Origin of the sequence: Streptomyces xylophagus (assembly GCF_000716435.1) — a bacterium.
Classification (GTDB): Bacteria; Actinomycetota; Actinomycetes; order Streptomycetales; family Streptomycetaceae; genus Streptomyces; species Streptomyces xylophagus.
The window spans coordinates 1-115343 of the sequence record NZ_JNWO01000031.1 but is presented as its reverse complement, the minus strand read 5'-3'; the positions used below and the strand labels follow the sequence as shown (position 1 = coordinate 115343).

Sequence of the window (115343 nt, the reverse complement as noted above, 5' to 3'; positions counted from 1 at the left end):
CACCCCATCCAGGGCACGTTCAACGGCTGGCTGGGCCGCGCCCACTGCACCGACACCGCCCACTCGTACGGCCCGACGCCGCCCCCGACCGACACCCTCTGCGGCCCCTACGGCCCCCGCACCCCCGTCGTGTCCACCGCGACCGCCCTCATCTGCGCCGGCCTCGCCGCGGCCACCGGCCCCCGCCCCGAACTCGTCGTCTGGCTGCTCGCCGCCCCCGTCGCCGTCCTGCTCGCGTTGGTCGACCACCGCGTCCACCGCCTCCCCGACGTCCTCACCCTCCCCCTCGCCGCGGCCACCCTCGCCCTCCTCGGCATCGCGGCCGTGCTCCCCGCCGACGCCGGTTCCTGGCCCACCGCCCTGCTCGGCGGACTCGCGCTCGGCGCCACGTACTTGGTGCTGTACCTCATCAACCCGGCCGGCATGGGCTTCGGCGACGTGAAACTCGCCCTCGGCCTCGGCACCGCCCTCGGCTGGTACGGCTGGCCGGTGCTCGTCACGGGTGCCTTCGCGGGGGTGCTGTACGGCGCGGTGTACGGCCTCGGCATGGTCGCCCTGCGCCGGGCCGGCCGTAAGACGGCGATCCCGCTGGGGCCGTTCATGCTCGGGGGCGCGTTCACGGGTCTGCTGCTGGGTGCGTTCGCGGTGGCGTGAGACGGTGGTGAACCCGGAACCGGTGACGAACCAGGTGGTGCACCCGTGCGGAAGATCAGCCTGATGATGTCCGTATCCCTCGACGGCTATATGGAGGGCCCCGACCGGGACATCGGCTGGCACCTGGTCGACGAAGAACTCCACCAGCACATGAACGACACCCTCAGACCCCTGGGCGCCTTCGTCGACGGCCGTGTCACCCACGAACTGATGGCCGCCTACTGGCCCACCGCCGACGCGGACCCGGACACCCCCGCGGTCGTCGCCGAGTGGAACACGACCATCGTGAGCGAGGTCGTCCCCGAGGAAGTACGGGCCCTCAAGGAACAGCCCGGCGGCGACCTCGGCCTCGGCGGCGCCGACCTCGCCGCCACCTTCCTCCGGCTCGACCTCGTCGACGAGATCAAGGTGTACGTCCACCCCGTCCTCATCGGCCGCGGCAAGCGCATGTTCCCCGAGGCCGACACCCACACCGCACTCCGCCTCACCGAAACCCGCACCTTCGGCAACGGAGTCGTCCTCCTGCGCTACGAGCGGGCGCGCCCCGACCTCGCCGACGCGTAAAGCTGTTGTCCGCCCCGCCCCCGCCAGGTAGGAAGAACCCATGACTGGACTCGGCGCTGTGTTCCGGCCCCAACTTCCCCCCGAGCGACTGCGAGCCGTGGTCCGACTCGCCGATGCCACCGGGCTCGAAGAGCTCTGGCTCTGGGAGGACTGCTTCCGGGAAGGCGGGATCTCGGCCGCCGCGGCCGCCCTCGCGTGGAGCGAGCGGGTGCGGGTCGGGGTGGGACTGCTGCCGGTCCCGCTGCGGAATGTCGCCATCACGGCCATGGAGGCCGCCACCCTGCACCGGCTGTTCCCGGGGCGCGCGATCCTCGGCGTCGGCCACGGCGTACAGGACTGGATGGGACAGGTCGGGGCGCGTGCCGAATCCCCGGTGACGCTGCTGCGCGAGCATCTCGACGCGCTGCGCGCCCTGTTGCGCGGGGAGCGGCTCACGACCGACGGACGCTACGTCACGCTCGACGACGTCGGCCTCGACTGGCCGCCGGAGGGTCCCGTCGAGATCCTCGCCGGCGCCACCGGCCCCCGCACCCTCCGCCTCTCCGGCGCGGCCGCCGACGGCACGATCCTCACCTCGAGCACCACGCCGGACGGTGTCCGCCGGGCCCGTCAACTCATCGACGAGGGGCGGGAGTCGGCCGGCCGCACCGAGCCGCACAAGGTGGTCGTCTATCTCCTCACCGCCACCGGACCCGACGCCGCCGCCCGACTGCGCGCCGAACTCGCCGACGAGGGCCTGGAGTCGGTCCCCGACCTCGGGGTCGCCGGCGACGCGGGTGCCGTGGCAAAAGCCGTCCAGCGGCTCGCGGAGGCCGGCGCCGACACGGTCGTCCTCCAGCCCACCGGCGACGAACCCGACCCGGAGGGCTTCGTACGCTTCGCGGCGGAGGAGGTCAGGGCACTCGTGCCGTGACTCCGGTCAGGCGTCCGACGGCCGGTGATCGCCGGCCGCCCCGTCGACGAGTTCCCGCACGATGTCCATGTGCCCCGCGTGTCTCGCCGTCTCCTCGATCAGATCGACCAGCACCCAGCGCAGCGACACGGAGTGCTCGCGCCACGGCGGTCGGCCGACCGCGTCCAGCGGCAGCTCCGTGATCGTGCGGTCGGCGGCGGCGCGCGCACGGCCGTAGAAGGCGACGATCTGTTCCGTCGTCTCGTCCGGGGCCGCGGCCATGTCCTCGCCCTTGTACGCGTCGAACCACAGCGGCTCCACCTCGCGGCCGTAACTCTCCACGAAATAGCCGTACTCCACCGACGCCAGATGCTTCACCAGCCCGAGCAGACTCGTGCCCGAGGGGGTCATCGGGCGTCTGGCCTGCTCCTCGTCCAGGCCGTCGAGCTTCCACAGCACCGCGTCCCGGACCCGGTCAAGGCTCGCGTGCAGCGTCGCCTTCTCGTCGCCGTGGTACGGCAGGCCCGTGCCGGTGTTGTCCGCATTGACTCCGTTGTCGTCCCCGTCGTTCGCCATGCTTCGAAAAGTAGCAGCGCCCACTGACAACGCCCTGCGACCATCGCCCCATGGACAACAGCAGGAGCTTCGAGGACCTCGTCGCCGAAGGCCTCGCCGTCCCCACCGAGGGCTGGGACTTCTCCTGGTTCGAGGGTCGGGCCACCGAGGCACGCCCTTCGTGGGGGTACGCGCGCACCGCCGGGGACCGTCTCACCTGGGCGAACACCGTCCTGGACGTCCAGACCGGCGGAGGCGAGGTCTTCGACTTCGCCCTGAGCCGGGCCGCCGCTCAGCCACCGATGCTCGCCGCCGCCACCGAGGGCTGGCCGCCGAACGTCGCCAAGGCCACCGCCCTGCTCCGCTCGCGCGGTGTCGTGGTGGTCGCCGCGGCCGAGGACGCCCCGCTGCCCTTCGCCGACGCCGCCTTCGACCTCGTCCTGAGCCGCCATCCGGTCCGCTCCAACTGGCCCGAGATCGCCCGCGTCCTGCGCCCGGGCGGCACCTACTTCGCCCAACACGTGGGCCCCCGCAGCGCCGTCGAACTCGTCGAGCACTTCCTCGGCCCCCAGCCGGAAGGGGTGAGCGGCGCCCGAGACCCCGAGCGCGAGCGGGCCGAGGCCGAGGCCGCCGGCCTGGAGATCGTCAACCTGCCCGCCGAGCGGCTGCGCATGGAGTTCTACGACATCGCGGCCGTCGTCCACTTCCTCCGCAAGGTGATCTGGATGGTCCCCGACTTCACGGTCGAGGCCTACGAGCCCCAACTCCGCGCCCTGCACGAGCAGATCGAGGCCACGGGCCCGTTCGTGACCCACAGCACCCGCCACCTCTTCGACGCCCGCAAGCCGCACGCGAGACGCGCGTGATCGTCGTACCGTCCAGGGCGTCGGCGACCGGGGGGTGCCTCTCTCGGCCGGTGTGTCCTGGAACTGTCGTTCGATGCGGAGGGCGGTCACCGCACGTCCTCCATACGTACACACGGTTTCCACATCGTTATCGAGATCGACTCGCCTCCCGGCCACCACCTCACGTAAGTTCAGACCAAGGTAATTCGCGTGAGCAAAGCTGCGCGGTTGGCACCGCGCGGTGGAGGGGGCTGCGCGGTGCCCCTGCCCGTCAAGCGGACGTTCGCTGACGGCGTCACCCGTGAGAGCGACACGCCGGAGGGTGGCGGAAAACCTCCACGTTCTCCTTGGAATCCACTGTGAACCGGCCATGATCAGGGCCGGAATCGGGACTTCCGCACCCCTCGACGCGTCGTCGGCCGACTTCGGAGAGTAGTTGTGGGGCGCCGATGCACGCAGCATCACTTACGAAGGGTTATGGTGGAAACCCCCCCTCGGGCCGGTCCGTATCCCCCCCACGGACCGGCCCGATTTTTTTGTGCCGTGCGGTGACGCCCCCCGCACCTGCCGAGGACGCCCCGGGCCCGACCTTCGTGCCGAACCGGGATGAGCCCAGACACCCCTTGGGGGAGCCGGGTCCCGGCGGGGGTAGGCTTCGCAGCCGGGGACTGCCATCCACGGAGGGGCTGACAACACGTGAACCTGCGCGACACCCTGCGCCGCCTGCTGGTCAGGTTCTACGTACGCAGGGTGGGAGGCCATCTCGACCACACCCAGGTGCCCAAGCACATCGGCGTCATCATGGACGGCAACCGGCGCTGGGCGAAGGCGGCGGGCTCCACCACCGTCCAGGGACACCAGGCCGGCGGCGACAAGATCGAGGAGTTTCTCGGCTGGTGCAGCGAGACGGACGTCGAGGTCGTCACCCTGTGGCTGCTGTCGACGGACAACTTCGACCGCCCCGCGGAAGAACTCGGCCCGCTGCTCGGCATCATCGAGAACGTCGTCAGCTCCCTCGCCGCGGACGGCCGTTGGCGCGTGCACCACGTCGGCACCCTCGACCTGCTGCCCTCGGGGATGCAGTCCGTCCTCAAGGAGGCCGAGGAGTCCACCGCGCACGTCGACGGGATACTCGTCAACGTCGCCATCGGCTACGGCGGCCGCCAGGAGATCGCCGACGCGGTCCGCTCGATGATCCTGGACGCCGCAGACCGGGGCACCTCGATGGAGGAGCTCGCCGAGCACGTGGACGTCGACCTCATCGGCAAGCACCTCTACACCGGCGACCAGCCCGACCCCGATCTGGTGATCCGTACCAGCGGCGAGCAGCGGCTGTCCGGCTTCATGCTCTGGCAGACGGCCCACTCCGAGTACTACTTCTGCGAAGTCTTCTGGCCGGCCTTCCGCAAGGTGGACTTCCTGCGCGCGATGCGTGACTACGCCGCGCGACACCGGCGTTACGGCGGATGACGGACAAGGCGCCCCGAGTACCCCGTTTGGTGCACAAGTAACAAGGAGTTCACCAGGGCGTCGTCATATGCCGTGGCATGGCGGCGCATGTTCGAGGGCATAAGCCAAGCAGGTCGACGCCCGAACCACGGGTGTCGTATCTCAGCGGACGGCACGGGGCCGTCCGCCCGGGAGGCCCTTTGCACCAGTTCGACCGTGCGGTCAGTACGGGCGAGACGGAGGGCCGGTCCCCGGCCCGCGCATCGCGGCCTGGACCGGTCCAGCTCCTCTCCGTCGCTCCCCGACCTCTTCCGAGGGGGTACGTCCTTCCGTGGTGACCAGCACAAAGCGCCGTCTGCCTGACCGGCGCACTTATGTCATCGACACCAGCGTTCTGCTGGCCGACCCGAACGCACTGAACCGCTTCGAGGAGCACGAAGTCGTGCTGCCGATCGTCGTGGTCACAGAGCTGGAGGCCAAGCGGCACCATCCCGAACTCGGCTACTTCGCCCGGCAGGCACTGCGCCTGCTGGACGAGTTCCGGGTCCGGCACGGTCGCCTCGACGCCCCCATCCCGATCGGGGAACTCGGCGGCACCGTCAGGGTCGAGCTCAACCACTCGGACCCCAGCGTGCTGCCCAGCGGCTACCGCCTGGGGGACAACGACTCCCGCATCCTCGCGGTCGCCCGCAACCTGCAGGCCGAGGGGTACGACGTCACCGTCGTGTCGAAGGACCTTCCGCTCAGGATCAAGGCGTCGTCCGTCGGACTCCTCGCCGAGGAGTACCGCGCGGAACTCGCCATCACGGGCTCCTCCGGCTGGACCGGAATGTCCGAACTGACCCTGCCCGGCGAACAGGTGGACATCCTCTTCGAGGAGGGCCACGTCTACGTTCCGGAAGCCGCCGACTTCCCCGTCCACACCGGTCTCACCATCCAGTCCGAGCGCGGCAAGGCGCTCGGCCGGGTCACGGCGGACGGCAACGTCCGTCTCGTCCGCGGCGACCGGGAGGCGTTCGGCATCAAGGGCCGCAGCGCGGAGCAGCGCATCGCGCTGGATCTGCTGCTCGACCCGGACATCGGGATCCTGTCCATGGGCGGCCGGGCCGGCACCGGCAAGTCCGCGCTCGCGCTCTGCGCGGGCCTGGAGGCCGTACTGGAGCGCGGCCAGCACAAGAAGGTGATGGTCTTCCGGCCGCTGTACGCGGTGGGCGGACAGGAGTTGGGCTATCTGCCCGGCTCCGAGGCCGACAAGATGGGCCCCTGGGCCCAGGCGGTCTTCGACACGCTGTCCGCGGTCACCAGCCGCGAGGTCATCGAGGAGGTCACCGCCCGCGGGATGCTCGAGGTCCTGCCCCTCACCCACATCCGCGGCCGCTCGCTGCACGACGCGTTCGTGATCGTGGACGAGGCACAGTCCCTGGAGCGGAACGTCCTGCTGACCGTCCTGTCCCGCATCGGCGCCAATTCACGGGTGGTCCTCACCCATGACGTGGCCCAGCGGGACAACCTGAGGGTCGGTCGCTACGACGGTGTCGTCGCCGTGGTGGAAAAGCTGAAGGGCCACCCGCTCTTCGCACATGTGACCCTGACGAGGTCCGAGAGGTCCCAGATCGCGGCGCTTGTGACCGAAATGCTGGAGGACGGGCAAATCTGAGGTAATTCAGGCCGGATTCAGGCCAGTTGGCGCCGTTCCGCGAAGCCGATGAGCTTAGCGGGGCGGCGCTTTGGCGTCCTGCTGTTTCTCCAAATCCCCTGAGGCAAACGGGATGTGAGCTTTCACACGCAACTCAGAATTGCCACCCGGCGTCCGGTTACGGCAGAGTCTCACTCCTGTCAGGCCCCGCATACGACACACGTGTACCCCCAGCGGTACGCACCACATGAGCAACACCACCAACTCCACAGCGAAGTCGTATGCCGCCCGCTCTCCACGCGGCGCTCCCCACGCGGGAGTTGCCCATCGGGCCCGTGCCTCCCGTGACCCCGTAGTTGGGAGGCCAGCGTTCAGGGGCACGATTGCGTCCGCCAGGGTCACCGAAGCGGACGATGCTGGAAGGAAACCGTGTGAGCCGGATTTCGGTCCGGGGATTCGCAGTGGCCTCGGCCACCGCGGTCACCGCCGTCGGAAGCGTCGTAGGCGTTGCCTCGGGCAGCGTCGCACAGGCGCAGAACAATGACGCCGAGACGACGGCAGCCGACACCACGCTCCTGGCGGACATCCCCACGGGCCAGCAGGCCCAGGTCCAGACCGCCTCCTTGACGCAGCAGGCCGACGCCCAGGCGATCCAGGCCGACGCGAGCGCCAAGAAGGACGCCGAGGAGTCGGCCCGCCTGGCCGCCGCCAAGACAGCGGTCGCCAAGAAGGCCGCCGCCGAGAAGGCGGAGAAGCTGGCCAAGGAGAAGGCAGAGGCGAAGAAGGCGGCCGCCAACGCGAGCAGCTCTTCGTCGAGCTTCCCCGTCCAGAGCTCCTACACGATCGCGCAGATCCAGTCGATGGCCGCCTCCATGGTGCCCAGCGGCCAGTTCCAGTGCTTCAGCAACATCGTGGACCACGAGTCCAGCTGGAACTACCGCGCGGTCAACGCCTCGTCCGGCGCCTACGGTCTCTTCCAGGCACTGCCCGGCTCCAAGATGTCGTCCGTCGGTTCCGACTGGCAGACGAACCCGGCCACACAGATCAAGTGGGGCCTCCAGTACATGAACGGCCGCTACGGCAGCCCGTGCGAGGCCTGGACGTTCTGGCAGGCCAACCACTACTACTAGGCCCGCCCCGCGCGCCGACCGCTCAACCTTCCGAAGCCCCTCCCCGTCCTAGGGGGAGGGGCTTCGGCCATGTACGGTCGGACACGCAACGGGCTCCAGGGGGAGGAGTGGTGGGGACCAACGGGGGGAGAGGGCGGATCATGTCGCGAGTGCCAGGGTGGCTCGGCCGGCTCGGTAACGGGCTGAGCGAGATGGGGGACCGCTTGGACGAGCGGCGTGCCGAGGTGGAGAAGGAACACGCGGAGGCCGAGCCGGAGCCGGAACCCCAGCAGCCGCCCGAGGCCCCCCACTTCACGGAACCCGTACCCGTCACCATCGCCCGTGACCGCCCCGACCCCGCGCTCGCGGTGCCGTGGGGTGTGCGGGTGGCCGCCGAGGCGGGCTGGCGGCTGCTGATCCTGGCCGGCACGGTCTGGGTGCTGATGCGGGTCATCGGCGCCGTCCAACTGGTCGTCCTCGCCTTCGTCGCCGCCCTGCTCATCACGGCCCTGCTCCAGCCGACGGTGGCCCGCCTGGTCCGCTACGGCTTTCCGCGCGGGGTGGCCACGGCGCTCACCGCGATCCTCGGCTTCGTCGTGATGGGGCTGATCGGCTGGTTCGTGACCTGGCAGGTCATGGCGAACATCGACAACCTCTCCGACCAGGTCCAGAACGGCGTCGACGACCTGCGCAACTGGCTGCTCAAGGGCCCGTTCCACGTCACCGAGAAGCAGATCAACCAGATCGCGAAGAACCTCCGCGAGGCCATCGGCGCCAACACCGACCAGATCACGTCGTTCGGCCTGGAGGGCGTCCAAGTCATCGTCGAGGCCCTGACCGGCATCCTGCTGACGGCCTTCTCGACCCTGTTCCTGCTCTACGACGGCCCGCGCATCTGGCAGTGGGCGCTGAAGCTGGTGCCCGCGGCGGCCCGGCCGGCGATGGCGGGCGCGGGCCCGCGCGCCTGGCGCACGCTGACGGCCTACGTCCGCGGCACGGTGATAGTGGCGTTCATCGACGCGGTCTGCATCGGCATCGGCATCTACTTCCTCGGCGTGCCGATGGCCGTGCCGCTCGCCGTCTTCATCTTCCTGTTCTCGTTCATCCCGCTGGTGGGCGCGGTGGCGTCCGGCGCCCTGGCGGTCGTCGTCGCACTCGTCACCCAGGGCGTCGTCACGGCCCTGTTCACTCTGGGCGTCGTCCTTGCGGTCCAGCAGATCGAGGGCCACATCCTCCAGCCGTTCATCCTGGGCCGCGCGGTCCGCGTCCACCCTCTCGCGGTGGTCCTCTCGGTCGCGGCGGGCGGGATGGTCGCGGGGATCGGCGGGGCGGTGGTGGCGGTGCCGCTGGTTGCCGTACTGAACTCGGTGGTGAGCTACTTGAAGTCGTACGCCCAGGAACCGCCCCCGATCCAGTCGCCGAAGCCGAGGGGGGCGACGGCGGTGTCATCGACGCCGGTTGATTCCTCGCCGTCGGACCAGGCACCGTAAACGACGTTTCCCGCCCACCCACCCGTTTACTGCCCGTTGAAAGGTGAACCTCTCAACTGACGGTGAACGGGTGGGCGGGTGGGAAACGGGGGTCTGGGGGCGAAGCCCCCAGCAGCCGGACAGACAGCCGAAGTCACACAGCAGCCAGAACCGCCTCCGCCTCCAACACAACCCCCACCGCCTCCACCACAGCCGCGATCTTGAACGCCTCCTGGATCACCTCGCGCTCGACCCCCGCCTTGCGCAGCACCTGCTCATGCGAGTCGAGACACATCCCGCACCCGTTGATCGCGGACACGGCGAACGACCACAGCTCGAAGTCGACCTTGTCGACCCCGGGGTTGCCGATGACGTTCATCCGCAACCCCGCCCGCAGGGTGCCGTACTCGTGGTCGGACAACAGGTGCCGCGTCCGATAGAAGACGTTGTTCATCGCCATGATCGCGGCGGCGGACTTGGCGGCGGTGTACGCCTCCGGCGACAGGTTGGCCTCGGCGTCGGGCGCCAACTCCCGCAGTACGAGCGGCGATCGGGAGGCGATCGCGGTGGCGAGGACCGTACCCCACAGCTGCTGCGCGGGCAGGTCGGAGTTCCCGATGACCGAACCCAGGTTGAGCTTCAGGTCCTTGGCGTAGTCCGGTATGGCGGACTACAACGCGTCCAGCGACATGTCAGCTCACTTCCCGGCGAGCAGCGCGCCCGCGTCCAGCGTCTCGTCGCCCTTGGTCCAGTTGCACGGGCAGAGTTCGTCGGTCTGGAGCGCGTCGAGGACCCGGAGGACCTCCTTCGGGTTACGACCGACCGAGCCCGCGGTCACCATGGAGAACTGGATCTCGTTGTTCTGGTCCACGATGAACACCGCACGCTTGGCGAAGCCGTCCTCGCCCTCGATGCCGAGGTCGCGCATCAGCTCGTGCCGGGAGTCGGCCAGCATCGGGAACGGCAGATCGCGCAGGTCGTCGTGGTCCTTGCGCCAGGCGTGGTGGACGAACTCGGAGTCGCCGGAGAAGCCGAGGACCTGGGCGTCACGGTCGGCGAACTCGTCGTTCAGCTTCCCGAAGGCGGCGATCTCGGTGGGGCACACGAAGGTGAAGTCCTTGGGCCACGCGAAGACGACCTTCCACTTGCCCTCGTAGGTCTTGTGGTCGATCCGCTCGAACTCCTTGCCCTTCTCCAGCGAGACACAGGCAGTCAGATCGAACGACGGGAACTTGTCACCGACAGTGAGCACGAGCTCTCCTTGCAGCGGAGAAGCACCCAAGCGGAATGGGCGCTTCCCGTGGATTGGTCGGCCCCGATCCTGGCACAACGTGCATTGATTGCGGAAATAGCTACACTGGGGCGTGTTGATCGGAGGCGGTTATCAGTGACCGTTAGTAATACGAGTAAGAGACGCCAGCCCAGCCTGGCCCAGCTGCGCGCCTTCTCCGCGGTCGCCGAGCACCTCCACTTCCGGGACGCGGCGGCCGCGATCGGTATGAGCCAGCCCGCGCTCTCCGGCGCCGTCGCCGCGCTGGAGGAGACCCTCGGCGTCACCCTCCTGGAGCGCACCACCCGCAAGGTGCTGCTCTCGCCCGCCGGCGAGCGGCTCGCCGTACGGGCGCGAGCCGTGCTGGAGGAGGTCGGGGCGCTGATGGCGGAGGCGGAGGCCGTGCGGGCGCCGTTCACCGGGGCGCTGCGCCTCGGGGTCATCCCGACCGTCGCGCCGTATCTGCTGCCGACCGTGCTGCGGCTGGTGCACGACCGGTACCCGGACCTCGATCTCCAGGTGCACGAGGAACAGACCGCGAACCTGCTGGAAGGGCTGACCACCGGACGGCTCGACCTCCTGCTGCTGGCCGTACCCCTCGGGATGCCCGGAGTGGTCGAACTCCCGCTGTTCGACGAGGACTTCGTGCTCGTCACGCCCCTCGGACACCCCCTCGGCGGCCGGTCCGGCATCCCGCGCGAGGCGCTGCGCGAGCTGAACCTGCTGCTCCTCGACGAGGGGCACTGTCTGCGCGACCAGGCGCTCGACATCTGCCGGGAGGCGGGGCGGGAGGACGCGCCCGTCACCACCACCGCGGCCGGACTGGCCACGCTGGTGCAGCTCGTCGCCGGCGGGCTCGGGGTCACCCTGCTGCCGCGCACCGCCGTACGGGTCGAGACGACCCGCAGCGACCGACTCCTCACCGGGTACTTCACCGAGCCCGCCCCGACCCGTCGGATCGCCCTCGCGATGCGCACCGGAGCGGCCCGCCGCGCCGAGTACCAGGAGCTGGCCGCCGCCCTGCGCGAGGCCCTGCGGCCGTTGCCGGTACGGGTGCTGGGCACCGGCAACTGACCCGCCCCCGTTCGGTCAAATGAGCACCGGACAAAGGAAATCGAACGGCGGGAATTCTCAACTTCCGTCACCCGCAGGCAGGTAGGAAGAACTCGTCCGGAATATGCGCCCGGACTGATACACCTTCACCCCTCAGCGCTACACGTCAGTTGCGTGTACGAAAAGCCTAGGGGAGTGATGTCGGGCATTCGGGATTCCCTCGGCCGGGTCGGTCACGACCTGCTCGCGGCGGCTCTTTCGGCCTGTGGGCGCGAGGAGTTCACCGGGGGACTGCGGGTGTCCGGCAGACCCGGCGGGATCTTCCATCTGCGCGGCGGGCTCGTTGTCGCCGTGGAGAGCCCGGGCGCTCCCGGCCCGGAGGCGCTGCTGCTGCGCTCGGGCCGGATCGGCGGTGAGCAATGGGCCGATCTGGTACGGGAGTCGGGCGGCTCGCGCTGGCCGCTGGCCGGGCTGATCGCCCACGGGTACGCGGGCGCCGCCCAGTTGCGGATCGTGTGCGTGCTGGCCCTCCACGACGCGGCCTTCGCGGTCGTCGCCGGAGACGTCGACGACTGCGAACGCGCCCCGGACGCCCAGCCGTTGGCCCCGGTCGGCCTCGGCGAGATCCCGGCCCGGCTGCTCCAGGACGCGACCCGGAAACTCGCCGCGATCACCGCGCTGCCGTATCCCGTACGCCCCGACCGGGAACGCCCCAGACCCCCGGCATACGTCCTCGACGAGGCCGGACTCGGCATGCTGCAAAGGGAGTTGCTCGCCCATGTCGACGGCCGCCGTACCGCCCGCGATCTCGCCTTCCGTACCGGGCGTGGGGTCTACACCGTCACCGCCGAGGTCGCGCGGATGCTCGCCGAGGGGCTGCTGGAGTGCGCGGACACGCCCGTGCCGATCGCGGTGCGGGTGCCGCCCGAGGCGCCTGTCGTACGCCGTCGTGAACCGGCGCCCGCGCCACCGCAGTTCACCGCGCCCACCGCCCTGCCCCGGCGAAATCCGGGTGCCAGCGGCATCACCGAATCTCTCGTCCCCGAAAAGAGCGGGGCGGGTTGGAAAGGGTTCTTCCGCCTGCGGAACGGAACCTCGAAATGACCCTGATGGACAAATGCGATCAGTTTTAGGGGAGTTGAGTAAGTGGATCACAAAGCCCTGACATTGGAAATGCGCACCTTGCGGGAACAGGTGACCGGAATCACCGACACCGCGCTGACGGCGGCCGACGGACTGCTCATCGCGGCCGACACCGCCGACTCGATCGACCCGGAGGCCCTCGCCGCGCTCGCCGCGGCCGGCCTGGGCCTGGCCCGGCGCACCGCCGAGGCCACCGACCGCGGCACGCTGCGCCAGACGGTGACGTACGGCAGTCACGGCTGCGCCGCGACCTACGCCGTCGGCGACACCGCCCTGATGGTGGTGCTCGGCGACGAGGGGATGGACGTGGACCGGCTGCACCTCGCGGCCCGGCCGACGCTCGACCGCATCGAGTCGATCCTCACTGAGAAGGCATCAGAAGGAGTGTGAAGGGATGGCGACAAAACGTATGACCCCAGGATTCTCCGACCAGGTGATGGGCCTGGTCAAAACCCTCCGCACGGACGCTCCCGACTGTGTGGCCTCGGGCGTGGTCGACATGTCCACCGGCATGCTCCTGTCGTACGAGACCATCGACAACCACCCGCCAGAGGTCCTCGACCTGCTGGCGGGTGCGACCCTCGACCTGTTCCAGGGCCGTACGGTCGTGATGATCGAGGACGTCTTCAAGGAGCGTCGCGGGATCACCAGTGACCACCACTTCTTCCAGGAGATCCTCGTCAACAGCGAGAACCTCACCCACCTGTTCGTGCGGATGACCGAGCAACAGGACGTCGTCGCCGTGGTCGTCTGCCGCAAGTCGGTGAACGTGGGCATGCTCTTCGCCCAAGTCCGGCGCGTGGTGCGGGAGTACGGGCTCTGACGCCGGGCGGGCGGACGGGCTGCGGACGGGGCGGGGAAAGGCCCTACTCCGTGCGCAGCCCGTCCGGCCGCATCATCCGCAGGAGCGGCGGCAGGCTCAGCAGGGTCACCGCCAGGACGATTCCCGCGCCGATGCCGGACATCGCCAGCACGCTCGACCAGTCGATGCGCACCGAGGTGGCGGTCATCTTCAGCAGCACCGCGCCCAGTGTCATCCCCACCACCGTGGCCAGAGCCAGGCCGAGGCCGATCGGGATCGCCGTCTGCCACAGCACCGACAGGCTCAGCGTGCGCCGCCGGGTGCCGAAGGCGACCAGCGCCGACAGCAGCTTCTTGCGCTCCCGCAACTGCTCCAGCTGCGACACCAGCAGGCTCGCCCCGATGAGGAGCAGCACACAGGTGGCGCCGACGAACAGCCCGGTGCGGATCGACTTGAACTGCAGCGACTGCCGGGTGGACGCGAGCATGAACACGTCCGCCAGCGGGTTCATCCGCGCGGCGGTGTTGCGCACGTAGTCGCTCGCGTCCGCCACCGACGGGTCGAGCGAGACGAACACGTGCTGGTCCAGGACGCGCATCGCGTTCGCGGGCATCGCGCCCGACGTGATCATCAGACCGTCGCGGGCGTAACCGGTCGGGTCCTCGCGCGGCTGTGCCGTCTTCACACCCGCGGGCACTTTCCAGGGCGTCGGGTGCGAGACGCTCGACGTCCCGTCCCACGCCGGGTCGAAGTACACCGTGTTGCCGGCCGTGGCCATCTTCTTCGTCGCGGCGTCGTAGTTGCCGCCGGCGATCCGGAAGATGTCACCGTCCCGGCAGGACGGCAGGCTCGCCACCTCGCGCAGTTCGGCGCAGCTGCCGACGGAGATCTCCAGCTCGTTGTCCGGGTTCTTCGCCCGCTCGCCGACCGAGGTCTGTGAGATGGCCGACGTACGGCGCACACCCTCGGTCCGCGCGAGTCGCCGCCCGACCTCGGCGAGCGGAGTGCCGCTGCCGACGGAGACCTCCATCTGGGCCCGGTTCACGTCGTTGCCGGTCTCCTTGGTGTAGTCGCCCTCGACGCCGGCGAACAGCATCTGCAGCGCGATCGCACCGGCCACCGCGACCGCGATGCCGTTGACCATGCGGGCGGCCGTACCACTGCTCAACTGCAGCCTGCGGACGGCGAGTTGCCAGGACACCGAGCCGGAGTTCAGCCGCGCCACGGTGGCCTCGACGACCCACGGCAGCAGGGCGGTGATGCCGACGAGCAGCAGGACCGTGCCGCCGATCACCAGGTACTGGTTGAAGTTCCCGCCGTTGTTGCCCTGCCCGATCATCGGGTAGAGCATCGCGAGGCCGGCCAGCGGCATCAGCAGCCGCCACCACAGGCGGCGCCGCGGCGGCTTCGCCTTGCGGACCACGCCGAGCGGTTCGATGACGACCCCGCGCAGCGCGAGCAGCGTCACCAGCACGGCCGCGGCCGGTACGGCGACGGCGACGAGGAGGGCGAGCGCGGGCGACGGGTTGAGGTCGCTGGAGAACACGCTGATGTCCCGCACGTCCAGACGGGTCGCCAACTGCCGCCCGATCAGGAAGAACCCGGTGCCGAAGACGAGCCCGAGGAGCGCCCCCGCGAGCGCCTCGCCGCCCGCGATCCGGCGCGCCATCCGCCCGTCCGCCCCGACCAGCCGCAGTGCCGCCAGCCGCCGGTCCCGGCGTTCGCCGCCGAAGCGCACGGCCGCCGCGATGAACACGCCGACCGGCAGCAGCAGCACGACGAACACGATCAGGATCAGCAGCAGCAGGATCGGGTCGAGCTTGTCCGGCTGGGAGTTGGGGGAGGGCCCGAAGTAGTTGATGCGTTCGACGTTGCTGCCGGACTGGAGCTGCTTGAGATCTTTTCCGCCCGCGTAGTAGGCGAGCTCGGCGGGCCCGATGAGCCCGGTCTGCGCGATCGTGCCGGTGACCCGGTAGGGCAGGCGCTCACGCAACAGCTTCCCGGAGTCGGACGTGAGGAGCTTCTTCAGCGCGGGGGAGACGACCATCTCGCCCAGCGCGGGGAACTTCGCGACCCCCGGTGGCAGCGGCGCCTTGGTGCCCTCGGGCTCCAGGAGCCGGCCGCGCACGTCCTTGGCGCGGAACGTGGTGTCCGAGTCGGCGATGACGAGGGTGTTGTCCGCCTTCGCCAACTGCTTCCCGCTGTAGGTGAAGTCCTGCCGGGCGTCGGCGCGGTCGCTGCGCTGCGACAGCGCGCTCGGCAGTGCCGTGGTGAGCAGCAGCAGCGCCACCCCGAGCCCGACACCGACGGCCGTCAGCCCGGCCCGGACCCAGCCCTCACGCCCGCCGCCGAACGCGAACCGCACCCCCATGGCCAAATCCCTGGCCCACTGACGCACGTTCATACGACGCGCTCCATGTCCTTGGACTTGCCGTCCCGTACGACGATCTCGCGGTCCGAGTACGCGGCCACCCGCGCCTCGTGCGTGACCAGCACGACGGCGGCGTTCGTCGACCGGGCCGCCTCGGTCAGCAGCTCCATCACGCGCTCGCCGTTGAGCGAGTCCAGCGCGCCGGTCGGCTCGTCGGCGAACAGCACCCGCGGATTCGTGACCAGCGAGCGGGCGACGGCGACGCGCTGCCCCTGACCGCCGGAGACCTCGCCGGGCCGCTTCTTGGCGAGGTCGTCGACCTCCAGCCGCTGCATCCAGGTGAGCGCGGCCCGCTCGGCCTCCTTGCGGTGCGTGCCGTTCAGCCGCAGCGGCAGCGCCACGTTCTCCACGCAGGTCAGTTCGGGCACCAACTGCCCGAACTGGAACACGAACCCGAACTCCGAGCGGCGGAGCGCACTGCGCTGCGCGTCGCTCATCGTCGCCATCTCCTGCCCGTTGTACGTGATCGAACCCGAGTCGGGCGGCACGATCCCGGCGAGACAGTGCAGCAGCGTCGACTTCCCGGACCCGGAGGGCCCCATCACGGCGACGACCTCACCGGGATGGATGGAGAACTCCGCGCCGTCCAGCGCGGTGGTCGGCCCGTAGGCCTTGCGCAGCTCATGGGCTGCGAGCAGGGAACCAGCGGGATGCGTCGTCACTTGGCCACCACCTCGGCGAGTTTGTCGAGGCGCGCGGCGGTGAGCTCCAGCCACCGCAGGTCGGCCTCCAGATGGAAGAGGGCGTGATCGCAGATGAGTTGGTCCGCGAGATCGCCCTTGCGCTTGCGGTCGGTCAGGATGCGCATGCTGCGCAGATGCTCGGAGCGCTGCACATCGAGGATCTCGGCCGCGTTCCGGTGGGTGAGCAGCGCGAGGACGACCTTGGTGTAGAGGGTCGACTGCAGATACGGCTCGGGCTTCTCCGGCGTCGCGAGCCACTTCTGTACGTCGGTGATCCCGGCGTCGGTGATGGCGTACCGCTTGCGCTCGGGACCGCCGCCCGCCTCTATCCCGTCGACCTCGACGAGACCGTTCTTCAGCAGGCGGGACATCGTCGAGTAGACCTGGCCGTAGTGCAGCGGCCGGTCGTGACCGAACTTCTCGTCGAAGGCCCGCTTCAGGTCGTAACCGTGACGCGGGCCGGACTCCAGGAGCCCCAGGAGGGTGTGACCGATGGACATGCGGAGCACTGTACACACGGGGTATACCTGGTGTGTATACGCACGGTGTGTAGATCATGGCGGGGGGTGTGGACGCGCAGGTGGGGGCCGATTGTCACGGTTCTGTCACTGGGGTGGCGCGGGCGGTCGGCCCCTCCTCGGCAGCGGCCCGGCCTCACCGGGAAGCCGTCCTGCCTCCGCCAACGCCCGCCGCAACAGAAACTCGATCTGCGCGTTCGCGGACCGCAGGTCGTCCCCGGCCCACCGCGCGATCGCCTCGTACACGGACGGGTCCAACCGCAGCAGCACCTGCTTGCGCTGCTGCGGCTGACGCTGAGGGGTCGAACCCCCGGAGGGAACCGTCACTGGTACAGGGTCCCCGTGTTCAGGACGGGCTGCGGCGCCCGGTCCCCGCAGAGCACCACCAGCAGGTTGGACACCATCGCCGCCTTCCGTTCGTTGTCCAGCTCCACGATGTCCTGCTCGGTGATCCGGGCCAGCGCAGCCTCGACCATGCCCACCGCGCCGTCCACGATCTGCCGCCGGGCCGCGACGACCGCCCCGGCCTGCTGCCGCTGGAGCATCGCCGAGGCGATCTCGGGCGCGTACGCGAGATGCGTGAAGCGGGACTCGATGATCTGCACGCCGGCCGCCTCGACGCGGGCGCTCAGTTCGAGGACGAGCTTCTCGGTGATCTCCTCGGCGTTGCCGCGCAGCGAGAGCCCGCCCTCGTCGTGGGCGTCGTAGGGGTACTCGATGGCGATGTGCCGTACGGCCGCCTCGGTCTGGATGGCGACGAAGTCGCTGTAGTCGTCCACCTCGAAGGTGGCCTGCGCGGTGTCGCGGACCTTCCACACCATGACCGCGGCCAGCTCGATCGGGTTGCCGTACGCGTCGTTGACCTTGAGGACCGCGGTCTCGTGGTTGCGGACGCGGGTCGAGATCTTCGTACGAGAGGTGAAGGGGTTCACCCAGCGCAGCCCGTCCTGCCGGATCGTCCCCCGGTACCGCCCGAAGAGCTGCACGACTCGCGCCTCGCCCGGCGCCACCGTGTTCAGCCCGCGCATCGCGATGAACGCGGCGAGGAGGACGAGGACGCCGCCGATGATCAGCGCGGCCTTGGCGCCCGACGCGTCGACCGCACCGGCCGCGACCAGCAGCGCGGCGGACACGAGCAGCCCGGCCAGGCCGAGGACGAGCGCGAGCGCGCCGCCGATGCTGTGCGCGGCGAACTCGCGCACGCGCGGAGCGGGCATGTCGGGGACGTCTGCGGGTACTTCGGTGGTCATGATGCTCCCCCATATCGTGGTTCTAGCAATCTGATATCAGATTACCCCTCCACGGCAACCCTCAACCCCTCTCGTACGTCGGTTCCATAAGGACGGGTGCTGATTGTCACGTCCGTAATGGACCGGATCGACGGCCCTTTGTCACAACTCCTGGTGTTAGCTTTCTGAGCTGACTTGACGGGCGAACCTGTGTGACACCAGAACACAAGAGAGCGAAGCGGAGCGGAACGGACTCATGGGACGAGCGGAAGAGAGACGAGCGCGCCAACGCGGTGGCCACCGCGCGGCGCCCAAGACCCGCCGCTCGTCGGGGGCGGACACCAACGACGCCACGGGCGGCAGGAGCGGCGGCAAGGACGCCAAGGGCGGCAAGAGCTTCATACGCAGGCTCTTCACCTGGAAGAAGATCCTCGGCGCGTTCCTCGGGTTCTGCCTGCTCGGGATCGGCGCGTTCATCGTGCTCTACATGATGATCAGCATCCCCGCGGGCAACGCCGACGCGAAGCTCCAGAGCAACGTCTACAAGTACAGCGACGGCTCGATCATGATCCGCAAGGGCAAGGTCAACCGCGAGAACGTGGACCTCTCGCAGGTGCCCAAGCCCGTCCAGGAGACGTTCGTCGCCGCCGAGAACAAGACGTTCTACCAGGACGCCGGCGTCGACCTCAAGGGCACCGCGCGCGGTCTGCTCAACACGCTGTCCGGCAAGGGCGCGCAGGGCGGCTCGACGATCACCCAGCAGTACGTCAAGAACTACTACCTGACGCAGGATCAGACCGTCACGCGCAAGCTGAAGGAAATGGTCATCTCGCTGAAGCTGGACCGCGAGAAGTCCAAGGACTACATCCTCGCCGGGTACATCAACACCAGTTACTACGGCCGTGGTGCCTACGGCATCCAGGCCGCCGCGCAGGCCTACTACCGGGTCGACGCCAAGGACCTCTCGGTCGAGCAGGGCGCCTATCTCGCCGCACTCCTCCAGGCGCCGAACCAGTACGACTGGGCGATAGCCACCGATACCGGCAAGAAGCTGGTGCAGGCGCGCTGGAACTACGTCCTGGACAACATGGTCGAGCAGGATTGGCTGAGCTCCACCAAGCGCGAAGCCATGAAGTTCCCGGTCCCCAAGGCGCCCAAGGCCGAGGCCGGCATGGAGGGCCAGATCGGCTACATGGTGACCGAGGCCGACGCGGCGCTGGAGCAGCAGCTGATCTCCAGCGGTCAGGCCGCCAATGCCAAGGACGCCGAGACGCTGGTCAGCGCGGGCGGCTGGACGATCACGCTCAACATCGACAAGAAGAAACAGGCTCAGCTGGAGGAGTCGGTCAAGTCTCAGCTGACCCGCAAGCTCGACGCCAAGAAGCGCAAGGTCGACGGGAACGTCCAGCCCGGCGCGGTGTCCGTGAACCCCAAAACAGGCGCGGTCGTGGCGATGTACGGCGGCGTGGGCTACACCGAGCACTACCGGAACAACGCGACCCGCACCGACTACCAGCCGGCTTCCACCTTCAAGCCGGTGATCCTGGCCGCGGCCCTGGCCGACGAGGCCAAGACGCAGTCCGGCAAGCAGATCACGACGGACACGCTTTACGACGGCACCAGCAAGCGCCCGGTCGTGGGCAGCGACATCGCGTTCGCGCCGGAGAACGAGGACGACCAGAACTACGGCAAGGTCACCGTCCAGACGGCGATGAACAAGTCGATCAACTCGGTCTTCGCGCAGCTCGGTGTCGACGTCGGCATGGACAAGGTCATGAAGACCGCGGGCGTACGGCGAAGACGTCCGTGCGGGACAACGCCAAGCGCGACGGGCAGCAGGTCGCGGGCAAGACGGGTACGTCCGACAACAACAAGTCGGCCTGGTTCACGGGGTACACGCCCGACCTGGTCACCTCGGTGGGCCTGTTCGGCGAGGACGCCAAGACCCACGCCCAGGTCCCGCTGACCGGGGCGACCGGTCTGATCACCACCGGTGGCGGCCGTATCAACGGTGGTGGCTACCCGGCGCAGATCTGGGCGACGTACATGTTCGGAGTAACCAAGGCGAACAGCAAGTTCGACCTGAACACTGACCAGGGCGCGGCCGTCGAGCCGACGTACACGCCCACGCCGACCGTGACGCCGTCGGCGACACCGTCCGAGACGCCGACGACCAAGTCGCCGTCGCCGACCCCGACGACGGAGTCACCCACCCCGACCCCGACGCCTACGCCGACCCCGACACCCACCGACACGCCGACGACCACTCCGCCGACGACACCGGGTGACGACAACACGGACCAACCGTTCGACCAGTAGCCAGGTCACACGCGGAGAGGGCGCCCGGCACATCGCCGGGCGCCCATCACATGTGCTCAGAAGTTCTGGATGGCGCCGACGACGCCTCAGGTGGTGTAGACGTCCTTTGTTTCGATGGTGCTCCAGAGGAGTCCGCCGGTGGCGGTGCCTTCCCAATCGCCCTCCATGGCCCCGACCGAGAAATATGTGTGTTCAGGGAGGTTGAGGTTCACGTAGCGTGTGGTCCCCTTGCCATCTCTGTTCCAGTAGAAGTACTGGCTGCCGAGCTGGTACGTGCCGACGGCCGAGTGCCCGTTGGCTATTTCGTCGGTGATGTACATGTCGTCGCCGTACGCTACCCACCTCACGAAGGCGCCAAGGCCGTCGCTGTAGACCACTGCGTCCTCAGCGGTGGCGGTCGTAGTCGTGCCCGCCGCTACCGCAACTGCGATCGCGCCGATGAAGGCAATACGCGACATTGATTTCATGAAGGATCCCCATCTTGTCTCTGTTGAATAACAGCTCGTACGATACCGGATCGACGAATGCGGAGTAATGATTTCCGCCTGATTATCTGTTTGCTCTTTTTGTTTCATGGCATTGCGCTGAACCTTCTGGTTATTTAGGATGACAGCACTAAATGACTCCCTCCTCGGCGAAGGCTGACATGAAGAGACCACATTACGCGATCCCTGTCGCCCTCATTGTTGCGTTTTCTGCTTTGATTGTCGCCTGTGAGCGGAACGGCGTCGCTGAGCCGAATGTTGCTGACAGTAGTGCAAGCGGTAATCTGGGAGTGCGGACAGAACCTGCAGGGGAAAAATTGTTGACCGCGATGAAGGGCGTTGCTGATGCTGGTAAAGGGTTCACCCTGAAGGATGCTACGGGTCTCCGTAGATATGTCTATTACGGTCAGGTCGACGCATATATCGCATGCTTCCGGAAGGAGGTGCCCAAACTTCAAGCCGTAGAGATTTACGCGGTACCGAAGGCGGAGGAGTGCCCGAAGAGGCTAGGTATGAAAGTGCACGCTTCAAAGCTCTCGAACCTCGTTGGCCGAAAAGTCGATGCATCTCTATTGGCTGTACTTATGGCTGGATACTATCCGGATCGCGTGAAGGTGTTCAAGGTCGACGACCCTGATTCGCAAGTCGCGACCCCCAAGGCGTTGGCGAACTGGCAGGTATGTTTCCAGGAGCCCAGAGCCGGGACGGAATATGTGGCGTCAACAAAAGTGCGGCTGGACGTTGCCAAAAAGTGTTCGTGATCACTTTGGCTTGAGGTTTCGCTCCGAGCTTCGCCTTGGCTGCTGCGGCGGGGTCTGTGAATCGCTTCGGTGTCCGCCTGCGTTCAGTCAGGCCGCCGAATCACGCTGGCGGTGCTCAAGTGCTTTGGCGGCCTCGCGTCGCCGGGGCGAGAGCACATCAACCGGACTGCCGGCGCCCATGCCTGGTGTGTCCTTCCAACGGCTGAGCTTCCTCGTCGTAGTGGCCAGCCGTTCGCTGTCCGGGCTGACGGCAATGTAGAAGAGCGACTCATCGGGCCGCCGATCGTCGCCTCCCCAACGGATCGTGCCGTCGAGCTCCGCGAGGATATCGCGGAGCACGACAAGTTGCTGTGGAAAGAAGCCGCCCCTCACACCCGGCGGATAGTGGTCGGGGCGGATACGTACAGCGGTGCCAGACGCCTGATTTCCCTCCGCCAGCCCCTTGCGTACCTTTCCCGGACTAACCCAGCCCACCACATCGCCCTTGCGTAGCTGATCGATCTCGTAGTGGAACCGCTGGACTACGTGGATCAGCAGCGACTCGACGTCGCCGATCCGCACGGCGACGCCTTCAAGGGGGGTGCCAGGAACAGGACGTGTCGAGATGGTGCCGCCGCCGTCAACGACCTTTTCCATCTCCCAACCGTTCGAGCTCGGCTTGCCGGTGAAAACTTGCGCCTGGTTGTCCCGGTAGCGCTTGAGTGCCTTGCGGATGTCCTCGCCCCGGGGGGTTTTGTCTGCCGAACTGTCGGCGGCGTAAGCCGGCGACGTGAGCAGCGTGGAGCCTGGGAGGGAGGCCAGCAACGATGCACCTATGAGCGCACTCGAATGAGTGAGCAGCTTGCGGCGGGACATATTAAACGCACTCATGCGCGCTCCTCCTGTTGTGGATCTGCCTGTTCAGGGCTGGAATTTCTTCGTTGCAGGTTGAGTCGCGGCGCATTGGCTGCTGCGCCGGTTATCAGAGTTACGGCGAAGAATCCTGCTATGGCAGGGTTCACGTAACCGGGGACTGCTGCAGAGTAGCTATTTCCGACAGCGGTGCGGCAGACGAAACGGAGCGGGAAATAGCTCGCTTCGTATGCTTGAACTTCGGCTGCTCTGTCCTTCCCTCCTGCTTTCAGGCATGCTGTGCGCATTCCTGGGTCCTCCATGAAAATGATATGGAGAGCCCCCCACACGTACGTGCAGAGGGTTGCGCAGGCGCACAGAACAGCCGCAGTTTTGAAGGCTCCCTGCCTGTTCTTGAAGAGGTGGCCGTGGCGTGCGATGGAGGAAAACAGATATCCGACGAGACTGAATACGACGATGGTCGCGATCAGGATGATGAAGAGCAGGATGATGGAGTTAATTCCATCCGGCGAATCGGAGGCTTGTGTCCGAGTAGCGATCATCTGAACATCCGGTTGTACTTCTCGAAGATGTAATAGAGCGGCATACGCTTTGTTGCATCGGTGAAGGCGGGTTCCGCCGGGCCTTGATAGCGGCGCAGCACCTCGTAAATTTCTAGTTCCGTGTAGTCCAGTGTGGGGCGGCGGATGGGAACTTCCTCGTCACCGCCAGGCTTGCCGTCTGCGCCCCAGATGTGGGCGTGGCCGACGCTGGTGAGGGCAAAATCGTTGTCTGTTCGGATCTTGTCCCATACAGAGAATACGTCCGAGTCGTTGTTCGGGTCCTTTGTTGTTCCCGTGACCAGCCCAGTATTTATGGAGTTGTTCCAAACGAGGATTCCAGTAAGGCCAAACATCTGGGCCACACCAGTGCTGCTGTCACGGAGCGCCGCCACTCCGGGCAGATCCTTGGCCCAGTCGGGGATATATCCGTTGTGGTAGAGCCAAACTCCGGCGTCCTTGACGAGGTCTTCGTTCCCATAGTGCCGGAACTCCCAGAACGCCGTGGTCTGGATGAGCGCCTTGCGCATGCTGTATGCCCGTGCAGTGTTGGTTACGGCGACGTCTTCAGCGATGATGGTCTCTAGGCACTGGGTGGTTGTGTAGATCCGGCCGTCGTCTTCCGGGAAGCCGATGGACTCCATGTACGACTGGACATCGGCGAGGAGTTGGGGCCAGTAGGAGGTGTCGAACAGGATGTCCTGTGCCTGTTTCGCTCCCGGATTGAATGATGCCTGCCCTTTGTCCCGTCCCGACGCGATGTCAATGTCGACTTCGATAGCGCCGTCTCCCGAGCCGAGGGCGCGAGTTACGATTTGGTCGTAAGCCCAGTCCGTAGGCAGCGGGTAACCGAAGTTTCCGGAGAAGCCGGACGACATGTCGGAGACGAATGACGCAGTTGAATACCCAGCCTCCGCGACTCTTGTGCAGACGTTGCGCGGCCCGTAGACGCCAATGCCAAATTCGTTGCCGTGAGTGGATATGGCATCTCTAATGCCTTGGAAGTGTGGCAGGACGTTGGAAGTGACGTCCGCGTCTAGGGCGTCGAAGTCGACCGCGAAGAAGATTCTTGTGCCGGCCTTAAACCCGTAATCGAGCGCTGCATTTATCGCGGCCTTTCCGTCCGATTGCCCAGCAGAGTAGGTGAAGCCCGAAGCATCCCGGCCGTAGGTCTGGTAGATCGGGAAGCAACGCAGACCATTGTCGGCGATCGTCTGGAGTTCTCCGGGCTGGATTGCCTTCTCGGGCAGAGAGGTGGTGCTGGGGTTGGTGAGGTAACGGCCGACGTAGGTGACACCCGCAGCCTTCAGCGCCTGGGCTCGCGATGCGGTGATCTTCGTAACGCCGTCGCAAGCCGCGCCGCTCCGGGTCTGGTCTCCATAGGAGACGAGCAAGGAGGCCCAGGTCGAGAAGTCGCCCGTGCTAGTGACAGGCAGGGCGGCGAATGTCTGGAAATCTGCGGTAGCCGAGGCCAGCGAGGCGGAGAAGCTGCTGGTGAACGAGACGGGGCGCTGGTTGAGTACCATGGCTGCGGAGAATAGCTGTACCCATACTCCTGAGGAACCTGTGGACACTGTATGCGCTTTCAGCCCTGACTGGGTTCCGGGCCCGAAGACGCCGTTTGCAACCCCGTCCGCCATGCCAAGGCTGTATTGGATCGCGAACAGCATGGACTTGGCGACGTCACGGGAGTGGTGACCGTCGCAAGGGATGATGAAGTAGTCCTGACGGCTGGTGAACTGCCCGTTCAGCCATTGTTGGATGGTGCGGATCGTGTCGGAGCCGTTGTTGACCGTAACGTAGGCGTCCATGTTCAGCAGTCCCTTGAACACCTTCGGAGTAAGGGAGCTGCCTGGGTACACCGCGCTGACACCCATATTCGCCTTTAGACTACTGACGGCCGTCTCGACCCGCGAGTTGTACGTTCCATCAATTTCTCCACCGTCATACCCCTTGCAGTACAGGCCGGACTGGATGATCCGGCAGAAGTTGGGGGACGGTATCGTAGAAGCGTTCAGGCTGGGGTACTTCGACTGCAGGACACTTAGGGTCGTGGGGCCGAAGCTGTTCGACAATGCGGTGATGCCCAGCTCGTACTGAAGAGCCCGGGTGAGCGCGTACATAGTGTTCCAGCCGGTCTGACCGTCCTCTTCCACGGTCATGCCGATTATATTGCCGTAGGTCTCATTCACGAATTTCTGGGCGCGCAGCACCATTTCGTCTGCCATTATTTCCTCTCATTGGGAATGGGGGCGGTCGGGGCGCAGGACCCCGTTCGCGAAAAGTCAGCACTGCGGCGCAGATTGACCACGGCTCGTCCGTCAAGCCGAGCAGAGGATGGCGCCCCTGCTCTCTGGAAGGCCTCAGTGGCAGGCGGGGGTGACGAACATGGGGGCATTACGGGTGTTTGGTCGCTGGGGCCTGGAGAGCGATCAATCAGCCCGAGTGCGCGCCCGCCCTTCTGATCTCGTGAGGAATTGGACTGAGATATGCCGGTTCCAACAATGTGGCGCCTGCCCCTGCAGACGCGTTTAGAAGTCTGCTGGTAGCCCCGCGGTATCGATATCGGGCTGCAACGTTTCAGCGTTGCAGGCGCCTCGCTCCCACCCTTGGGGCAGGGAAACTGACTAGGAGACTGGACGGACTGCTCGGGTGAATCCAGGAAACACTCGCAGAATGCACAACACAGCCGCGAACACCTCGAGCGATGATGCCGACCTGCATGACTTCCCCCTCCGCTGGGCGATCAATGCCCGTATCCGCGAGGAAGATCCAGGTTCGAGACCCCTGGACTGCGTAGATCCCCCCACGCCTCACGGTTAACTGGAGCTTAGGTCAGCCTCACTGATTGTGTGAACGATTCCAGGCCGCACGGTTGCAAACGTGAGAGGCTGCCGCTACTGAGGGTTCCCTTATGTGTCTGCCTTGATTACTCCTGCACCATTTCTCCGGTGTGTCTTTTCTGTGCAGTTCTTCGGAGCCGAGGTGATGATTCTCGGTCATGCACCCGCATGCCCGTATTTGGGGCCGCGCATTTCGGAAGGGGCAGTGTCGAGGTGGGAAGGCCCTGTGAGTGAGCAAGGTGACGAGCGTGGGAGGGTGTCCTGTCGTCGATGTTGGACTTGCGGTTTTCGGCCAAGCTGTATGTCACTTGCGGTCAAAGGTTTGCGTTGCCTCGTGAGCGTTGAGTAGCTATTCCAGTCATGTGACCTTGGCCACATGGTCGACGGGAGGCGGCTTCCGGTGGAAATTCGCACTAAGCGTTGGACCAGTTCGGGACCAGTGAGCGTTTTCAGCTCCGCCACCGATCGGGTGACGCCGGCGGGGTGCGCAACGCACGAGGCTCCCATGCCGTTGGGGGAGGTGTTCGAAGTCTCAACCCACAGGCACAGGAGCCGCGTTGGTTCCGTATTCTGCCGCACTCGACCTGCCTCATGCCCTGGTCGAGTGGGTCACGATGCTCATCGTCACCCGCGAGGGTGACCGACGGTGCAAACTCCCGCCGCACCAGCGTGCGCTGGTCGGCCTGGTGTACCTGCGCAAGCACGACACCCTCACCCAGCTCGCTGCCGGTTTCGGCATCTCCGTCGGCACCGCCCACGCCTACACGGCAGCTGTCATCACCCTGCTCGCCGACCGTGCACCCGGGCTCCTGCGGAGCCTGCGCGAAGCCGACCCTGACTACGTCCTGCTGGACGGCACCCTCGCGGAGTGCGACCGGGTCGGCGACAGCCGGGCCGACTTCTCCCAAAAACACCGACGCCACGGCGTGAACGTGCAGGTGGTGACCGATCCAGCCGGACGACTGCTGTGGAGCTCACCCGCACTGCCCGGCCGCGCGCACGACCTCACAGCGGCCCGCACCCACCGGATCATCCGAATCTGTGAACGCCAGGGCATCCCCATCCTCGCCGACCGCGCCTTCATCGGAGCCGGCCCATGGGTGACAACACCACGCAGACGCCCACCAGGCCGCGGCCTCACACCAACCCAGCAAACCGTCAACCGCGCGCTGTCGGCAGCACGCGCGCCGGTCGAGCGCGGCGTCGCACGGCTCAAGTCGTGGCGAATCTTCCGCAAGGCCCGGTGCAGCCCGAACCGAATGTCGTCAATCGCAGCCGCCATCCTCACCCTGGAGCGGCAACGCTGAAAACGCTCAGTGATCGTGAGCTTTTCGTTCCGGAGCGTCAACGTCGGTGGGTACGGCGAAGACGTCCGTGCGGGACAACGCCAAGCGCGACGGGCAGCAGGTCGCGGGCAAGACGGGTACGTCCGACAACAACAAGTCGGCCTGGTTCACCGGCTACACGCCCGACCTGGTCACCTCGGTGGGCCTGTTCGGCGAGGGGGCGGTCGGGACCAAACAGGCGAGCCAGCAGGTGACGCTGACCGGCGCCACCGGTCTCATCGCGTACCCCGGCCGTATCAACGGTGGTGGCTACCCGGCGCAGATCTGGGCGACGTACATGTTCGGGGTGACCAAGGCGAACAGCAAGTTCGACCTGGAGACCGACCAGGGCGCGGCGGTCGAGCCGGACTTCACGCCGACCCCGAGCGCGACCGTGTCGGCGACGCCGTCTCCGACGCCGACGAAGAGTCCGTCGCCGACCCCGACGACGGAGTCACCCACGCCGACCCCGACTCCCACGCCGACCCCGACACCGACCCCGACGCCGACGACCAGTCCGCCGGCGACACCGACCGACGGCAACACCGACGAACCGCTCGACCAGTTCGGCCAGTAGTCGGGTCACACGGCAGAAAGGGCGCCCGGCACAGAGCCGGGCGCTCTTTCGCGTACCGCTGCTACGCGAAGTTCGCGGCGATCCGGTCGCCGAGTTCCTTGTCCACGTGTCGCCAGTACCGCAGGGCGCGGTCGAGGACCGAGCGGGACACGTCGGCCTTCAGGTGGCCGGTGATGTTCGAGACGAGACGGTCGCGGGCCGCGTCGTCGAGGACCTCGCGGACCATCGTGCCGGCCTGGCCGAAGTCGTCGTCCTCGCGGTGCAACTTCGTTGCCTCGCGGACCAGTTCACCGGCAGTCTGCCAGCTCGCCGGATCACCGAACTGCGCGTAGTCGGCCGCCGGTCCGCCGTAGGAGTTCGGGGCGTACGGTCGTGCCGCGTTGGACGCCTCGTACCGCATCGGGCCGTCCTTGGCGTACGAGTTGACCTGCGAGTGCGGCCGATTGGGCGGCAGCTGGGCGTAGTTGGGGCCGATCCGGTACCGGTGGGTGTCCGGGTAGGAGAACAGCCGGCCCAGGAGCATCTTGTCCGGCGAGGGGCCGATGCCCGGGACCAGGTTCGAGGGCTCGAAGGCGGCCTGCTCGATGTGGACGAAGTAGTCGTCCGGGTTCCGGTTCAGGGTCATGCGGCCGACGTCGATCAGCGGGTAGTCCCCGTGCGGCCAGACCTTCGTCAGGTCGAAGGGGTTGAAGCGGTAGTCCGCCGCGTCCTCGAACGGCATGATCTGGACCTTGAGACTCCAGCTCGGCGCGTTCCCGGTATCGATCGACTCGTGCAGGTCACGGCGGTGCTTGTCGCCGTCGGAACCGGCGAGTTCGTCGGCCTCGGCCTGGGTGAGGTACTCGACGCCCTGGTCGGTCTTGAAGTGGTACTTCACCCAGAACCGCTCACCGGCGCCGTTGATCCACATGTAGGTGTGGGAGCTGTAGCCGTTCATGTGGCGGTACGTCTTGGGGATGCCCCGGTCGCCCATCAGCCAGGTCACCTGGTGTGCCGACTCGGGGGAGAGGGTCCAGAAGTCCCACTGCATGTCGTTGCTGCGCAGCCCGGTCGCCGGGTGGCGCTTCTGCGAGCGGATGAAGTCCTGGAACTTGATGGTGTCCCGGACGAAGAAGACTGGGGTGTTGTTGCCCACCATGTCGTAATTGCCGTGCTCGGTATAGAACTTGAGGGCGAAGCCGCGGGGGTCGCGCCAGGTGTCGGGCGAGCCCTGCTCACCGGCCACGGTGGAGAACCGCGCCAGCATCTCGGTGCGTTTGCCCGGCTGGAAGAGGTCTGCCCGGGTGAACTGGCTGACGTCGTTGGTGACTTCGAAGAAGCCGTACGCGCCGCTGCCCTTGGCGTGCACCACCCGCTCGGGGACCCGTTCCCGGTTGAACTGGGCCATCTTCTCGATGAGGTAGTGGTCCTGGAGCAGGATCGGTCCGTCGGCTCCGACGGTGAGCGAGTGTTCGTCGCTCTCCACCGGAATGCCGACGTTGTTCGTGGTGTACGGAGTGTGCTGGGGTGCCTGCGTCACGAGCGTCCTCCTGTTCGGAAGAAAGTAGGTCGCTTTCGCTTCGCGTACCCCAGCAGTCAACTCCGACGCCGGTACGTCGGCAACTTTTGGACGGGGTCTAATTCCGGTTCAGTTCGAACCAGACCACCTTCCCGGTGCTGAGCCGGGTGGCTCCCCACCGACGGGCCAGTTTGTTGACCAGGTAGAGCCCGCGCCCGCCCTCGTCCGTGGCCCGCGCCTGCCGCAGCCGCGGCAGCTGGGGCACGTCGTCGCCGACCTCACAGCGCAGCACGTCGGTACGCAGCAGCCGCAGCGTGACCGGCCGGGAGGCGTACCGCACGGCATTCGTCACGACCTCGCTGACCAGCAGCTCGACCGAGTCGGTCATGTCCTCCATGCCCCAGCGCGACAGCGCGCGCCGGGCCAGCCGGCGGGCCTGGCCGGGGGCCGAGTCCTCCGGATCGAGGAACCAGTACGCCACGTCGCTCGGCGCGATCCCGTCGAAGCGGGCGGCGAGCAGCGCGATGTCGTCGTCCCGGTCACCCGGGCCGAGCATGTCGAGCACCTCGTCGCACAGGGCCTCGAGGGGCGGCGGATGATCGGGTCCGGTGAGCTGCGCGACCGCGGCGAGCTTCTCGCGCAGCTGCTCTATCCCGGTCCACACGTCACGAAGCCGCGACTCGACCAGCCCGTCCGTGTACAGGAGCAACGTCGCTCCGGCCGGCGCGTCCAGCTCTACGGCCTCGAAGTCCACCCCGCCGACACCGATCGGGGCGCCGGGCGGCACCCGCAGGACCTCGGCCCGGCCGCCCAGATGCAGCAGCACCGGCGGCGGGTGTCCCGCGTTGGCGATGGTGATGCGGTGCGCGACCGGGTCGTAGACCGCGTACAGGCAGGTCGCCATGCGGTCGGTGCCCAGCCGCTGGGCCTGTTCGTCGAGGTGGTGCAGGACCTCCTGCGGGGGCAGGTCGAGACCGGCCAACGTCTGTGCGGTGGTGCGGAGTTGGCCCATGATCGCGGCTGAGGTCATGGAGTGGCCCATGACGTCGCCGACGACCAGGGCGACCCGGCTGCCGGGCAGCGGGATCGCGTCGTACCAGTCGCCGCCGACGCGTGCCGTCTCGGCGGCGGGCAGATACCGGGACGCCAGCCGCACGCCGGTGGGGCGGGGGAGGGTCTCGGGGAGCATGGTGCGCTGCAGCTCGTCGGCGATGTACGCCTCACGGCCGTAGAGCACCGCCTTGTCGATGCCCAGCGCGCTGTGCGTGGCGAGTTGGGCGGCGACCAGGAGGTCGTCGGCCTCGAACGCCATGCGCTCGGGGCGGCGCAGGAAGAGCGCGGCGCCGATCACCCGGCGCCGGCCGCGCAGCGGGGCGAGGATCGCGCGCTGGCCCGCGGGGACGATCAACTCACCGCCCTCGCCGAGCAGTTCGGGCAGCGCGGCACGGGCGGCGGGAGAGTCGGCGAATACGGGACGTACGCCCCGAAGCACCTCGTTCAACGCACCGCCGGGCCGCACCTCGCACAGTTCGGCGGTGACCGCCGACAGCTCGGAGGGCTGCTCCGGCTGTATCGCGGGCATGAAGCCGTTCTCCGTGTCCCGCTCCTCCGGGATCCGGTCGGTACGGCGCAGCCGCAGCACGACGGGCCCGGTGGGCCGCTCGTCGCCCACGGGGAGCGGGTCGCGCAGATAGACCAGGATCGCGTCCGAGAAGGTCGGCACGGTCGCCCGGCACAGCCCCATCACGATCTCGTCCAGGTCGATGCCGCGCGCGATCCGCCGGGTCGCGGCGCCCACGAAGCGCAGCCGGTCCCCGTCCCTGCGCATCGGCATGGGACCGCCCGGAGGCAGCCCCTGTCCCGTACGGCGCTCCTTGGCGGCGGCGTCGGAGACCTCGCCGCCGCCCGGCTGGGCCGGGATGCCGTCGGGCGCGGGGCGCGGGCGGTGGGCGTCGGGTTCGGCGGCCGAGGGCTGGGAGTGCTCGGAGCCACCTGCGGTGTCGGGCTTCACAGGGGTACCTGCCGGGTCCTTCCCCTTGGCGCGGGACGTGCTCGTACCCGGCGCCGAGGACGGCTCACCGGTGCGTGCCTGGGCCGGTAAGGCCGGGGCACCGGACGGCCTGGGCGGCGGCTCCGAGGTACGCAGAAGCGCCCCACGGGGGTCCGTGGGGTCGGCGCCGCTGGGGCGCTCGAAAGAGGTGGGGTGCTCCGTCACGCGTGTCGAATCCGTCCGTCCGGGACCGCACGCCGCGCGTGCAGTTCGTCCCGCCGAAATGCCGATACCCGGAATACGTGCCCCAGGAACGGAATTCCCGCGTGGTCAGAGGCTGTTCCTGTGCCACCGGTGGACCGGCGGCCCGAACCGCTGTTGCCCTGATACCCCTCGCTCACGTCCTGCCGCCCCTCGGTGACGTCTGGTCAGTCCCGGTACATGCCCCGGGAGTTGTGCGGTGCCCTTGCGGAGGACGATCCTACGGTTGCGCACCGGGGGCGCATCAAGGGTCTCATGTGGACATGTGCGCGGGGGTGCGGTCCCAGTCCTCCGGAAGTGAAGGTACAGCCCAGGACGGATCCGGGCGCCAGTGCTGCCAACCATCCGAGAACGGCGGACCCCACGCGCGGATCGTCTCCACCGCAGACCAGCCCGCTTTCCGTACCCGCTCGGCGAGTTGGGGATCCATCAGTCCGTCCCGCTGGGCCTGCGCGAACTCGTCCTCGTCACGCCACTGCCAACTCCGGTCCGGATCAACGGTGATGTCCAGGAAGTGATCCTCGGAGTCGACACCGCCCTCCCAACGGGCCAGTGGTTCCTCAAGGTTCACGTACCAGTTCTTGAACTGCCATCCGGGTTCCCAGAAAAGCCACACCGACCACGGCTCACCGGGCCGCGCCAGCTTCAGCACACCCGTCCCGAACCAGCGGTCCAACTGCACCGTACGCGGCTTGGTGTACCGCGTCTCCAACGGCTCCACGTGCACCGACGTGCCGTCCGCGAGCACCGGCTTCACACACTCGGTGCCGGGCGCCATCCAGACGGCGAGCAGCTCCTCGTCGTCCCGCACTACCGTGACGGGGCGGGCGATGTGGAAGCGCTCGCCGGCGTTCTCCCGGTAGCGCCACAGGATCTGACTCCCGGGCGCCCAGAAGGCCGTAGACGTACCCGCTTCCACCGCTCGCACCGCTCCACCGTCTGCCATGAACAGATATTAGGTGCCCCGGGCATACGACGCTGCGGCGCGCGTCACGGTTCACGCCAGGGCGACAATTGGTTACGGACGCGTCATCCGCAGGACATCGAGGGCCTCGTCGAGCTGCGTCTCGGTCAGGTCACCGCGCTCCACATAGCCGTTCTCCAGCACGACTTGGCGGATCGTCTTCCGTTCCGCAAGTGCCTTCTTGGCCACCTTGGCGGCCTCCTCGTACCCGATGTACTTGTTCAGCGGGGTGACGACGGACGGCGACGACTCGGCGTACTCCCGCGCACGCTCCCGGTGCGCGACGATCCCGTCCACGGTCCGGTCGGCCAGCAGCCGCGACACATTGGCGAGCAGCCGAATCGACTCGAGAACGTTCTTGGCGATCACCGGCAGCATCACATTGAGCTCGAAGTTGCCGGCGGCCCCGGCGGTGGCGACGGTCGCGTCATTGCCCACGACCTGCGCGGCGACCATGAGCACGGCCTCCGGAATGACCGGATTGACCTTGCCGGGCATGATCGACGACCCCGGCTGCAGATCCGGCAGCGAGATCTCGGACAGCCCGGTGCGCGGCCCCGACGCCATCCACCGCAGATCGTTCGCGATCTTCGTCAGCCCTACGGCGATGGTCCGCAGCTGCCCGCTGGTCTCGACGATCCCGTCCCGCGCACCCTGCGCCTCGAAGTGGTCCCGCGCCTCGGTCAACGGCAGCCCGGTGACCAGGGCGACCTCCGCGATCACGGCGGCGGAGAACCCGGGCGGGGTGTTGATCCCGGTCCCGACGGCGGTCCCGCCGAGAGGCAGCTCCGCGAGCCGGGGCAGCGAGGCCTGCAGCCGCTCGACGCCGTAGCGCACCTGGGCCGCGTACCCGCCGAACTCCTGCCCCAGCGTCACCGGAGTGGCGTCCATCAGGTGGGTCCGCCCGGACTTCACCACATCGGCGAACTCGACGGACTTGCGCGACAGCGCGCCCGCGAGATGCTCCAGCGCGGGGATGAGGTCGTGGATGACGGCACCGGTGGCCGCGATGTGGATGGAGGAGGGGAAGACGTCGTTGGACGACTGCGAAGCGTTGACATGATCATTGGGATGCACATCCCGCCCGAGCCGCTCGGTCGCGAGGGTCGCGATCACCTCGTTGGCGTTCATGTTCGACGAGGTGCCGGACCCCGTCTGGAACACGTCGATCGGGAAGTGCTCGTCCCACGCCCCGCCGGCCACCTCACGGGCCGCCTCCTGGATCGCCTCCGCGATGTCCTTGTCCAGCACGCCCAGTTCGGCGTTCACCTTGGCGGCGGCACCCTTGATCCGGGCCAGCGCCTCGATGTGGGCGCGCTCGATGCGCTGCCCGGAGATCGGGAAGTTCTCCACGGCTCGCTGGGTCTGGGCGCGCCACTTGGCGTCCGCGGGGACCTGTACCTCGCCCATGGAGTCGTGCTCGATGCGGTAGTCGCTCATACCTGTATATCGACCGGGAGGGCGGGGATGTTCCGGGTCAGCGGTCCGAGGCGGTGCAGACGGGCTTTCCGGCCACCTCCGCGCACGCCTGTGCCCCGCGCGGGTCGCTGGTGGCCAGCATCGGGCTGCTGTAGCCGTCCGAGCGGTCGCCCGGGTACTCGGCGGACAGCTCGTCCCGCCCCGACCTGATCGAGATCTCCCGCGCGCCGCCGACCCGGGTGCGCACCTCCGACCAGACGGTCGCGCAGGACGGCGAGTACCGGAGCCGTACGACCTGGGCGGCCCGCGCTACGACGCTCTCCGTACGGGCGTCCCGTGCGCAGGTCCCGGCGGACGGCAGCTCGCCCTGACAGCCACTGTCACGGCAGGAGGCCGCTGCGAGCCGCTCCGCCCCGGCATCGTGGTCGAGGACATCGGCGGCGCCGGCGGTCACCGCGACGGTGGTGGCCATCGCGGCGAGGGCAACGAGGGCGCGGGCGGGGGCACGCGGCCGACGCGGGCGTACGGGCGGGGAGGGGAGCTGTGGTGGAGGGGCGGGCGCGGACTGCTCCTGAACGGCCGCGTCCCACAGGGAGAGCAGCGCCTCGGGATGGGTGTGCGCGAGCCGGGCGAGCGCCTCCACGGCCGCCCGGGGCGGGAGTTGGTCGCCGTTGAGATACCGGTGCCAGGTCGACTTGCTGAACGGGGTGACGGCGGCCAGCGCGGCCAGGCTCAGCCCGGTCTGCCGCTTGAGAAGGCGGAGCCGTTCCGTAAGGAGCCGCTGCCTCTCGACCATCACATGGCTTTCCATGCTGCTCCCTGCTCCCTCGCCGTACCGGGGTGACCGCGGTGATCTGTTCCCGGGGGCGGTGCCGGGCCACACCCGGACAGCCGGAATATGAAGGGGTGTTGACCTGGCACCACCCGACGGGACGCACGGGACCGTCCCGTCGGGCAGTGCCGTTGCTCAGCCGAGGGTCAGCACCAGCGGACGGCGCTGTGGTTGCGGACGTAGTGGGCGGAGACGTAGCCCTCGTGGTGCGGGAGCTTGTACCACCGGTGGTTGCCGAAGACGCTGGAACCGCGCGTCTTGCAGACGATGGGCAGCGTCCGCCCGACAGGGCGCGTGCCGACGATCCGGTAGCCGGTGCCGGGTCCGGAGCGGACGTTCAGGCGGGTGTAGTGGTGGGTCGTGACGCGGCCCCAGGTGGGCGCGGCGAGGTGGTGCCGGGTGTGGTGCGGCGGGTGCGCGGCCGGGGCGGCGGTGGCGGCGACGGCTGTCACGGGGAAGACGGCGACGGCTGCGAGCGCGGCCACGAGACCGTTGCGCAGAGTACGTCGGATCATGGGGGGTTCCTCCGAGTCGACCGAGGACCACGGGCTGTGATCCAGTCAGCACGGAGCTTTTCCGGCAAAGCGGACGAAGATGCCGTCCCGGATGTCCCTGGGATGAAGTGGGACGGAGGTAAGGATCTTGTGCGTCCCGGGATGCCACCCGGCCAACGCAGGCCAGCTGTATTCAGCCCGTCCGGCGTTTGAGGACGAGGCCCCTTCAGGGCCGATGGGGGTCTGGGGGCGGAGCCCCCGGGCGGGGCCGAAGGGGCGGCAGCCCCTGGGGATGGGACGGGTAGGGGCGGCGGGGGCGAAAGAAATCCCCGCCGCCCACCCGCACTACGCCAGCCCAGGCCCCCGCACCGGAATCGTCGTGAACGTAGGCGCCGGCGCCGGATCCTGGAAGAAGTCGTTGCCCTTGTCGTCGACGACGACGAACGCGGGGAAGTCCTCGACCTCGATCTTCCACACCGCCTCCATGCCGAGCTCCTCGTACTCGACGACCTCGACCTTCTTGATGCAGTCCTGGGCGAGCCGGGCCGCAGGCCCACCGATAGACCCGAGGTAGAAGCCGCCGTGCGCGTCACACGCGTCGGTGACCTGTTTGCTCCGATTCCCCTTGGCGAGCATCACCTTGGACCCACCCGCCGCCTGGAACTGCTCGACATACGAGTCCATGCGACCGGCGGTCGTAGGCCCGAAGGACCCGGACGCGTACCCCTCGGGGGTCTTCGCGGGCCCCGCGTAGTACACCGGGTGGTCCTTCAGGTACTGCGGCATCTCCTCGCCCGCGTCGAGCCGCTCCTTGATCTTGGCGTGCGCGATGTCACGCGCCACGACGAGCGGCCCGGAGAGCGAAAGCCGGGTCTTGACGGGGTACTTGGTCAGCTCGGCGAGGATGTCGTCCATGGGCTGGTTGAGATCGATCCGCACCACGTCCTCCTCACCGGAGTCCAGATGCTCATCGGTGGTCTCCGGCAGGAACCGCGCCGGGTCGGTCTCCAACTGCTCCAGGAACACACCCTCGGCGGTGATCTTCGCGACGGCCTGCCGGTCGGCGGAGCAGGACACGGCGATGGCGACCGGGCACGAGGCACCATGACGCGGAAGTCGGACGACCCGCACGTCGTGGCAGAAGTACTTCCCGCCGAACTGCGCCCCGATCCCGATCCGCTGCGTCAGCTCGAAGACCTTCTGCTCCAGGTCCTTGTCCCGGAAGCCGTGCCCCAACTCCGAGCCCTCGGCCGGGATCTCGTCCAGGTAGTGCGCGGAGGCGTACTTCGCGGTCTTCAGCGCGTACTCGGCGCTCGTGCCGCCGACCACGATCGCGAGGTGGTACGGCGGGCAGGCCGCCGTACCCAGCGAACGGATCTTCTCCTCCAGGAACTTCATCATGGAGCCCTCGTTGAGGACCGCCTTCGTCTCCTGGTAGAGGAACGACTTGTTGGCCGAGCCGCCGCCCTTCGCCATGAACAGGAACTTGTAGGCGCCGCCGTCGGTCGCGTACAGCTCGATCTGGGCGGGCAGGTTCGACCCGGTGTTCTTCTCGTCCCACATGGTCAGCGGGGCCATCTGCGAGTACCGCAGATTGAGGTTGAGATAGGCGTCGTAGATGCCGCGCGACAGGGCCGACTCGTCGCCGCCCTCCGTGAGGACGTTCTGCCCCCGCTTGCCCATCACGATCGCCGTGCCGGTGTCCTGGCACATGGGCAGCACACCGGCCGCCGCGATGTTCGCGTTCTTCAGCAGGTCCAGCGCCACGAACTTGTCGTTGTTCGACGCCTCGGGGTCGTCGATGATCCGGCGCAGCTGCGCGAGGTGGGCCGGCCGCAGGTAGTGCTGGATGTCGTGGATCGCCTCGGCCGCGAGCTGACGCAGCGCCTCCGGCTCGACCTTGAGGAACGTCCGCCCGTCGGCCTCGAAGGTGGAGACACCCTCGGAGGTCACCAGCCGGTACGGGGTGGTGTCCTCTCCCATGGGGAGCAGATCGGTGTACGCGAACTCAGGCATCGCAGCCCATTCCTCACTCGACAGACGGCCGCCCGCCGACACTGGCGGGCGCTCACCAGCGTAGAACCTGCCACCGACAGCGAGCTTGTGAGGTAAGGCTCAGTTCGCCGGGACCTTCGCCACGCCAACGTTGTCCACACCCCTAGTCGCGATCTATCGCGTTTCGGTACGCTGCTGCCGTGGACCTTCAGAAGCAGCCCGCATCCGCGCCCACGGCCCCGCAGCCCGCGCCCGCAGTCGCCGACCTGCCCGGCTCCGACCTGCCCGGCTCGGCGCTGCGCGCCTCGGACGCCGACCGTGACCGCATCGCCGACATCCTGCGCGATGCCCTGGGCGAGGGGCGCCTGACCGCCGACGAGCACGCCGAGCGCGTCGAGGGGGTGCTGAGCGCCAAGACGGTCGGTGAGCTGGAGGTCTTCATCCAGGATCTGCCGGCCGCCCATGGACACCGGGCGACGGCCTCGTCGTACAGCCCGGCCCCGAACCGCCCGACGGAGGGCGCGATTCCGGCCGAGGCCGACGAGAACGTGGTGGCGGTGTTCAGCGCGGCCATGCGCAAGGGCCGCTGGCGCGCAGGGCGCCGCATGCACGCGTACGCCGTGTTCGGCAGTGTCGAGATCGACCTCAGCGAGGCGATCTTCGAGTACCAGCAGGTCGTCATCAAGGCGATCTCGGTGTTCGGCAACGTCGAGATCCGCGTCCCGGAGAACGTGTCGCTGCGCGGCACCGGCGGCGGCATCCTCGGCAACTTCGAGGTGGACACGCTGGATTCACTCGAACCGGACGCGCCCGTGGTCTACGTCGACGGGTGGGCCGTACTCGGAAACATCGAGGCAAAACCCAAGCGGGGCAAGCTCGTTGCGGACATTCTCGATCGGGTTCAGCGCAAGGTCGACAAGAGTTTGCGCAAGCACCTGGATCGTTGACGGTTGTGAATCGGGGCACATGCGGAGCTGATCGGTCCGCCGCGGTCCGCCCCTGACATCGCGCAGAAGCGCCCGAAAACCAGCGCTTCGGAACTCAGTGCATAGGCGCGCGCACAGCGGGTAGGCCTTGCTGCATCGTCTCTCGCTCGCGAAGCCGTCGTCAGGAGTAGACCGTGCTGCAACCGCCGCATTCGTCCCTGCAGGTAGCTGCTGTTCCGGCTCAGCGGGTGCCTGCGCGAGACAGGGACCAAGACGCTCCATGGCACACCGAAGCGGTGTGCCGGCGCGACGAGGCAGGCCTGTTCTTCGCACCCTCCAAGGAACCCACCGCCGCCCGACTCTCCCGCGAGGACGCCGCCAAACGCGTCTGCGCCCGCTGTCCGGTCATGGTCGAGTGCCGAGAGCACGCGCTGCTGCAACCGGAACCGTACGGCGTCTGGGGCGGCCTCACCGCCGCCGAACGCCGAGTGGTCCTGGCCAGGCGCCGCCGCCGCGACCTGGAACTCCAGAAGGCCCGCGCCGCAGGCCGCATAGCGGCGGCCGGATGACAAAGGGCGCCCCCTCCGCACCAGGGGGCGCCTTTTCATCAAAGGACGTGGGGCCGCCTTGCCATTGCCGGGCAGGGCAACTCACCTAGGGGCGCGGGGAACTGCGCGACCAGCCACGGCGGACCCGCAGCCGCCAACGCTCCGCACCACCCCCACCCCTAGGCGCGTTACTTGGCCCGATCAAAATCAATCGCGCTGTACGCCCGCAGCTTGCTCAGCCGGTGCTCCGAGTCGATCCGCCGCACCGTGCCGGACTTCGACCGCATCACGATCGAGTCGGTGGTCGCGGTCTCCGCCCGGTACCGCACACCCCGCAGCAACTCCCCGTCCGTGATCCCGGTCGCGACAAAGAACACGTTCTCGCCGGACACCAGGTCGTCGGTGGTGAGCACCCGGTCGAGGTCATGCCCCGCGTCCAACGCCCGCTGCCGCTCGGCATCGTCCTTCGGCCACAACTTGCCCTGGATCACACCGCCCAGGCACTTCACGGCACAGGCCGAGATGATGCCCTCGGGCGTGCCACCGACACCGAGCAGCAGATCCACGCCGGTACCTTCGCGCAGCGCGAGGATCGAGCCCGCGACATCGCCGTCGGAGATCAGCTTGATCCGCGCACCGGTCTCCCGGATCTCCTTGATGATGCCGTCGTGCCGCGGCCGGTCCAGGACGACGACGGTGACGTCCTCGGGCGTGACCCGCTTCGCCTTCGCGACCCTGCGGATGTTCACCGAGATCGGCGCCTCGATGTCGACGAACTCGGCCGCCTCGGGCCCGGCGACCAGCTTGTCCATGTAGAACACGGCGGACGGGTCGAACATCGAACCCCGGTCCGCGGCGGCCAGTACGGCGATCGCGTTCGGCATGCCCTTGGCGTTGAGCGTGGTCCCGTCGATCGGGTCGACGGCGATATCGCACTCCGGCCCGGTCCCGTCACCGACGCGCTCGCCGTTGAAGAGCATCGGCGCCTCGTCCTTCTCGCCCTCACCGATGACGACGACGCCGTTCATCGAGACGGTGGAGACGAGGGTCCGCATGGCACGCACGGCGGCACCGTCGGCGCCGTTCTTGTCACCGCGCCCGACCCAGCGGCCCGCGGCCATCGCGGCGGCTTCGGTCACCCGGACGAGTTCCAGGGCGAGGTTGCGGTCGGGGGCCTCGGAGGGGACTTCGAGTTCGGACGGCAGATGATGATGCTCGGTCATCGGAGCGCACCTTTCTGATACGACGACGGCCGGATGAGGGTATGGCCCCGACTCTATCGCCAGGCAGACAAAATGAGCAGGGGGCCCCACGGATGAGCGGCCGGGGCACCTGCGACGATAGGGACGTGGCAGGTTCGAACGGCAAGCAGAAGACGGTCCGGGACATGATTCTCTCCCTGGGCCTGATCGGGATCGCGGCGGCGATCGTCTACATCTTCATCCCGCACAGCGACCACGCTCCGGACGTCAAGCGGGTCGACTACCGCGTGGAGCTGCTCACGGCACGCCGCGCGGCGCCGTACCCGGTGGCGGCGCCGGAGGGCCTGTCCCAGAGCTGGAAGGCGACCTCGGTCCGCTACGACGGCGCCACGTTCGACGCCTGGCACCTCGGGTTCAGTGCCCCCGGTGGTCAGTACGTGCAGATAGAGCAGTCGACTCAGAAGCCCGCCGACTTCATCGACGCCGCGAGCCAGGGCGGCGCCGCCACGAAGACCACCCAGAACATCGACGGCCGGACCTGGACCCGCTACACCGGCGGTCGCTACGACGCCCTCGTGCTCGCGGACAAGGGCTCGACGACGGTCGTGGCGGGCACGGGCCCCTTCACCCAGCTGACGGAGATGGCGAAGGCGTTGAAGACGAAGTAGCCCGACAGGTGTGACGAAGGCCCCCGACGCCGTGCGTGCCGGGGGCCTTCTGCGTGCCAGGTGTCTCAGTCGATTCCGGCGACTCAGACGGTCGTGACGACCTCGTCGTACTCCAGGCGCGGGGAGCGCGGGAACCAGGCGTCCTCGCCCGGCTTGCCGATGTTGATGACGACGAACGGGGTGTGGTCGCCGTCCAGGAACTCCTTCTGGACGCCCGCGAAGTCGAGACCGGTCATCGGTCCCGCGGCGAGGCCGGCGGCGCGGATGCCGATGATGAAGTACGCGGCCTGAAGGGCGGCGTTCAGCGCGGCGTTGCCCTCGCGGACCGAACGCTCGCCGAAGACGGCGTCCTTGGCCTGCGGGAAGTGCGGGAACAGGTTCGGCAGTTCCTCGTGGAACTCGTTGTCCGCGGAGAGGATCGCGACCAGCGGGGCGGCGGCGGTCTTCTTCTGGTTGCCCTCGGCGAGGTGCTGCACGAGGCGCTCGCGGGCCTCGGGGGAGCGGACCAGGGTGATGCGCAGCGGCGACTGGTTCATCGAGGTCGGGCCGTACTTGACCAGGTCGTAGATCGCCTGCACCTGCTCGTCCGTCACCGGCTCGTCGGTGAAGGTGTTCGCGGTGCGGGCCTCGCGGAACAGCAGGTCCTGGGCGGTGGGGTCAAGGACGAGAGACATACGTGAACTTCCTCGGGGGGCGGAAGCGGATATCCGGACCGTGGTCCGGATAGGCTGACGAGGCCGACCGTACGCGATGGGACGTTCAACATTCAACCAAAAACGGAGCATGGTGATCCGCCTCACAGCAGACCACTGGTGTCGCTACTCTCCGCCGCTGCCCGGCGTCACTCCCCGCCGCTACTCGGCGTCGCCCTCCGCGGCCTCTTCCTCCGCCAGCGCCGCGTCCAGCCGCGCCCGCGCCCCGTCCAGCCAGCGCCGGCACACCTTGGCCAGCTCCTCGCCCCGCTCCCAGAGCGCGAGCGACTCCTCCAGCGTCGTACCGCCCGCCTCCAACCGCCGTACGACCTCGATCAGTTCGTCGCGCGCCTGCTCGTACCCGAGCGACTCGGCCGTTCCGGCACCTTCGTCAACCTTGCTGGTCATCCGCCCACCCTATGCATGTGCCGTATCGACTCGAACCGTGAACTCACCCTCGGCGACCCGTGCCCGCAGCACCTCGTCCGCCGTCACCTCTTCCGGGTCCCGGACGACATGCCCGTCGGCCTTCTGCAGCACCGCGTACCCCCGCTTCAGGGTCGCGGCCGGGGAGAGAGCCACCACGCGCGCGTGCGTGTGGGTCAGCTCCGAGTCGGCGCGGTCCAGGAGATGCCCGAGCGTGCGCCGGCCCCGGCCGAGAAGCGCGGCGACATGATCCGCCCGCTCGTCGATCATCCGGTGCGGATCCTGTATCGACGGCCGCGACAACGCCTGCGCCAGCCCGCGCTCCTCCCGGTCCACGAACGCCACCACACACCGTCGCGCCCGGTCGCGCAGCTGCCGTACGCGCTCGTACTCCTCGCCGACGTCCGGTACGACCTTCTTCGCGGCGTCGGTGGGGGTGGAGGCGCGCAGGTCCGCCACGTAGTCCAGGAGCGGGTTGTCGGGCTCGTGCCCGATCGCGGACACCACGGGCGTACGACAGGCCGACACCGCCCGTACGAGCTGCTCGTCGGAGAACGGCAGCAGGTCCTCCACGCTGCCGCCGCCCCGCGCCACGATGATCACGTCCACGCCCTCGAGCGCGTCCAGCTCCTTCACGGCCTGCACGACCTGCGGCACGGCGTGCACACCCTGCACGGGCACGTTGCGCACCTCGAAACGGACGGCGGGCCAGCGATGCCGCGCGTTCTCCAGGACGTCCCGCTCGGCGGCCGAGGCACGCCCGCAGACCAGCCCGATCAGCTGCGGCAGGAACGGCAACGGCTTCTTCCGCTCGGCCGCGAACAGCCCCTCCGCCGCCAGTGACTTCTTCAACTGCTCCAGCCGCGCGAGGAGTTCACCGACCCCGACCGGCCTTATCTCGGTGGCCCGCAACGACAACTGCCCCCGCGGCGCGTACCACTCCGGCTTCGCGAGTACGACGACCCGCGCGCCCTCGCTGACGACATCGGCGACCTCGTCGAACACCTGCCGGAAGCACGTCACGCTCACCGAGATGTCGTACGACGGGTCGCGCAGGGTCAGGAAGACGACCCCGGCACCCGGGCGCCGCGACAACTGCGTGATCTGCCCCTCGACCCACACCGCCCCGAGCCGGTCGATCCACCCGCCGATGAGCCGGGAGACCTCACCGACGGGGAGCGGCGCGTCCGGAGCGGTGTTGAGAGCCATGCGCCCGAGAGTAACGGCCGTCTCTGACAACGCGGTCGAGGTGAGGAGCGTGTGACCCTCAACTGATCCCCGTGTCGGCCTTGTTCCGGTTGCCCTGCACCGCGAGCACCGCCAGCCCCACCGCCAGCCAGATCGCACCCACCACCTGTGCCGTACCGGAGGCCTCCACGATCACCGCGACGGTGATCGCCGCCCCCAGCACCGGTACCAGCACGTGCCGCCACCACACCACCGGCCCGCCCCGGCGCCGTACTGCGAACCAGCCCACCACGCTTGCGTGCAGCAGCGTGAAGGCGGTCAGCGCGCCGATGTCGACGACCGACACCAGGTGGTCGAGACCGTCGTCGCGCCGGGCGGCCCAGACCGCGGCGATCAGGGTGATGACCGCCGCGCTGAGGAGGGCGATCCGCGGTACCCCGGAGTCCGTCTTCGACAGGGCGCGCGGCAGCCGTCGGTCGCGGGCCATCGCGAACACCAGGCGGGCCGCCGCGGCCTGCCCGACCAGTGCCGCGAACGCCGCGCCGATGGCCTTGCTGACGGCCACCAGGTTGTGCAGCCAGTTGCCGACCGAGACGTCGACCGCGTCGTAGAACGCCGATCCCTGCTTGCCCGCGTCGGCGGCGAGCTGTGCGGACGTCGTCGGCTCCAGGAGAGCGACCAGGTACGTCTGGGCGATGAACAGCACACCGGCGAGGGCGAGGCAGAACAACAGCGCCCTGGCGACCTTCTCGGAGCCGCCGGTGACCTCCTCCGCGAAGGTGGCGACCGCGTCGAAGCCCAGGTAGGAGAGGACGGCGACCGAGACCGCGCCGATCACCGCCGACAGCGCGAACGCGCCCTGGGTGCCGTCCCCGGACAGCGGTGACAGCCAGCCCCGTTCGGCGCCGTCGCGCGCGAGGACGACGATCGCCGACACGACGAAGATGACCAGGACGACGATCTCCATCGCGAGGACCAGGAAGCCCACGCGCGCGGCGGCCCGCACCCCCCAGAGGTTGAGGCAGGTGGTGACGACGACGGCCAGCGCGGTCCACACCCAGCGGGAGACCTCCGGGACCAGCGCGTTCATGGCGATCCCGGAGAAGAGGTAGGCGACGGCGGGGATCAGGATGTAGTCCAGCATCGCCATCCAGCCGGCGATGAACCCGGCCTCCCTGCCGAGCCCCACGCGCGCGTAGGCGAACACCGACCCCGCCTGGGGGACGACCCGCACCATCTGCGCGTAGCTGAAAGCGGTGAACGCCATCGCGACCGTGGCGACGACATAGACCAGCGCGACGGCGCCGTGCGACTTGGCGTCCAGGGTGCCGAACACGCCGACCGGTGCCATGGGGGCGATGAACAGCAGCCCGTAGACGACGAGATCCCGGAAACCGAGACTGCGCCGCAGGTGAGGTCCCTCGCCGGCACTGGTCGTTGTGTCCGTGTCCGTGTCCGCCATCTCGCGTCTCCCGTACGTCGTGCCCGGCCCCACCCCTCGCACTCAACTCCCACTCCACGGCCAGTCTCCCCAAGGACGCGATCTTTGACCCGTCGAGCGCGGCCTTACGATGGGACGCATGACTGCTTCGCCTGGCCGCCGTGTCCTGCTCGCCGCCCCCCGGGGCTACTGCGCGGGCGTGGACCGCGCCGTGATCGCCGTCGAGAAAGCCCTGGAGCAGTACGGGGCTCCGATCTATGTCCGGCACGAGATCGTGCACAACAAGTACGTCGTGCAGACGCTGGAGAAGAAGGGCGCGATCTTCGTCGAGCGGACCGAGGAGGTCCCCGAGGGGAACATCGTGATGTTCTCCGCGCACGGCGTGGCGCCCGTCGTCCACGACGAGGCCAAGCGGGGCAATCTCGCCACCATCGACGCGACCTGCCCCCTGGTGACCAAGGTCCACAAGGAAGCCGTCCGGTTCGCCAACGACGACTTCGACATCCTCCTCATCGGGCACGAGGGCCACGAGGAGGTCATCGGCACCTCCGGGGAGGCCCCCGACCACATCACCCTGGTCGACGGCCCGTCCGACGTCGCCAAGGTCGAGGTGCGGGACCCGTCCAGGGTCGTATGGCTGTCCCAGACCACTCTCTCGGTCGACGAGACCATGGAGACGGTGGACGCGCTGAAGGAGAAGTTCCCGCAGCTCATCTCCCCGCCCAGCGACGACATCTGCTACGCCACGCAGAACCGCCAGCTCGCCGTGAAGCAGATGGGCGAGGAGGCCGACCTGGTGATCGTGGTCGGCTCGAGGAACTCCTCCAACTCGATCCGGCTCGTCGAGGTCGCCAAGCTGGCCGGCGCCGGCGCCGCGTATCTCGTGGACTTCGCCGACGAGATCGAGGAGGCCTGGCTGGAGGGCGTGACCACGGTCGGCGTGACCTCGGGCGCCTCCGTGCCGGAGATCCTGGTCGAGCAGGTCCTGGAGTGGCTGTCCGGGCGCGGCTACGAGGACGTCGAGCTGGTCAAGGCGGCCGAGGAGTCCATCACGTTCTCGCTGCCCAAGGAACTCCGTCGTGACCTGCGCGAAGAGGCGGCGGCACTGGTCGCCGAGCGCACGGGTCCGGACCGTTCGACCCCCTCCGGGCAGTGACTGTCAGTCGTTCGTCGTAGCGTGGATCCATGCAGATCTTCGGCGTGGACATCGGTGGATCCGGGATCAAGGGCGCCCCTGTGGACCTGGACAAGGGCGATTTGACCCAAGAGCGGTACAAAGTGCTGACCCCGCACCCGGCGACGCCGGACGGGGTCGCCGACGGCGTGAAGGAAGTCGTCGAGCACTTCGGCTGGACGGGACCGGTCGGGCTCACGTTTCCGGGCGTGGTCACCGGCGGTGCCACGATCCGTACGGCGGCGAACGTCGACAAGAGCTGGATCGACAAGGACGCGGGCGCGCTGTTCAGGGACAGACTCGGCGGCCTCCCGGTGACCGTCGTCAACGACGCGGACGCGGCGGGCGTCGCCGAGATGCACTTCGGCGCCGGCCAGGGCCGCAAGGGCACGGTGATCCTGCTGACCTTCGGCACGGGCATCGGCAGCGCGCTGTTCGTCAACGGCATCCTCGTCCCGAACACGGAGCTGGGCCACCTCGAGCTGAACGGCCACGACGCCGAGAAGAAGGCCTCCAGCAAGGCCAAGGAGGACGGCGAGCTGACCTGGGAGCACTGGGCCAACCGCGTCCAGAAGTACCTCGCCCACGTCGAGATGCTGTTCTCTCCCGAGCTGTTCATCATCGGCGGCGGAGTCAGCCGCAAGGCCGACAAGTTCCTGCACTTCATCGAGGACATCAAGGCCGAGATCGTCCCGGCGCAGTTGCAGAACAACGCGGGGATCGTGGGGGCGGCGATGCATGCGGCGGGGGACGACTAGGGCGGCGGGGGACGACTGGGGCAGGGGTCCCCGGGGCCCGGGTGGCGGGATCTGGGCGGTACCCGATCGGCGTGGGTGCCAGGCGGCCGGAGTCCGAGGGCCGGGGTTCGGGCTCGGGGGACGAAGCCCGGGGGACGAAGCCCGGGGTCCGGGGTCCGGGGTCCGAGGTCTGAGGTCTGAGGTCCGGAGTTCGGTGGGCGTCGGTTGCGAGGCGGGGAGTCTGCGAAGGCCAGGGAACTCCGCTGGGACCTGCGCGAAGAAGCGGCGGCGTCGGCCGCCGAGCACGCGGGTTCGGACGGCGCGGTCGACGCGGCACGTTCCTCGGATCGGGCTCCGCTCCCCGGACCGCCCGCCCAGGACCGGTACTGGTGGAACCACCGTGCCCCGGAACCGGCTCCAGAACCACCCCCTGGACCCCCGGACCACCCTTCAGAAACCAGCCCCGCGGGACCGCCCGACCGTCACGCGCGTCGGCGCCGGTTCAGCAGGCGGATCCTGCGGACCGTCGCGATCAGCCCCGCGACGAGCGTGCCGCCGTAGAGCCAGCCGGCCTGGGTGGCGAGGCCGGTGACAAGGCCCATCAGGCGGTTGCCGAGGCCGCCGCTGCCGTCGGCGACCGGGAACAGGCCGACGGCGAAGGCGATCGGTACGACGACCGGCGCGGTCAGCAGGTCACCCCGCCGGATCCAGACCGCGGTCAGCACGCACACCGGCAGGAACAGCACGCCGTACACGGTCAGCGACGCCCCGAAAAGCACCTGGTCGAGAAGCCCGAGCACGAACATCACGGCCGCGCAGAACAGACCGCCGCCGAGCCCGGTGAGCCGAGGGTTCGGCAGCCGGCGCCCGGTCGGGGCCGCCGTAGGACCCGGGCGTCGTACGGCCGCCGGACGGCGCTGCGCGGTGCCGCGTGCCTGCGGTCCCGGGCGGGGGGTGCGGGCCGGGCCGCCGTTCGGGCCCCGGCCCGCCTGCGGGGGCAGGGGCGGGGCCCCGCGTCTTGCGCCGGGCTGTGGGGGTCGTGTCCTGTGTTGCTCCACTGGACCAACTTAGGTCGGTTTATGTGCCGAATGGGCCCTGGGACACGCCGATGAGCAGAGCTTGGCCAGGTGTTCGACGCGAAGCCGGGACGGGGCGGGTCACGCCGTAGACTGGTGGATCGGCCCCGGGACCCAGTCCCCGTAGGTCCCCTCCATCGCTCTCACGCCTCTCACGTACGGGAAGTCGCAACGTGTCGCTCACGATCGGAATCGTCGGACTGCCGAATGTCGGCAAGTCGACCCTGTTCAACGCCCTGACCAAGAACGACGTGCTGGCGGCCAACTACCCGTTCGCCACGATCGAGCCGAACGTCGGCGTGGTCGGCGTCCCCGACCCGCGCCTGACGAAACTGGCCGAGATCTTCTCCTCGCAGAAGATCCTCCCGGCGACCGTCGACTTCGTCGACATCGCGGGCATCGTGAAGGGCGCTTCCGAGGGCGAGGGCCTGGGCAACAAGTTCCTCGCGAACATCCGTGAGTCCGACGCGATCTGCCAGGTCATCCGCGCCTTCAAGGACGAGAACGTCGTCCACGTCGACGGCAAGGTCTCGCCCAAGGACGACATCGAGACGATCAACACCGAGCTGATCCTCGCCGACCTGCAGACCATCGAGAAGGTCCTGCCGCGCCTCCAGCGGGAGTCGCGCATCAAGAAGGACATCGGCCCGAAGGTCGCGGCGGTCGAGGCGGCGCAGGAGATCCTGGAGAAGGGCGACACCCTCTTCTCGCAGGGCATCGTCCAGGGCTCGGGCAAGGAGGAACTCCTCCACGACCTGCACCTGTTGACGACCAAGCCCTTCCTCTACGTCTTCAACGTCGACGAGGACGAGCTGGTGGACGAGGACTTCAAGACCGAACAGCGTGCCCTGGTCGCCCCCGCCGAGGCGATCTTCCTCAACGCCAAGCTGGAGGCGGACCTCGCCGAGCTCGACGAGGAGGAAGCGATGGAGCTCCTGGAGTCGGTCGGCGTCGAGGAGCCCGGCATGACGACCCTGGCCCGCGTCGGCTTCGACACCCTCGGCCTGCAGACCTACCTCACGGCAGGCCCCAAGGAATCCCGCGCCTGGACCATCAAGAAGGGCGCCACCGCCCCCGAGGCCGCCGGCGTCATCCACACCGACTTCCAGAAGGGCTTCATCAAGGCGGAGGTCATCTCCTTCGCCGACCTGGTGGAGACGGGGTCTGTGGCAGAGGCCCGGGCCAAGGGGAAGGCGCGCATGGAGGGCAAGGAGTATGTGATGCAGGACGGGGATGTGGTGGAGTTCCGCTTCAACAACTGAACTCCACCACATCAACGACGTGGTGGAGTTCAGTTCAAAAGTGCAGATGGCTGACGGGGCCGGAACGAGTTGGTTCCGGCCCCGTCAGCCATCTCGCTGGACCTCCAGCCCTGGGGCGTATATCTCTCTGAAATTGAAGGACGGCGTGGCGCCTTCGTTGTCAGGAACCCCCGGACCTGAGCAGGCTTAAAAGGTGCGCCGGACTCATCATGTTGGGGCTCGGGTAGCGACGCTGCTCGCTAAAACCAACAGGCTCAAGAGTCGTCGGTTGCCTGCCTGGTGAGTCTGATGACGTTCATCCTGGGTGCATGACTGAGTCCGAACTTTGTCGGCGTCGCGCGGCATGCCGCGGAGCAACGTGGTGACGCGACGCGGCATCTTCGACCACCTGCGTGGCGTGGGCGGTCTCTGGCGGGGGCGTCTCGATGAGACGGACTTTCCGCGGGCGGTACTCATGAGTTCGTCGCCTGGCTCGCCCCCGCGTAGCCGCTGGCTGTCCGACTCGGTCGGCTTGGTCATCACCGAGGCCATCCACCAGCACGTCCTCAGGATCCCGAGATCGGCCTGGACTCGGCCACCGAATCGGACGGCGAGTTCAGCGACGGGGCCTGTGCCGCGGGACTCACCGGCGGCATCCTTATCGGGTAGCTGAAGGGCCTGCGGCTGATCGTCCGCAGACCCTATCCCGGTGCCCAGTTGAGGATCGCAGAAGCCGACGGCATGCGGCTCACCTGCTTCGCCACCAAAGACTGCTGGTCGGCCCACCGCCGAACTCTAACTTTGCCACCGGCTGTGGTCCCGAGCCGAGGACCGCATCCGGGCTGCCCGCGCGACGGGCCTGCGAAGCCTGCCACTGTACGACACCGCACAGAACAAGTTTTGGCTGGAGATCGTTCAGAGCCTCTCGACCTGCCGAACTGGATGCCCGCGCTCACTCTGACCGGCAGAACACGCCTCTGGGAACCTCGTCGCCTCCGAGTCCGCATGTTCTCTGCGGCCGCCCAGCTCGTCACCACCGCCAGCGTCGTACATTCCGCCTCGCCCATCACTGGCCCTAGAGAGGGGAGATCACCCCTGCTCTCGCACGGCTCGTACTTCTGCCAAACCCTGGCTGACCAGCAGCCTGCCTACTCCTTCGAGCAGTACCACTGTCACCCGGAGCAGTGGAATCCGGCGCCCACCCCACGCGACACTCGGTCCGCCGACCTGCCCGGAAGCAGCAGCCGAAAGTGAAAACGGTCCACCGACTCAGTCGGCGGACCGTCAAGAAGGATCAAGGCGAGCCATCTGCGAAGCGATGGGCAACGGAGTAGCGGGATTTGGCCATCTAGCTGAAGATTTGCGCGAAAACCAAGACATCTGGAACAGCGCACTTCTAGAATCACACTTCACGGGGCGAGAGGAAGTAGTGCGTTGCTGTCGGCTGGAATGTTTCGAGGTATCACGGATCTGAGTGGACGCCTGCTCGAGGTCTACAAAATGAAGCGGGATGGTACCTACTTCGATCAACAGCAGTTTGCACACCTATTGCGGGAGAACGAGGCGGCAGCTGCTGAAGTCAGAAATGCCGAACGCGAAGAGCGTGCTGCAACTGTCCGGGCAGAAGAAGCGAGTCGCAGTAACCGGTATGAGGTGGATCGGGACTGGCGACAAGCGCAGATCAGCATTCAGGTTAAAACAGCTCAGGACAAGATCGATCGAGATATCGAAAATTCACCCTTCTCTTGCACTGCTCAGGAACTCCGGGAATGGGTCTGCGAGGCAACTAATGACGGATCACGGCCAGTACTCCTAGTTGCTCCATTCTTTCACGATGAACTTAACAGAGAAGGGAACGATGATGGCCCTCATGCTTTCAGAGTAGCCATTCGTCGGGCCTGGGTGAACTCTCAGTGGGCAGCTGACGTTGGCTCTATGGATGGCACAATGAAGAGGCCATTAAGGCAGACTGATCTCGATGTTGCGCTCCTCCAAAGGGCTCTTAGTGACCTGCCAGTAATACTTGTATATGGAGACGTTCAAGCAGGTAAGAGAGTGTGGCCTAGTCTTACGGCTTGGAATATAGTGGATTCTAGTAATCAATCTATTCAAGTAAACTTTCCACCTTTGACGCTTCCGCAGAATAGCGCGGATGAGGAAGTTAAGCGAGCAAACCGACTCGCTTTTGAGGACGAGCTTGGATATTCAACAGCTCTCACCATCGGCCTGCTGGGCGAGTGGTTCCACCTGGCTAATTACGGTAGGTCGCCCTATATCCATAGGACGCTTCCGGAAAATATGGGACTGGAACGGCGAGCTATGGTACTGGGCTTGATTTCGGCCTACGAGGTTGCGATTCAGAGAAGGAGGGTCGAAGGAGTCACTGGACGTATCGAACAAGCAGTCCTGTGTAGGGATGCTCAATTCGTGGATGAGGCTAGAAATTTCGCTCTCAACGCAATGAATATCTGCGAAAACTCCGACACCTCGGTCATTGGCACATCTAAAGCTCGGCTTCTCCTTGATGTACTCAGGGAAGTAGGTGATGCATCGCAAGTAGCCAGGGCATCCAGGCTCCTTGAGATGATTGCTTACCGGTCAACTATGCGATCTTTGGGGTGGTGACGTCTTGTGAAAAAGCAGAAGGTCGCAGTTGCGGTGGACTTCGGCACTCATGGCACTGGGTATGCATGGACGATCGTTGATGAGGTTAGGGATGGGAGTCAGCGTCGGGAAATTCACCCGAGGATGCACTGGCCTTCGCATCCAATTCCATACCCGAAGAATCTAACTGCACTCTTGTTTGACGAGAGTGGCGATTTGCAGGCTTGGGGCTATGATGCCCGCCGCCGTTTCAACTCCCGATCTGCAGGTGACAAAAGTCGCTACGTGAGCGCTTTCAAGATGTCCCTAGCTCCGATGACTGAGGGAGCAGCCGATAAGCCGGAACTTCCATCCGAGTTGATTTCTCCGGATGACACAAAGAGGCTGATTACTCTATATCTCGAGAAGATTTATGAAGAAGTACTCGACGAGGTTAAAAGGAGCGGTTTTTCGGAAGACGAGATCCGTTGGTGCGTCACGGTTCCCGCTATTTGGGGTGACTATGAGAAGCAATTGATGCGTGAAGCAGCTGAAGCTGCTGGTTTCCCGAACGAGTCTAAGCGTCTATTGCTGGCTTACGAGCCTGAAGTGGCAGCCCATTATGCGCGGGTTTCTGGGGTGCGTACAGCAAAGCTTACAGGAAAGCGCGCAAGTCTCTTGTCTCCGGGATCGCGATTCGTGGTCGCGGATTGTGGAGGCGGAACCGTCGACATCACTGCTTATCGCGCAATATCGGGCGACAGTTTAGAGGAGATCGGTCGTGAGTGCGGAGGGAAATTTGGTTCCGAGTACATCAACCGCGCATTCGTTGAGAACATTCTCGTGCCACGCTTTGGGTCATTTGAAGCGTTTGAGCGGATCAGGGAACGGCAACCCACAGTAATAATTGATCTGATCGATGAGTGGGAAAGAGCAAAGCTTCACTTCACCGTGGGGCAGACTGAAGAGATCAATATACAGATCCCTTTGGCACTCGATCGCTGCCTCGATGAAGATTCTCGCGCTGCACTGTCGAAAGTTCAGGAAGGATTCACGGACGCCATTGTTGTATCTCCTGATGAAGCTCGTCAGGCATTCGAGGCCGTCGTTCCCGGTGTTCTCGGTTTGGTTGATAAGCAACTGGAAGAGATGAAACGTCAGAGACGGAATACACCGGGCAAGGAGCTAGTCGTGCTCGTCGGAGGCTTCGGGAACTCCCCGTACCTTCGGCGCCGGCTCGAGGAACATCTAGACGGACGCGCAGACGTAATTGTTCCGCCTGATCCTCAGGTGGCTGTTCTCTATGGAGCTGTCTATTTCGCTTGTAATCCACAAGTTCGTGCGCGGCGAGCTCGTCTCACGTACGGATGCAATACAAGTAATACGTTTCGTCCGCAATTTGATCCGGAAAATTTCAGGTTTACTGGTCCTGACGGGACAGATAGATGTAAAAATCGATTCTGCGTTTTCGTTACTGTAGGACAGACGGTAAGGGTGGACGAGGTGGTGGAGCACTCGCTAGCGCCAGTCTGGGATACGCAGAAAGAAATTCAGATTGACGTGTATGGCACGCTCAGGGGGTATCCGCAGTATGTCACGGAAAGTAACTGCCAGAAGATAGGGAGTGTTACTGTCGACCTATCTAGTGTAATGCACCTTGCTCATGGAAAACGTGGCGTCAATGTGATGATGCAGTTTGGGGAAACAGAGATTAAGGTAACTGCTACGGTTAAAGAGACCGGAGAGTCGGTGCAAGCTGACTTGGACTTTGTTCCGCTGTCCTGAATGAATGGAAATTCTGTGACTGATGCTGCTGAGATCGAAGGCTACGAAGCTATCTCGATTAGTGAGATAGGGCGGTCTGGAGTGGATGAGCCTGACGAGGAGATCGAGCGAAGCATTTCAGAGCTTGAAAGGGAAGTGTGCTCGCTTCGAGAGACGCTCCAGGAAGTGCAAGGAGAGATGGCCAAGCTCCGGGCTTCAGTGGCGGATGTGGATGTTCGAATTGATGGTATTTTATCGCAGTGGACGCGCCACCGGGACGATCTTGATGATCTTCAATCTGAGGGACACCGTCTCTTGGCTGAGAAATACGCGGGATTTGTTGAGCAAGTGTTGTTCGGGTTGGCGCGCAGGTCTTTGGCTCTGACTCCGCAAGGGGACTTCGGGGAATCGATTTCTCGCGTAGTCCAGAGGCTCTGCCTTGAGATTTTTGGCCGAGTTCGGCCTAGTGAGGCTCGAATTCGGCGTATCGTGAAGGCTAAGTCGAGTGATGCCTTGGCTGCACATGTGAATAACGCCTTCAGGCAAGGTGTTGCTTTGTTGAGTGAGGTTAATTCCATGAAGGATAGGCCATTTTGGGACTTTGAGTTCTTTGAGGGTGATCCGATAAACGCTGAACGCCAGCGTGTGTGGGGAAAGTCTGACCCCGAGACGCCAGTGCTTTACGTTGTTTCTCCGGCGTATGTCGCCGGTGGAGTTAGGTATTGCTTGCAGCGAGTTGTAACAGCCGAGCGCACGTAGCAGATGGCACGTTTTTCTATGCGTGGGCAGCAGAGGCGCGCGCGGTATTTTGGTCTGCTTGGTGCGTGGGCGTGGCACCTCGGTCTGGAATCTATAGGGCCTTTCGCGCTGCCTGCTGCACTACCTCGAACGACCGCAGCGTTGCCTCGGTTGCGCAGGTTTCGGATGCTCGGGCCTTGGGCGCCACCGGCCGCCCACCGTGTGAGGCCGCTATGTTGGATCTCCACTTCTCGAAGTCCTCACGTCAGCGCGTGTAGACGAGGTAGGTGGAGTTCTCTACGCTCCATGATCCGGGTGGAAGACCGTGCCCGCCGACACATCATCGCTGATCCTTCCTGCCCCTGATCAGCTCCGCGAGCATCTCGAGGTCGTATCCGACAGGGTGCCGCGACTGCTGAAGCGGCTGCCCGAGGTGCCCGACCCGCGAGACCCATGCGGCGTACGGCACGCTCTGTCCGCCGTGCTTGCGCTGACCGCGTGCGCGGTGCCGACGGGGGTGACCTCGTTGTTGGCTGTCAGCGAGTGGATTGCCGATGCCCCGCCGGACATCGTGCGCGGCCTCTCGGCGGACGGAAGAAGCCTGCACGGCGCGGTCAAAGCGAGGACTGCAAGATCCACCTAATCGCCTACTGGAACACACCACCGACCTGGTCCTGGCCCAGCTGGATGCCGACGAGAACACGAATGAGATCACCTGCTTCCAGCTGTTGCTGGACCTGGCGGGACCCGTCGTCACCAGCGACGTGGTGCTCACCCAGCGCGAGCACGCCGACTGCCTTCTCGGCCGGGGTGCCCACTGCATCGTGATCGTCAAAGGCAACCAGAAGAAGCTGCGCCGCCAGCTGGCCCCCTTCCCTGGAAAGACATCCCGCTTCAGGGACGCACCCGGGGCATCGGGCCAAGGTCGCTCGGAGATCCGCCGGATCAACGCCGCCACCGTCACCAGCCTTCTCTTTCTTGGGGCCCGCCAGGCTGTTCAGATCAAGCGCCGCCGCACCGACCGCCCCCGCGGCCCAACTCGGCCGCGACCACTGGAGGATCGAGGCTCTGCACCAATGGTTCCTCCGTAGAGTCAGGTAGCCGCGGCTGTCTCCGCCTCGGCCAGCTTCGGCTCCCCTCATGGGCCGGTCGTCGGAGATCGCCGGTTGCTAGACGGCGCGGATGACAGGGGCGGGTTTGATGTCCTGGGCGTCGATGAGGGCGCGGATGTCGTTCGGGTCCGAGGTCCAAATGATGGCGCCGAGGCTGGCTGCCATGGTCGCGACGGTGGCGTTGACGATGTCGGAGGTGCCGGCCTTGCCACAGAGGATGCCTGCGGTTTTGGCGGTTTCGAGGCCGACGGGTACCACGTGGCACCCGGCGAGGAACTTGCCGAGTCGGACCTGACGGCGGGAGTCCCGCCATGCCTGGCTGACGACGACGGACGGTACGTGGATGTCGCGGCCGTCTTCGAGGGCCAGGCTGTGGCGGACCCACATGCGCCGGTCGTCGTTGTCGATGGCGATGAGTACCCCGGCGTCGTACAGGTAGGGGATGTTCACGCGGCCGAGGCTCCCGAGCTGCTGAGGTACTCGGCGTCGGCGGCGGCCAGGTCTGCGCGGGCGGTGGCGAGCTCTTCCGGGGTGAAGGCGCCGTGTTCGGCCTGCCACTCCTGGATGACGGCGCGGCCGGCCCGCAGGCGCAGCTCGCGTTCGGCTGCTCCGGCGACGAGGCGGGAGAGCGGGATGCCTTCTTCCTCGGCGGCTCCGGCCAGGGCTTCGACCAGAGATTCGTCGAGAGTGATAGTCACCTTCTTGGTAGCCATACATCAACCATAGCGCGGTATGGCCTTCGATGTTGATGCGCGGATCGCGGTGGGGAGCGCGGAGGGCGTAAGCGCATCCAGCGAGGAGGGACTCGCCGACTCGATGACCCGCGGGGCTACGAGTGAGGCTGGGCCCACATTCGCCGGAAAGGGCGGATTGCTGATGAATGTCTTGCTCGGCCGTGAGGTGGAGGTGCACGGTTTCGAGCACGGGCCGGGCGACGGATCGGGGCTTGGGTGGCGAGCGTTTTCCAGAAGTGCAAGAGGGATGTCCGGGACCGGAACTTCCCCTGTGATCGTCCGCGGTGTCGGCATGGGTGGACGGTGCGGTATCGGGAACCGGGCGGTAGGCGCGGGCGACAGAGGGAGAGGTCATTTCCCCGTCGGGTGGGCTCGGATGGTGCGGACGCTTTCGCCGACAAGGTCGAGAACGACAAGAAGTCGGACGTCCGTTTCGATCCTGCGCGTGGGCTTGTGCCGTTGCGGGTCTGGGCTCGGGAGTGGCTGGAGCGGCGGGTTATCGGCGAGTCGACGCGCCGCAACTACGAAGGGTTCATCCGTAACCATCTTCTGCCGAGTCTGGGGCGGAGGATGCTGGCCGGGCTGGCGCGGCGCGACTTCGAGGAGTTCGCCAAGGACGTGCATGCCTCCGGTGCGGGGTTGGCGGTCTCCACGCTCAATGACCGGATGGTGATGGTGGCCGCCATGCTGGAGGCGGCTGTTATCGACAAGCGCATCCTGGACAATCCCGCACGGGGCGTCCGGATGTCCAGAGTGGGCCCGCTTGAGGTGGACGAGGACGAGATCCCCACGCCGGGCGAGGTCGATCTGATCGCCCAGCACATCGCACCGCAGTACAGGCTCACCGTCTACCTGCAGTCGGGCACTGGCCAGCGACCCAGTGAGGCCCTGGCTTTTTCCAGCGAATGCCGGCGGGCTGGCTTCGTCAGAATCCGCTGGCAGGTCAGCGCCAAGGCTCACCGTGCCGACTGCCGCACGGCTTTCGTGCCCTGCAAGAACCGGGTGGAGGGCGAGTACCGAGACGTTCCGACTGCCCCGTTCGTCGATCAGGAAATTGACGCCCACCTATCGTGGTGTGCACCGGTGCCCGTGGTCTTCACAGGTCAGAGGGGCAAGCGGCTGAGGCTTGAAGTGTTCTTCGCCCCGCGTCAGTGCGGCAAGGGCACGATGCCCACCGCCTCCACCTACGGGTACCACTTCAAGAAGGCGTGCCGGTTGGCCGGCCTGATCGACGTGGACGGCAAGGCGAAGTACACGCCTCGCAGCCTGCGGCACTTCTTCGCCTCGATCGCCTTGGCCCATGGCGTGCCGATCCACGAGGTCTCGCGCTGGCTGGGTCACCGGTCGGTCAAGACCACGATCGACATCTACGGACATCTCGTACCTCGTGCCTGGCATCGCTGCAGGGAGGTTCTGCAGAACGCCATGCGACCCGCGCTCCTGGACGCGGCGGTCCAGTCTCCGGAGTAGGTAAGACCAGGTGCTTGCACACAGGCCGCGTAGCGGGAGGGGCCCAAGGGGCGCCCGAGCTGCATGGTGTTGGGATAGAGCTCCCGTGCTGAGATCGTGCTGGGATGGCCCCCTCCAGAACCCCGTTTCCGCAGGTGGCAGCTGCGTACTTCGGATTCCGGTTCAACGTGTAGTCGAAGCCACGGCATCGGCGTCCTGATCCGGCAGATGCTCAAGCCGGATGGGTCGCCCGGGTTCAGGGCCGGCCCCGTCGCTGAGCCGTCGATTCCGGTACCGGCTGTCGCGGTGGGGGCACGTGAGCGGGTTTCCGGAGTATGACCTCCGTGTAGACGTCTGGCCGGAATCACCACTTCGCCCTGACGTTCGGCAGCTCGGCGGCTACTGTCCTGGGCCGTGGAGGAAAGTGGACCAGAGACCCTCCGGTTCTCCCTGCTCGGCCCGCTGCGGGCCTGGCGGGGTTCCGTCGAGTTGGCGCTCGGGTCCCCTCAGCAGCGTGCCGTGCTCGCGATGCTGCTGCTGAGCCGGGGGCGGGTGGTCGGTGTGGCCGATCTCGTGGACGGGGTCTGGGGCGCGCGGCCGCCTCGGGGCGCTGTCGCGATGGTGCGCACCTATGTCTCCCGCCTCCGCAAGCTGTTCGAACCCGAGCGGACGCCGGGGCGGCCGTCCGCGCTCCTGGTCTCCCTCGGGGACGGATACGCCCTGCGGACCGACAGGGTCTCCAGCGACCTGGCCGAGTTCGAGGAGGCGGTGGTGCGGGCGGAGCGCCGCCGGGCCGCCGGTGACAGGCCCGGCGCGGTCCGGTCACTGCGTACCGTGCTGGCCGCCGGGGACGGTGCGGCACTGGCCGGTGTGCCCGGTCCGTACGCCGAAGCCGCGCGGACCGATCTGGCCGAACGGCGGCTGGGCGCCTTGGAGTTGGGGCTGTCCATGGAGCTGGAGCTGGGCCGGCACGAGGCGGTGGTGCCGGAACTGCTGGCGCTGCGCGACGCGCATCCGCTGCGTGAGGCCGTGAGCGAGCTGCTGCTGACCGCCCTGTACCGGTGCGGGCGGCAGGCCGAGGCGCTGGAGGCCTACGCGAGGACGCGCCGGACGCTGGTCGACGAACTGGGCATCGAGCCTGGCCCGTCCTTACGTGCCGTACACGCACGCCTTCTGGCCGGGGACCCCGCGCTCGCTCGGCCGACACCCCACGAACCGACCGGTGAGACGCATACCCCGCACAGTCCCGGCGCCGAGTCTGGTCCGGAATGGGACGCCTACGCCCCGTACGGTCCCGGGGCCGTTCGTTCTCCGGAGCCGGATGCCCACGCCCCGCGCAGTCCGGGTTCCGTTCCTTTTCCGGAACCGGACACTCACGTCCCGTACGGTCCCGGGGCCGTTCGTTCTCCGGAGCCGGATGCCCACGCCCCGCGCAGTCCGGGTTCCGTTCCTTTTCCGGAACCGGACGCCCACGTCCCGTACGGTCCCGGTGCCGTTCGTTCTCCGGAGCCGGATGCCCACGCCCCGCGCAGTCCGGGCTCCGTTCCACTCCCCGAACCGCACACCCACGCCCCGCACAGCCCCGGCGCCGATCCCCCTCCGGAACCAGACACCCACGCCCCGGTCCGCCGGACCAGGGCCGTGAGGCCCGCTCAACTCCCTGCCGATCTCCCCCTGTTCACCGGTCGTCGTGCCGAACTCGACTACGTCGCCGCGCTGTTCCCCGAGGGCGACGGTCCGCCCGGTAGCGCGGTTGTCGGTGTTGTCGACGGAATGGCGGGGACCGGCAAGACTGCTCTCGCCGTGCACTGGGCCCATCGGATCGCCCATCGCTTCCCCGACGGGAGCCTCTACGTCAACCTTCGCGGCTACGATCCGCACGGCTCCCGGATGCTTCCCGGCTCGGCGATCGAGATGTTTCTCGTGGCGCTCGGTGTGGCCCCGCAGGCCGTCCCGGAGGGGCTCGACGCGCAGGCCGCTCTGTATCGCAGTGTGCTCGCCGAGCGGCGTGTCCTGATCGTGCTGGACAACGCGCGGGACGCCGAGCAGGTGCGGCCGCTGCTGCCCGGTACACCCGGCAGCCTCGTCATCGTCACCAGCCGGAGTCGGCTCGGCGGCCTGGTCGCCGGGCACGGGGCACATCCGCTCACGCTGGGCCTGTTGAGCGCCGGGGAATCGTACGAGTTACTGTCCCGGCGGCTGGGCGCCGCCCGCGTCGACGCCGAACCGGAGGCCGTCGCCGCGATCGCCGATCTGTGCGCCCGGCTGCCGCTCGCCCTGGCCATCGTGGCGGCCCGCGCCGCCCACCATCCCGGCTTCCGGCTCGCCGACGTCGTAGCGGAACTCGGGTACCACCACGGCAGCCTCGACGCGTTCGTCGGCGACGACGTCGGGACCGACGCCCGTGCCGTGTTCTCCTGGTCGTACCAGGCACTGTCGCCCGAGGCGGCCGGACTCTTCCGCCGTCTCGCCCTGCATCCCGGCCCCGACATCACCACCGCCGCGGCCACCGCGCTGACCGGCGCGCCACCACGTCGGGTCCGCGCCCTGCTGACCGAGCTCACCGGGGCGAGCCTGCTCATCGAACGCGCCCCGGGCCGGTTCGTCTTCCACGACCTGCTGCGCGCCTACTCCGGCGAACTCGCCGAGATCGAGGACAGCGAGAGCACCCGCGGCGCGGCGCTGCTGAGGATGCACGACCACTTCCTGCGCACCGCCCACCACGCCTCCTCGGTCCTGGATCCGTTCCGCGAAACGATCGCCCTGCCGCCGAGCACAACGGGCAGCGAGCCCCTTCGGTTCAACGACCGGGCGCAGGCGACCGCCTGGCTGCGCACGGAGCGGTACGTCCTGCGTGCGATCGTCGAACACGCCGCCGCCCACGGTTACGACGAGCATGTCTGGCGCACCGCCGCGGCCCTGGACGTCTACTTCAACCGGCTCGGTTTCTGGCACGACCTGCTGAAGATCAACAGCGCGGCGCTGGGAGCGGCACAGAAGCTCGGCGATCCCCTCGGCCAGGCGTACTCCCTGTGCGGTCTGGGCGTGGCCCACTCCCAACTCAACCACGCGGAGCCCGCGTTGGGGTGCCTCGAACGTGCGCTGGAGCTGTTCCGCGACGTCGGCGACCCGTTCGGCCAGGCCCGGGTCCACCGCGGCCTCGCCTACCTGGGCAACCGGACGGACCGGCGCACCGCAGCCCTCGACCACTACGCACAGGCCCGCGCGCTGTTGCGGGCCGAGGGCGACCGCAACGGCGAAGCCGGTGTGCTCAACCAGGTCGCCTGGACGTACATCCTGATCGGCGACCACGAGAAAGCCCTCGACTGCTGTCGCGAGAGCCTCCTCCTCTACGACGAGATGGGCGACCCCTACGGAGCGGCCTCGACGCAGGACACCATCGGTTACGCCTACCACCACCTCGGCCGGTACGCCGAGGCCGTCGGGCAGTTCGAGCGGTCGGCGCAGCTGTTCGCCGCGATCGGTGACCGCTATCTCGAAGCCGACGTCCTGTGTCACCTCGCCGACACCCACCGCGCCACCGGCGACCGGGACGCGGCCCGCGAGGCGCTGCGGTCGGCACTCGCGCTGCTGGAGGAGATGGGCCACCCGGACGCCGAGGACGTCGGCGAGACCCTGCGCGCACTGGACACCGACGAGCCGGAGCCGGACGCGCCGACAGGGGGTTGACGCCTGCACGGATCCGGCCCGTTCGATCAACAGGCCACGTCCGTCTCCTCTCCCCGCATGTCCTCGTGCATGTCCTCGCGCACCTTCTCCACCACGTCCTCCACCACGACTCCGTGTTCCCGCAGCGCGAGGCGGAGGCTGCGCAGGGCGTAGTACACGCGGGACTTCACGGTGCCCCGCGGAATCCCCAGGTCCTCAGCGGCCTGCTGGGTGGTGCGGTCCGCGAAGAACGTCGCCCGGAGCACCTCGCGGTGCGCGGGCGTGAGCATCTGCAGGGCCTCGTGCAGCACCATGGACGACAGCATCCGTTCGATGTCGTCCACCTCGGCGCACATGTCGCCCAGCCAGTCGGTGCCGCTGATCTCCAACGGGCGTGCCAGCCGGGTCCGGTGCGCGTCGATGACGAGGTTGCGGGCGACCCGGAACATCCAGGGGCGTACGGCCATTCCCTCGTCGTCGGTCAGGTTTCCGTTGTTCCAGCAGCGCAGCAGCGTCTCCTGGAGGACGTCCTCCGCGCGGTGCGTGTCCCAGTCCAGCATGCGCAGCACGTACGAGTAGAGGGCCGGGCCGTGTTCCAGATAGAGGTCGCGCAGCGCCCGTTCCTCGGGCGAGACCGCGCTCGCCGATCCGATGGCCGTCACGTTCATGGAAGTGCTCCTGCTTCTAGGGTTGACCGGCCCCGGCCGATTGCCGGCCGGGGCGGGGCTCCTGGGGAAGGGAGTGTTCCGAGGGACGGTCCACGTCCGTTTGACGCCTGGTGTACGAGGCGATTGACGGGCCGGTCAGCGCAGGTGCGCCGGAGTGCGCGCGGTCGCGCACGAGGGTTCAGGCGTACGCCCCCTCCAGCGCCTTCACGTACCTGTGGACCTGTTCGGCGAGTTCGGTGTGGCCGGGCGGCAGCGGACCCCGACGGTTCAACATGCCCCACATGTGCAGCAGTTCGCGTCCATGGGCGACGGCGACCCGGGAGTCGTCGAGCTGCTGCCAGGCCGCCGCCGCCCGCGCCACGTCCGTCGGCGCCCGCTCGTCCCCGGCCCCGCACCGGATCCGGGCCACGGCCAGCGCCAGTACGACGGCCTCGCGATGGTCGCCGCGCAGGTACGCGAGGTACGCCTCCACGGCCCGCGCCTCCACCGCGTGCGGATGCTCGGCGCCCACCGAACCGGTCAGGCTCTCGCGCAGCGCGGTCGCCCTGGCGAACGCCTCGTCGAGCCGGCCGGCGATCCCCAACGCGTTGATACGGCCGATCTGTTCGGAGAGTCCGCCGGGGGGCAGGCCGACGGCGGGGACGAGTTCCTGCGCTGCGGTACGGGTGGCGGCTGTGGCGCGGGCGCGAGCGACCGCGGTGGCGATGGCGGAGGTCGCGGACGCGGCGGCGGGGGGCGGGGTGACGGGGGGCGGGGGAGCGACGTCGGGGGCCGGCTCGAAGGCCGGCTCGGGTTCCGGCTGGGATGCCGACCGCGGTTCGGGTTCCGGTGCTTCCCCGGATTCGTACGCGAGGACGTGGCTGGAGCCGTCCGGCAGTACCCGGAGGACGAAGTGGGCCGTGCCGGGGCCGTCGCCGACCGTGGCATCCACGGCCGCACCGGACTCCTCGGCGTACCGGTGCAACTGGTCGAGCACGGCCTCGTGCACGGACTGGCCGGGGGCGGGGACGAGCGGGTCGCCGTTGATCTCGGCGAGGCCCTCGTCGGAGACGTACACCTTGAAGCGGTTCATGCCTGTCCTCCTCGTACGGCAGGTCTGGTGGAGGCGGGGGTGTGTCAGTTCGTGTGTGTCGGCGTCGGCGTCGGGGTGGGCGTGACGCCGGGGGTGGCGCCCGAGGGCGGGGCGGCGATGCCCTGGTACTTGGCGAACTGGGCGCGGATGGCGAGGACGTAGCTCAGGGCGTCGTTCGACTGCGGGACGCCCTTGGCCGCCTTCACGGCGTCCATCCCGATGGCGTAGCCGGCCAGGGCGAGGTCCAGGACGCTGTTGGTGGTGTTGCCGTCCTTGTCGGTGGTCTTCACGACCGTGCCGTTGTCGAGCAACGTCTGTCCCTGGCCCGCCAGATCGCACATGTAGCGGCCCAGGGCCATGATCGAGTCCTTGTTGTCCGTCGCCTGCGTCTTGCCGTTGCCGTCGTCGTCCTTGCCGTACTTGCCGAAGATGTCCGGCGTCAGCTGTGAGATGCCCGTCTCGCCGCGCGGGCCGACCAGGGTCGAGTTGAAGCCGGACGCCTTCTCCAGCTGGGAGGCGATGACGATCGGGCCGATCGCGTCGCACTGCTCGCCGGCCTTCTCGATGGGGTCCACCAGGTCCGCGGGGACGGTGGCGGTGTCCAACTCGCCCTTCCCGTCGCCCTGGAGGATGACCATCATCTGGTTCGCGGTGTCGTTGTCGCTGCTGTAGTCGTCGGCGCTGCCGCCGCCTCCTCCGAAGAGCAGGATCAGCGCGATGAGCGGGGCCAGCAGGACCCCGAGCCCGCCGAAGATGATGATCAACGGCACGGCGCCCGCCACGGCGAGCGGGATCATCACGCAGCCGCCCACGCCGGCGCCGGCCACGCCGTACATGACGGCCTTCGAGCCCGCGCCGTCCTCGCTCTCTCCCGCACCCATCCGCGTCCTCCGCCTTCTTCGACTCGTCTTGAACCGCTGTGGCCACATGGCCCGTTGTGCTGTCCGACAGACCCGGTAGATCGAAACGGGCCCCGGGGCGAAGAAGTTCAAAACAGTGGAAACCCGGATGAGCCAGAGCAGCGGAAGCACGAGCCAGGAGGGGGGCGGGAAAAACATCATGGGCACTCCTTCGGCACCACAGCCGGTCCCGCAGTCATGGGTACGGGGACCCAAGTCCACGCAGTCGGCACGCCCGGCGACGGACGACGGCACGGCCGCCTCCGTCGGACATCCCGCACCGGCCGGATACCAGGCCCCCGTCGGGCAGACGGCGTACTCCCCGCACCAGGGCTTCGGCGGCGGGCTGCCGTCCGCACCTGTGCGGCAGGAGGCGCCGGCACCGCGGGCGCAGGCCGTCGTACAGCCCGCGCCGCGGCCCGTCGCGCCGGCCGCTCCCCGGCCCGCGGCACCCGCCGCACGGCAGACGACCGCCCCCCGGACCAAGGCGCCCGCCCCGCGGCAGGCCGCCCCCCGGTCCAACGCCCCCGCGCGCAAGGCCACTTCGGGCCGCCCGGCGGAGCAGGGCCGGGGTCAGCCGAAGCGACCCGGGACGGCGGCGCGCGGCAGGTCGCGCGAGGACGTCGGGTGGGTCAAGGCACACGGCGGCTCCGGCGCGACCTCGCTGGCCGAGGCCCTCGGCGGCGTGGACGTGGGCGCCCGCTGGCCGGAGCCTGGGCGGGGCGAGCCGTACCGGATCGTCCTGGTCGGCCGGACCAGCGCGAGCGGACTGCGGTCCGTGTCCCAGGCGCTCGGCGCGCTCAAGGACGGCAAGGCCCCGCAGGGACTCGAACTGCTGGCCGTGGTGCTCGTCGCCGACGCCCCGGGACGGCTGCCGCTCAGTCTGCTGCGCCGCATCCGGGTCCTGCGCTCCGTCGCCCGCGTGCACCGCGTGCCGTGGATCCCCGCGTGGCGCACGGACGACCGGATGAAGTACATCCCCAGGCAACTCGTCACGCTCTCCCGGCTGGTGGGCAGCGACGTCTACGGCGAGGGGGCCGTTTCATGAGTCAACTCCTGTCCGGCGCCCTGTACTTGGCCGACGCGCCCTACGACCCGCCCATCGAAGCCGACACGATCATCAACACCCTCTCCTGGTGCGCCTCGGCCTGTGGCGTCGCCGGACTGATCATCGTCGGCATGCAGATGGCGCTCCAACTGCGCCGCGGCGACCCGGGCGAGGGCGGTGAGCACTTCCGCGGTGTCTTCTTCGTCGTCCTCGCCTGTGTGATCGCCACCACGGCCGGTCCGCTCGTCACGTTCCTCGGCGACCTGACCCTTCAAGGTCCCTGAGGCCAACAGACCTTTCAGCACTGCCGGTTCACCCTCTCGCCCACCGCTCAGGCAGGGCGCCGACTCCTCGGAGAATCCTCATGTCCGCACTGCTCTACGAAGCCTCCAACATCCTCGCCGCCACCGTTCCCCAGCCGAAGAGCGGTGCCCCCACCGAACTGACCGACAAGGTCAACCTCGTCCTCGGCATCCTCGCCTGGGCCGGCACCGCGGCCGGTGTCTGCGGTGTGCTGGTGACCGGCGCGATGATGGCCATCTCCGTCAAGCGGGGTGAGAGTTCGGAGCACATGAGCCGCCTCGGCATGGTGCTCGGCGGCTGTGTCCTGGTGGCCACGGCCGGCCCGCTCGTCCAGTTCGTCTTCAACTAGAGGGCGCGGGACAGTGGGTATCTTCAAGCGCGGGGAACGGCCGTCCGAGGAGTCCGGGCCGTACTGGAAGCAGCGCAGTTGGCAGGTATCGGCGGGGTTCCTCGCGCTGGTCGTCGTCCTGGGCGTGATCACCACGCTGACGTCCGGCTCGAGCACAGCCGACCGTGCCAAGGCGCCGGCGTCCAAAGGCCCGCTGTCCGGCACCGTCACCAAGAAGGACGGCCGTCCCGGCGGCTGCCGTACCGACGACAGCGCGGGCGACGCGATCCCCACGTCCGTGCCGAAGGACATCAGCTGGCACACACTCGGCATCGGGCGTGTGCCGGTCTCCGCCTCGGCGGGGCCGACCAGGATGCAGGGCGCCGTGTGGTGGTGCTTCGCGCACACCCCCATGGGCGCCGCGCTGGCCGCCACCGACATCCCCACCCAGATGAGCGGATCCCAGTGGCGCACCGTCACCGACCAGCAGGTGGTCGCCGGGAAGGAACGCGAACTGTTCGTGTTCCAGCGCACCACGGTGCCGGACACGGACAGTTCGAACGGCGCCACGACCACCTCGTCGTACACGGGGTTCCGGGTGACCTCGTACACCAGCAAGGCGGCGACCGTCGGGCTGTTGATCAAGAACGACCAAGGCTATGCCAAGACCACCGTCTACGTGCGCTGGAGCGGTGGCGACTGGAAGATCCAGCCCGACGGCAGCGGCGGACTGTACTCGCAGTTGGCCTCCGAGCAGAGCGCCGTCGGCTACACACTCTGGGGGGTTTGACGTGGCGGCCTGTAGCGACGGGAATCCGCTCGCGGACGCGATCACCGGGTTCTTCAGCTTTCTCGGCGACCCCGTCGGGACGGTCATCGATCTGATCGCGAAGACCATCCTCGCCGCCGCGATCGCGGTGTTCGCGGCGCTGGCCGAGAGCGTTCCGACCCTGGACGACACGACCACCTCGCACGACCTCAGCAACAAGACATCGTGGATCGTGGTCTATCTGGCCGTCGGTTCACTGCTGTTCGCGGCCGGCAGGATGGCGATCGAGCGCAGGGGCACCGCGGGCGTCACCGCGCTCAAGGGCATCATGCGCGTCGTCCTCGTCTCGGGCGCCGCCACCACCATCTGCCTGGCCGCCGCGAAGGTCGCGGACGACTACTCCACCTATCTGTTCAACAACTCCGTGCAGAAGGCGCTGGTCAACATCGGCGCTTGCGGCGACATCAGCAACATCCAGTCCTTCCTGCTGCTGATCCTCGCCTTCCTGCTGCTGCTCGCGGGGATCCTGCACACGATCCTGATGTACATCCGGCTCGGCGTCATGATGATCATGCTCGGTACCCTTCCGATGGCCGCCGCGGCCTCGATGACGGACTGGGGCGCCGGCTGGTGGCGCAAGCACATCGGCTGGATGATCGCCTGGCTGCTCTACAAGCCCGCGGTCGCCCTCGTGCTGAACGCCGGTATGGCGATGATCACCGAGGGCCAGAACAGCAAGACGGGCGCCGACGTCAACACCCGCATCGCCGGTATCGGCGTGATGCTGCTGTCCGCCATCGCGCTCCCCGCGTTGCTGAAGCTCGTCGTGCCCGCCGCCGCCGCCATGGGCACGGGCAACCCGATGGCCTCCATGGGGCAGGCGGGCAGCCAGCTGGCAAGCGGTGCCGTGCAGGTCGGCGCCATGAGCGGTGGGTCCGGCGGTGGCGGCGGCGGACAGAAGGGCCCGAGCGGAGCGAGTGGCACCGGCGGTGCGTCCGGGGGCGGCGGTGCGGACGGCGCTTCCGGCGGCGGCGGCGCGGACGGCGCTTCCGGCTCGGGCGGTCCGAGCGGTGCGAGCAAGGGCGGCGACGGTGCCGGCAAGGCCGCGGGCGGTGCGGGCAAGGAAGCCGCAGCGGCCATGGGCGGCCCCGCCGGTATGGCGATCCTCGCGGCCGTGGCCGCGACCCAGGTCGCCAGTTCGACCGTCTCCGGCGCCGTCGAGGGTGCCGACGGAGAACTCGGCAACAACAAGTGAGCCCGGGGGAGTCCACGACACCCAGGCCGTACGCCCGTACCTCCTCCTGGCGTCGTCTCCCCTGACGAACGGCCGCCGGGCTCCCCTCCCCCGGGAGTCCGGCGGTCTCTCCCCGCCTCTCGACTCGCGTCGTCACCCCATCACTTCACGAAAGGAATCCGCCCACATGTCCACGGAAGCCGTCTCCCATCCGACCTACGGGAACTGGCGCAGGCCGAGGCGCGCGGGGCTCGGACCGCTCGGACTCGTCGGCACCTTCGTGATCTTCGGCGGCCTCGTCGCCACCCTGCTGGCGTCGCTGATCTCGCTGTACGCCGCGCTCGTCGTGTTCGTGCCCGTCGTCCTGTTCCTCATCCCGCTCACCATCCGCACCCAGGACGGACGTAACGTCTACCAGCTGTTCGCCCTGCGCGTCGGCTGGTGGCGCAGGAAGGCCGCGGGCGCGCACCTCTACGTCTCGGGCCCGCTGTCCGCGCGTCCCGGCGGCCGGTTCCGCCCGCCGGGCCTGCTCAACAAGGTCACCGCGAGCGAGGGCCGCGACGCCTACGACCGCCCCTTCGGGATCCTGCACCACCCGCAGCGCGACCTGTACACGATCGTCCTGGGCTGTGACCCCGACGGTGGTTCGCTCATCGACCCGGACCAGGTCGACGTCTGGGTCGCGCTGTGGGGCGAGTGGCTGGCCCGGCTCTCCCACGAACCCGGTCTCAAGGGCGCCACCGTGATCGTGGAGACCGCTCCCGACCCCGGCACCCGGCTCGCCCACGAGGTGCTGCCCCGCATCCACCCCAACGCGCCGGCCGCCGCCCGCGCCGTGATGGAGGAGGTCGTCGAGCGCTACCCGAGCGCCTCCTCCGAGATGCACACCTACGTCACCCTCACCTACGGCAACCCGGCGGGCCAGAAGCGCAGGAAGGAGGACGTGATGACCGAACTGGCCATCCGCATCCCCGGCCTGCTCAGCGGGCTCGTCGCGGCCGGCGGCGGTGCCGCCTACCCGCTGTCGGCCGAGCGGATCGCCGAGGTCGTCCGGGTCGCCTACGACCCCGCCGTCGCCGCCGACGTCCTCAACGCCCGTGCCCTGGAAGGCGGAACGGGCCTGGAGTGGGACGACGCCGGTCCCGCCGTAGCCGTGGAGACGGTGAACGCCTACCAGCACGACTCGGGTGTCTCCCGCACCTGGATGCTGACGCTGGCACCCCGTGGCACCGTCCGCTCCTCGGTGCTGCGCGGCATGCTGGAGGCGGCCCCCGGCACCCGGCGCAAGCGGGTCGCCCTGGTCTACCGGGCCATCGACCCCGCCACCTCGGCCCGCATCGTCGAGGCCGACCGGCGCAGCGCGCAGTTCATGGCGACGTCCGGCAAGGGCATGGTGCAGGCACGCGCGGCCTCCGGGGTACGGGCGGCCGAACAGACCGCGAACGAGGAGGCGGCCGGCGCCGGCCTCGTCGAGTTCTCGCTGATGCTGACGGTCACCGTCGACACCCTGCAGGAACTCGCCGACGCCAGCGTCACCGTACGCAACCTGACCGCGGCGTCCCGGGTGCTGATGCGCCCCGCCGACCGGATGCAGGCAGCCGCGTTCAGCTGCACCCTGCCCGCCGGAATCCTTCCGTGGGAACAGACCCTCGTCCCGCACGAACTGCAGGAGGCGCTGTGAGCCGCCGTAGCGAAGAGAAGCTGGCCGAGCGAGCGGACCTGATGGCCGAGGAGCAGGCGCTCCGGGACCTGGCAGAAGGCGGGTCGGGACTGGTCGGCCTGGACGGATCCGGCGCCGAGGCCACCGCGAAGAAGTCCGTGAAGGCGAAGGCCAAGGCCAAGGCCAAGTCCGACGCCAGGCGCGGAGGCAAGGAGAAGGCCCCGGTCAAGCCCCGGGAGCTGTACATCCCGGCCCGCGGCTGGCAGGGCCCCGGCGGTGGCCGCGTCGGCTACATGGACCCGCCCACCATGTGGCGCGCCACCACCGTGCAGGCCTGCGGCATGTGGCCGTTCGCTGCCGGTTCGGGCTCGCCCATGACCGGAGTGCCGCTCGGACAGCACCTGTTCACCGGCGCCACGGTCTGCGGCGACCCGCTGAACTGGTTCACCCGGGCCCGCTACATCTCCAACCCCTCGCTCTTCATGCTCGGCATGCCGGGCCTGGGCAAGTCCACCCTCATCAACCGGATGCTGATCGGGCTCGCCGCGACCGGTGTCGTCCCGCTGGTCCTCGGAGACCTCAAGCCCGACTACGCCGACACCGTCCGTGCGCTGGGCGGCCAGGTCATCTCCATCGGCCGCGGCCGGGGCGGCATCAACGTCCTCGACCCGGGCGCCATGGGCGAGGCCGCCGCGAAGGTCGGCGGCGAGGCCGGCGAGGTCCTCAAGGCCGAGGCCCACGGCCGGGTCCTGAACATGGTCGCCGCCCTCATCACCATCGTGCGCGGCCGGCCCATGGACGACCACGAGCAGTCCGTGCTCTCCGCCGTCCTGCACCACCTGCGCGAACGCACTCTTCCCGGCCGTACGGTGCTGCTGCCGGACGTGCTCCGAGTCCTCACCGAGGGCCCCGACCGGGTCCGCGCGGTCACCCTCGACCGTGGCGACGACACCCGCTACCGGGACGCCGTCGACCCGCTGCACCGCTCCCTGCTCGGCATCCTCGACGGCCCGCTCGGCGACACCTTCGCCTCCGAGACGTCCACCCGGATCGACGCGAACGCGCCCGCGGTGTGCATCGACATCTCCGGTATCGGCGAGGCCGACACCCAGCTCACCGCCGCCGCGATGCTCGCCGCCTGGTCCGACGGGCTGGGCACGGTGGCCGCCTCGCACGCCCTCGCGGACGCCGGACTCGCGCCCCGACGCTGGTTCTTCACCGTCCTCGACGAGCTGTGGCGCCCGCTGCGCGCCGCCTCCGGCATCGTCGACCGCATCGACGCCCTCACCCGCCTCAACCGCTCCCTCGGCCTCGGCGACGCCAAGATCACCCACACCCTCAAGGACGCCGAGGCCCTCGGCACCGACGCCGACCGCGCCAAGGCGCGCGGCTTCGTCGAGCGGGCCGGGATGGTGGTGTGCGCCGGACTGCCGAAGACCGAGATGGAGGACCTCGGCAAGGTGGTCGGACTCTCCCGGCGCGAGATCGAACTCGTGTCGTCCTGGTCCTCGCCGCCCGGCTGGGGCGTACGGGGCGAGGACGAGGAGCCTCCGGGCCGGGGCCGCTTCCTCATCAAGGTCGGTGGCCGCCCCGGCATCCCGATCAAGGTCGCCATCACCGACGCGGAACGCGACCTGCACAACACCAACACCCGCTGGACGACCAACGAGGCGGCCATCGAGCGGGCCGCCACCCGCGCCGCCCAGGAGGTCGCACGGCTCTCCCAGGAAGGGCCGCTGCCACGGGCCTTCCCGGGCGACCCGACCCCCCTCGCGCTCTCCGGCGACCCGGGCTTCCCCGCGGCAGAGGCGTCGGCCGAGGGGTGGACCGCATGAGTGGACCGCGCAGCAGCGACCTGGGCGACCAGATGCAGTGGGCCATCGCCGCGCTGGCCGCCTTCGGCATCTTCGCGTTCACCATCGTCTGGGCCGGCGGCACCTTCGGCGCCGGCCTCTCCGGCTACGGCTGGGACGCCCCGCCGTTCGCCATGTCCACCGTCTCCACCCTGATCTCCGAGGGACCGACCGCGCTGTGGCCGGGTGCCCCGGCCGCCGTGCTCTACGCGGGCATGTTCGGCGTGCTGGCGCTCATCGCGGTGCCCACCGCCCTCGCCGTCAACTTCTTCATGGACCGCGGCAAAGCGCCCAAGGGGCTGGCCGGACGACGTGAACTCGCCGCCATGTGCCCCAAGGGCATCGAGGCCCGCGCCCGCGAACTGCGTCCCACGCTCAAGGGCCGTGAGGAGGTCCACCCCGACGAGACCGGCAACCTCCTCGGCGACCTCGACCCCAAGGGCCCCGAACTGCGCAGCAGTTACGAGGACGTGGAGCTCGACCTGATGGCGCCCCGTGCCGGCAAGTCCACCGGCATCGCCGTCCCCCGGGTGCTGCGCGCCCAGGGCGCCGTCCTGCTGACCTCCAACAAGTCCGACGTGTACGCCGTCACCCGCGCCCAGCGCGAAAAGGCGGGCACGGTATGGACGTTCGACCCGCAGGGCATCGCCCACGCCCCGCGCGCCATGTGGTGGAACATCCTCGGCGAGTGCCACACCATCGAGGGCGCCCGCCGGATGGCCGGTCACTTCGTGGCGTCCGTCAACGACGACACCGCGAAGAAGGACTTCTGGATCTCGGCCGCCCAGAACACCCTGACCGCACTGTTCCTGGCCGCCGCCCGCGGCCGGGCCCCGCTGACCGAGCTCCTGGCCTGGCTCGCCGACCCCGCCGACCGCACCCCGATCGACCTGCTCCGCGAGGTCGGACTCGTCGCGATGGCCGAGCAGTTGCAGGGCACGGTGCGCGGCGCGGTGGAGACCCGGGACGGCATCTACGAGACCGCCCGGCAGACCGCCTCCTGCCTCCTCGACCCCGAGATCCTCGCGTGGGTCACTCCCGACCCCGGACTCCCGGAGTTCCGCCCGAACGAACACGTCCTGGGCACCGACACCCTCTACCTCCTGTCCAAGGACGGCGGTGGTTCGGCGGCCGGTGTCATCGCGGGTCTCGCCGACGCGACGATGCGGGCGGGTGTCGTGGCCGCCGAGCGGATGGGCGGCCGGCTCGACCCGCCGCTGACCGCGGTCCTCGACGAGGCGGCCAACGTGTGCCGCATCTCCGATCTCCCCGACCTGTACTCGCACTTCGGCTCGCGCGGCATCAACGTCGTGACCCTGCTGCAGAGTTACCGCCAGGGCGCCCGCGTGTGGGGGGAGGTCGGGATGGACGCGCTGTGGAGCGCGGCGACCATCAAACTCCTCGGCGCGGGCCTGGACGACGCCGACTTCGTGCAGAAGATCTCCACCCTGGTCGGCCAGCACGACGTGAAGACCCCGAGCATCTCCCGCAGCAAGGACGGCACTTCACGCTCGTACTCCTACCGCCAGGAGTCCGTCCTGCCGCCCGACAGGATCCGCGCCCTGCCCAAGGGCACCGCCCTGCTCCTCGCCACCGGCGTCAAGCCTGCCCTGATCCGGCTGCGCCCCTGGTACAAGGAGCCCGGCGCCGATGTCATCTCGGCGGCGGCGAAGGCGGAGACCGCGGCGATCACGGAACGCGCAGCGGCTCGTCTGCTGCCGGGCCTGGGTCTGCCCCAGGAGAAGGACAACGTCGTGGAGATGGACGACTACCGGGGCGCCGCCACAGCGTGACGGTCCGCAGCACCAGCTCGGCCGGCGCGTACCGCACCCGCCCCATCAGCCATACGCCGAGGGCGAGTTGGGCGCCGTACAGCACCAGACACCCGGCGAGGACGACGGCGGTGCCGACCCGGTCGTAGAGACCGAAGCCGTAACCGGTGAAGACGAGCGCGAGGACCAGCGACTGGGAGAGGTACTGAGTGAGGGCCATGCGCCCGGCGGCGGCCAGCACACGGGCCGCCGCCGGGCGCACGCCCGTCAGCAGCAGGAGCAGACCGCAGGCGTACGACGCCGTGAGTGCGGGCGCGGTCAGCAGTGACACCGCGTGTCCGACCAGGAACCAGCGGCTGTCCAGCGGCCCGTTCGCACAGCACGCGGTGACCACACCACCGGCCAGACCGACCGGCAGCCACCGTACGACGACACCCTTGAGCCACTTCCGGTCCCGGCCGCGCCGCTCCACCAGCCCCGCCTTGGCCGCCGCGAGGCCGGCCAGGAACGCGGCCAGCATGTCGGGGGCGTACAGCACGTTCGCGCCCATGGTCGACGGCAGTTCACGCAGATGCGCCCCGACCACCGAGAGGAAGCCGCCGCGGTAGGCGGCCACGGAGCGCGCGACCTCGGGGGCGTACTGCGCCGGGGTGACCGGCTGGGTGAAGGCGACGGTCAACAGCCCGTACCCGAGCAGCAGCACGGCCAGGCCCGCCACCAGACAGACCGCGACCCGCAGGGCGGCCCGGGGACCCAGCCCGCGCAGGCCGTACAGGACCAGTCCCAGGACGGCGTACGTCATCAGGATGTCCCCGGTGTAGAGCAGCACCGCGTGCAGGAGCCCGAGGCCGAACAGCCCTGCCGTACGCCGGAGATGGCGCCCGGCGGACCCGCCGCCCGGCTGTCCGGCGGAGCGCTCCTGGAGGACGAAGCTGTAGCCGAAGAGGAACGAGAACAGCTGATAGAGGGTGGTGGTCGCGGTCACCGCCCAGGCGGCGGCCCGGTCGACGCCGGAGGCGTGCGGTCCACCGCCGAACGCGGTGTAAGGACCCGCCATCAGCTGGGAGTTGACGAGCAGGATGCCCAACAGGGCGAACCCGCGCAGCACATCGACGTCCCGGACCCGCCCGGGACCGACCGTCTCGCGACCGCTCACCGCGTCACCCGGGTCCCGCACACGAAGGCCACGGTCGACGTCAGGAACCACCCGAACGCCGGCGACAGCAGATACCGCGGGGTCCAGAGCCGGGCCGCAGTGGGCCGGTTGCGCGGGTAGCACACGGGCACCGTCCCGCCGACCGGCGGCAGTCCGCGCAGCGGCCCGTACGCCCCCGTATCGACGACGACGGGCCGCCCCAGGTGGTCGGTGAACATCACGATCCCGGTCCGCCGCCGGTCGCCCGCGATACGCGGGATCACGGTGCCCGTCACGAGCACTCCGCGCACCCACAGCCGTGCCACCGTCACCAACTGCCGTACGGCGAGAAGGAGAAACCCGATACCCGCCCCCGTGCAGAGGGCGAGCAGCAGCAACTTGGCGTCCATACGGTCCCCTTCACCGGCCGTCATACCTCTTCGCGCACAACGTCTGCCGCGCGCCACGGGTTCACGCCGTCACATCCTCACTGAACCGCCGTGCGGGTGGCGCCCGTTGTGCGTACGCATCCTCACCGACGCGTACGAAGGGAGCTTCGGCCCAGATGAGACGGCCCCTGCGCACACACGGCTACCGGGCGGCGGCAGCCGTCGTCCTGGCCTGCGCTCTGACGGCGGCGAGCCAACAGGGCGCCCAGGCCGACCCCCAGACCCTCACCGAGGTACAGGCCAAGCTCCAGAGCCTGTACCACGACGCGGAGGTCGCGACGGACAAGTACAACGCCGCCGACGGAAAGGTGACCGCACAGAGTAAACGTGTCAGCGCGCTCAACGCCCAGATCCGCACGACCGAGGCGAAACTGACTCGCCTCACGACACTCGCCGGGGCGGCGGCCCGGGCCCAGTACCGCGGCGGCGGCGTGCCCGCCGAGTTGCAGTTCGCCCTGGCCAGCGACCCCGGGCGGGCCCTGGACAACGCGGGGTTGGCCCTCCAGGCCCAGCAGAACACGCAGAACCTGCTGACGGACCTGACGGCGACGAAGTCGGCCCTGCGCACCCGCACGGACGATGCGTCGGCCGAACTGGAGCGGTTGCGGACGAGCCGCCGGGCGATGGCGACGCAGCGCAGGACGATCGAGCAGCACATCGCCGAGGCGAAGGCGTTGGAGTCCTCGTTGGCGGCGAAGGAGCGTGCCCGCCTCGCCGCTCTGGAGAAGAAGACCGCCGACAAGGCCCAGGCGAAGTGGGAGAGCACGGGCATCCTCAAGAAGGTCGGCACCGACGCGACCTCCGCAGGCCAGAAGGCCATCGCCTACGCCACCCGTCAACTCGGCAAGCCCTACGTCTGGGGCGCCGAGGGCCCCGACTCCTTCGACTGCTCCGGCCTCACGAGCCAGGCGTGGCTGGCAGCGGGCGTCGCGATCCCCCGCACGTCGGAAATGCAGTGGGCCCGGCTGAAGCACGTCCCGATCGACGAGATGCGCCCCGGGGATCTGATCATCTACTTCTCCGACGCCAGTCACGTGGCGATCTACATCGGGGGCGGGGACATCATCTCGGCGCCTCGGCCGGGGCGGGTGGTGTATGTGTCGCCGGCGGCGTCCATGCAGATCTTGGGGGTGGTGCGGCCGGACGCGTGAGACCGGCGGCGACCTGACCGCGACGAGGGGCGGACCGTTGTGGTCCACCCCTCGTTCTGCGGGCCCTTGGCGGTTCCGTCAGGTCCGGGCCGCCTGCGATTCAGGCCGTGGTCCGAACGGGTCGACGACATCGACGGGGGGAGCCTCCTTCTTGCGGTGAGAGCCGGGCTTGCAGCCGGCGAACGGCCCTGCCGGGTCCCGGAGGTTCAGCATGACCGGATTCAGGTAGTCCCGGTGCCAGCTCGCGGGCCCGCTCATGCCGGAATCGGAGCCGGTGTCGCTCAGTTCCCCCCAGGCGAGCCACAGTGCGTGCAACTGGGCCACCGCTTCCGGGTGGTCCCACCAGCGGGAACACCACGGGGCCATGGAGGTGACCTCCCGGCCGTAGACCGGCAGCAGCACGTGGTGCACCCACAGGGTCAGCCGCCGCAGCGTCTGGGCGTATTCAGGCCCCTCCAAGTAGAGGATGAACTTCGGGATGGAGGGGGCGGGCGCCGGGGTTCCGGCGGAGGGTTCCGGGGGCGCTTCGGTCTCTTGCGCGGCGCCAGGTGTCCGGACCGACATGGCGCTCCTTTCTGCTGTGCGGTGAGGATTGCCCGGCAGCGGGCCGAGGCGGCCGGGGAGCCTCACGCCGAGGTCTCGTCAGACACCAACGCATGCGTGCGGCAAGGGGTTCACCGGTCGCGGGAGCGAGTTGAACCGCTCCGGCGCTCTGTCCGTTGAGCCTCCGAGACCGTCCAAGCGGCAGAACAAGATCAGTCGGTACTGCGGTTCCATGGCACGGCGGGCACAGATCGCTCGCCACTCCGACGAGGAGGACCTCACGATGGCAGGTTTCAACCGCGAAGAGTTCGATGCCGATGAAGAAGCCACCAGGCTAGAACTGAGTAAATACGGCCTACACAAGGACAGGGCGTTCATGGCAGCCTTCGACGGCTACATGAACAGGCTCGCCGACAACGGGAGGTGGCTCAACGAAGGGCACGCCGTCGATAACGACTCGTGGGCGGGTGACGCGGCGGAAAAACTGATCGCCCAGTTCGATCGCTATGAGTCGTTTCACGTCCCGGCCAAATGGTGGCGAGACGTGTACAGGAAAAACAAGCGCGACAAGAATTTCGACCTTCGAGCCACGGTCGTAAATAAAGGAAGGGGTCTTGAGGGGGAGACGAGGGCCGGGAAATATCTGTGGAGCAAGTCGGAAGCATATTATCCCGCGAAGCAGGCGGCACTCGCGGGGGATATGATCCTGGAGACGTCAAACCCTGGAAGGTTGTTTAACGGCAGGGGCTACGGGTTCGAGCGATGGTCGGACGCTCCGGTACAAGCCCGGCTCTGGGAGAAAATGTCCGGAAACTATGTGGACGGTGCGGAAGGTCCGGTCACTGCTCTGATGCTCGGCGGCCGGGTGGCGGGCAGCGTGTTGACGAAGTACGAGTGGCCCCACCTGAAGAAGCTGATCAAGGAGGGCAAGGTTCCCCACATGCACGTCAAGCTGTTGGGGATCCGGGGTGATTCGAACGACTCTGCCACGTGGTCGCTGACGACCAGGGAGAGCTTCAACGTTACGACACAGGCGTCGTTCGACCGAATCCCCTCCCCGGACGAGGATTTCCCCGCGAAGCAGAACCGGTGGCGTAACCGGGAGATCGCCCGGCACGCCCTGGATGATTCGTCCAGTTCTCCGAGCAGTTCCGGGGAGAGCTCCTCGTCCAACCACTCCCTTGAGAACTTCCACAAGGTGTTCGATGATCCCAACGCGGTTGTCCGCATAGTGGACCCATACGCCCCGTTCGCGGAAAGCCCTGAGCAACTCTCCAGGTCCACATCCGGCGGCGCCCCGCTGTACAGCACCGAGGGACAGTCAGGGCGTGAACTCACCCGAATCAATGTGCTGAACGAGCTGGCAGCTCTGGCGCAGGGCGAGCAGTCGCTGAAGCAGAAAATTGCGAACATGGAGGCGGCGCAGCAGCGGCGAGCGAGCGAGTCGGCGTCGCCACCCGTGCCCACGCAGTACTACGCGCACGCGTTGACCGATGGCATGGCCACCATGTCGCCTTTCGGTGCTTCCCGCGATGGCTATTCTCCGCAGGCCGTTTCTCCCCGCAGCGAGTATTTCCCGGCCTCAGCATCTTCCTACCAGCCGCAGGGGCAGTACACGGTGCCGGATCCTCGGTACACCGCCGAATCGGATCACTATTCCGATCAGCAGTATCCCCGTGGCCGGGAATCCGCCGATCCCCGGGAGGTGGTCTACGACTACGGAGAAGCGCCGGTGTACCCCGAGCACGTCGCCAGCGAGTACAACGACCCCCGGTCCCGAGTCCCGAGTACCACCTCCGGTTCTTCGGGCGGCGTTCCGTTGGAGGGGAGGACTCCCAGTCCGCCCGAGCAGCAGGTACACGGCTCCTCGTCGGACTCCGGTTCCGCGGGCGGCGTTCCGCTGGCGGAGGAGTGGTCCCCCGGTCCGTCCGAGCGCGAGCAGCAACGCAGTCGTGAGAGCAAGAGCAGGAGCAAGAAGCCGAAGGAGCCTTCCTCCGCGTTGAAGTATTTTGCGGGGAAGGTGCCGGGCGGGCGCCCCCGCTGACTCCCTCCTCCAGGGCGGGTGACATCCGTACGGTTCACGAAGAGCGGGGCGACGGGACCAGAAGGTTCGTTCCTGTCGCCCCGCTCTTCGTGTCGGTCCTGGCGCCCTGTCATCGCCGGCCTGTTCAGCCCCTCCATGCCCAGCTCGGCTGCTTTGCTGACGCCCAGGTTGTCGGGCTGTACGAGGGCGACCTTCTCGCCCTGGAGATGCGTCAGGTCTCTCGGGTCGTTCGTGCTCTCCGTGCGCCACGCCCCTGGTTGTCCTTGCTCAGGCTCCTCGTCTGCTCGGTGTTCGCGGTTGCCCCAGACATGCCACGGCCTTTTCGAAGATGTCGAACAGCCAAAACGTCGGGCAGGAGGGCCACGGCGAGCGGCTCGGGCTTTGAACCCCGGGCGGGCGCGCGCCGTTGTGTCTCGAACATGGAGGCGGCCCAGGCCGTCCGACACGAGGGACACCGGCATGACGTACGAGGTCGACGTACCCGGCGGACTCGACAGCGATGGTCGGTCCCGCCAAGTGGCACCGCGACCACCTGGTACCGGTGATGGACGGCCTGCGTGGCCCGATGGGTCCTTCGCCGGCTGCAAGCCCGGATCCCATCGTCCGAAAGAGATTCCGTCCGTCGACGACATGGACCCCTTCGGAGTACGGCAGTCTGCCGGACCGCCACCACCGCCCGCCCGGGCCTGACGGAGCCGCCTCCGCTCGCAAGCGGTGGCCGTACCCACGAGTCCGCGTCACGGCCGCGCCGCAGGGACGTGGTCGTTGTGCTGAACCACCTTGTATGTGCGAGCCGTTGTGCCTTTCGCGCCGGCGGCCATGACGGGTCAGCCCCAGCACCTGCCCGACGTAGCGGCTTCCCGGCATTGAGCCGTTTCCGGTGAACGGTTCCCGTGGAACCGCTCGCCACGGAACTGTCCGCCGTTGAACCGCTCGCCCCGGTGACCCGTCGTGCCTCCTGCGCGACCCGGCTCACACCACGAGCCTCCTCGCCTCGGCTCCGTCCCTTCGCCCTGGCGCACCACACGGCACATCACCACGAAGGCTGCTCCTCGTCATGCGCACAAAGCTCGACGCCGTCTCCGTCGCCGCCGTACTGGTGGCGGTGGTCGCGGTCTCCCTGACCGCGCCGTTGACCGCGTACGCCGCCGGCCCCGCACTGGCGCTGGCCTTCGGGCGCAACGCGCTGGGCCTCCTCACTCTGGGGCCGGCGTTCCTGCTGATCCGGCGGCGCGAGATGGGGAAGGTGGTGCGCGGGGAGCGCTTCCTGGTGCGCAGGGAGCAACGGCGTGGCGTGTTGTTCGGCGTGCTCGCCGGCACGGCACTGGCCGTCCACTTCGTCACGTTCATGTCCAGCACGCGGATGACGAGCGTGGCCATGGCGACCGCGCTGGTCGCCACCCAGCCGGTCTGGCAGGCACTCATCGCCACCCTGCTGAACAAGCGCCTCCCGCGCGCCACTTGGGCGGGTCTCGCCGTCGCGGTGGTGGGCGCGGCGGTGGCCAGCGGCGCGGACATGCGGGCGGGCAGCGGGGCGATGGTCGGCGACGCTCTCGCCCTCGCGGGTGCGGTCGCACAGGCGGTCTACACGGCGCTCAGCGAACAGGCCCGACCCGACGTCAGTACGCCGTTCTACTCGGTGCTGTGCTTCTCGGTGTGCACCGTGGAGCTGCTGGTCGCCTGCCTGGTCACCGGCACCCCGCCGGTCACGTTCACCGGTGACACCTGGCTCGCGCTGCTGGGGCTGCTCGTCTTTCCCCAGCTCTTGGGGCTGTTCTCGCTCAACTTCGCGCTCGGCCGGGCGCCGGCCACAGCGGTGAGCGTGATGCTTCTGCTGGAGGCGCCGGTAGCCGCGTTCATCGCCTGGGTGTGGCTCGGTCAACTGCCGGTCGGGAGCGCGTGGCCGGGACTGCTGATGATCATGCTGGGGGTCACCGTCGCCATGACGGCGGACGCGCGCCGCGGGGATCCGGCGGCGGACGGACCCGGCGGGGGGCTCGTCTCCCGCACGTTTCCGCAGCACTCGCTCCTCACCGTGGGTTCCGTGCCTGGCGGCGACCCCTACGCCCCCCTGTGGCACGCGGCGCGGGCGGGCCGGTCCGACGAGGTCGAGGCCACGATACGGAGCCTGGAGAACCAGGACATCCGGGTCCACGGCGTCAAGTCCCCCGAGGCCACGCACTGGATCGAGGTACGAGCCGTCGTCGCCGCCCTCGCCGGAAACCACGGTCTGGCGGCCCGGCTGTGGCTGACCGCCGCCCGGTTCCACTCGTCCCCGGCGCACGCGGACCTGCGCGGGACCCGGGAGTGTCTGGACCGTGCCTTACGCGAGTGGGGCGAGGCCGAGGACGACCACGTCGTCGAAGCGCTGGCCCCGGCACTCAGGACCATGTACGAGCACGATCCGGACCACCGCCCGGACGTCCCGGACGCCATCGACAGACGCCTGCGGGGCAGGGGCATCGACTCCGTGCCGGCGCGGTGACGGCGGGACCCGACCGTGCCCGGCGGAATACCGGACACAGCTGAACCCCCGGGCGTACGCGATCCGTTGTGCCCCCCGAACCGGCGTCGGCGTCCACCCGACGGATCACAGCCGGCGGGTCGGGGAGGTACGCACATGTCCGCTGCCCATACACGGCGGTTCGCGGCGCAGGGGCTGTTGAAGCGGCGCCGGCCGGTGCTGGACACGGACGGGTGGTATGCCCGTCAGGACCTGCCGCGACCGGTCGGCTCCGCCCCGCGGCTTTCCGGGTCCCCGCTGCCTTCCGGTCTGCTGCCGTTGCCGGCGGGATTCGAGCCGGCGGCCACGACGAGTGCGGCCCGGCAGCTGTTCGACGTACTGGCCTCCCGGCATTGAACCGTTCGCGCCGGTGACCCGTTGTCGCCCGTGTCAGCATCTCCGACCCGAAAGAGGGGCAACGTGGCGCTGGACAGGACGACTTCCCCGGGCTGGCGCCGGCTGGCCAAGTCCCCGGCCGCACTGGCGCGGGATCTGCTCAAGACCGAGGGCAGGCTGGCCAGCGGGCGTAGCGTCCCGGGCCCGGACCTCATGGACGGGATCTGGGAGGCGCTGCGACGCCTCTGGGACCGTGTCAGGGGCCGGTCCGGGGCGGGCGGCGGAGGTGCGGCCCCCGACGGCGGACAGGAGGGCGGCCCGCGCGGCCGGGCCCCGGACGCGCAGGGTGGGGACGAGCGGACTCAGGGGCCGCCGCCCGAGTGGCAGCCGATGGTTCCGGAGGAGGTCCAGGCCCTGCTGGAGCGGCAGGCCGGCCTCGAAAAGAGGATCGAGGGGCTTTCGGACACGGAACGCGTGGCCTTCGAGGACGAGCTCGCGAAGCAGCTGATCAAGCCCGAGAACAAGCAGCTGTTCGCAGAGCTCCAGAAACACCCCGAGAGAATGCCGGTTCTCAGAGACTGCTTCAACAACGCGAAGTTCAGGGAGTCGCGGCGGACCGACCCGGACGCGGCCGTCAGGTTCGATGTCGAAGCGGAATTCGTCGCGGCAGCCCGAGCACGTTGGGAGCGTTCGGCGCCACGAAGGGGGCCCTCGACGCGGGAGGCGAGTTTCCAGGATCCGAGCCGGGACCCCAACTCTGACGGCAATGCCTTCCTCGCGGCCGACCACAGGGAGACCCTGAGACAGGGCACCGAGTCGTCCGCTCCGCCAAGTCCCGCGCTTTCGGCGTCTTCCAGGGGCGTGGAGCCGGTCTCACCGGTCAGTCCCACGGGGCGGGAGGTCATCAGAAATTTCTCGCTCCCTCACGGGCGTCTGCCGCCGCCCGGCACCGCTGAGACGTCATCACGATCCGGTGTGTCGAAGAGTCCTGTTCCGTCGAAGAACAACGAGAAAGCCCGGTCGACGGGACGACGATAAACACATCCCCCACCCGCTGAACCATCCCCCGCCCCCATCCGTCGTGCCAGCGGCGGCGACAACTGATCGTCGCGATCCCCACGCGCAAGCCCGACGGAGAGGCACGCTCCATGCGCAGACGCACTTCATTCCTGCTCGCCCTGCTCCTGCTCGTCGTCGGTGTGTCAGGCACCGCCGTGGCGATCCAGGCCCACCGCTCCAGCAGCACGAACATCAAGGGAACACCGGCCGCCGACGTGGGCACCGCCGATCACACCGTCACCCTGCGGAACAACACGGACAGCCGCATCTGGGTCGGCAGCGAGGTCAACGCCGACGGCTCCGCCGCGCTGACCGGGCTGCCGGCGCTGGACCCGGGCCAGTCCGCCACCCTCACCGTCCCGGAGCACGAGGGCGCCGGACACTGGCGCGGCACCTTCTTCGCCCGCCAGGGGTGCAGCGGGGAGGACGGCAGTACGTTCCACTGCGCCGTCGGGGACTGCGGACCCTACGCCGACCACTGCACCCTCGGCCAACAGCCCACCGGACTCGCCGAGTTCAACTTCGACCCGGCCGACTCCCTGGCCCCCTGGTACGACGTCAGCTACGTCGACGCCGTCGCCGCGCCCGTCACCATCACGCCGAACGACGTGACGCCACCCGCGAGCGGCGAGTGCGCGGTGGCGGGCTGCGCCGAGGACCTGCTGTCCGCCTGCCCGGCCGATGACGTGACCAAGGACCCGGGCACCGGCCGGTCGCTGGTCTGCGTCAATCCGAACCGGGACGCGAAGACCCCGTACAGCGACATGATCAACCAGAAGTGCCCGACGGCGTACGCCTGGTCGAAGCAGGACGCCGAGCCCGGCAACAAGGTCATGTACCAGTGCACCAAGTGCAGCGGCCTGACCGTCGCCTTCGGAACCGGCAGCACCGCCCCGGCCGACCCCGGCACCGTCGCCCAGCCCGCCCCCGCCCCTGCCACCAACCCCGTCACCACCGCCGCCTCGACCCGCAAGGGCGTCAGCCTCAACCCCGTCGACGGTGCCTCCCAGGCGCTGGCCGAGTCCGGTGCGTCCTGGTACTTCGACTGGGCCTCCTCCACCGGCGCGGTCACCAAACCGGACGGTGTCGACTACGTCCCGATGATCTGGGGTCCCGGCTCGGTCACCGACGCCGAACTGGGCGCGGCCGTCCAGAACGGCAGCAAGGAGCTGCTCGGCTTCAACGAGCCCGACAACGGCGGGCAGTCCAACATGACACCCGAGCAGGCCCTGGACCTGTGGCCCCGGCTGGAGTCCACCGGACTGCGTCTTGGCGCGCCCGCGGTGGCCTCCGGCGCCGATGTCGACGGCGGCTGGCTGGACCGCTTCATGAAGGGCGCGAGCGACCGCGGACTGCGCGTCGACTTCATTCCCCTGCACTGGTACGGCTCCGACTTCGGCCCCGACGCCGCCAATCAGCTGCGCGGCTACCTGCAGGCCGTCTGGGACCGCTACCACAAGCCGGTCTGGCTGACCGAGTACGGCCTCATCGACTTCTCCCAGGGCACCCCCCGCTACCCCAGCGAGCAGGAACAGACCGACTTCATCAAGTCGTCGACACAGATGCTGGACAGCCTGAGTTTCGTGGAGCGCTACGCGTGGTTCACGCTCTCCACGCAGACCAGCCCGACCGGCCTCTACGACGGGACGACCGCCAACGCCAGCGGCCGTGTTTACCACGACGCGAACTGACCCGGGAGGTGAACCGTCCTCAACTCCCGCCCGTTGTACGGGTGCAGCCTGGCCGTGTCCCCGCCCCCCGGGGCCACGGCCAGGTCGTGATCGAGAGGAGGCTCGGGTCAGGCGGCCCGCTCGGACGTGGCGTCCTGCGCGCCGGTGTCCGGGGAACCGTCCGCCAGCCGGGCGAGGCGCTCGTGGATCTTCGCGGCGTCCCGGTGGTCGAACTCCGCGAAGATCGCCAGTGCCTGCCGCCAGCTGTCACGGGCGGACTCCGGTTCGCCGGCGGCCAGTTGGGCGTCACCGAGGTTGCCCAGGGTGTGGCCCTCGCCCCATCGGTTGCCGATGTCCCGGTGTGTGGTGAGCGCCTGGTGGTAGTGCTCGACGGCGTCGTCGTAGTGGTGGAGTCGGCGATGGGCCGTGCCGAGGATGTCGAGGGTGACGCCTTCGACCCAGCGGTTGCCGTTGGCGCGCAGGACGGTCAACGCCTGCTCCAGGCAGCCGACGGCCTCGTCGAACCGGCCGAGCCGCTGGTAGACGTCGCCCAGGTTGCACAGGGAGATGCCCTCCCCCCAGGCAGTGCCGATGATCCGTTCGACGGCCAGCCCCCGGCGGATGTACTCGACGGCCCTGCCGAGCCGGCCGGACTGCAGATACGTGTCGCCCAGATTGGTCACGGCCGACCCCCTGGCGTCCGCGTCCCCGAGCTCCCGGTAGGCGATCATCGCCCGGCGGAAGATGTCGATGGCCTCGTCGAACCGGCCCGAGCCGCGCAGCGCGGCGGCCAGGTCCGCGAGGCCCTGGGCCTCGCCCCAGCGGTCGTCGCCGGCGCGGGCGGCGGTCAGGCCCGTCCGCGCGGTGTCGACCCAGTCGTGCGTGTGGCTGCGGAGGTAGAAGAACCCCCACAGGACGGCGGGCAGTCGCCACGCGACACCCGGCCGGCCGGACCCGGCCGCCTGGTGGACCGCGGCGACCAGGTTGGCCCGCTCCGTCTCGCACCAGTCCAGGGCCTGGTCGTGCGTCGTGAACTCCAGGGGGCGGCACAGGTCGGGCGGCGGTTCCAGGGGAATCCGGCGACGCTGCGGGGTGATGTGCGGGTAGGCGGCGTCAGCGGTGTGCAGATACCAGGCGAGCAGTCGCTCCACGGCCCGCTCCCGCTCCTGGGGTGTCTCCTCGGCGTGGACGCGTTCGGCGGCGTAGACGCGCAGCAGGTCGTGCAGGGTGCAGCGGCCCGGGAAGTGTTCGGTGAGCAGGTGGGCGCGGGTGAGCTCGACGAGCAGTCCGCGGGTCTGTCGCAGCGGGAGCCCGGCGAGGGCCGCCGCGGCGGGCGCGGAGATGTCGGGTCCCGAGTGCAGGCCCAGCAGGCGGAACAGGCGCGCGGCGGGAGGGGACACCGCTTTGTACGACCAGGAGAAGACCGCCCGTACGTCGGTGGTGATGTCGTCGCCGGAGGCGAAGGCGTCGAGGCTGCCGTGGCTGTCGCGCAGTTCCTCGGCGATGGCACTGAGCGGGAAGCCGGGGTGGGCGACGGCATGGGCGGCGACGATGGCCAGGGCCAGCGGCAGCCGGGCGCACCGCGTGATGATCTCGTCCGTCGCCTGCGGTTCCGCCGCGAGCCGGCCGGTGCCCAGCCGGCGCGCCATGAGGTCGTGTGCCTCGGTGGACGTCAGCTGGTCCAGGGGCAGCGGATGCGCCCCTTCGCCGGCGACCAGGCCGGTGAGCTGGTTGCGGCTGGTGACGATGACCAGGCTGCCGGGGGAGCCGGGCAGCAGCGGGCGGACCTGGTCGGTGTCGCGGGCGTTGTCGAGGAGGATCAGCATCCGCCGCTGGGCGAGCATGCTGCGGTACAGCGCCGTCTGGGCGTCGAGGCCGGAGGGGATGCGCATCGGGGGGACGCCGAGCGCGCCGAGGAAGGCGCGGATGGCCTCGTCCGGCGTCACGAGCGAGCCGGTCGGATCGAAACCGCGCAGATTGACGTAGAGCTGTCCGTCGGGGAAGCGGCCGGCGACCTCGTGCGCCCAGTGCACGGCCAGGGTGGTCTTGCCGATGCCCGCCATACCGCCGATCGCACTGATCACCACCGTGGCCGGGGTACCGCCCTGCGCGGGCAACAGGGCCCGGGCCCGGTCGAGTTCGGGCCGCCTGCCGACGAACGTCGGTAGATCGGCGGGCAGTTGGGCCGGGCGGGCCGCGTGCACGAGGGCCGGGGAGGCGGGGGGCACCCGGGAGGCGGGGGACACCGGGGAGGCCGGAGCCGCGGGCGGAGCCGAATGTGCGGGCGGACCGGCGTCCAGGGTCGCGTCGGCGGCCAGTATGCGGTCGTGCAGTTCCTGCAGCGGCGCACCGGGTTCGATGCCCAGTTCGGCCACCAGGGTGCTCCGCGTGCCGCGGTAGGCGGCCAGCGCCTCGGCCTGCCTCCCGGACCGGTAGAGCGCCAGCATGAGCAGCCGGCACAGCTGTTCCCGTAACGGATACTTGCCGGTCAACGAGATCAGTTTGGCGATCACCTCGCCGTGGCGCCCGCGTTCGACTTCGATGTCCAGCCAGGTCTCCAGGGTGGCCAGCCGCTCCTCGTCCAGCCGGGAGCCCTCGGATTCGGCCAGGGGGCCGGGGAGACCGGTGAGTGCCGCTCCGTGCCACTCGCCGAGCGCCGAGCGCAGCAGCTCCGCGGCGGCGGACAACTCCCCGGCGGCGCGCAGCCGCCTCGCCTTTGTGACCCGCTGCTCGAACACGGCGAGATCCAGGCCGGCCACCGGCAGCCGGACCAGATACCCGTCCCCGACCGACACGACCACCCGTGGAGTCCCGGCCGGCTCCCGCCCCGGTTCCAGTACCTTGCGCAGGCGCGACACATAGGTCCGCAGGACGGACACGGCAGCCGTCGGCCGCTCCTCGCCCCACACGGCGTCCAGGAGTTCGGCGAGAGCGACCGAGCGTCCCCGCCGCAGCAGCAGCGCCGCCAGGACCGCCCGCTGCTGTGGCGAACCGAGGTCCAGTTCCTGTTCACCGCGCCACGCCCGGACCGGCCCCAGCACGCTGAATCGTACGGAATCTTCGTAGCCGTTCACCCACCGGACTGTACTCAACAGCCTTGTCCCACAAGACATCTGACGGAGAGTGACCGGTCTCGATCCGGTTGCGGACGTCCTGGCGGCACTGGGATTTGAACCGTTCCCCAGCGGCGCCCGTTGCGCTACCCGGGGACCGTCACGCCGTTCCCGACCGGGGCCGTTTCGGCCGGGAGACGTCAGAAAGGAAGAGCCATGAGCCGGGGTGAAGAGACGGACGAGCCGACCACGGGGGACGATCGGGCCGTGTCCGGGGAACCGGTGGATCTCAGCCAGCCGGCGTCCGCCGGGGAGGTGTCCGAGCCGGCGCCCCGCTACGCGGTGGTCATCTCCGGAGACGGCTCGGCCGCCATCGACGGCGAACCCGTACCGGTGGCGGAAGGGGAGGCGGTCGACGCCGCGATCCTCGACAGACTTCAGGGATTCGCACGTGACCGGAACGCCACCGTCACGGCGACCATCTCCGATCCCGCCGCGGGGTACGTGGCCTTCGTCGAGGTCGCCCCCGACGGTTCCAGCAGCCTTGTGGAGCAGGAGGAGCGGCAGGAGCAGCGGGAGTTGCCGCTGGAGCCCGCCGAACTCGTGGTACACGCTGAGCCGTTGGGACCCGTGGCGGGAACCGGCCTCTTCGGAGCCGACGACGACGATCTCTATGACGCCGGCGACGGTGTTGCCGACGACAACGATGACGGCAACGAAGACAGCATCGACGAAGACGAAGACGAAGACGAAGACGATGAAGGCTTCGACGTCGAGGCGTACACACGGGAGCAGGAGCGCCAGCGCCGACTCGCGGGGCCGCCTCCGCCCGCGCCCGCCGCCCGCCCGAGCTCGAAGGTCGCCCTGGGGAACGGCTCGCGGCAGTCGGACGACGAGTACGGGTCGCCCGGTCTGCTCCACAAGCCCCTGGTCGTCGGACCGGTGGCCGTCGGCGTGGCCGCTCTCATCATCGTTCCGCTGGTGATCCTGGGCAGCAGTGCGCCGGACGACGGAGGACGTCAGAAGCAGACCTCCCGTTCGAGCGCGGAGAAGAGCAGCAGTCCCCAGGCCGTGGAGACGGCGCCGACCGCCTCCTCGACCGTGAGCGCACTGCCCAGCGCGACAACCGCGTCACCGTCGGCCAAGCCGAAGGCCTCGAAGGGGGCGAAGGCCCCGAAGAGCGGAGGAGGGGGCGGAGGAGCGGGAGGCGTCGCAGGGGTCACCGTCACCGTGACCGCGAAGCCACCGCAGGCCACCGTGACCGCGAAGCCCGCGCAGGACACCGCGGCCACCGCCGTGAACCGGCTCCACCGGAGCGACCCGTCCGGGCGGCACATCTGCTACCGCGCGTACCTCTCCGGACAGGGCTGGCAGAAGCCCGTCTGCGACGGCACGCTCGCCGGAACGACGAGCGGGACCCATCCGATCAAGGCCCTCAACATCGCGGTGTACGGCGGCAGTGGCTCGGCCGCCAACGCCGTCGTGCACGACGCCAACTCGACCAACGGCCAGGGCAAGTGGGAACCGCAGTGGACGGCCGTCATGGGCGACGGCAAGAACGACTACATCGGCAGCACGAAGTCGAGCGCCCCCTACATGACGGGCTTCGCCATCAACATCGGCAGCGGCCAGCTCTGCCGGACCGCCAAGGTCCACGGCTACGACTGGGGCAGTTCGGACTGCACCCAGCCACGCCCCGGCTTCATCTTCGGGGGCACCATGGAGAACACGCGCTGGCTGGAGGCCGTCAAGCTCTGGGTGTGAACGGAGCGAAACGGGACGCAAGCCTCCCCGGCCTCCTCCCTCTGCCCCAACGGTGTCAAAACCCCCGCCGAGCCCCACCATCCACCGACACCATCACCCCGGTCACATAGGAAGCCGCCGGTGACAGCGCGAACGCGCCCACGCGGCCGAACTCCTCCGGCGTTCCGTACCGGCCGAGCGGGATCGCGGACTCGTTGGTCGTTCGGCTGGCGTCGGGGTCGGGGGCGAGGCCGTCCAGTTCGCGCATGCGGGCCGTGGCGATGCGGCCCGGGAGGAGGCCGACGACGCGGATTCCGTGGGGGCCCAGTTCGTCCGCGAGGGACTTGGCGAAACCGGCGAGTCCGGGGCGCAGGCCGTTGGAGAGGGCCATGCCGGGGGCCGGTTCGTGGGTCGTGCCGGAGAGGACGAAGCTGATGGAGCCGCCTGGCTGCAGTTCCGCGGCGGCCGCTCGGGCGAGGCGTACCGCGCCCAGGAACACCGACTCGAACGCCGCCTGCCACTGGTCGTCGGTGACGGCCGCCGTGGTGCCCGCGGGCGGGCCGCCGACGCTGATGAGGATGCCGTCGAAGCCGCCGAACAACTCCCGTGCGGTGGCGATCAGTTGCCGAGGTGCCCGTGGGTCGGAGTTGTCCACCGCGACTCCGGCCGCGTTCGGGCCCAGCTCGGCCGCCGCCTCGGCGGTGCGCTTCTCGTCGCGGCCGGTGACGATCACCTTGGCGCCGTCGGCGGTCAGTTCGCGGGCGACGGCGTGGCCCAGGCCGCGGGTGCCGCCGGTGACGACGTACACCTTGTTCCTCAGTCCCAGATCCATGAGTTCGGCTCCTTCTGTTCGGTTCCTTCTAGAGGCCGAGGGTCGTGGTGATGACGGCGGCCACCTGTAGCGCCAGCTCGGTGTCGTCCTGTTCCGTCCACGCCCGTGCGACGTGTCCGTCGGGGCGGACCAGGGCCGCGCGTACGTCCGCCCGCGCGGGCCGGGTCTTGTCGGGTGCGCCGGTGTGCACCGTCACCCGGTGCTGGGCGCGATCGGCGAGTGCGCCGACTTCCGTGAGGTCGAGCAGGACGTACGCGTCCGCCCGCAGCGCGGCGAACAGGGTGGTGTCGGTGAGGGGGAGGTCGGGGGCGCGGGTGCCGGTGACCGGGTGGGCCGTGGGGTCGGTGCTCGGGTAGGCGACGTCGAGCGCGGTCAGGCGGCCGGACAGTACGTCGCTGAACTCCCGTGACTGGGGGACCATCCGGCTCAGCAGGTCGCGCAGGGCCAGGCCCTCGGGGGAGAAGGCGTGGAACAGGTAGGTCTGCGCGCGGCTGTGCTCCATCAGCTGCTCGCCGACCGGGTGGCGGTCGGTGTGGTAGCTGTCCAGCAGCCCGTCCGAGGCCCAGCCGTCGATCGTCGCGGCCAGCTTCCAGCCGAGGTTGAAGGCGTCCTGGAAACCGACGTTCATCCCGACCCCGCCGGTGGGGAAGTGCTGGTGGGCGGCGTCGCCCGCGAGGACGACGCGTCCGCGCCGGTAGTGGGAGGCGAGGCGGGTGGCGTTGCCGTAGCGGGAGAGCCAGGACGGGTCGCGCATGCCGAAGTCGTCGCCGGCGATGTCGACGACCTTCTGCCGCAGTTCGTCCATCGTGAAGTCGCCGGGCCACTCGGTGGTCACGCTGTCGGGGCTGGTGCCGGCGATGCGCCACCGGTTGTCGGGCAGCGGTACGACCATCAGCCCGCCGCGCTCGTTGAAACGGTTGAAACCGGGCGCCGGCGGATTGTCGAAGAGGACGTCACCGAGCCAGCCGAGATGGGTCGAGGGCGTGCCGGGGAAGTCGATCCCGGCGACCTCGCGGACAGTGCTCCGGGAGCCGTCGCAGCCCGCGATGTACTCCGCCCCGATCTCGTACGGCCCCTCCGGCCCCTCCACCCGCACGGTCACCGCGTCCGCGTGCTCGGTGAAGCCGGTGACGCGGTGCCCGCGCCGGACGGTGGCGCCGAGCCCGCGGGCGTACTCCTCGAAGAGCGCCTCGGTGCGGGCCTGGGGGATGAAGAGGGTGTACGGGAACGGGGTGTCCAGGACGGAGAAGTCGAGCCGGTCGGCGAGGTTGGCGAAGTGGCCGGTGGAGATCTTCAGGCTCTCGTCCAGGAAGCGTTGGTGGATACCGCGCGAGGCCAGCACCTCGACGCCGCGCGGGTGCACGGTGAGCGCCTTGGAGCGGTCGTCGATCTCGGTGCGGAGTTCCAGGACGGTGACGGAGATGTCGTTCAGGCGTAGCTCAGCGGCGAGCCAGAGGCCGACGGGACCGCCTCCGGCGATGACGACCTGCTGGGTTTCCATGTGATCACCCTCTTGTCGATCGGCTTCTTGGTCACTGACCAAGACTCTCGCGGTGCAGTAAACTAGGTCAGTGACCAAGACGCAACAGGGTGACCGGCTGGATCCGGCCACGGTGATCCGCGCGGGGCTGGACCTCCTCGACGAGAAGGGCCTGGACGCGGTGACCACGCGAGCCGTCGCCGACCGCCTCGGGGTGCGGATCAACACCGTGCAGTGGCATGTGAAGACCAAGGCCCGCATGATCGAGCTCATGGCGGACGCCGTGATCGGCGAGATCCCGCTGACCGACCTGCCCGCCGACCCCGCCGACCGCGCCCGCGAACTCGCCCGCCGCTTCCGCCGCGGACTGCTGTCCCACCGCGACGGCGCCGCGCTCGTCGTCGGCACCTACGCCGCCGAGCCGGGGACCCTGCGCTTCGCGGAGGCCCTGGTGGAAGCGTTGCTGAAGTGCGGGCTCGGTGACCGCGAGGCCGCGTGGACCTCGTGGGCGGTCGTCTACTTCGCGCTGGGTCTCACGCAGGAGGAACAGGCGGTCGATCAGCGCCCGTTGGGCGACATCCTGGCGCGCGCGATCTCCGGGACGACCCATCCCGCCCTCCACCGGGTGGCCGGACATCTCGCGCCGGGGGCGTTCGAGGAGCGGTTCGAGTTCGGGGTGGACGCGATCCTCGGCGGGCGGTGAGAGCCCCTGGTCCCTCACGTGGACAGCCGCAGCGCAGCCGCTCAGCTGTTCAGCCGCTCAACGGAGTGCCTTCAGCGCGCTCTCGGCGCCGGCCAGCACCGTCCGTGCCTGGTGCTCCACCTGGTGACGGACGGGTACCCAGCGCACCCGCAGGGCCTCTTCGGCGTCCGTGCACCAGGTGGTGAACAGCTCGTCGAGTTCGCGGTGCAGCGCCGGGGCGGCCCTGTCGTCCGATGCCTTCAGGAGTCGTAGCAGAAGGCCTGCCGCGCGGATCGGCTGGCGGCGGGCCACGATGTTCAGGGCCGAGACCTGGGCCGTCGTCAGGCGGTGCGGGTCGTCTTCGCCGGACGCGGCGGCGGCAGCGGCCTGGCGGGCGAGGGGGGTCCAGGAGTCGGCGACCATGTCGTAGAGGCCGTCGGCCATCCACTCCAGCACGCGGCGGAGCGGGTCGTCCTGGGGCGGTGGCAGAAAGCCGCGTGCCTTGTCGAGGACGGCGGTCACCTTGCGGCCGCCGTCGCGTACCAGGTCGGCCAGGTCGCGCAGGGCGTGTTCGGCGTCCGGGTGCGGGGTCAGGTCCTGCGCCAAGTCGCTTGCCCACATGGGGACTTCGACGATCGCGGTGACACCGCCGTAGCGCAGGGGTGCGCACCAGGTGGACGCCCCGATGTTCTCCGATCCGGCCGCAAGACGGTCGGTGCTGTCCGGTGGGGGCAGGACGTAGACGGCGGGGCTGGGGTTCTCCCAGTACAAGGCGTCGTACGTGCCGTGCTGGAGCGGGATGCCCAGCTCCGCGGCGGACGCCCGGAAAGGCGCGGCCAGTTCGGGGAGGTCGCGGGTCAACTGGACCCAGCTGCCGCCCACATCGGTGCTGTGCAGGGAGCACTGGAGGAACGGCCGTAGTTCGTCGATCAGTTGGAACAGGGTGCGGCTCTCGGGGAGCGGGTGCGCGACGATCGGCGCCCACTCCGGTTGTTCCGCCGCGATGGGGCGGTAGGTGGTGCGGTAGTAGCCGCGCAGCGTGTGGTCCGTCGCCGGTGGACCCTCGGTTCCGGCCTCGCTCAGGGCGGCGCCGTCCGGGTCGAGACACAGGACGATGTCCCAGGTGACGAGGGCGGGATCGGTCGCCGCGGTCAGCCGGTGGCCGCGTGCCACCTGCTCCGCCAGCGCGAGCGCGGTGGCGCCGCCGACCGGTTCGTCGGGGTGCGGTCCCGCGACCACCAGGACGTGGTGCGGGCCGTGTCCCACGGACAGCAGCAGGATCGGACGGCCCGCGCGGGACGTCCCGATCCGGCGCAGCCGGCCGGCCTCGGGATACCGGGAGACCAGCCGCCGCGCCGAGTCGGTGACCTCCGCGACCGTGGGGTAGCGGGTCATCGGAGCGAATCTGGTCAGTTACCGCTGGGACCGCTGTCGCTGGTGGTCTCCTTCTTGTCCAGCGGGCGGATCTCGATCTTGTTCGCCATGCCGGTTCCTTCCGGTGAGGGCTGTGGCGTGCGGTGGCTCGCGCCACGCAGTGTCTTGACGTGCTCTTGCCAGAGTTCGCGCACGGGACGACGGTTGTCAACGACTGTTGGTTTCGCAGGAGCCGGTGCTCACGAGATTGGCGCGAAGATGACGGTACGAGCGATGCGACGGCCCCGGATCAAGCCGGAACACCGGGCCTATCGCACGGTGGACGGCCACATCCGGATCGGGAGCGTCGTCTACGGCATCGGTTCCGAGGTCAAGGATCCCGACGGCTGGGTGTGGACTCTGGTCGAGACGATGGACGGCACGCGGAACGCCGAGGAGATCGTCGCCGAGGTGTCCCGTCGCCACCCCGAACTCCCGTTACCCGCCCCGGACATCGTCCAGGCGATGACGGACCTGACCGGCGCCGGGTTCGTGGAGGACGCGGGCGCCGACCCACCGGCGGAACTGTCCGAGCGGGAACGCGAGCGGTACGGCAGGGGGATGACCCTGCTGCGTTGGATGGATCTCCGGCCGAGGGCGAGCGCGTGGGAACCGCAGGTGTTGCTGCGCCGGGCCCGGGTGTTGCTGATCGGCGTCGGCGGCACGGGTGGGGCCGCCGCACGGGATCTGGTGGCCTCCGGTGTGGGACGGCTGCACTGTGTCGACCCGGACGTGGTCGACCTCTCCAACCTCAACCGGCAGACGCTGTTCCGTGAACACGATGTCGGTACGCCGAAGGTCGACGCGGCACTGAGGGAGCTGCGGGCGCTGAACTCGGAGACGGTGGTCACGGGGGAGCGGCGGGAGGTGCGGGGGGAGACGGATCTCGAAGCGCTGCTGCTGACAGGGGTGGAGGGCGGCTCCGGTGTTCAAGGTGTGCCGAGTGGGTCGGAGGGCCGTGGTCAACTGCCCGCGTACGACGTGCTGTTGCTGGCCGCCGACCGGCCCGCCGTGATCCGCAGATGGGCCAACCGGGTCTGTCTGGACTCGGGCATGCCGTGGGCGGAGGCTGGCTATCGCGGCCCGCTGGTGAGTGTCGGCGTCTTCGCTCCCGGCCGGGGCGCGTGCTGGGAGTGCCTGCGCATCGCCGAGGCCGAGCGACGCGAACTCCGGCTCGCGCCCGGCCAGGACGAGGACGTCGCCTCGCCCCGCATGCAGTGGAATCCGGCCAACGCGGTGACGGCGGGCCTGTCCGGCGGTCTGCTCGCCCACGCGGCCATCGCGCTGCTGTGCGGTGTCCCACCGGTCGACCCCGGCTACCGGTTCGGCCTCAACCTGATGGTGCCGGGCGACCCGATCATGCAGCGTTCGGGGCGACGGGGGGACTGTGCTGCTTGTTCGGCGACGGCGATACCGGCACGGACACCAGCACTAGCACAGGCACCGGCTGAGAACCCCGGGGACCACTCGTGACCGATCCGGACACGGACACGGATTCGGACGCGGACGCCCACCCCCGCATCGAGCCGTCCACGCGCATCCTCCTGCACGACCTCGCGACCCGGCGTGACCGGGACGAGTGGATCGTGGGCCGTATGGCCACCCGGACCTTCGTCGCCCTCCCGACGGCCGGTGCGCGGGCGGTGGAACTGCTGGGCGCGGGGCTGAGCGTGGCTCGTACGGCGGAGCTGCTGCGTGCGGAGACCGGGGAGGAGTTCGAGATCACGGACTTCGTCAGGGATCTGGCCGCGCTGGGGTTCGTGGCGCGGATCGGGGACCGCCCGGTTCCGGACGGTGAACCGCCGCGCGCGTCACTGCCGTGGCTCCGCCCCCGCCAGGCCCGGTTCGCCCTGCATCCGGCGTTGCCCGTGTTCGTCGGAGCGCTGCTGGTGGCCGCCGTGGTGGCCCTGATCCGGCGCCCCGAACTGCTGCCGGGCTATCGCGACCTCCTGTGGAGTCCGCACGGCAGCTTGGTCCTCGTCAGCGGCGCGGCGGCCGGGTGGGCACTGGTGCTGGCCCACGAGTGGGCGCATCTGATCACCGCCCGCGCGGCAGGCGTGCCGGGGAGGATACGGCTGGGCACCCGGCTGCAGTTCCTCGTCATGCAGACCGACATCAGCGGCATCGAACTCGCGCCCCGCCGCCACCGGTTGACGGCCTACCTCGCCGGCATCGCCCTCAACCTCTCCGTCGCCGCGACCCTGGTCCTGACCCTCGCCCTGACCGACACCGGCCCGGACACCGGGACCACGACCACCCAACGCCTGCTGTCTGCCGCGCTGTTGCTGGCCCTGCTGCCGCTGCCGTTCCAACTCATGGTCTTCACCCGCACGGACCTGTACTTCGTCCTCCAGGACCTCACCGGCTGCCGGAATCTCTACGGCGACGGTCTCGCCTACGCCCGCTACGTCTTCCGGCGTGCGCTACGACCGTTGCGCCCCGGCCGGGTCTCCGGTCCCGGTGACCCGAGCACCCGTCTGCCTCCGCACGAGCGCCGAGCCGTACGCCTCTACAGCGTCGTCCTCGTGGTCGGCACGGTGGCCTGCCTGACGTTCATGGCCACCGTGACGCTGCCCGTCGACGTCACGTTGCTGGTCCGCGCGGTGCGGGGACTGGGGCCGGAACACGGCCTCGCGGGCAACGCGGACTCGGCGGCGGTGCTGATCACCCTGGGCGGGATCAACGTCCTGTGGGCGGTCACCCGGTGGCGCAACCGCCGTTCCGCACTACGGTCGGAAGATCGGTGAATTCTTCGAAACATTCGATCGAAACATTCGGGCATCGGATCTTGAAACTTCGCCCTTCCTTTGGGGTCCCCGGCCGTGAATCGTTCAAGGTGACGTGTGAGCTGCGCATTCTTGATGATCGCTCGCCCTGACGCGCCAGCGAATATTTCGCACCCGGCACCGAAACTATTGACAGTTGACAGGGGCGTACCAACACTGACGCCGCATGGACACCACACCCGCACGCACCACGAACCGCTTCAGGCTGTTGGCCGGCAGCGCCTGTGCCCTGCTGCTGGCCCTCCTCGCGGCGATGACCCTGCCCGGCACCGCCAGTGCCGCCACCGTGATCACCACGAACCAGACCGGTACCAACAACGGCTACTACTACTCGTTCTGGACCGACTCCCAGGGCACGGTCTCCATGACCCTCAACTCCGGGGGCAACTACAGCACCACCTGGAAGAACACCGGCAACTTCGTGGCAGGCAAGGGCTGGAGCACCGGCGCTCGCCGGAGCGTGACGTACTCGGGGACCTTCAACCCGTCGGGCAACGGCTATCTGTCGCTGTACGGCTGGACGTCGAACCCGCTCGTCGAGTACTACATCGTCGACAACTGGGGCACCTACCGGCCCACGGGCACGTACAAGGGCACCGTCACCAGTGACGGCGGGACGTACGACATCTACAAGACGACGCGGTACAACGCCCCCTCCGTGGAAGGCACGAAGACCTTCGACCAGTACTGGAGCGTCCGGCAGTCGAAGCGCACCGGCGGCACCATCACCACCGGCAACCACTTCGACGCCTGGGCCCGTGCCGGGATGCCGCTGGGCAGCTTCAGCTACTACATGATCCTCGCGACCGAGGGCTACCAGAGCAGCGGGAACTCCACCATCACCGTGAGCTGACCCACAGCCCGACTCCCTTTGCTGGAGGACCACTTCACATGAAAGCCGCACCGCACCTCTCGTTACGCTCCCTGGTCGCCACGCCGGCCGTCGTCGCCCTGGCCGCCGCGGGTACCCTCGCCGTCGGCGTGAACTCCCCGGCGCAGGCCGCCACTTGCGGCGGCTACGTCGGGCTCACCTTCGACGACGGGCCGTCCGGCAACACACCCACCCTGCTCAACTCGCTGAAGCAGAACGGACTTCGGGCCACGATGTTCAACGAGGGCCAGTACGCGGCCGCGTACCCGGCACAGGTCAGGGCTGAGGTCGCCGCCGGTATGTGGGTCGGCAACCACAGCTACACCCACCCGCACCTCACCCAGCAGACCCAGGCGACGATCGACTCGGAGATCTCCCGGACCCAGCAGGCCATCGCGGCCGCGGGCGGCGGCACGCCCAAGCTGTTCCGGCCGCCGTACGGCGAGACCAACGCGACGGTGAAGGCCGTAGAGGCCAAGTACGGTCTGAAGGAGATCATTTGGGACGTCGACTCGCAGGACTGGAACGGCGCGAGCACCGACGCGATCGTCCAGGCGGCGGGCAGGCTCACCAACGGGCAGATCATCCTCATGCACGACTGGCCGGCCAACACGGTCGCGGCGATCCCGCGCATCGCGCAGGGACTGGCCGCCCGCAACCTGTGCGCCGGAATGATCTCGCCGCAGACCGGTCGTGCCGTCGCTTCTGGATAGTGGCTCATGGGCTGGCGCGGCAATGGCGTCCACGCGGCGCGGCGGCCTTCGCTGTCGCGCCGCGTGTACCACCCGAAGCACGCCCCTGACCAGGGCATCGGGCGCCGCGTTCAGGTTGTGTTCAGGCTCGGACGGGCCTCGGGAAACTCATGCACCGGAAGCCCCAAAGCTCTGGCAAAGGGGTCTGGGACAACCCTTGGACAGCGTGCCATCGTGCCTGCCATGACGACTGATCACCTCACGCACGACAGGCCTTCGCGCCGCATCCGGCACGCGGCGAGCAAGGTGCCGGAGGTGACCGTCTACTTCTGGATCATCAAGGTGCTGACGACCGGCATGGGGGAGACGGCCTCCGACTTCCTGGCCCACGCGTTCGGCCCGATTCCCGCCGTCGGCCTCGGCGGTATCGCGCTGGTGGCCGCCCTGGCGGTGCAGTTCGCCGTGCGGCGCTACGTGGCCTGGATCTACTGGACGGCGATCGTCATGGTCAGCGTGTTCGGCACGATGGCCGCCGACGTCCTGCACGTCGGCCTCGGCGTGCCGTACGCGCTGTCGACGCCGTTCTTCATGGTCGTACTGACCGCCGTCTTCGTCCTCTGGTACCGCAGCGAGGGCACCCTGTCGATCCACAGCATCCACACCCGGCGCCGCGAGGCCTTCTACTGGGCCGCCGTGCTCGCCACGTTCGCGCTGGGCACGGCCTGCGGGGACCTCACCGCCACGATCGGCCTCGGCTACCTGGGCTCCGCCGTCCTGTACGGCGTCGCGATCGCGGTTCCGGCCGTCGCACACCGGTGGGGCAACCTGAACGCGGTGACCGCGTTCTGGGCGGCGTACGTCCTCACCCGCCCGCTCGGTGCGTCCGTCGCCGACTGGATGGCCGTCGGTCACCAACGGGGCGGTCTGGCCTGGGGACTCGGTCCGGTCACGCTGGCCTGGACGGTGGCCATTCTCGGCTTCGTCGGCTATCTCGCCGTCTCGCGCAAGGACATCCGGCACGACGCCGATGCCCTGGCGTGACGGTCCGGCGTCCGGTGCGTGGCCGTCTGATGGGTGGCCGTCCGGTGCGTGGTCATCCTGTCGGCAGGCTGATCACGAACCGCGCCCCTGAGGTGTGACTGGAGTCGTACGTCACCTCGCCGCCCGCGGAGCGGGCCAGGCGGCGTGCCAGCGGCAGGCCGAGGCCCGCGCCGCCGTGGCCGTCGCCGGGATCCGCGCGACGGCCGGGCTCGAAGAGCTGCCCGACGAACGGGGGCGGTACGCCGGGCCCGTCGTCCACGATGTCGATGCGTACGCCGTCCGGTGCGCCGTCGGGGGTGCGGTACGCGCTGACGGTGACGAGCGAGTCGGCGTAGCGGCAGGCGTTGGCGAGGAGCGGGCTGACGATGCGTTCGAGGAGGGCGGGCGGGACCCCGGCCACGAGGTGCGGGCCGGTCGCCGTGATCGTCAACTGGCCTGGTGCGTACGGGACTTCGGCCAGGCGGTGCAGTACGGGCATGACCTCGGCGGTGCCGGGCGCGGTGAGGGTGCCGTCGCGGGCGTCGTCCAGGAGGGTGTCGCAGATGGTGCGCATGGACTCGGCGGCATCCGCGATGACCTGGTGGGTGGCGCGGGTCTGGTCGGCGGTGCGGGGGTGGGCCTGCCACCAGTCGAGCTCGGCGACGATCCGGCTCAGCGGGGTACGCAGCTCGTGCGAGAGCTCGCCGGTGAGCTGGCGCTCGTAGCGCAGAAGGGTGCGGATACGGTCCAGCAGGGCGTCCAACGACCCGCCGAGACGGGCGAGTTCGGCCGGATGCCGCATGCTGCCGAACCGTTCCTCGGAGGCGACCGCGCTCCACTGGGTGGCCTGGTCGGTCATCGTGCGGACGGGGCGCAGCGCGCGGCCGACGGCCAGCCGGGTCAGGGCGTAGGTGCACGCGAGCATGACGGCGTCCAGGGCGAGCGAGCCCAGGAGCAGGGTGTCGGCCGAACTGCGGTAGGGAGAGAGGTCCAGCGCGGTGACCACGGTGGCCCGGCCGCCCGCTCCGGGTACCGGGTGGGAGCACAGGCGGAGGGGGCGTTGGACCGTGGTGGTCACACACCGCTGTCCGCCCCGCGCGGCGAGCGCGTCGGCGACACGGGTCAAGTGGCCTGCGGCCGGCGGCTGTTCGAGCAGATGCCGGCCGGCGTAGATCCACACGTTGGCGTCGAGGAGGTCGTCGTGGGACGTCTCCAGCACCCGTACCGTCCCGCCGCTGGTGTCGACGGTCGTCGCGACGGCGGCGGCACGGGTGCGCAGCTCGTCGTCCGCCTGATGCCGGAGGCGGTGCCCGGCAACGGAGTTGAACGCCACGGTGAGCACCAGCATCAGCAGCGTGGCCGTGAGCAGCGCGACGAGCGAGAGCCGGCCGCGCAGGGTCCGGGGTGGCAGGCGGTGGAGGACGGCGGTGAGCGCCGCCGCTGGTCGGTGGCGGGTGTCGCTCACGACAACCGGTGTCCGACCCCGCGTGCCGTGCCGATCGTCCGGGCGCTGCCCGCCTCGCGGAGTTTGCGGCGCAGGCGGGTCAGGTACTGGTCGAGGGTGTTGTCGTGGACCTGGGCGCCTTCGGGCCAGCCCGCGCGGATCAGTTCGCGGCGGCTGACGATGCCGCCGGAGGCCGCCATGAGCGCGGCCAGGAGGCGGAACTCGGTCGGTGTCAGGTCGACCCGGGTGTCCCGGACGTCGACCGTGTGCCGGACGGCGTCCAGCACCAGGTCTCCCGCCGTGGCGGCGGGCGGTGGCGCGGCCCGTTTCAGGGCCGCCCGCAGCCGGGCCGCGAGTTCGGCGAGATGGAACGGCTTGGGCAGATAGTCGTCGCCCCCGGCCGAGAACCCGGCGAGCCGGTCGGGCAGCCGGTGATGCGCGCTGAGGAAGATCACCGGGGAGAGGAACCCGTTCGCCCGCATCGCCTGGCACACGTCCCGCCCGTCGGCGTCGGGCAGCCCGATGTCGAGCACGGCGGCGGAGACGTCGGCGGTGGCCAGACGCAGGGCGGTGGCGCCGTCCGGCGCGGGGACGGTGTCGTAGTCCTCGTCCCGCAGTCCGCGCATCAGCACGTCCCGCAGGGCGTGATCGTCCTCGACGACCAGGATGGTCCGGCGCATGATCCTCCCTGACTACAATCCTGTAGACGGTCTACGAAACTGTAGACGATGTCGGGTCGGGAGCGCGCCGGACGGCGATCAGGACGCGTTCGCGGTCGTCCTGGTGGTCCAGCTCACCGGCGGCGGTACCCAGCGCGAAGGCGAACAGCACGGCGAGCCCGTAGTAGGCCTTGCGGCCGGCAGCGCGCTGTTCCTGGCCGTCGTCCTCGGCCTGGTGGTGTACCTCGCGGTGACCCGCAGGGACGTCATCGACCGCGGGCGCCTCGCGCGGCAGGCGGACGGGGAAACCGCGCCCGAGTCACTCCCGTCCGGCCGCCGGACCGAGGGCCGCCGCGATCGCCGGGGTGACGGGGTGCCCGGCGAGGACGTGGCGGACGGCGTCGAGGGGAACGGGACGCTCGTAGTAGTCCTCGAAGTGGGCCTGGACCGTCTCGGGGGAGCGGTCGGTGAGGAGGTGGAAGAGGTGGTCGGAGCCGTCCGGGTGCGTGTTGCCTGCCGGGAATTCGATGGCCGAACCGGCGCGCCAGGCGGTGTCGCCGGTCTCGCGCCACAGGCAGGCGGTGACGCGGGTGTCGCCGATGTACTCGTCGTGGAAGGCGGGATCCTCCAGCAACGGGCGCAGCGCGACCGGCACTTCGTCGACGACACCGGGCCAGACCTGCTTGTCGTCCGTGCCGTACGGGCTCATCTCCGACTCGTGGTCGAAGCCCCGTATGAGCACACCGGCCGGGGTGAAGAGGACGGAGAAGTCGTCCCCCGAGCCGTTGTCCATCAGGGCCGCCTCCTCGTCCGGGCCCCAGTCCGCGTCGAAGACGTACTCGACGAACTGCGGATCGTCGCCGATCGTCGCGTCCAGGACGGCCAGCGCGCGCAGGTGGACGCGGAGTTCGGCGGGGTCGGGGAGAAGGGCGGCGGTCTCGTGCACGGTGCTCATGACGTCATGAAAGCAGCCGCCACTGACAACCCGGCCCGCACTAGGCGGTGAGCCAGGGCAACCGGATTCCGGCGTCGGCCAGCAGCCCTCGTTCCGCTGCCGTGAACGTCGGCTCGTCGAGTTGCGGCCGCAGCGGTCCGATCAGCGCGGCCGCGAGGACACCGGGCCGGAGCAGGGCCGTGCCCGGGGACTGGAGGGTCAGTACCTCCGTCATCGCGGTCGCCACGTGGAACGAGCCCGTGGCGGTGTGGGACAGCCGGCTGACGTACCGCTGCAGGAGCCGGTCGGCCGCGCCCGCGTTCCTGCCCTTTGTCGTCCGGTAGTGGATGTCCTGTCCTACGGCGAGACTCCAGGCGAGTTCGACAGGGGCGGCGATGGCACGCTGCGCCGCGCGGGACAGGCCGTCGGCGAGACCCCGGGACGCCAGTCGGGCGCGGAGCGCGACGGCGCCGATGGCCGCCACCGACATGCCGTGCCCGTACACGGGGTTGAACGCGGCGACCGAGTCGCCGAGCGCGACCAGGCCCTCGGGCCAGGACTTGAGACGCTCGTAGGAGTAACGGCGGTTGACCGTGCTGTGGGTCAGGGCGACATCGGTGAGCGGCTCGGCGTGGGCCAGGAGGTCAGCGATCACGGGGTGGCGGAGTGTGCGTGCGTAGGGCTCGAACTCGGCTGCCTCGCGGGAGGGTTGGGCGCCCGGGGTGCCGATCAGGCTCACGTGCCAGCGGCCGTCCTCGATCGGCACGATGCCGCCCGTACGGCCGGGTTCGCCTCCCCGCGGGTCGGCCTGCACGCTGATCACGGGCCAGTTCCGGGTGGAGACGGGCGCGCGGTAGATCCGGCTGGCGTACGCGAAACCTGAGTCGATACGGTCCTCGGCCACGCCGGAGATGCCCAACTCGGCCAGCCACTGCGGAGTGCGCGCCCCTTTTCCGGAGGCGTCGACGACCAGATCCGCGCTCAGTTCGGACTCGGTGCCGTCAGCCGCGCGCAGCCGTACGCCGGTGACGCATTGCGAACTCCCCAGCAGGGCGGTGACTTTGGTGTGGGGGCGCACGCTGACGCGCGGGTCCTTCAGCACCTGTCTGCGGACGACGGAGTCGGTGAGGTCGCGGCTCGCGGTGATCAGGTAGTGGGTGTCCCGCTGCCAGCGCCGGTACCAGCCCTCGGGCGAGTAGATCAGCATGTTCGTGGTCACGGGCACACGGTGGGCACCCGCGCCCAGCAACTCCTTGACGGTGCCCGGCAGTAGGTCCTCGATGGCGTTCGCCCCACCGGACAACAGGACGTGGAAATGCGCCGCTTGGGGAACGCCCGGGCGTGACTCGGGCCCCTCGGGCAGTCCGTGCGCCTCGATGATCTCGACGCTGTCGACATGCTCCTTGACCGCGGCGGCGGCGAGCATGCCGGCGAGACTGCCGCCGACGACGACGGCACGGGTGGACATCCGGGACATCCGGGGCGGCCGCTGCGGCGATTCACTCATGAGGGGAAGATAACAAGCTCAATTGGCATACCACAGAGGGCAGTTGCCGCCTGTCCGTCCGTCGCGTCACGCGCCGTCGAGCAGTGAGGCGAGCCCTCGGTCGAGGGACGGCTCCAGGGCCTCCCGGCCCGGCTCGGTCACCCGGTAGGTGCGGCGCAGGAAGTGGTGCAGGGCGACCGAGTCGAAGCGGATCATCGCGATGCCCTCCGGCGAGTGGAACTCGACGGCCGTATGGGCGGGGCCGTACGGCCTGATGTGCACGTTGCCCATTCCGGCGGGGGTGCCGAGGCCCTCCTCCAGGAGCGCCCGCGCGAAGGTCCACGTCACCTTCTTGCCGTCGAGCGATATCCAGGCGGGGAAGAGGAGTTGGACGGCGAAGGGGTCGCCGGAGGAGTAGCGAAGGGTCACCGTCACGGCCAACTCCTGGTCGTCGTCGGCGATCAGGCGGGCGCTCGTGGGCTGTTCCAGGGTGAGGTGGCGCATGGGCGGTCTCCGATTCGGGCGGGGCGGCGGCCGTGGTGCCGACACACCCTCCTTGATCACGTGGAGGGGCCTTTGATTACGCGGTTGCGCGAAGCAATTCATGTGACCTGTGTCACCTTGCGGGGCGACTGCAACTTTAATTGAAAGTTTTGCCATCTAGGGTACAAACCCTTCCCCGCCCCACTGGCAACTGGAGCGTTGCTGCCATGAACGACGGTCCCACCGCCGCGTACGCCCGGATCTACGAGGAGCAGCAGCCGCGCCTCGTCGCCTACGCCCGCTCGCTCACCCGGAACGCCTGGGTCGCCGAAGACCTCGTCGCCGAGGCGCACTTCAGGGTGTGGCGCAGGCTGTCCGCCGGGCACGAGATCGAGAACGTACCGGCGTACCTCATGACCACGGTGAAGCATCTCGCGACCGCGGCGGGCAGCGCCGCACGCGAGACACCGCACGATCCGCAGGCCGACGAGCGGGCAGGCGCGGACCCGGTGCACCTCCACGCCCACGGGGACGATCCGGCCGAACAGGTGTCGTCCACCGACCTGTTGGTGCGGGTGCTCGAGCAGCTGCCCGAGCGCTGGGTGAAGGCGCTGTGGCTGGCCGAGGCGGAGGGCCTGCCGCTGGCCGCGATAGGCCCCCAACTCGGCACCAAGCAGGGCGCGACGGCCGTACTGCTGCACCGGGCGCGGGAAGGCATGCGGCAGGCGTTCCTGCGCGCCCAGACCGGCGCCCCGGACGATCCCGCGTGCCAGGTCCACTGGGCCCGTATGCCCGCGTACGTGCGCGGCGGCGCCACCGAGCGGCAGTCCGAACGGCTCCTCGGCCACGTCGACGCGTGCGACGACTGCCGCGCCCGCCTCGCGGCCCTGATGCGCGCCAATGACCGGCTGCCCGCACTCGTGGCACCCGCTCTGCTGGTGTTCGTGCTCGGCGGCGCGGGCAAGTTCCTGCTCGTCGCGTTCGGCGCGGGCTCCGCCGGCGCGGTCACCGCCGCGGGCGGTCATGGCGGCGGGTTGCTGCACGGCGTACGGCACGCGGCGGTCGGCGCGTCCAAGACGCAGCTGGCAGCCGCGGTCGGCACGGCCGTCGCGGGCGCCGTCGCGGTGATCGTCGTCCTCGGCGGCGGCGACGCCACCGAAGTCCCGGTCGCCAAGGGCCCGGTGGCCGAAGTGCCCGTGTCCCAGGCGCCGGTGGCGTCCCAGCCCCGGACGGCGAAGCCCTCGAAGACGCCGAGCGACGGCGGTCGCTCTACGGCCCCTGCGACGAACAGATCCACAAGTGCCGTGTCTCCAGCCGACCTTGGCACGACCGGGGGCGGGTCGACCGTGACACCGGTGGGGAGCGGTGGCGGAACACCCGCTCCTACGGCCCCTGTTGAGCCGCCTCCGGTGACCACCGAGCCGACCCCGGTTCCGACGCCGACTCCGACTCCTGCTCCACCGGTGACCACGGAGCCGGAGCCGACGCCGACTCCCACGCCGCCGGTGGTCACGCCTCCGGTGGTCACGGAACCGACCCCGGACCCGAAGCCCGTGGACCCGACGCCGACGGAACCGGCTCCCACGCCGCCCAAGACCGAGGAGCCGACGCCGGAGCCGACGCCGGAGCCGACGCCCGAGCCGACCGCCCCCGTGCAGGAGACCCCGGACCCCGTCACCTCGGAGCCCACGACCCCGTACGAGCCGCCGTCGTCACCTACGCCTACGCCCACACCCGAGCCGTCCACGGAAGCTCCAACTCCCGCCGATCCCGCGCCTGTTGAGACCCCGGGCGGCGACCAGCCCTGTGATCCGGCGGCCGGGAGGGATCAGCCGATCGCGTAGGCGCGGTAGACCGTCTCCACCGAAGTGCCGCCGGTGGAGTCGGTCACCTGCGAGCGCAGGGCGACCGCGCCGGAGGCCGGGTTGTGCACGGCGGCCTTCCAGGCGGACCCGGAACGCGTGACGGAGACGGCCTTCCAGGTCGTGCCGCCGTCCGAAGACGCCCAGACCTTCAGGGACTTGACCGCCGACTTGGTGAACTTGACGTCAGGGCCCTGGGATCCGCGGCCCGCGCTGACGGTGACCGAGGTGGTGCTGCTCGCCTTCGCCCGGTTGCTGCTGTCGAGACCGGCGGGCAGGAAGCGGGTCATGAAAACGGGCGCGACCACCGACTTGGCCGGGTCGGCCTTGAACCGCCAGTCGAGCGTGACGCGCGGCGACAGCATGCCGGACGGGAAGGTGATGCCCGGGCGGTAGCGGTGGGCGTCGACGGTCAGCCGGTATGTGCCGGCCGAGTGGATGCGGGCGGCGAAACCGTCGTCGGAGGAACCCCAGTTGGTCAGGGTCTGCTTCTTGACGGTGGTGCTCCCCTTGGACAGGACCACCGTCTCCTTCGTCGGGTCGGAGCCCCAGACACCCACGTCCGGGTCGCCGATCAGTGCGTCCGGGATGAAGTTCACGGACTTCTGCCAGACCGTCGGCAGATAGTGCATGGGGCTCCACACGGCCCGCCCGAACGACTGGGTGAAGCTCTGCCCCGCCTTCAGCGTCCGCACCGCCGGGAAACCGCCCCCGACGTCGTCCCCGTTGCTCGCGTAGATGTCGTCGCGTGGCTGCCAACTCCCGGGCGTCACATGGGTGGTGGCGCTGTACGGCGCGCTGCCGCCGTAGACGTTGGCGTACATGTCGGTCGTGCAGTTGTCGACCTTGGGCGCGGCCTGGAGCGCGACGTCGTGCTCGTTCGCCATCTGCGTCCCGCTGCGCACCGAGAAACGCATCGTCGCCAGCTGGGACCGCTTGAACGACCCGCCGGGCGCGGCCGGGACACCGGTCGTGTTCTTCACCGCGACGTAGCTGTCGTTGCCCGACCACTGCGCCATGAACCCGAACTGCAGCAGCTTGGAGGAGTTGGGGATCGCGTAGAGGGACCCGGCGTTGTTCCAGCCGCCGGCGCTGTACGCGGAGGGCATGTCCAGGTCGGCGGCGCACACCTGCGCGCTGATCCGGGCTGGCTCGGTCACATCGGCCGGGGTGTCCAGCGACACCTTCACGGCCTTGCCCTTGCGGGCGTCCAGGGTCACGGACTTGGCGCCCGACACCGTCACGACCTGCGCGCCGATGGTGTCGGTGCCCAGACCGTCCGTGGCGCTCTCGTAGATGTCCGTCATCGCGAGGTACTTGCCCGACGGCAGGCTGAGCTTCTTGCCGGACTTGACGGTGCGCCTCTCACCCGACGACGCGTTGACGACGGTCACCGTCGTCGCCACCTTCGCGCCGTGCCGCCCCAGCGTGGTGACGGTCAGCGAGCCCGACGCCGCCTGCGCGGAAGCGGCGGGAACGACCAGCGGCGCGAGCATGGCCACGCCGACGAAAACGAACCGTATGCGTCTTGTACGGCCGACGCGTTCTGCGCTCATGACTACCCCCTGAAGACCCCGGAGAAGACCCCGGGAACGACCCGACTCCCCAAAGCCGACTCATAGTAGCCACGCGTCTCACGCCCCACTCATGACCCCCCGGCAAGCCTCCGCGTACGCCCTCACCAGCGGTCGTCCGCCGTCCTCGCGCCGCCACGCCAGGGCGTAACGGCTCGGCGAAATGCCGTGCACAGGGCGGGTGATGACACCGCCGAGGCTGATCAGGTGGGCGTTGCCCGAGGCCACCAGACAGATGCCGAGACCGGCGACCAACGCCTCGTACGTCTCCTCCGTGCTCGCGATCTCCGCGCCGATGCGCGGTGGCCGTCCGCCGCGTTCGTCGAGGGCGAGCCAGTAGTCGCGCAGGGGGCCCGCGCCGGGCGGCAGGGCGAGGAACGGCTCGTCGACGAGGTCCGCGAAGTCGACCTCCGCGCGGGCGGCCAGCGGATGGGAGTCCGGGAGCGCGACCAGGCGGGGTTCCTCGGCGACCACCGTCCAGCCGTAGCGCTCCGCGTCGGGCAGCGGCAGCCAGACGAAGGCGACGTCCGTGTCGCCGTCCGCGAGACCCGCCGTCGGATCGTCCCAGCTCACCTGACGCAGCCGTACGACCGCCTCCGGACGCGCGGCCGTGAAGCGGGAGCGGATCGCGGGCAGCAGTCCGCCCCGGCCCGGGCTGGTGCTCATGCCGACCACCAGGGTGCTGCGCCCGGCCGCGCTCACCTCCGCCAGCGCGGACGCGCCCTCCGCCCAGACCGCCAACACCCGCTCGGCGTACGGCAGGAGGGCCGCGCCGGCCTCGGTGAGCGCCACGCCCCGCCGGTCACGCCGGAACAGCTCGGCGCCCAACTGCCGCTCCAGCGCCCGGATCTGCTTGCTCAGCGCGGGCTGCGACACGTACAGCTTCTCGGCCGCGCGCGTGAAGTGGAGCTCCTCGGCGACCGCGACGAAGTAGCGCAGGTCCCGCACATGGACGTCCGTAGTCATAGCCATTGGTTATCAGCGTAGGTCTTGGACGGGCGGTCGGGGGCGGGAGCAGGCTGGTCGGCAGATGGGAAACACGGGATCTCAAGGGGAGACGTCATGAACAAGGTGTGGCTGGTGACCGGCGCGAGCAGCGGGTTCGGGCGGGCGATCGTCGAGGCCGCGCTGGCCGCCGGTGACGTGGTCGTGGGTGCGGCGCGGCGGACCGAGGGGCTGGACGAGCTGGTGGCCGCGTGGCCCGACCAGCTGGAGGCGCTGCGCCTGGACGTCACCGACACGGGCGCGGCGGAGGCGGCCGTACGGGACGTGGTGGCGCGGCACGGGCGGATCGACGTCCTCGTCAACAACGCGGGCCGTACGCACGTCGGGGCCTTCGAGGAGACCACCGAGCAGGAGCTGCGGGACCTCTTCGACCTGCACGTCTTCGGTCCCGCCGCCCTCACGCGCGCGGTGCTGCCGTCCATGCGGGAGCGGCGGTCCGGAGCGATCGTGCAGATGAGCAGCATGGGCGGGCAGATGTCCTTCGCGGGCTTCTCGGCGTACAGCGGAACGAAGTTCGCCCTGGAGGGGCTCTCCGAAGGGCTCGCGGACGAGGTCGCCGAGTACGGCATCAAGGTCCTGGTCGTCGAGCCGGGCGCCTTCCGGACCGCCCTCTTCGACACCAGCCGGGCCGGAGTCAGCGCCGACAGCGGTGTGTACGCCAAGGTGAGCGCGACCCGCGGCTTCGTCTCGGGCGGCGACGGCGCCCAGGCCGGCGACCCCGCGAAGGCGGCGGCCCTCATCCTCGCCGCCCTCGACGCCGAGGAGACCCCGCTGCACCTGCCGCTCGGCGACGACGCGGTAGACGCCGTGCTCGGGCACCTGGAGCAGGTGCGCGGCGACATCGCGGCCTGGGAGAAGCGGACCCGGGCGACGGGGTTCGACGCGTGACGGAGGGCCGGGAAGCCGGGCCCGCTCCTGTTGTCAGTGCCGCGTGCCACGATGGGCGGACAGGGAGACGAACGGGGAGCGGGGGGTGACATGGAGGGCGAGCCGCCGCGGGCCGGCCGACGGACCAGGGAGCTGTGCGCGCGAGGCACGCGGTTGTACGACGTGGCGCGCGCCCTGCGTGACGACCACACCCGCGCTCTGGACACCGTCCGCTCCGCACTGGAACCGCTGCGGGCCGAACTCGTCGCGCAGGAGCTGGAGTCCATCCCGGTCGCCCGGCTGAAGGACGTCACCGAGGGGCGGCTGCGGCTCGGGGCCGTGGAGGCGGCGGGACTGACCTCCGTGCGCGCGGTGCACGAGGCGAGCCGGTACGAGCTGCGGCAACTGCCCGGCGTAGGACAGCAGACCGCCGACCGGGCGCTCGCCGCCGCCCGGCAGATCGCCCGGGCCGTCGCGGAGACCGTCTCCGTCCGCATCGACGTCGACCACCCCGAACCCCGCACCACCGCCCTGGTCATCGCCCTCCAGCGGCTCGTCGAAGCGGGCCCCGAGCTGCGCCGCGCCCTGGACGCCGCCACCCGGCTCGACGAGCGGCTCGGCGCGCTGCTGCCCGTGGCCCGGCCCGCCAGCAGCAGACTGCTGATGGCCCTCGCCGGCCGTCGGCGCAGGGACGGCGCGCTCGCCGCGGTCGCCGAACTCCACGAACTGGTCGCCGACCCGGCCGCCAAGGACGTACGGCTGCTGATCGCGCAGGCCTCCACCGACCTGCTGCGCCCGCCGGTCTCCGACATCGAGGCCTGGGTCGACTTCGAGCTGCGCTCCGCCGAGTACTACAGCCAGCTCGCCGAGGTCGACGGACACCAGCCGGACCTCGCCGCGAGCGAGGGCTTCCTGCCGGCGGAGCTGGCCGAGCGCGTGCACGCACAACCCCTGGACGACACCCACCGCCGGGTCTCCCTGCGCGGCTACCAGTCGTTCGGGGCGCGTTTCGCCCTGGCCCAGCGCCGGGTCGTCCTCGGGGATGAGATGGGACTCGGCAAGACCGTCCAGGCCATCGCCGCGCTGGCCCATCTCGCGGCCGAGGGGCACAGCCACTTCCTGGTCGTCTGCCCGGCCAGCGTGCTGATCAACTGGACCCGCGAGATCGGCGCCCGCAGCACCCTGCGCGCGCTGCCCGTGCACGGCCCGGACCGGCACGAGGCCTATGCGGAGTGGGGTGAGCGGGGCGGGGTCGCGATCACGACCTTCGACACGCTGCACACCTTGCCGACGCCGGCCGACACGTCACCGAAGGGCAGGAAGCCGAGGGGCGAGCGGCCGTGGGGCGAGCGGCCGTGGGGTGAGAAGTCCAAGGGCGAGGCGCCGACCGGGCCCACCCCGGGCATGCTCGTCGTGGACGAAGCCCACTACGTGAAGAACCCGGACACCCGCCGCACCAAGTCGGTCGCGCTGTGGACCGAACGCTGCGACCGCGTCCTGTTCCTCACCGGCACGCCCATGGAGAACCACGTCGAGGAGTTCCGCACCCTCGTCCGCCACTTGCGCCCCGACCTGCTGCCGACCGTCAGCAACGGCACCGCGGCGGCCGGACCGCACGCCTTCCGCAAGTCCGTCGCCCCCGCCTATCTGCGCCGCAACCAGGAGGACGTGCTCACCGAACTGCCCGCCCTCGTCCAGGTCGACGAGTGGGTGGAGCTCGGCGTCGCCGACCGCGAGGCGTACGACCGCGCGGTCGGCGACGGCAACTTCATGGCGATGCGCCGGGCCGCCTACGCCGACACCGAGAAGTCCGCGAAGCTGCAACGCCTGCGGGAACTGGTCACCGAGGCCGCCGACAACGGGGTGAAGGTGGTGGTCTTCTCGTACTTCCGGGACGTGCTCGCGGCGGTGGAACAGGCCCTGGAGAAGGGGGTGTTCGGTCCCATCTCCGGCAGCGTCCCGGCCGCCCGCCGACAGCAACTGGTCGACGACTTCACCCAGGCCCCCGGCCACGCCGTGCTGCTCTCCCAGATCGAGGCGGGCGGGGTCGGCCTCAACCTCCAGGCCGCCTCCCTGGTCATCCTCTGCGAACCCCAGGTCAAGCCCACCGTCGAGCACCAGGCCGTGGCCCGCGTCCACCGCATGGGCCAGATACGCACGGTCCAGGTGCACCGCATGCTCGCCACCGACAGCGTGGACGACCGGCTCCTGACCATCCTCAAGAACAAGGACCGCCTCTTCGACGCGTTCGCCCGGCGCAGCGCCCTCGCGGACGCCACCCCGGACGCGATCGACGTCTCCGACGCCACGCTGGCACGCCGCATCGTGGAGGAGGAGCAGCGGAGACTGGCGGCGGAAGCCAACTGACCCTGCCCTTCAAGGGTGTTCGGCCGTCACGAGCGCACGTTCAGTTCGGCGAGAGCGGAGCCCTCACCGCCTCGCACGGTGACCCGGACGTACCGGGCGGGCGTCCCGTCAGGCGCGTGCCACGCATGCCCGTCGGCCGAGACCTCGACCCTGTACGCCCCCGGCTGCTTCGTCCACGTGGGTCGCACCGTCCCGACGTGTACCTGGTGGCTCAGGTCGACGGTGAGTGAGGCGCGGTCGGTGGCCGGGGACCAGTTGGTCGCGGGGCTGCCGTCCACGGCGGCCTCCGGATAGAGGCCGGACTCCGAGGAGGTGGCCGTCGCGGGCCGGCAGCGGGCCAGGTCGGTGGTGGGGGTGAGATCGGGTCGCCGGGTCTTCAGGGTGACCGTGCCGGAGAGTGTGCGGCGCCCCTCGGGGGTCTCCAGCACGAAGGGAGCCCCGGACCGCAGCCGTACCGTCGTCGTCCTCGCCCCGATCGCGATGTCGTACGTACGACCCCGCCAGCGAAGCCCGGACAGGCGTACGCCGTCGCTGAGTTGGGGCGGCAGGCTCGGGTCGAGGTGGAGGGCGTCGGGGCGCAGCCGCAGGCCGGTGAGGCCGTGGGTGAAGACCTGGAGGAAGCCGCCCTTGCCGGTGAGGAAGTCCTGGGCGGGGGAGCCCGCGAGGGGGTCGGACGCGCCCGCCTTGTCGCCGCGTGACTCCGAGAAGAGGGCGAACGGGCCGCGCGCGAACGGCTGGTAGGCCCGCCGCAGGAAGGTGTACGCGGCACAGCCCGGCTCGCCGATCGCCGCCGCGTCGATCGCGTGGACGGCGTCGGTCATGGCGGGGCCGTCCGGGTCGGTGCGCTGGGCGTAGTAGTCGAGGGTGGCGGCCGCGGCACCGGCGGGCATCGGCCACTCCAGCGGGTAGATCAGCAGCACGGTGTCGGCCTGCTTGATCTGGGAGCCGTTGTAGCCGTCGTACTGGAGGAAGATCTTGCGCTTCGGGTCGTAGGGGATGCGCAGGTGGTTCGCGATGGTGAGCCAGTCGGTGGGGGCGGTCGTGCCCAGGGTGTGGGCCGCGTCGGCGGCGGCGCGCAGGGCGGTGGTGGCGACGGCGTTCGTGTAGACGGCGTCGTTGACGCCGTTGCTGTACTCGTCGGGGCCCGCGACCTCCTTGACGGAGTACGAGCCGTCGGTGTTCTTCGTGACCCGCGAAGTCCAGTACTGGGCAAGGCCGTTGAGGAGGGGCCAGCCTTCGGTACGGAGCCAGGTGCGGTCGCCGGTCGCGAGGTAGTACTGCCAGGCGGCGAGGGCGATGTCGCCCTGGAGGTGGTTCTGGGTGACGCAGTGCGGCGGGAACCAGCTCTGGCACTCGTTCCACAGCAGACCGTGGCTCGCACTCGTCCACGGGAAGAACAGGCCCTTCACCGAGGTCTTCGCCGCGTTCTCGGCGGCGGCCGCGCGGGTGCGGTAGCGGTAGTCGAGGACCGGGCGGGCGAGGTCGGGGTGGGCGGCGAGCAGCGAGGGGAACATCCAGGTCTCGGCGTCCCAGAAGACCATGCCCGCGTAGTTGTCGCTGGTCAGACCGGCGGGCGCGATGCTGTTCCGGGCGCCGGGGCGCAGCGCGGACAGCAGCCCGTACTGGGCGGAACGGGCCCAGAGTTGGAGATCCGGGTGGCCCGGCACCTCGATGTCCGACGACCACAACGCCCGCCAAGCGGAGGTGTGCGAGGCGAGCAGCGCGTCCCACCCGCGCCGCGCGGCCCGCCCGGCGGCGTCCCGCGCGGCGGAACGGGGGTCGTGGGCGGTGAGGGCCGTGTCGACGCCGACGTACTTGGTGGCGGTGTAGGAGCGACCGGAACGAACGGGAAGGACGGCCGCCTGACTGGCACTCAACTTCCCTGTACGGAGGGCATGTTGGGAGTGCCCGGGCCCGGGTGCATCAAGCACCGACGCCACGGCCCCGTCCACCCCCGTCCCGTCCGTGCGGAACGCCACGCCGATGGTGTCGTCGCCGACAGGGCCGCCGTCCGTCTGCGTGACACGCCGTGCGCCACGGCCGTCGAGGCGGTCGGTGAGGGTGAGTTCGCCGTCCCAGTGCGGGGTCACGCGCAGGCGTACGGCGCCGGTGTGCGGGCTGTCGCGGGCGGCGAGGACGTCGTAGACGAGGTCGGTGCGGCGGCCGTCCTTCGTGGTCCAGGTGAGGGACGTACGGACGTACCCGCAACGGAGGTTGAGCGTCTGGCGGTAGTGGCTGACCCGGCCGGTGCTGCCGCCGTAGGTCTCGGAGCCGGCCGTGACGTCGAGGCCGGTCCAGGTCGGGAGGGCGGCGAGGGCCTCGCGGCCGGCGGTGTTCGCGGGGCCCCGGGCGTAGAGGCCGGAGACGAACGCGCCGTCGTAGCGCGGGGTGTAGAGCGGCCAGCCGGTCTTCTCGCCGGACGCCGCGTAGCCGGCACCGGCGGGCGGGACACGGGTGCCGAGATAGCCGTTGCCGACGTACGGGTGGTACGTGTCGGCCGGGTCGATCCGGGTGGCCGAGGGGGCCCAGCCGCGCGCCCCGCAGTCGTCGAGGGGGCGCGGTGCGGCGGACGCCGGGGGGAAGGAGAGGAGCAGGGCGGCGGTGAGGAGCGGGAGGAGCAGGCGGGTCGGCTTGGTCACTGTTCGACGATGGGGTGCGGTGTGGGGCGGGGGGCGGTGGCGCGCGGGGGGTTCCCACGGACGGGGGGAGTCGGGGCGTGGGGTCGAGGGGGATGCGGGGCGGTGTTCAGGGGCGGATCGAGGATCAGGGGGTGGTCGGGCGCGGGGCGGGGGTCGGACCAGGATCGGGCGGGGTGCGGGTGCCGATCCAGGATCGGGCGGCCCGAGTGCCGGCCGCCTGGCGGAGACCGCCTGCGTGCGGGCTGTTGCTGCTCGCCGGGTGGAGACCGCCGGTTCGCCCGCTGTTCCTGCCCGCCGGGCGGAAGCCACCTGCTTGCCGGCTGCTCTTGCCCGCCGGGCGGAACCACCCCCGACGGAACCACCCCCGACGGAAGCACCCCCGGGACCCCCCGACGGAACCACCCCCGACGGAAGCACCCCCGGGACCCTCCGACGGAACCACTCCCGACGTGCCGCCCGCTCAGATCAGCGCACGCGAGTCGGCCCGCGCGTCAGCGCGAGGCATGCGACCCGTCCCCGTACTGCGTCGGCTCGGTGACCCAGCCCGCCGTCAGGACGAGCCGTGACTCCCGGTGTACGGCCAGGAAGCCGAAGGGGCGGTCGAAGCGGGCCGTGACGACGGTGGTCGTGCAGCGGAGGTCGGGCAGCGCGCCGGCGGGGGTCGGAGCGATCGCGGTCACCGCGCCCGCACGGAAACCGAGCGCGCCGAACTGCGCCACCGCGGACTGTTCGGCCTTCCCGACGGCCAGCGGGAGCGGGCTGATGCCGGGGAAGTGGCCGTCGCCGGTGTCCCTCGCCGTCGTGAGCCCGAACAGGCCGTGCAGCGCGAGGAGATCGTGCCGCGTCCGCATGTCGTACGCCACCGTCGTCACGGTCAGTTCCGGCGGTCGCGGTGTGCCGCACCGCTGTTGCTCGACGCGCAGGCCGGGTCCCACGTCGCCGTAAGGGAGTTGGCCGCTCGGTACCACGGCGAGCCGTCGCCCCAGGATGTCCACGCCCGAGCCGAGCACCTGACCGGGCGTCATGCGCTGTTCGCCGAGCAGGAGATGGACGTCGATTCCGTTGTCGCCGGGGACCTTCAGCTCGGTGACGTAGCCGTGCGGGCCGCTCGCCACACCGACCCGGTCGAGCCGGACGCCGGTGCGGCGCAGACCGGCCAACTGCCGTCCCTGCCAAGGTCCGGCGTCCGGGGAGAGCATCAACTCGTCGAAAGGGCGCGGCCATTCAGTACGCAGAGCGAGCGCGCTCGCCAGAACCATCGCCACGTCCTCGTCCAACGCGACCGGCATCCGCTCGATCAACCCGCCCGTCCGCTCGGCGGCCCAGGAGTCCAACGCCTTTTGGCAGACCTGGAGATCCCCGCTGAGCACACCGTGCGTGTCCGCCGGCAGCCCGGCCCGCCACTCCTCCCCTACGGTCAGTTCGGGTCGCGTCCACAGGCCGAGCGCGGAGCTCAGGCCGCGCATCGCCCCCATCGCGCCCAGCAACTCCCGTGCGGCGGCGGCAGCTTGGTCGGCCGGCACCCCCACCGCGTCCGCGAGCTCCTCCCGCGCGGCCCCCGACGCCCCGTCGGCCAGAAACGCGAGCAACGGCCACACCCCGGCCGCCGAGAAGACCGCCGCCCCGGTCACCGTGTCCGCCCACCGCGCCGCCAGCCGATTGACCGCGTCGACCGTCCCCCCGACAGCCGCACCGCCCACTGCCGTGCCCCCGGCCGCCGTCCCCTGCACCGCTCCCAATTCCGCCCCCGTGAGTCCCGTAGCGCAAGATCGCGCACGGGAAGGCTATCGTCGGCGGCCCGGTGCCGGATGATCAGCCCCAGCGGTCGTCAGCCGCTCACCTCACGCTTAACATGCGCGAGTCGTACGTCCGTTCCGCATCTGAAGATCCCCGCCTGAACCAGGAGCACGGTAGCCGTGTCCATACCCCCGCCCCCTCAGGGTCCCGAAGGTCCCCAGGACCAGCCCCCGGGCCCGGCTCCCCTCCCGCAGGCACCCTCCACCCCGTACAACCCGTACGCCCCGCCGTCACAGGACCCCTACGCCCCGCCCCCGCAGACCCCCCACGGCGCGCAGCCGCAGCCCCAACCCCCGTACGGCACACCGCCGCAGAGCCCGTACACCCCGTACCC

Annotated in this window: 97 protein-coding genes and 5 pseudogenes (1 of these 102 running past the window's edge); 55 read left to right on the top strand and 47 right to left on the bottom strand. The window is 69.2% G+C overall.

Going from position 1 to position 115343, the window contains the following annotated elements; genetic code table 11:
• The 3 genes in view from OO70_RS43255 to OO70_RS43245 are tightly spaced (at most 45 nt apart) and all read left to right on the top strand, a layout consistent with a single transcriptional unit that may run on beyond the window.
• Positions 1 to 654, top strand: partial view of a prepilin peptidase gene (locus tag OO70_RS43255; RefSeq protein ID WP_043684624.1) — the 3' portion only. Its footprint begins 126 nt before the window's first position; only the last 654 of its 780 coding nucleotides appear in the window; its start codon lies beyond the left edge, outside the window; the stop codon is at positions 652 to 654.
• A 45-nt stretch (positions 655 to 699) separates the two neighbouring features.
• The gene (locus tag OO70_RS43250; RefSeq protein WP_043684622.1) at positions 700 to 1218 is read left to right on the top strand and encodes a dihydrofolate reductase family protein; all 519 of its coding nucleotides are present in this window, start codon (positions 700 to 702) and stop codon (positions 1216 to 1218) included.
• A gap of 40 nt (positions 1219 to 1258) precedes the next feature.
• Positions 1259 to 2131, top strand: a complete 873-nt coding sequence (locus tag OO70_RS43245) for an LLM class flavin-dependent oxidoreductase (RefSeq protein ID WP_043684620.1) — start codon at positions 1259 to 1261, stop codon at positions 2129 to 2131.
• Positions 2132 to 2137: 6 nt separating this feature from the next.
• Here OO70_RS43245 and OO70_RS43240 read toward each other — a convergent pair whose 3' ends face one another.
• Positions 2138 to 2686: a DinB family protein gene (locus OO70_RS43240; RefSeq protein WP_051742161.1), complete on the bottom strand. Its 549-nt coding sequence runs from the start codon at positions 2684 to 2686 to the stop codon at positions 2138 to 2140.
• 50 nt (positions 2687 to 2736) lie between these two features.
• Between OO70_RS43240 and OO70_RS43235 the strand changes: the two genes are divergently transcribed.
• From OO70_RS43235 to OO70_RS43215, 5 genes are all read left to right on the top strand, one after another.
• Positions 2737 to 3531 carry a class I SAM-dependent methyltransferase gene (locus OO70_RS43235; RefSeq protein WP_043684618.1) on the top strand — a complete coding sequence of 265 codons (795 nt, stop codon included), beginning with the start codon at positions 2737 to 2739 and terminating at the stop codon, positions 3529 to 3531.
• 675 nt (positions 3532 to 4206) lie between these two features.
• On the top strand, positions 4207 to 4980 hold the full coding sequence (locus tag OO70_RS43230; protein ID WP_043684616.1) for an isoprenyl transferase: 774 nt from the start codon (positions 4207 to 4209) through the stop codon (positions 4978 to 4980).
• 310 nt (positions 4981 to 5290) lie between these two features.
• The gene (locus OO70_RS43225; RefSeq protein ID WP_043684613.1) at positions 5291 to 6616 is read left to right on the top strand and encodes a PhoH family protein; all 1326 of its coding nucleotides are present in this window, start codon (positions 5291 to 5293) and stop codon (positions 6614 to 6616) included.
• 410 nt (positions 6617 to 7026) lie between these two features.
• Positions 7027 to 7725 (top strand): aggregation-promoting factor C-terminal-like domain-containing protein, encoded by a 699-nt coding sequence (locus OO70_RS43220; RefSeq protein ID WP_199827514.1) that lies wholly within the window; start codon positions 7027 to 7029, stop codon positions 7723 to 7725.
• A gap of 140 nt (positions 7726 to 7865) precedes the next feature.
• Positions 7866 to 9194: an AI-2E family transporter gene (locus OO70_RS43215; RefSeq protein ID WP_043684611.1), complete on the top strand. Its 1329-nt coding sequence runs from the start codon at positions 7866 to 7868 to the stop codon at positions 9192 to 9194.
• A gap of 133 nt (positions 9195 to 9327) precedes the next feature.
• Here OO70_RS43215 and OO70_RS43210 read toward each other — a convergent pair whose 3' ends face one another.
• Positions 9328 to 9837 (bottom strand): alkyl hydroperoxide reductase, encoded by a 510-nt coding sequence (locus OO70_RS43210; protein WP_234337078.1) that lies wholly within the window; start codon positions 9835 to 9837, stop codon positions 9328 to 9330.
• A 33-nt stretch (positions 9838 to 9870) separates the two neighbouring features.
• On the bottom strand, positions 9871 to 10425 hold the full coding sequence (locus OO70_RS43205) for a peroxiredoxin (protein ID WP_043684609.1): 555 nt from the start codon (positions 10423 to 10425) through the stop codon (positions 9871 to 9873).
• Positions 10426 to 10560: 135 nt separating this feature from the next.
• Here OO70_RS43205 and OO70_RS43200 point away from each other — a divergent pair, with 135 nt between their 5' ends.
• The 4 genes from OO70_RS43200 to OO70_RS43185 all read left to right on the top strand — a co-directional run bounded on the left by OO70_RS43200 (position 10561) and on the right by OO70_RS43185 (position 13462).
• On the top strand, positions 10561 to 11517 hold the full coding sequence (locus OO70_RS43200; RefSeq protein WP_078651782.1) for a LysR substrate-binding domain-containing protein: 957 nt from the start codon (positions 10561 to 10563) through the stop codon (positions 11515 to 11517).
• A gap of 177 nt (positions 11518 to 11694) precedes the next feature.
• A complete protein-coding gene (locus OO70_RS43195) occupies positions 11695 to 12600 on the top strand; it encodes a hypothetical protein (protein WP_043684603.1) in 906 nt (301 codons plus the stop codon).
• Positions 12601 to 12669: 69 nt separating this feature from the next.
• Positions 12670 to 13029, top strand: a complete 360-nt coding sequence (locus tag OO70_RS43190; RefSeq protein ID WP_043684600.1) for a roadblock/LC7 domain-containing protein — start codon at positions 12670 to 12672, stop codon at positions 13027 to 13029.
• A 4-nt stretch (positions 13030 to 13033) separates the two neighbouring features.
• Complete coding sequence (locus OO70_RS43185; RefSeq protein WP_019072752.1) at positions 13034 to 13462, top strand: hypothetical protein; 429 nt, start codon at positions 13034 to 13036, stop codon at positions 13460 to 13462.
• A gap of 43 nt (positions 13463 to 13505) precedes the next feature.
• On the opposite strand, the gene OO70_RS43180 is transcribed toward OO70_RS43185, so the two are convergent.
• The 5 genes from OO70_RS43180 to OO70_RS43160 all read right to left on the bottom strand — a co-directional run bounded on the left by OO70_RS43180 (position 13506) and on the right by OO70_RS43160 (position 18323).
• The gene (locus tag OO70_RS43180) at positions 13506 to 15845 is read right to left on the bottom strand and encodes an ABC transporter permease (RefSeq protein WP_043684596.1); all 2340 of its coding nucleotides are present in this window, start codon (positions 15843 to 15845) and stop codon (positions 13506 to 13508) included.
• Entirely contained in the window at positions 15842 to 16534 is a 693-nt protein-coding gene (locus OO70_RS43175) for an ABC transporter ATP-binding protein (RefSeq protein WP_043684593.1), read from the bottom strand. Before OO70_RS43175 ends, OO70_RS43180 begins: the two co-directional genes overlap by 4 nt.
• The gene (locus OO70_RS43170; protein WP_043684590.1) at positions 16531 to 17055 is read right to left on the bottom strand and encodes a PadR family transcriptional regulator; all 525 of its coding nucleotides are present in this window, start codon (positions 17053 to 17055) and stop codon (positions 16531 to 16533) included. Before OO70_RS43170 ends, OO70_RS43175 begins: the two co-directional genes overlap by 4 nt.
• 105 nt (positions 17056 to 17160) lie before the next feature.
• The gene (locus OO70_RS43165; RefSeq protein ID WP_043684587.1) at positions 17161 to 17400 is read right to left on the bottom strand and encodes a hypothetical protein; all 240 of its coding nucleotides are present in this window, start codon (positions 17398 to 17400) and stop codon (positions 17161 to 17163) included.
• A complete protein-coding gene (locus tag OO70_RS43160; RefSeq protein ID WP_043684585.1) occupies positions 17397 to 18323 on the bottom strand; it encodes an SPFH domain-containing protein in 927 nt (308 codons plus the stop codon). Before OO70_RS43160 ends, OO70_RS43165 begins: the two co-directional genes overlap by 4 nt.
• A gap of 235 nt (positions 18324 to 18558) precedes the next feature.
• On the opposite strand from OO70_RS43160, the pseudogene OO70_RS43155 reads away from it, so the two are divergent.
• A pseudogene (locus OO70_RS43155) lies at positions 18559 to 20621 on the top strand (transglycosylase domain-containing protein).
• 86 nt (positions 20622 to 20707) lie between these two features.
• On the opposite strand, the gene OO70_RS43150 reads toward OO70_RS43155, so the two are convergent.
• Entirely contained in the window at positions 20708 to 21079 is a 372-nt protein-coding gene (locus tag OO70_RS43150; protein ID WP_043684582.1) for a hypothetical protein, read from the bottom strand.
• 161 nt (positions 21080 to 21240) lie between these two features.
• Here OO70_RS43150 and OO70_RS54940 point away from each other — a divergent pair, with 161 nt between their 5' ends.
• Complete coding sequence (locus OO70_RS54940) at positions 21241 to 21867, top strand: hypothetical protein (protein WP_158711599.1); 627 nt, start codon at positions 21241 to 21243, stop codon at positions 21865 to 21867.
• Between the two features lie 87 nt (positions 21868 to 21954).
• Here the strand turns inward: OO70_RS54940 and OO70_RS43145 are convergent, their stop codons facing one another.
• The 3 genes from OO70_RS43145 to OO70_RS43140 are packed head-to-tail and all read right to left on the bottom strand — an operon-like array spanning position 21955 to position 25486.
• Positions 21955 to 22737 (bottom strand): hypothetical protein, encoded by a 783-nt coding sequence (locus tag OO70_RS43145; RefSeq protein WP_043684580.1) that lies wholly within the window; start codon positions 22735 to 22737, stop codon positions 21955 to 21957.
• Complete coding sequence (locus OO70_RS54935; RefSeq protein WP_158711598.1) at positions 22734 to 23261, bottom strand: hypothetical protein; 528 nt, start codon at positions 23259 to 23261, stop codon at positions 22734 to 22736. The genes OO70_RS43145 and OO70_RS54935 overlap by 4 nt, the downstream gene beginning before the upstream one ends.
• Positions 23258 to 25486, bottom strand: a complete 2229-nt coding sequence (locus tag OO70_RS43140) for a glycoside hydrolase domain-containing protein (RefSeq protein WP_043684577.1) — start codon at positions 25484 to 25486, stop codon at positions 23258 to 23260. Before OO70_RS43140 ends, OO70_RS54935 begins: the two co-directional genes overlap by 4 nt.
• 1172 nt (positions 25487 to 26658) lie before the next feature.
• On the opposite strand from OO70_RS43140, the gene OO70_RS43135 reads away from it, so the two are divergent.
• Together OO70_RS43135 and OO70_RS54175 are read left to right on the top strand one after the other, a co-directional pair.
• On the top strand, positions 26659 to 27408 hold the full coding sequence (locus tag OO70_RS43135) for an IS5/IS1182 family transposase (protein ID WP_043684574.1): 750 nt from the start codon (positions 26659 to 26661) through the stop codon (positions 27406 to 27408).
• A 49-nt stretch (positions 27409 to 27457) separates the two neighbouring features.
• Positions 27458 to 28003, top strand: a pseudogene (locus OO70_RS54175) (transglycosylase domain-containing protein); the annotation flags it as partial.
• A gap of 61 nt (positions 28004 to 28064) precedes the next feature.
• On the opposite strand, the gene OO70_RS43125 reads toward OO70_RS54175, so the two are convergent.
• The 7 genes from OO70_RS43125 to OO70_RS43095 all read right to left on the bottom strand — a co-directional run bounded on the left by OO70_RS43125 (position 28065) and on the right by OO70_RS43095 (position 37477).
• Complete coding sequence (locus tag OO70_RS43125; protein WP_043684569.1) at positions 28065 to 29522, bottom strand: catalase; 1458 nt, start codon at positions 29520 to 29522, stop codon at positions 28065 to 28067.
• Between the two features lie 97 nt (positions 29523 to 29619).
• Positions 29620 to 31716 (bottom strand): SpoIIE family protein phosphatase, encoded by a 2097-nt coding sequence (locus OO70_RS43120; RefSeq protein ID WP_043684566.1) that lies wholly within the window; start codon positions 31714 to 31716, stop codon positions 29620 to 29622.
• 289 nt (positions 31717 to 32005) lie between these two features.
• A complete protein-coding gene (fomD, locus tag OO70_RS43115; protein ID WP_199827513.1) occupies positions 32006 to 32698 on the bottom strand; it encodes a cytidylyl-2-hydroxypropylphosphonate hydrolase in 693 nt (230 codons plus the stop codon).
• Positions 32699 to 32770: 72 nt separating this feature from the next.
• Positions 32771 to 34156 carry a class II fumarate hydratase gene (locus tag OO70_RS43110; protein ID WP_043684560.1) on the bottom strand — a complete coding sequence of 462 codons (1386 nt, stop codon included), beginning with the start codon at positions 34154 to 34156 and terminating at the stop codon, positions 32771 to 32773.
• Between the two features lie 37 nt (positions 34157 to 34193).
• A complete protein-coding gene (locus OO70_RS43105) occupies positions 34194 to 34946 on the bottom strand; it encodes a helix-turn-helix domain-containing protein (protein WP_078651780.1) in 753 nt (250 codons plus the stop codon).
• Between the two features lie 167 nt (positions 34947 to 35113).
• Entirely contained in the window at positions 35114 to 35482 is a 369-nt protein-coding gene (locus OO70_RS43100) for an SH3 domain-containing protein (RefSeq protein WP_043684554.1), read from the bottom strand.
• Between the two features lie 324 nt (positions 35483 to 35806).
• Complete coding sequence (locus OO70_RS43095) at positions 35807 to 37477, bottom strand: fumarate hydratase (protein WP_043684551.1); 1671 nt, start codon at positions 37475 to 37477, stop codon at positions 35807 to 35809.
• Positions 37478 to 37656: 179 nt separating this feature from the next.
• Here OO70_RS43095 and OO70_RS43090 point away from each other — a divergent pair, with 179 nt between their 5' ends.
• Positions 37657 to 38403 (top strand): DUF1707 SHOCT-like domain-containing protein, encoded by a 747-nt coding sequence (locus tag OO70_RS43090; protein ID WP_043684549.1) that lies wholly within the window; start codon positions 37657 to 37659, stop codon positions 38401 to 38403.
• A gap of 173 nt (positions 38404 to 38576) precedes the next feature.
• Positions 38577 to 38951, top strand: coding sequence for a WhiB family transcriptional regulator (locus tag OO70_RS43085; protein WP_026150672.1), 375 nt, complete (start codon positions 38577 to 38579; stop codon positions 38949 to 38951).
• 167 nt (positions 38952 to 39118) lie between these two features.
• Here the strand turns inward: OO70_RS43085 and glpX are convergent, their stop codons facing one another.
• A complete protein-coding gene (gene glpX / locus OO70_RS43080) occupies positions 39119 to 40153 on the bottom strand; it encodes a class II fructose-bisphosphatase (RefSeq protein ID WP_043684545.1) in 1035 nt (344 codons plus the stop codon).
• 125 nt (positions 40154 to 40278) lie between these two features.
• Here glpX and OO70_RS43075 point away from each other — a divergent pair, with 125 nt between their 5' ends.
• A complete protein-coding gene (locus tag OO70_RS43075; protein WP_043684663.1) occupies positions 40279 to 40800 on the top strand; it encodes a DUF4245 domain-containing protein in 522 nt (173 codons plus the stop codon).
• 83 nt (positions 40801 to 40883) lie between these two features.
• Here the strand turns inward: OO70_RS43075 and OO70_RS43070 are convergent, their stop codons facing one another.
• The 4 genes from OO70_RS43070 to OO70_RS43055 all read right to left on the bottom strand — a co-directional run bounded on the left by OO70_RS43070 (position 40884) and on the right by OO70_RS43055 (position 44568).
• Complete coding sequence (locus tag OO70_RS43070; protein ID WP_043684543.1) at positions 40884 to 41474, bottom strand: malonic semialdehyde reductase; 591 nt, start codon at positions 41472 to 41474, stop codon at positions 40884 to 40886.
• Between the two features lie 180 nt (positions 41475 to 41654).
• Positions 41655 to 41900: an exodeoxyribonuclease VII small subunit gene (locus OO70_RS43065; RefSeq protein WP_043684540.1), complete on the bottom strand. Its 246-nt coding sequence runs from the start codon at positions 41898 to 41900 to the stop codon at positions 41655 to 41657.
• A 9-nt stretch (positions 41901 to 41909) separates the two neighbouring features.
• Positions 41910 to 43127: an exodeoxyribonuclease VII large subunit gene (gene xseA / locus OO70_RS43060; RefSeq protein ID WP_043684537.1), complete on the bottom strand. Its 1218-nt coding sequence runs from the start codon at positions 43125 to 43127 to the stop codon at positions 41910 to 41912.
• A 58-nt stretch (positions 43128 to 43185) separates the two neighbouring features.
• A complete protein-coding gene (locus tag OO70_RS43055) occupies positions 43186 to 44568 on the bottom strand; it encodes an APC family permease (protein ID WP_043684534.1) in 1383 nt (460 codons plus the stop codon).
• A 109-nt stretch (positions 44569 to 44677) separates the two neighbouring features.
• Here OO70_RS43055 and OO70_RS43050 point away from each other — a divergent pair, with 109 nt between their 5' ends.
• Both OO70_RS43050 and ppgK read left to right on the top strand, forming a co-directional pair.
• Positions 44678 to 45703 (top strand): 4-hydroxy-3-methylbut-2-enyl diphosphate reductase, encoded by a 1026-nt coding sequence (locus OO70_RS43050; protein WP_043684532.1) that lies wholly within the window; start codon positions 44678 to 44680, stop codon positions 45701 to 45703.
• A gap of 29 nt (positions 45704 to 45732) precedes the next feature.
• Entirely contained in the window at positions 45733 to 46479 is a 747-nt protein-coding gene (gene ppgK / locus OO70_RS43045) for a polyphosphate--glucose phosphotransferase (protein WP_043684528.1), read from the top strand.
• Between the two features lie 461 nt (positions 46480 to 46940).
• Here ppgK and OO70_RS43040 read toward each other — a convergent pair whose 3' ends face one another.
• Entirely contained in the window at positions 46941 to 47516 is a 576-nt protein-coding gene (locus tag OO70_RS43040) for a DUF6542 domain-containing protein (protein WP_078651779.1), read from the bottom strand.
• 191 nt (positions 47517 to 47707) lie between these two features.
• Here OO70_RS43040 and ychF point away from each other — a divergent pair, with 191 nt between their 5' ends.
• The 7 genes and pseudogenes from ychF to OO70_RS53165 all read left to right on the top strand — a co-directional run bounded on the left by ychF (position 47708) and on the right by OO70_RS53165 (position 54951).
• Positions 47708 to 48796 carry a redox-regulated ATPase YchF gene (gene ychF, locus OO70_RS43035; RefSeq protein WP_043684525.1) on the top strand — a complete coding sequence of 363 codons (1089 nt, stop codon included), beginning with the start codon at positions 47708 to 47710 and terminating at the stop codon, positions 48794 to 48796.
• A gap of 438 nt (positions 48797 to 49234) precedes the next feature.
• Positions 49235 to 49854, top strand: a pseudogene (locus OO70_RS56365) (transposase); the annotation flags it as partial.
• A gap of 421 nt (positions 49855 to 50275) precedes the next feature.
• On the top strand, positions 50276 to 51400 hold the full coding sequence (locus OO70_RS54930; protein ID WP_158711597.1) for a hypothetical protein: 1125 nt from the start codon (positions 50276 to 50278) through the stop codon (positions 51398 to 51400).
• Between the two features lie 6 nt (positions 51401 to 51406).
• Complete coding sequence (locus tag OO70_RS54925) at positions 51407 to 53143, top strand: Hsp70 family protein (RefSeq protein ID WP_158711596.1); 1737 nt, start codon at positions 51407 to 51409, stop codon at positions 53141 to 53143.
• Positions 53144 to 53158: 15 nt separating this feature from the next.
• Entirely contained in the window at positions 53159 to 53881 is a 723-nt protein-coding gene (locus OO70_RS54920; RefSeq protein ID WP_158711595.1) for a hypothetical protein, read from the top strand.
• Positions 53882 to 54185: 304 nt separating this feature from the next.
• On the top strand, positions 54186 to 54503 hold the full coding sequence (locus tag OO70_RS56360) for a transposase family protein (RefSeq protein WP_324604905.1): 318 nt from the start codon (positions 54186 to 54188) through the stop codon (positions 54501 to 54503).
• A complete protein-coding gene (locus OO70_RS53165) occupies positions 54415 to 54951 on the top strand; it encodes a hypothetical protein (RefSeq protein ID WP_234337079.1) in 537 nt (178 codons plus the stop codon). Before OO70_RS56360 ends, OO70_RS53165 begins: the two co-directional genes overlap by 89 nt.
• 78 nt (positions 54952 to 55029) lie before the next feature.
• Here the strand turns inward: OO70_RS53165 and OO70_RS43030 are convergent, their stop codons facing one another.
• The gene (locus OO70_RS43030) at positions 55030 to 55422 is read right to left on the bottom strand and encodes a PIN domain-containing protein (RefSeq protein WP_043684522.1); all 393 of its coding nucleotides are present in this window, start codon (positions 55420 to 55422) and stop codon (positions 55030 to 55032) included.
• Positions 55419 to 55685, bottom strand: a complete 267-nt coding sequence (locus OO70_RS43025; protein ID WP_043684519.1) for a hypothetical protein — start codon at positions 55683 to 55685, stop codon at positions 55419 to 55421. The genes OO70_RS43030 and OO70_RS43025 overlap by 4 nt, the downstream gene beginning before the upstream one ends.
• A gap of 387 nt (positions 55686 to 56072) precedes the next feature.
• On the opposite strand from OO70_RS43025, the gene OO70_RS53160 reads away from it, so the two are divergent.
• On the top strand, positions 56073 to 57176 hold the full coding sequence (locus tag OO70_RS53160; protein ID WP_234337075.1) for a tyrosine-type recombinase/integrase: 1104 nt from the start codon (positions 56073 to 56075) through the stop codon (positions 57174 to 57176).
• A gap of 393 nt (positions 57177 to 57569) precedes the next feature.
• Positions 57570 to 60845 carry an AfsR/SARP family transcriptional regulator gene (locus tag OO70_RS56355; RefSeq protein WP_043684517.1) on the top strand — a complete coding sequence of 1092 codons (3276 nt, stop codon included), beginning with the start codon at positions 57570 to 57572 and terminating at the stop codon, positions 60843 to 60845.
• A 26-nt stretch (positions 60846 to 60871) separates the two neighbouring features.
• Here OO70_RS56355 and OO70_RS43010 read toward each other — a convergent pair whose 3' ends face one another.
• The 3 genes from OO70_RS43010 to OO70_RS43000 form a co-directional block, all read right to left on the bottom strand.
• Positions 60872 to 61492, bottom strand: a complete 621-nt coding sequence (locus OO70_RS43010) for a sigma-70 family RNA polymerase sigma factor (protein ID WP_051742159.1) — start codon at positions 61490 to 61492, stop codon at positions 60872 to 60874.
• A gap of 178 nt (positions 61493 to 61670) precedes the next feature.
• Complete coding sequence (locus tag OO70_RS54915) at positions 61671 to 62564, bottom strand: hypothetical protein (RefSeq protein ID WP_051742157.1); 894 nt, start codon at positions 62562 to 62564, stop codon at positions 61671 to 61673.
• Between the two features lie 44 nt (positions 62565 to 62608).
• Positions 62609 to 63445 carry a lysozyme family protein gene (locus OO70_RS43000; RefSeq protein WP_043684514.1) on the bottom strand — a complete coding sequence of 279 codons (837 nt, stop codon included), beginning with the start codon at positions 63443 to 63445 and terminating at the stop codon, positions 62609 to 62611.
• A gap of 178 nt (positions 63446 to 63623) precedes the next feature.
• Here OO70_RS43000 and OO70_RS42995 point away from each other — a divergent pair, with 178 nt between their 5' ends.
• The 8 genes from OO70_RS42995 to OO70_RS42960 all read left to right on the top strand — a co-directional run bounded on the left by OO70_RS42995 (position 63624) and on the right by OO70_RS42960 (position 72451).
• The gene (locus OO70_RS42995) at positions 63624 to 64511 is read left to right on the top strand and encodes a hypothetical protein (protein WP_234337074.1); all 888 of its coding nucleotides are present in this window, start codon (positions 63624 to 63626) and stop codon (positions 64509 to 64511) included.
• Entirely contained in the window at positions 64508 to 64795 is a 288-nt protein-coding gene (locus OO70_RS42990) for a hypothetical protein (protein WP_051742155.1), read from the top strand. Before OO70_RS42995 ends, OO70_RS42990 begins: the two co-directional genes overlap by 4 nt.
• A gap of 80 nt (positions 64796 to 64875) precedes the next feature.
• A complete protein-coding gene (locus OO70_RS42985; protein ID WP_051742153.1) occupies positions 64876 to 65163 on the top strand; it encodes a hypothetical protein in 288 nt (95 codons plus the stop codon).
• A gap of 13 nt (positions 65164 to 65176) precedes the next feature.
• Positions 65177 to 65932 carry a hypothetical protein gene (locus tag OO70_RS42980; protein WP_063749779.1) on the top strand — a complete coding sequence of 252 codons (756 nt, stop codon included), beginning with the start codon at positions 65177 to 65179 and terminating at the stop codon, positions 65930 to 65932.
• 1 nt (position 65933) lies between these two features.
• Positions 65934 to 67166, top strand: a complete 1233-nt coding sequence (locus OO70_RS42975) for a hypothetical protein (RefSeq protein ID WP_043684513.1) — start codon at positions 65934 to 65936, stop codon at positions 67164 to 67166.
• 166 nt (positions 67167 to 67332) lie between these two features.
• Positions 67333 to 68826: an SCO6880 family protein gene (locus tag OO70_RS42970; protein WP_043684510.1), complete on the top strand. Its 1494-nt coding sequence runs from the start codon at positions 67333 to 67335 to the stop codon at positions 68824 to 68826.
• On the top strand, positions 68823 to 70640 hold the full coding sequence (locus tag OO70_RS42965; RefSeq protein WP_051742151.1) for a P-loop NTPase family protein: 1818 nt from the start codon (positions 68823 to 68825) through the stop codon (positions 70638 to 70640). Before OO70_RS42970 ends, OO70_RS42965 begins: the two co-directional genes overlap by 4 nt.
• Positions 70637 to 72451, top strand: coding sequence for a type IV secretory system conjugative DNA transfer family protein (locus tag OO70_RS42960; protein WP_051742149.1), 1815 nt, complete (start codon positions 70637 to 70639; stop codon positions 72449 to 72451). Before OO70_RS42965 ends, OO70_RS42960 begins: the two co-directional genes overlap by 4 nt.
• Here OO70_RS42960 and OO70_RS42955 read toward each other — a convergent pair.
• Both OO70_RS42955 and OO70_RS42950 read right to left on the bottom strand, forming a co-directional pair.
• Positions 72348 to 73586, bottom strand: a complete 1239-nt coding sequence (locus OO70_RS42955; RefSeq protein WP_043684636.1) for a DUF418 domain-containing protein — start codon at positions 73584 to 73586, stop codon at positions 72348 to 72350. The two genes, OO70_RS42960 and OO70_RS42955, sit on opposite strands and share 104 nt — an antisense overlap.
• Positions 73583 to 73975, bottom strand: coding sequence for a hypothetical protein (locus OO70_RS42950; protein WP_043684507.1), 393 nt, complete (start codon positions 73973 to 73975; stop codon positions 73583 to 73585). Before OO70_RS42950 ends, OO70_RS42955 begins: the two co-directional genes overlap by 4 nt.
• A 155-nt stretch (positions 73976 to 74130) precedes the next feature.
• Between OO70_RS42950 and OO70_RS42945 the strand changes: the two genes are divergently transcribed.
• Entirely contained in the window at positions 74131 to 75165 is a 1035-nt protein-coding gene (locus OO70_RS42945) for a C40 family peptidase (protein WP_043684503.1), read from the top strand.
• Positions 75166 to 75243: 78 nt separating this feature from the next.
• On the opposite strand, the gene OO70_RS42940 is transcribed toward OO70_RS42945, so the two are convergent.
• A complete protein-coding gene (locus OO70_RS42940) occupies positions 75244 to 75729 on the bottom strand; it encodes a DUF4913 domain-containing protein (RefSeq protein ID WP_078651778.1) in 486 nt (161 codons plus the stop codon).
• 262 nt (positions 75730 to 75991) lie between these two features.
• Between OO70_RS42940 and OO70_RS42935 the strand changes: the two genes are divergently transcribed.
• The 5 genes from OO70_RS42935 to OO70_RS42915 all read left to right on the top strand — a co-directional run bounded on the left by OO70_RS42935 (position 75992) and on the right by OO70_RS42915 (position 83341).
• Entirely contained in the window at positions 75992 to 77752 is a 1761-nt protein-coding gene (locus OO70_RS42935) for a hypothetical protein (RefSeq protein ID WP_158711594.1), read from the top strand.
• Positions 77753 to 78809: 1057 nt separating this feature from the next.
• Positions 78810 to 80237, top strand: coding sequence for a DMT family transporter (locus OO70_RS55575; RefSeq protein ID WP_063749778.1), 1428 nt, complete (start codon positions 78810 to 78812; stop codon positions 80235 to 80237).
• 135 nt (positions 80238 to 80372) lie between these two features.
• Positions 80373 to 80612 (top strand): hypothetical protein, encoded by a 240-nt coding sequence (locus tag OO70_RS42925; protein WP_043684497.1) that lies wholly within the window; start codon positions 80373 to 80375, stop codon positions 80610 to 80612.
• 63 nt (positions 80613 to 80675) lie between these two features.
• Positions 80676 to 81629 carry a hypothetical protein gene (locus OO70_RS42920; RefSeq protein WP_043684493.1) on the top strand — a complete coding sequence of 318 codons (954 nt, stop codon included), beginning with the start codon at positions 80676 to 80678 and terminating at the stop codon, positions 81627 to 81629.
• Positions 81630 to 81739: 110 nt separating this feature from the next.
• Entirely contained in the window at positions 81740 to 83341 is a 1602-nt protein-coding gene (locus tag OO70_RS42915) for a glycosyl hydrolase (protein ID WP_043684490.1), read from the top strand.
• Between the two features lie 107 nt (positions 83342 to 83448).
• On the opposite strand, the gene OO70_RS42910 is transcribed toward OO70_RS42915, so the two are convergent.
• Complete coding sequence (locus tag OO70_RS42910; protein WP_043684488.1) at positions 83449 to 86394, bottom strand: AfsR/SARP family transcriptional regulator; 2946 nt, start codon at positions 86392 to 86394, stop codon at positions 83449 to 83451.
• Positions 86395 to 86589: 195 nt separating this feature from the next.
• Here OO70_RS42910 and OO70_RS51500 point away from each other — a divergent pair, with 195 nt between their 5' ends.
• Positions 86590 to 88137, top strand: a complete 1548-nt coding sequence (locus OO70_RS51500; RefSeq protein WP_051742146.1) for a hypothetical protein — start codon at positions 86590 to 86592, stop codon at positions 88135 to 88137.
• Between the two features lie 55 nt (positions 88138 to 88192).
• Here the strand turns inward: OO70_RS51500 and OO70_RS42900 are convergent, their stop codons facing one another.
• Both OO70_RS42900 and OO70_RS42895 read right to left on the bottom strand, forming a co-directional pair.
• Complete coding sequence (locus OO70_RS42900; RefSeq protein WP_043684485.1) at positions 88193 to 88948, bottom strand: SDR family NAD(P)-dependent oxidoreductase; 756 nt, start codon at positions 88946 to 88948, stop codon at positions 88193 to 88195.
• Positions 88933 to 90449: pseudogene (locus OO70_RS42895) on the bottom strand (FAD-dependent monooxygenase). The gene OO70_RS42900 and the pseudogene OO70_RS42895 overlap by 16 nt, the downstream one beginning before the upstream one ends.
• A 70-nt stretch (positions 90450 to 90519) precedes the next feature.
• Between OO70_RS42895 and OO70_RS42890 the strand changes: the two are divergent.
• Positions 90520 to 91131 (top strand): TetR/AcrR family transcriptional regulator C-terminal domain-containing protein, encoded by a 612-nt coding sequence (locus OO70_RS42890; protein WP_043684479.1) that lies wholly within the window; start codon positions 90520 to 90522, stop codon positions 91129 to 91131.
• A 57-nt stretch (positions 91132 to 91188) separates the two neighbouring features.
• On the opposite strand, the gene OO70_RS42885 is transcribed toward OO70_RS42890, so the two are convergent.
• Both OO70_RS42885 and OO70_RS54910 read right to left on the bottom strand, forming a co-directional pair.
• A complete protein-coding gene (locus tag OO70_RS42885) occupies positions 91189 to 92505 on the bottom strand; it encodes a M14 family zinc carboxypeptidase (protein ID WP_043684476.1) in 1317 nt (438 codons plus the stop codon).
• 14 nt (positions 92506 to 92519) lie between these two features.
• Positions 92520 to 92678, bottom strand: a complete 159-nt coding sequence (locus OO70_RS54910) for a hypothetical protein (protein WP_158711592.1) — start codon at positions 92676 to 92678, stop codon at positions 92520 to 92522.
• Positions 92679 to 92742: 64 nt separating this feature from the next.
• On the opposite strand from OO70_RS54910, the gene OO70_RS42880 reads away from it, so the two are divergent.
• The 5 genes from OO70_RS42880 (at position 92743) to OO70_RS42860 (ending at position 97913) form a co-directional block, all read left to right on the top strand.
• Entirely contained in the window at positions 92743 to 93996 is a 1254-nt protein-coding gene (locus OO70_RS42880; protein ID WP_051742145.1) for a HesA/MoeB/ThiF family protein, read from the top strand.
• Entirely contained in the window at positions 93993 to 95270 is a 1278-nt protein-coding gene (locus OO70_RS42875; RefSeq protein WP_043684474.1) for a hypothetical protein, read from the top strand. The genes OO70_RS42880 and OO70_RS42875 overlap by 4 nt, the downstream gene beginning before the upstream one ends.
• Positions 95271 to 95475: 205 nt before the next feature.
• A complete protein-coding gene (locus OO70_RS42870; protein WP_043684472.1) occupies positions 95476 to 96162 on the top strand; it encodes a glycoside hydrolase family 11 protein in 687 nt (228 codons plus the stop codon).
• A 38-nt stretch (positions 96163 to 96200) separates the two neighbouring features.
• Positions 96201 to 96893, top strand: a complete 693-nt coding sequence (locus tag OO70_RS42865; protein WP_043684469.1) for a polysaccharide deacetylase family protein — start codon at positions 96201 to 96203, stop codon at positions 96891 to 96893.
• Between the two features lie 222 nt (positions 96894 to 97115).
• Positions 97116 to 97913 carry a COG4705 family protein gene (locus OO70_RS42860; RefSeq protein ID WP_043684467.1) on the top strand — a complete coding sequence of 266 codons (798 nt, stop codon included), beginning with the start codon at positions 97116 to 97118 and terminating at the stop codon, positions 97911 to 97913.
• Between the two features lie 52 nt (positions 97914 to 97965).
• Here the strand turns inward: OO70_RS42860 and OO70_RS42855 are convergent, their stop codons facing one another.
• From OO70_RS42855 to OO70_RS42835, 5 genes are all read right to left on the bottom strand, one after another.
• Positions 97966 to 99357 carry a sensor histidine kinase gene (locus OO70_RS42855; protein WP_043684463.1) on the bottom strand — a complete coding sequence of 464 codons (1392 nt, stop codon included), beginning with the start codon at positions 99355 to 99357 and terminating at the stop codon, positions 97966 to 97968.
• Positions 99354 to 100016, bottom strand: a complete 663-nt coding sequence (locus OO70_RS42850) for a response regulator transcription factor (RefSeq protein ID WP_043684460.1) — start codon at positions 100014 to 100016, stop codon at positions 99354 to 99356. The genes OO70_RS42855 and OO70_RS42850 overlap by 4 nt, the downstream gene beginning before the upstream one ends.
• 298 nt (positions 100017 to 100314) lie before the next feature.
• The gene (locus OO70_RS42845; protein ID WP_043684457.1) at positions 100315 to 100950 is read right to left on the bottom strand and encodes a hypothetical protein; all 636 of its coding nucleotides are present in this window, start codon (positions 100948 to 100950) and stop codon (positions 100315 to 100317) included.
• Between the two features lie 40 nt (positions 100951 to 100990).
• Complete coding sequence (locus tag OO70_RS42840) at positions 100991 to 102436, bottom strand: NAD(P)/FAD-dependent oxidoreductase (protein ID WP_106971872.1); 1446 nt, start codon at positions 102434 to 102436, stop codon at positions 100991 to 100993.
• A 66-nt stretch (positions 102437 to 102502) separates the two neighbouring features.
• The gene (locus OO70_RS42835; protein WP_043684450.1) at positions 102503 to 102919 is read right to left on the bottom strand and encodes an SsgA family sporulation/cell division regulator; all 417 of its coding nucleotides are present in this window, start codon (positions 102917 to 102919) and stop codon (positions 102503 to 102505) included.
• Between the two features lie 206 nt (positions 102920 to 103125).
• Between OO70_RS42835 and OO70_RS42830 the strand changes: the two genes are divergently transcribed.
• Positions 103126 to 104742 carry a sigma-70 family RNA polymerase sigma factor gene (locus OO70_RS42830; RefSeq protein WP_043684447.1) on the top strand — a complete coding sequence of 539 codons (1617 nt, stop codon included), beginning with the start codon at positions 103126 to 103128 and terminating at the stop codon, positions 104740 to 104742.
• On the opposite strand, the gene OO70_RS42825 is transcribed toward OO70_RS42830, so the two are convergent.
• Positions 104727 to 106316 carry a hypothetical protein gene (locus OO70_RS42825; protein WP_158711591.1) on the bottom strand — a complete coding sequence of 530 codons (1590 nt, stop codon included), beginning with the start codon at positions 106314 to 106316 and terminating at the stop codon, positions 104727 to 104729. The two genes, OO70_RS42830 and OO70_RS42825, sit on opposite strands and share 16 nt — an antisense overlap.
• Positions 106317 to 106394: 78 nt before the next feature.
• Positions 106395 to 107306: a LysR family transcriptional regulator gene (locus tag OO70_RS42820; RefSeq protein ID WP_078651777.1), complete on the bottom strand. Its 912-nt coding sequence runs from the start codon at positions 107304 to 107306 to the stop codon at positions 106395 to 106397.
• Positions 107307 to 107396: 90 nt separating this feature from the next.
• Here OO70_RS42820 and OO70_RS42815 point away from each other — a divergent pair, with 90 nt between their 5' ends.
• Entirely contained in the window at positions 107397 to 108227 is an 831-nt protein-coding gene (locus tag OO70_RS42815) for an SDR family NAD(P)-dependent oxidoreductase (protein WP_043684439.1), read from the top strand.
• A 90-nt stretch (positions 108228 to 108317) separates the two neighbouring features.
• Positions 108318 to 110573: a DEAD/DEAH box helicase gene (locus OO70_RS42810; RefSeq protein WP_043684436.1), complete on the top strand. Its 2256-nt coding sequence runs from the start codon at positions 108318 to 108320 to the stop codon at positions 110571 to 110573.
• A 26-nt stretch (positions 110574 to 110599) separates the two neighbouring features.
• On the opposite strand, the gene OO70_RS42805 is transcribed toward OO70_RS42810, so the two are convergent.
• Together OO70_RS42805 and OO70_RS42800 are read right to left on the bottom strand one after the other, a co-directional pair.
• A complete protein-coding gene (locus tag OO70_RS42805; protein WP_043684433.1) occupies positions 110600 to 113212 on the bottom strand; it encodes a discoidin domain-containing protein in 2613 nt (870 codons plus the stop codon).
• A gap of 491 nt (positions 113213 to 113703) precedes the next feature.
• Complete coding sequence (locus OO70_RS42800; RefSeq protein ID WP_078651775.1) at positions 113704 to 114942, bottom strand: serpin family protein; 1239 nt, start codon at positions 114940 to 114942, stop codon at positions 113704 to 113706.
• 186 nt (positions 114943 to 115128) lie between these two features.
• Here OO70_RS42800 and OO70_RS56345 point away from each other — a divergent pair.
• Positions 115129 to 115343: pseudogene (locus OO70_RS56345) on the top strand (DUF4190 domain-containing protein); the annotation flags it as partial.

Excerpts from the sequence above, each read along its gene's own strand:
- OO70_RS43245 (WP_043684620.1), top strand. The coding sequence starts at position 1,259 with ATGACTGGACTCGGCGCTGTGTTCCGGCCCCAACTTCCCCCCGAGCGA.
- OO70_RS43240 (WP_051742161.1), bottom strand. The coding sequence starts at position 2,686 with ATGGCGAACGACGGGGACGACAACGGAGTCAATGCGGACAACACCGGC.
- OO70_RS43235 (WP_043684618.1), top strand. The coding sequence starts at position 2,737 with ATGGACAACAGCAGGAGCTTCGAGGACCTCGTCGCCGAAGGCCTCGCC.
- OO70_RS43215 (WP_043684611.1), top strand. The coding sequence starts at position 7,866 with ATGTCGCGAGTGCCAGGGTGGCTCGGCCGGCTCGGTAACGGGCTGAGC.
- OO70_RS43195 (WP_043684603.1), top strand. The coding sequence starts at position 11,695 with ATGTCGGGCATTCGGGATTCCCTCGGCCGGGTCGGTCACGACCTGCTC.
- OO70_RS43190 (WP_043684600.1), top strand. The coding sequence starts at position 12,670 with ATGCGCACCTTGCGGGAACAGGTGACCGGAATCACCGACACCGCGCTG.
- OO70_RS43185 (WP_019072752.1), top strand. The coding sequence starts at position 13,034 with ATGGCGACAAAACGTATGACCCCAGGATTCTCCGACCAGGTGATGGGC.
- OO70_RS43180 (WP_043684596.1), bottom strand. The coding sequence starts at position 15,845 with ATGAACGTGCGTCAGTGGGCCAGGGATTTGGCCATGGGGGTGCGGTTC.
- OO70_RS43170 (WP_043684590.1), bottom strand. The coding sequence starts at position 17,055 with ATGTCCATCGGTCACACCCTCCTGGGGCTCCTGGAGTCCGGCCCGCGT.
- OO70_RS43160 (WP_043684585.1), bottom strand. The coding sequence starts at position 18,323 with ATGACCACCGAAGTACCCGCAGACGTCCCCGACATGCCCGCTCCGCGC.
- OO70_RS43150 (WP_043684582.1), bottom strand. The coding sequence starts at position 21,079 with ATGTCGCGTATTGCCTTCATCGGCGCGATCGCAGTTGCGGTAGCGGCG.
- OO70_RS54940 (WP_158711599.1), top strand. The coding sequence starts at position 21,241 with ATGACTCCCTCCTCGGCGAAGGCTGACATGAAGAGACCACATTACGCG.
- OO70_RS43145 (WP_043684580.1), bottom strand. The coding sequence starts at position 22,737 with ATGAGTGCGTTTAATATGTCCCGCCGCAAGCTGCTCACTCATTCGAGT.
- OO70_RS54935 (WP_158711598.1), bottom strand. The coding sequence starts at position 23,261 with ATGATCGCTACTCGGACACAAGCCTCCGATTCGCCGGATGGAATTAAC.
- OO70_RS43140 (WP_043684577.1), bottom strand. The coding sequence starts at position 25,486 with ATGGCAGACGAAATGGTGCTGCGCGCCCAGAAATTCGTGAATGAGACC.
- fomD (WP_199827513.1), bottom strand. The coding sequence starts at position 32,698 with ATGGCAGACGGTGGAGCGGTGCGAGCGGTGGAAGCGGGTACGTCTACG.
- OO70_RS43110 (WP_043684560.1), bottom strand. The coding sequence starts at position 34,156 with ATGAGCGACTACCGCATCGAGCACGACTCCATGGGCGAGGTACAGGTC.
- OO70_RS43105 (WP_078651780.1), bottom strand. The coding sequence starts at position 34,946 with ATGGAAAGCCATGTGATGGTCGAGAGGCAGCGGCTCCTTACGGAACGG.
- OO70_RS43100 (WP_043684554.1), bottom strand. The coding sequence starts at position 35,482 with ATGATCCGACGTACTCTGCGCAACGGTCTCGTGGCCGCGCTCGCAGCC.
- OO70_RS43095 (WP_043684551.1), bottom strand. The coding sequence starts at position 37,477 with ATGCCTGAGTTCGCGTACACCGATCTGCTCCCCATGGGAGAGGACACC.
- glpX (WP_043684545.1), bottom strand. The coding sequence starts at position 40,153 with ATGACCGAGCATCATCATCTGCCGTCCGAACTCGAAGTCCCCTCCGAG.
- OO70_RS43070 (WP_043684543.1), bottom strand. The coding sequence starts at position 41,474 with ATGTCTCTCGTCCTTGACCCCACCGCCCAGGACCTGCTGTTCCGCGAG.
- OO70_RS43065 (WP_043684540.1), bottom strand. The coding sequence starts at position 41,900 with ATGACCAGCAAGGTTGACGAAGGTGCCGGAACGGCCGAGTCGCTCGGG.
- xseA (WP_043684537.1), bottom strand. The coding sequence starts at position 43,127 with ATGGCTCTCAACACCGCTCCGGACGCGCCGCTCCCCGTCGGTGAGGTC.
- OO70_RS43055 (WP_043684534.1), bottom strand. The coding sequence starts at position 44,568 with ATGGCGGACACGGACACGGACACAACGACCAGTGCCGGCGAGGGACCT.
- OO70_RS43050 (WP_043684532.1), top strand. The coding sequence starts at position 44,678 with ATGGGACGCATGACTGCTTCGCCTGGCCGCCGTGTCCTGCTCGCCGCC.
- ppgK (WP_043684528.1), top strand. The coding sequence starts at position 45,733 with ATGCAGATCTTCGGCGTGGACATCGGTGGATCCGGGATCAAGGGCGCC.
- OO70_RS54930 (WP_158711597.1), top strand. The coding sequence starts at position 50,276 with ATGAAGCGGGATGGTACCTACTTCGATCAACAGCAGTTTGCACACCTA.
- OO70_RS53165 (WP_234337079.1), top strand. The coding sequence starts at position 54,415 with ATGCCCCGCCGGACATCGTGCGCGGCCTCTCGGCGGACGGAAGAAGCC.
- OO70_RS43025 (WP_043684519.1), bottom strand. The coding sequence starts at position 55,685 with ATGGCTACCAAGAAGGTGACTATCACTCTCGACGAATCTCTGGTCGAA.
- OO70_RS43010 (WP_051742159.1), bottom strand. The coding sequence starts at position 61,492 with ATGAACGTGACGGCCATCGGATCGGCGAGCGCGGTCTCGCCCGAGGAA.
- OO70_RS54915 (WP_051742157.1), bottom strand. The coding sequence starts at position 62,564 with ATGAACCGCTTCAAGGTGTACGTCTCCGACGAGGGCCTCGCCGAGATC.
- OO70_RS43000 (WP_043684514.1), bottom strand. The coding sequence starts at position 63,445 with ATGGGTGCGGGAGAGAGCGAGGACGGCGCGGGCTCGAAGGCCGTCATG.
- OO70_RS42995 (WP_234337074.1), top strand. The coding sequence starts at position 63,624 with ATGGGCACTCCTTCGGCACCACAGCCGGTCCCGCAGTCATGGGTACGG.
- OO70_RS42990 (WP_051742155.1), top strand. The coding sequence starts at position 64,508 with ATGAGTCAACTCCTGTCCGGCGCCCTGTACTTGGCCGACGCGCCCTAC.
- OO70_RS42985 (WP_051742153.1), top strand. The coding sequence starts at position 64,876 with ATGTCCGCACTGCTCTACGAAGCCTCCAACATCCTCGCCGCCACCGTT.
- OO70_RS42970 (WP_043684510.1), top strand. The coding sequence starts at position 67,333 with ATGTCCACGGAAGCCGTCTCCCATCCGACCTACGGGAACTGGCGCAGG.
- OO70_RS42960 (WP_051742149.1), top strand. The coding sequence starts at position 70,637 with ATGAGTGGACCGCGCAGCAGCGACCTGGGCGACCAGATGCAGTGGGCC.
- OO70_RS42950 (WP_043684507.1), bottom strand. The coding sequence starts at position 73,975 with ATGGACGCCAAGTTGCTGCTGCTCGCCCTCTGCACGGGGGCGGGTATC.
- OO70_RS42945 (WP_043684503.1), top strand. The coding sequence starts at position 74,131 with ATGAGACGGCCCCTGCGCACACACGGCTACCGGGCGGCGGCAGCCGTC.
- OO70_RS42940 (WP_078651778.1), bottom strand. The coding sequence starts at position 75,729 with ATGTCGGTCCGGACACCTGGCGCCGCGCAAGAGACCGAAGCGCCCCCG.
- OO70_RS42935 (WP_158711594.1), top strand. The coding sequence starts at position 75,992 with ATGGCAGGTTTCAACCGCGAAGAGTTCGATGCCGATGAAGAAGCCACC.
- OO70_RS55575 (WP_063749778.1), top strand. The coding sequence starts at position 78,810 with ATGCGCACAAAGCTCGACGCCGTCTCCGTCGCCGCCGTACTGGTGGCG.
- OO70_RS42925 (WP_043684497.1), top strand. The coding sequence starts at position 80,373 with ATGTCCGCTGCCCATACACGGCGGTTCGCGGCGCAGGGGCTGTTGAAG.
- OO70_RS42915 (WP_043684490.1), top strand. The coding sequence starts at position 81,740 with ATGCGCAGACGCACTTCATTCCTGCTCGCCCTGCTCCTGCTCGTCGTC.
- OO70_RS51500 (WP_051742146.1), top strand. The coding sequence starts at position 86,590 with ATGAGCCGGGGTGAAGAGACGGACGAGCCGACCACGGGGGACGATCGG.
- OO70_RS42900 (WP_043684485.1), bottom strand. The coding sequence starts at position 88,948 with ATGGATCTGGGACTGAGGAACAAGGTGTACGTCGTCACCGGCGGCACC.
- OO70_RS42885 (WP_043684476.1), bottom strand. The coding sequence starts at position 92,505 with ATGACCCGCTACCCCACGGTCGCGGAGGTCACCGACTCGGCGCGGCGG.
- OO70_RS42880 (WP_051742145.1), top strand. The coding sequence starts at position 92,743 with ATGACGGTACGAGCGATGCGACGGCCCCGGATCAAGCCGGAACACCGG.
- OO70_RS42870 (WP_043684472.1), top strand. The coding sequence starts at position 95,476 with ATGGACACCACACCCGCACGCACCACGAACCGCTTCAGGCTGTTGGCC.
- OO70_RS42865 (WP_043684469.1), top strand. The coding sequence starts at position 96,201 with ATGAAAGCCGCACCGCACCTCTCGTTACGCTCCCTGGTCGCCACGCCG.
- OO70_RS42860 (WP_043684467.1), top strand. The coding sequence starts at position 97,116 with ATGACGACTGATCACCTCACGCACGACAGGCCTTCGCGCCGCATCCGG.
- OO70_RS42850 (WP_043684460.1), bottom strand. The coding sequence starts at position 100,016 with ATGCGCCGGACCATCCTGGTCGTCGAGGACGATCACGCCCTGCGGGAC.
- OO70_RS42845 (WP_043684457.1), bottom strand. The coding sequence starts at position 100,950 with ATGAGCACCGTGCACGAGACCGCCGCCCTTCTCCCCGACCCCGCCGAA.
- OO70_RS42840 (WP_106971872.1), bottom strand. The coding sequence starts at position 102,436 with ATGAGTGAATCGCCGCAGCGGCCGCCCCGGATGTCCCGGATGTCCACC.
- OO70_RS42835 (WP_043684450.1), bottom strand. The coding sequence starts at position 102,919 with ATGCGCCACCTCACCCTGGAACAGCCCACGAGCGCCCGCCTGATCGCC.
- OO70_RS42830 (WP_043684447.1), top strand. The coding sequence starts at position 103,126 with ATGAACGACGGTCCCACCGCCGCGTACGCCCGGATCTACGAGGAGCAG.
- OO70_RS42825 (WP_158711591.1), bottom strand. The coding sequence starts at position 106,316 with ATGAGCGCAGAACGCGTCGGCCGTACAAGACGCATACGGTTCGTTTTC.
- OO70_RS42820 (WP_078651777.1), bottom strand. The coding sequence starts at position 107,306 with ATGGCTATGACTACGGACGTCCATGTGCGGGACCTGCGCTACTTCGTC.
- OO70_RS42815 (WP_043684439.1), top strand. The coding sequence starts at position 107,397 with ATGAACAAGGTGTGGCTGGTGACCGGCGCGAGCAGCGGGTTCGGGCGG.
- OO70_RS42810 (WP_043684436.1), top strand. The coding sequence starts at position 108,318 with ATGGAGGGCGAGCCGCCGCGGGCCGGCCGACGGACCAGGGAGCTGTGC.